Origin of the sequence: Nocardiopsis sediminis, assembly GCF_042650565.1 — a bacterium.
GTDB lineage: Bacteria > Actinomycetota > Actinomycetes > Streptosporangiales > Streptosporangiaceae > Nocardiopsis_B > Nocardiopsis_B sediminis.
Map to the genome: position 1 here is coordinate 133,206 of NZ_JBHSBH010000015.1, position 115,343 is coordinate 248,548.

At 74.0% G+C, this 115,343-nt stretch carries 91 protein-coding genes, 5 tRNA genes and 1 pseudogene (2 of these 97 cut by a window edge); 52 read left to right on the forward strand and 45 right to left on the reverse strand.

Annotated elements, in window-relative coordinates:
* The 4 genes and pseudogenes from ACFOVU_RS23190 to ACFOVU_RS23205 form a co-directional block, all read left to right on the forward strand.
* A pseudogene (locus tag ACFOVU_RS23190) lies at positions 1-592 on the forward strand (ATP-binding protein); its annotated part reaches 1,349 nt to the left of the window's first position; the annotation flags it as partial.
* A 4-nt stretch (positions 593-596) separates the two neighbouring features.
* Positions 597-1,751: an acyl-CoA dehydrogenase family protein gene (locus ACFOVU_RS23195; RefSeq protein WP_378536966.1), complete on the forward strand. Its 1,155-nt coding sequence runs from the start codon at positions 597-599 to the stop codon at positions 1,749-1,751.
* 52 nt (positions 1,752-1,803) lie between these two features.
* Positions 1,804-2,103, forward strand: a complete 300-nt coding sequence (locus ACFOVU_RS23200; protein ID WP_378536967.1) for a YciI family protein — start codon at positions 1,804-1,806, stop codon at positions 2,101-2,103.
* 151 nt (positions 2,104-2,254) lie between these two features.
* Complete coding sequence (locus ACFOVU_RS23205) at positions 2,255-3,058, forward strand: alpha/beta fold hydrolase (protein WP_378536968.1); 804 nt, start codon at positions 2,255-2,257, stop codon at positions 3,056-3,058.
* A 70-nt stretch (positions 3,059-3,128) separates the two neighbouring features.
* On the opposite strand, the gene ACFOVU_RS23210 is transcribed toward ACFOVU_RS23205, so the two are convergent.
* A complete protein-coding gene (locus ACFOVU_RS23210) occupies positions 3,129-4,031 on the reverse strand; it encodes an SDR family oxidoreductase (RefSeq protein WP_378536970.1) in 903 nt (300 codons plus the stop codon).
* The gene (locus ACFOVU_RS23215; protein WP_378536971.1) at positions 4,028-4,888 is read right to left on the reverse strand and encodes an SDR family oxidoreductase; all 861 of its coding nucleotides are present in this window, start codon (positions 4,886-4,888) and stop codon (positions 4,028-4,030) included. The genes ACFOVU_RS23210 and ACFOVU_RS23215 overlap by 4 nt, the downstream gene beginning before the upstream one ends.
* A gap of 85 nt (positions 4,889-4,973) precedes the next feature.
* Between ACFOVU_RS23215 and ACFOVU_RS23220 the strand changes: the two genes are divergently transcribed.
* The 4 genes from ACFOVU_RS23220 to ACFOVU_RS23235 are packed head-to-tail and all read left to right on the forward strand — an operon-like array spanning position 4,974 to position 8,432.
* The gene (locus tag ACFOVU_RS23220) at positions 4,974-5,780 is read left to right on the forward strand and encodes an enoyl-CoA hydratase family protein (protein WP_378536972.1); all 807 of its coding nucleotides are present in this window, start codon (positions 4,974-4,976) and stop codon (positions 5,778-5,780) included.
* Between the two features lie 11 nt (positions 5,781-5,791).
* Positions 5,792-6,628 (forward strand): CoA transferase subunit A, encoded by an 837-nt coding sequence (locus ACFOVU_RS23225; protein ID WP_378538191.1) that lies wholly within the window; start codon positions 5,792-5,794, stop codon positions 6,626-6,628.
* Positions 6,625-7,359, forward strand: a complete 735-nt coding sequence (locus ACFOVU_RS23230; RefSeq protein ID WP_378536974.1) for a CoA-transferase subunit beta — start codon at positions 6,625-6,627, stop codon at positions 7,357-7,359. The genes ACFOVU_RS23225 and ACFOVU_RS23230 overlap by 4 nt, the downstream gene beginning before the upstream one ends.
* Positions 7,356-8,432: an NAD(P)H-dependent flavin oxidoreductase gene (locus tag ACFOVU_RS23235; RefSeq protein WP_378536975.1), complete on the forward strand. Its 1,077-nt coding sequence runs from the start codon at positions 7,356-7,358 to the stop codon at positions 8,430-8,432. The genes ACFOVU_RS23230 and ACFOVU_RS23235 overlap by 4 nt, the downstream gene beginning before the upstream one ends.
* Positions 8,433-8,471: 39 nt before the next feature.
* On the opposite strand, the gene ACFOVU_RS23240 is transcribed toward ACFOVU_RS23235, so the two are convergent.
* Genes ACFOVU_RS23240 through ACFOVU_RS23250 form a run of 3 tightly spaced genes read right to left on the reverse strand, consistent with a single transcriptional unit; the run spans position 8,472 to position 11,079 of the window.
* On the reverse strand, positions 8,472-9,626 hold the full coding sequence (locus ACFOVU_RS23240; RefSeq protein ID WP_378536977.1) for an acetyl-CoA C-acetyltransferase: 1,155 nt from the start codon (positions 9,624-9,626) through the stop codon (positions 8,472-8,474).
* Positions 9,627-9,645: 19 nt separating this feature from the next.
* A complete protein-coding gene (locus ACFOVU_RS23245) occupies positions 9,646-10,269 on the reverse strand; it encodes a TetR/AcrR family transcriptional regulator (protein WP_378536978.1) in 624 nt (207 codons plus the stop codon).
* Between the two features lie 9 nt (positions 10,270-10,278).
* The gene (locus ACFOVU_RS23250) at positions 10,279-11,079 is read right to left on the reverse strand and encodes an SDR family oxidoreductase (RefSeq protein ID WP_378536979.1); all 801 of its coding nucleotides are present in this window, start codon (positions 11,077-11,079) and stop codon (positions 10,279-10,281) included.
* Between the two features lie 186 nt (positions 11,080-11,265).
* On the opposite strand from ACFOVU_RS23250, the gene ACFOVU_RS23255 reads away from it, so the two are divergent.
* Entirely contained in the window at positions 11,266-12,474 is a 1,209-nt protein-coding gene (locus ACFOVU_RS23255) for an acyl-CoA dehydrogenase family protein (protein WP_378536981.1), read from the forward strand.
* Between the two features lie 96 nt (positions 12,475-12,570).
* Positions 12,571-13,539 (forward strand): acyl-CoA dehydrogenase family protein, encoded by a 969-nt coding sequence (locus ACFOVU_RS23260; RefSeq protein ID WP_378536982.1) that lies wholly within the window; start codon positions 12,571-12,573, stop codon positions 13,537-13,539.
* A 91-nt stretch (positions 13,540-13,630) separates the two neighbouring features.
* On the opposite strand, the gene thrS is transcribed toward ACFOVU_RS23260, so the two are convergent.
* The gene (thrS, locus tag ACFOVU_RS23265; RefSeq protein WP_378536984.1) at positions 13,631-15,604 is read right to left on the reverse strand and encodes a threonine--tRNA ligase; all 1,974 of its coding nucleotides are present in this window, start codon (positions 15,602-15,604) and stop codon (positions 13,631-13,633) included.
* Positions 15,605-15,911: 307 nt separating this feature from the next.
* Between thrS and ACFOVU_RS23270 the strand changes: the two genes are divergently transcribed.
* Both ACFOVU_RS23270 and ACFOVU_RS23275 read left to right on the forward strand, forming a co-directional pair.
* A complete protein-coding gene (locus ACFOVU_RS23270; protein ID WP_378536985.1) occupies positions 15,912-17,072 on the forward strand; it encodes an FAD-dependent monooxygenase in 1,161 nt (386 codons plus the stop codon).
* 72 nt (positions 17,073-17,144) lie between these two features.
* Positions 17,145-17,531 carry a PGPGW domain-containing protein gene (locus ACFOVU_RS23275; protein ID WP_378536987.1) on the forward strand — a complete coding sequence of 129 codons (387 nt, stop codon included), beginning with the start codon at positions 17,145-17,147 and terminating at the stop codon, positions 17,529-17,531.
* Positions 17,532-17,620: 89 nt separating this feature from the next.
* On the opposite strand, the gene ACFOVU_RS23280 is transcribed toward ACFOVU_RS23275, so the two are convergent.
* Positions 17,621-17,694, reverse strand: a tRNA-Val gene (locus tag ACFOVU_RS23280).
* Between the two features lie 445 nt (positions 17,695-18,139).
* On the opposite strand from ACFOVU_RS23280, the gene ACFOVU_RS23285 reads away from it, so the two are divergent.
* A complete protein-coding gene (locus ACFOVU_RS23285) occupies positions 18,140-18,559 on the forward strand; it encodes an SsgA family sporulation/cell division regulator (RefSeq protein WP_378536988.1) in 420 nt (139 codons plus the stop codon).
* A gap of 289 nt (positions 18,560-18,848) precedes the next feature.
* Here the strand turns inward: ACFOVU_RS23285 and ACFOVU_RS23290 are convergent, their stop codons facing one another.
* Entirely contained in the window at positions 18,849-19,691 is an 843-nt protein-coding gene (locus ACFOVU_RS23290) for an aminotransferase class IV (RefSeq protein ID WP_378536990.1), read from the reverse strand.
* Between the two features lie 492 nt (positions 19,692-20,183).
* On the opposite strand from ACFOVU_RS23290, the gene ACFOVU_RS23295 reads away from it, so the two are divergent.
* The 5 genes from ACFOVU_RS23295 to ACFOVU_RS23315 all read left to right on the forward strand — a co-directional run bounded on the left by ACFOVU_RS23295 (position 20,184) and on the right by ACFOVU_RS23315 (position 21,246).
* The gene (locus tag ACFOVU_RS23295) at positions 20,184-20,615 is read left to right on the forward strand and encodes a roadblock/LC7 domain-containing protein (protein WP_378536991.1); all 432 of its coding nucleotides are present in this window, start codon (positions 20,184-20,186) and stop codon (positions 20,613-20,615) included.
* A 232-nt stretch (positions 20,616-20,847) separates the two neighbouring features.
* A tRNA-Gly gene (locus ACFOVU_RS23300) sits at positions 20,848-20,920 on the forward strand.
* 37 nt (positions 20,921-20,957) lie between these two features.
* Positions 20,958-21,030, forward strand: a tRNA-Gly gene (locus ACFOVU_RS23305).
* Between the two features lie 52 nt (positions 21,031-21,082).
* Positions 21,083-21,157, forward strand: a tRNA-Cys gene (locus tag ACFOVU_RS23310).
* Between the two features lie 12 nt (positions 21,158-21,169).
* A tRNA-Val gene (locus tag ACFOVU_RS23315) sits at positions 21,170-21,246 on the forward strand.
* Positions 21,247-21,378: 132 nt separating this feature from the next.
* Here the strand turns inward: ACFOVU_RS23315 and ACFOVU_RS23320 are convergent.
* From ACFOVU_RS23320 to ACFOVU_RS23330, 3 genes are all read right to left on the reverse strand, one after another.
* Complete coding sequence (locus ACFOVU_RS23320) at positions 21,379-21,588, reverse strand: helix-turn-helix domain-containing protein (RefSeq protein WP_378536992.1); 210 nt, start codon at positions 21,586-21,588, stop codon at positions 21,379-21,381.
* Positions 21,579-22,463: a replication-relaxation family protein gene (locus ACFOVU_RS23325; RefSeq protein WP_378536994.1), complete on the reverse strand. Its 885-nt coding sequence runs from the start codon at positions 22,461-22,463 to the stop codon at positions 21,579-21,581. The genes ACFOVU_RS23320 and ACFOVU_RS23325 overlap by 10 nt, the downstream gene beginning before the upstream one ends.
* Before the next feature lie 352 nt (positions 22,464-22,815).
* Complete coding sequence (locus ACFOVU_RS23330) at positions 22,816-24,015, reverse strand: helix-turn-helix transcriptional regulator (protein WP_378536995.1); 1,200 nt, start codon at positions 24,013-24,015, stop codon at positions 22,816-22,818.
* Between the two features lie 294 nt (positions 24,016-24,309).
* On the opposite strand from ACFOVU_RS23330, the gene ACFOVU_RS23335 reads away from it, so the two are divergent.
* The 3 genes from ACFOVU_RS23335 to ACFOVU_RS23345 all read left to right on the forward strand — a co-directional run bounded on the left by ACFOVU_RS23335 (position 24,310) and on the right by ACFOVU_RS23345 (position 26,259).
* Entirely contained in the window at positions 24,310-24,699 is a 390-nt protein-coding gene (locus ACFOVU_RS23335; protein ID WP_378536997.1) for a hypothetical protein, read from the forward strand.
* Positions 24,700-24,980: 281 nt separating this feature from the next.
* Entirely contained in the window at positions 24,981-25,202 is a 222-nt protein-coding gene (locus ACFOVU_RS23340) for a hypothetical protein (RefSeq protein ID WP_378536998.1), read from the forward strand.
* Complete coding sequence (locus tag ACFOVU_RS23345; RefSeq protein WP_378537000.1) at positions 25,195-26,259, forward strand: C40 family peptidase; 1,065 nt, start codon at positions 25,195-25,197, stop codon at positions 26,257-26,259. The genes ACFOVU_RS23340 and ACFOVU_RS23345 overlap by 8 nt, the downstream gene beginning before the upstream one ends.
* Before the next feature lie 61 nt (positions 26,260-26,320).
* Here the strand turns inward: ACFOVU_RS23345 and ACFOVU_RS23350 are convergent, their stop codons facing one another.
* Positions 26,321-27,796, reverse strand: coding sequence for an MFS transporter (locus ACFOVU_RS23350; RefSeq protein WP_378537001.1), 1,476 nt, complete (start codon positions 27,794-27,796; stop codon positions 26,321-26,323).
* 71 nt (positions 27,797-27,867) lie between these two features.
* Here ACFOVU_RS23350 and ACFOVU_RS23355 point away from each other — a divergent pair, with 71 nt between their 5' ends.
* On the forward strand, positions 27,868-28,770 hold the full coding sequence (locus ACFOVU_RS23355) for a LysR family transcriptional regulator (RefSeq protein WP_378537003.1): 903 nt from the start codon (positions 27,868-27,870) through the stop codon (positions 28,768-28,770).
* Between the two features lie 517 nt (positions 28,771-29,287).
* Here ACFOVU_RS23355 and ACFOVU_RS23360 read toward each other — a convergent pair.
* Positions 29,288-30,217, reverse strand: a complete 930-nt coding sequence (locus tag ACFOVU_RS23360; protein WP_378537004.1) for an N-6 DNA methylase — start codon at positions 30,215-30,217, stop codon at positions 29,288-29,290.
* A 267-nt stretch (positions 30,218-30,484) separates the two neighbouring features.
* Here ACFOVU_RS23360 and ACFOVU_RS23365 point away from each other — a divergent pair.
* From ACFOVU_RS23365 to ACFOVU_RS23385, 5 genes are all read left to right on the forward strand, one after another.
* A protein-coding gene (locus tag ACFOVU_RS23365; RefSeq protein ID WP_378537005.1) for an IS3 family transposase occupies positions 30,485-31,671 on the forward strand; the annotation gives its coding sequence in 2 pieces (ribosomal slippage) (positions 30,485-30,752 and positions 30,752-31,671; 1,188 coding nt in all).
* Between the two features lie 48 nt (positions 31,672-31,719).
* Complete coding sequence (locus ACFOVU_RS23370) at positions 31,720-31,980, forward strand: hypothetical protein (RefSeq protein WP_378537007.1); 261 nt, start codon at positions 31,720-31,722, stop codon at positions 31,978-31,980.
* A 24-nt stretch (positions 31,981-32,004) separates the two neighbouring features.
* On the forward strand, positions 32,005-32,175 hold the full coding sequence (locus ACFOVU_RS23375) for a hypothetical protein (protein ID WP_378537008.1): 171 nt from the start codon (positions 32,005-32,007) through the stop codon (positions 32,173-32,175).
* 527 nt (positions 32,176-32,702) lie between these two features.
* A complete protein-coding gene (locus ACFOVU_RS23380; RefSeq protein WP_378537009.1) occupies positions 32,703-33,254 on the forward strand; it encodes an RNA polymerase sigma factor in 552 nt (183 codons plus the stop codon).
* Positions 33,251-33,766: a hypothetical protein gene (locus tag ACFOVU_RS23385; RefSeq protein WP_378537011.1), complete on the forward strand. Its 516-nt coding sequence runs from the start codon at positions 33,251-33,253 to the stop codon at positions 33,764-33,766. Before ACFOVU_RS23380 ends, ACFOVU_RS23385 begins: the two co-directional genes overlap by 4 nt.
* A gap of 888 nt (positions 33,767-34,654) precedes the next feature.
* Here ACFOVU_RS23385 and ACFOVU_RS23390 read toward each other — a convergent pair.
* Positions 34,655-35,470 (reverse strand): DUF3159 domain-containing protein, encoded by an 816-nt coding sequence (locus ACFOVU_RS23390; RefSeq protein ID WP_378537012.1) that lies wholly within the window; start codon positions 35,468-35,470, stop codon positions 34,655-34,657.
* 294 nt (positions 35,471-35,764) lie between these two features.
* Here ACFOVU_RS23390 and ACFOVU_RS23395 point away from each other — a divergent pair, with 294 nt between their 5' ends.
* The 3 genes from ACFOVU_RS23395 (at position 35,765) to ACFOVU_RS23405 (ending at position 38,634) form a co-directional block, all read left to right on the forward strand.
* The gene (locus ACFOVU_RS23395) at positions 35,765-36,886 is read left to right on the forward strand and encodes a sensor histidine kinase (RefSeq protein WP_378537013.1); all 1,122 of its coding nucleotides are present in this window, start codon (positions 35,765-35,767) and stop codon (positions 36,884-36,886) included.
* A gap of 19 nt (positions 36,887-36,905) precedes the next feature.
* On the forward strand, positions 36,906-37,511 hold the full coding sequence (locus tag ACFOVU_RS23400) for a response regulator (RefSeq protein WP_378537015.1): 606 nt from the start codon (positions 36,906-36,908) through the stop codon (positions 37,509-37,511).
* 250 nt (positions 37,512-37,761) lie between these two features.
* Positions 37,762-38,634 carry a hypothetical protein gene (locus ACFOVU_RS23405; protein ID WP_378537016.1) on the forward strand — a complete coding sequence of 291 codons (873 nt, stop codon included), beginning with the start codon at positions 37,762-37,764 and terminating at the stop codon, positions 38,632-38,634.
* Positions 38,635-38,704: 70 nt separating this feature from the next.
* Here ACFOVU_RS23405 and ACFOVU_RS23410 read toward each other — a convergent pair whose 3' ends face one another.
* From ACFOVU_RS23410 to ACFOVU_RS23460, 11 genes are all read right to left on the reverse strand, one after another.
* Entirely contained in the window at positions 38,705-39,706 is a 1,002-nt protein-coding gene (locus tag ACFOVU_RS23410; RefSeq protein ID WP_378537018.1) for a transketolase family protein, read from the reverse strand.
* Entirely contained in the window at positions 39,703-40,593 is an 891-nt protein-coding gene (locus tag ACFOVU_RS23415; RefSeq protein ID WP_378537019.1) for a transketolase, read from the reverse strand. The genes ACFOVU_RS23410 and ACFOVU_RS23415 overlap by 4 nt, the downstream gene beginning before the upstream one ends.
* A gap of 19 nt (positions 40,594-40,612) precedes the next feature.
* Positions 40,613-41,944: an MFS transporter gene (locus tag ACFOVU_RS23420; RefSeq protein WP_378537021.1), complete on the reverse strand. Its 1,332-nt coding sequence runs from the start codon at positions 41,942-41,944 to the stop codon at positions 40,613-40,615.
* 51 nt (positions 41,945-41,995) lie between these two features.
* A complete protein-coding gene (locus tag ACFOVU_RS23425; protein ID WP_378537023.1) occupies positions 41,996-42,862 on the reverse strand; it encodes an NAD(P)-dependent oxidoreductase in 867 nt (288 codons plus the stop codon).
* A gap of 139 nt (positions 42,863-43,001) precedes the next feature.
* Positions 43,002-43,700: a FadR/GntR family transcriptional regulator gene (locus ACFOVU_RS23430; protein ID WP_378537025.1), complete on the reverse strand. Its 699-nt coding sequence runs from the start codon at positions 43,698-43,700 to the stop codon at positions 43,002-43,004.
* A gap of 234 nt (positions 43,701-43,934) precedes the next feature.
* Positions 43,935-45,356: an MFS transporter gene (locus ACFOVU_RS23435; protein WP_378537027.1), complete on the reverse strand. Its 1,422-nt coding sequence runs from the start codon at positions 45,354-45,356 to the stop codon at positions 43,935-43,937.
* A gap of 150 nt (positions 45,357-45,506) precedes the next feature.
* Positions 45,507-46,541, reverse strand: a complete 1,035-nt coding sequence (locus ACFOVU_RS23440; RefSeq protein ID WP_378537029.1) for an alcohol dehydrogenase catalytic domain-containing protein — start codon at positions 46,539-46,541, stop codon at positions 45,507-45,509.
* Positions 46,542-47,049: 508 nt separating this feature from the next.
* Positions 47,050-48,606: a mannitol dehydrogenase family protein gene (locus tag ACFOVU_RS23445; protein WP_378537031.1), complete on the reverse strand. Its 1,557-nt coding sequence runs from the start codon at positions 48,604-48,606 to the stop codon at positions 47,050-47,052.
* Positions 48,607-48,611: 5 nt separating this feature from the next.
* Positions 48,612-49,829 (reverse strand): D-mannonate dehydratase ManD, encoded by a 1,218-nt coding sequence (gene manD / locus ACFOVU_RS23450; protein WP_378537033.1) that lies wholly within the window; start codon positions 49,827-49,829, stop codon positions 48,612-48,614.
* The gene (locus ACFOVU_RS23455; RefSeq protein ID WP_378537035.1) at positions 49,826-50,809 is read right to left on the reverse strand and encodes a 2-hydroxyacid dehydrogenase; all 984 of its coding nucleotides are present in this window, start codon (positions 50,807-50,809) and stop codon (positions 49,826-49,828) included. The genes manD and ACFOVU_RS23455 overlap by 4 nt, the downstream gene beginning before the upstream one ends.
* Positions 50,806-51,825 (reverse strand): LacI family DNA-binding transcriptional regulator, encoded by a 1,020-nt coding sequence (locus ACFOVU_RS23460; protein WP_378537037.1) that lies wholly within the window; start codon positions 51,823-51,825, stop codon positions 50,806-50,808. Before ACFOVU_RS23460 ends, ACFOVU_RS23455 begins: the two co-directional genes overlap by 4 nt.
* Positions 51,826-52,484: 659 nt before the next feature.
* Between ACFOVU_RS23460 and ACFOVU_RS23465 the strand changes: the two genes are divergently transcribed.
* The 6 genes from ACFOVU_RS23465 (at position 52,485) to ACFOVU_RS23490 (ending at position 59,337) form a co-directional block, all read left to right on the forward strand.
* Complete coding sequence (locus ACFOVU_RS23465) at positions 52,485-54,788, forward strand: ATP-binding cassette domain-containing protein (RefSeq protein WP_378537039.1); 2,304 nt, start codon at positions 52,485-52,487, stop codon at positions 54,786-54,788.
* 161 nt (positions 54,789-54,949) lie between these two features.
* A complete protein-coding gene (locus ACFOVU_RS23470) occupies positions 54,950-55,459 on the forward strand; it encodes a GbsR/MarR family transcriptional regulator (protein ID WP_378537041.1) in 510 nt (169 codons plus the stop codon).
* Positions 55,456-56,370, forward strand: a complete 915-nt coding sequence (locus ACFOVU_RS23475; protein ID WP_378537043.1) for an ABC transporter ATP-binding protein — start codon at positions 55,456-55,458, stop codon at positions 56,368-56,370. Before ACFOVU_RS23470 ends, ACFOVU_RS23475 begins: the two co-directional genes overlap by 4 nt.
* Complete coding sequence (locus ACFOVU_RS23480; RefSeq protein WP_378537045.1) at positions 56,367-57,074, forward strand: fluoroquinolone export ABC transporter permease subunit; 708 nt, start codon at positions 56,367-56,369, stop codon at positions 57,072-57,074. Before ACFOVU_RS23475 ends, ACFOVU_RS23480 begins: the two co-directional genes overlap by 4 nt.
* Positions 57,071-57,841, forward strand: a complete 771-nt coding sequence (locus ACFOVU_RS23485) for a hypothetical protein (protein ID WP_378537047.1) — start codon at positions 57,071-57,073, stop codon at positions 57,839-57,841. The genes ACFOVU_RS23480 and ACFOVU_RS23485 overlap by 4 nt, the downstream gene beginning before the upstream one ends.
* Before the next feature lie 131 nt (positions 57,842-57,972).
* Complete coding sequence (locus tag ACFOVU_RS23490; RefSeq protein WP_378537049.1) at positions 57,973-59,337, forward strand: salicylate synthase; 1,365 nt, start codon at positions 57,973-57,975, stop codon at positions 59,335-59,337.
* A gap of 113 nt (positions 59,338-59,450) precedes the next feature.
* Here the strand turns inward: ACFOVU_RS23490 and ACFOVU_RS23495 are convergent, their stop codons facing one another.
* The 5 genes from ACFOVU_RS23495 to ACFOVU_RS23515 form a co-directional block, all read right to left on the reverse strand.
* Positions 59,451-61,028, reverse strand: coding sequence for a (2,3-dihydroxybenzoyl)adenylate synthase (locus ACFOVU_RS23495; protein WP_378537050.1), 1,578 nt, complete (start codon positions 61,026-61,028; stop codon positions 59,451-59,453).
* Entirely contained in the window at positions 61,018-62,052 is a 1,035-nt protein-coding gene (locus ACFOVU_RS23500) for an ABC transporter substrate-binding protein (RefSeq protein ID WP_378537051.1), read from the reverse strand. Before ACFOVU_RS23500 ends, ACFOVU_RS23495 begins: the two co-directional genes overlap by 11 nt.
* 94 nt (positions 62,053-62,146) lie before the next feature.
* Entirely contained in the window at positions 62,147-62,956 is an 810-nt protein-coding gene (locus ACFOVU_RS23505; RefSeq protein WP_378537053.1) for an ABC transporter ATP-binding protein, read from the reverse strand.
* 15 nt (positions 62,957-62,971) lie between these two features.
* The gene (locus ACFOVU_RS23510) at positions 62,972-64,024 is read right to left on the reverse strand and encodes a FecCD family ABC transporter permease (RefSeq protein ID WP_378537055.1); all 1,053 of its coding nucleotides are present in this window, start codon (positions 64,022-64,024) and stop codon (positions 62,972-62,974) included.
* The gene (locus ACFOVU_RS23515) at positions 64,024-65,046 is read right to left on the reverse strand and encodes a FecCD family ABC transporter permease (RefSeq protein WP_378538192.1); all 1,023 of its coding nucleotides are present in this window, start codon (positions 65,044-65,046) and stop codon (positions 64,024-64,026) included. Before ACFOVU_RS23515 ends, ACFOVU_RS23510 begins: the two co-directional genes overlap by 1 nt.
* Before the next feature lie 263 nt (positions 65,047-65,309).
* Here ACFOVU_RS23515 and ACFOVU_RS23520 point away from each other — a divergent pair, with 263 nt between their 5' ends.
* From ACFOVU_RS23520 to ACFOVU_RS23545, 6 genes are all read left to right on the forward strand, one after another.
* On the forward strand, positions 65,310-75,047 hold the full coding sequence (locus tag ACFOVU_RS23520; protein ID WP_378537057.1) for an amino acid adenylation domain-containing protein: 9,738 nt from the start codon (positions 65,310-65,312) through the stop codon (positions 75,045-75,047).
* 78 nt (positions 75,048-75,125) lie between these two features.
* On the forward strand, positions 75,126-81,398 hold the full coding sequence (locus ACFOVU_RS23525) for an amino acid adenylation domain-containing protein (protein ID WP_378537059.1): 6,273 nt from the start codon (positions 75,126-75,128) through the stop codon (positions 81,396-81,398).
* Between the two features lie 82 nt (positions 81,399-81,480).
* On the forward strand, positions 81,481-84,708 hold the full coding sequence (locus tag ACFOVU_RS23530; RefSeq protein WP_378537061.1) for a non-ribosomal peptide synthetase: 3,228 nt from the start codon (positions 81,481-81,483) through the stop codon (positions 84,706-84,708).
* A complete protein-coding gene (locus tag ACFOVU_RS23535) occupies positions 84,705-85,829 on the forward strand; it encodes a thioesterase domain-containing protein (RefSeq protein WP_378537063.1) in 1,125 nt (374 codons plus the stop codon). The genes ACFOVU_RS23530 and ACFOVU_RS23535 overlap by 4 nt, the downstream gene beginning before the upstream one ends.
* Before the next feature lie 55 nt (positions 85,830-85,884).
* A complete protein-coding gene (locus ACFOVU_RS23540; RefSeq protein WP_378537065.1) occupies positions 85,885-86,835 on the forward strand; it encodes a methionyl-tRNA formyltransferase in 951 nt (316 codons plus the stop codon).
* 132 nt (positions 86,836-86,967) lie between these two features.
* Positions 86,968-88,383: a TrkH family potassium uptake protein gene (locus tag ACFOVU_RS23545; RefSeq protein WP_378537067.1), complete on the forward strand. Its 1,416-nt coding sequence runs from the start codon at positions 86,968-86,970 to the stop codon at positions 88,381-88,383.
* Here ACFOVU_RS23545 and ilvA read toward each other — a convergent pair.
* Positions 88,380-89,678 (reverse strand): threonine ammonia-lyase IlvA, encoded by a 1,299-nt coding sequence (ilvA, locus tag ACFOVU_RS23550; RefSeq protein ID WP_378537069.1) that lies wholly within the window; start codon positions 89,676-89,678, stop codon positions 88,380-88,382. The genes ACFOVU_RS23545 and ilvA overlap by 4 nt on opposite strands.
* A 77-nt stretch (positions 89,679-89,755) precedes the next feature.
* On the opposite strand from ilvA, the gene ACFOVU_RS23555 reads away from it, so the two are divergent.
* On the forward strand, positions 89,756-90,565 hold the full coding sequence (locus ACFOVU_RS23555) for an IclR family transcriptional regulator (protein WP_378537071.1): 810 nt from the start codon (positions 89,756-89,758) through the stop codon (positions 90,563-90,565).
* An 86-nt stretch (positions 90,566-90,651) separates the two neighbouring features.
* Here ACFOVU_RS23555 and ACFOVU_RS23560 read toward each other — a convergent pair whose 3' ends face one another.
* The 3 genes from ACFOVU_RS23560 to ACFOVU_RS23570 are packed head-to-tail and all read right to left on the reverse strand — an operon-like array spanning position 90,652 to position 94,331.
* A complete protein-coding gene (locus ACFOVU_RS23560; protein WP_378537073.1) occupies positions 90,652-91,614 on the reverse strand; it encodes a hydroxymethylglutaryl-CoA lyase in 963 nt (320 codons plus the stop codon).
* Complete coding sequence (locus ACFOVU_RS23565; protein WP_378537075.1) at positions 91,611-92,840, reverse strand: CaiB/BaiF CoA transferase family protein; 1,230 nt, start codon at positions 92,838-92,840, stop codon at positions 91,611-91,613. The genes ACFOVU_RS23560 and ACFOVU_RS23565 overlap by 4 nt, the downstream gene beginning before the upstream one ends.
* Before the next feature lie 27 nt (positions 92,841-92,867).
* A complete protein-coding gene (locus ACFOVU_RS23570) occupies positions 92,868-94,331 on the reverse strand; it encodes a GntP family permease (protein WP_378537077.1) in 1,464 nt (487 codons plus the stop codon).
* A 258-nt stretch (positions 94,332-94,589) separates the two neighbouring features.
* On the opposite strand from ACFOVU_RS23570, the gene ctaD reads away from it, so the two are divergent.
* Positions 94,590-96,278, forward strand: coding sequence for an aa3-type cytochrome oxidase subunit I (gene ctaD / locus ACFOVU_RS23575; protein WP_378537079.1), 1,689 nt, complete (start codon positions 94,590-94,592; stop codon positions 96,276-96,278).
* On the opposite strand, the gene ACFOVU_RS23580 is transcribed toward ctaD, so the two are convergent.
* Together ACFOVU_RS23580 and ACFOVU_RS23585 are read right to left on the reverse strand one after the other, a co-directional pair.
* Positions 96,279-97,862, reverse strand: coding sequence for an ABC transporter permease (locus ACFOVU_RS23580; RefSeq protein WP_378537081.1), 1,584 nt, complete (start codon positions 97,860-97,862; stop codon positions 96,279-96,281).
* A complete protein-coding gene (locus tag ACFOVU_RS23585; RefSeq protein WP_378537083.1) occupies positions 97,859-98,758 on the reverse strand; it encodes an ABC transporter ATP-binding protein in 900 nt (299 codons plus the stop codon). The genes ACFOVU_RS23580 and ACFOVU_RS23585 overlap by 4 nt, the downstream gene beginning before the upstream one ends.
* A 94-nt stretch (positions 98,759-98,852) precedes the next feature.
* Between ACFOVU_RS23585 and ACFOVU_RS23590 the strand changes: the two genes are divergently transcribed.
* Positions 98,853-99,338, forward strand: coding sequence for a GbsR/MarR family transcriptional regulator (locus ACFOVU_RS23590; RefSeq protein WP_378537084.1), 486 nt, complete (start codon positions 98,853-98,855; stop codon positions 99,336-99,338).
* Between the two features lie 33 nt (positions 99,339-99,371).
* Here the strand turns inward: ACFOVU_RS23590 and ACFOVU_RS23595 are convergent, their stop codons facing one another.
* From ACFOVU_RS23595 to ACFOVU_RS23625, 7 genes are all read right to left on the reverse strand, one after another.
* Positions 99,372-99,731: a hypothetical protein gene (locus tag ACFOVU_RS23595; RefSeq protein WP_378537086.1), complete on the reverse strand. Its 360-nt coding sequence runs from the start codon at positions 99,729-99,731 to the stop codon at positions 99,372-99,374.
* 117 nt (positions 99,732-99,848) lie between these two features.
* Positions 99,849-100,436 carry a hypothetical protein gene (locus ACFOVU_RS23600; RefSeq protein ID WP_378537088.1) on the reverse strand — a complete coding sequence of 196 codons (588 nt, stop codon included), beginning with the start codon at positions 100,434-100,436 and terminating at the stop codon, positions 99,849-99,851.
* 44 nt (positions 100,437-100,480) lie between these two features.
* Entirely contained in the window at positions 100,481-101,251 is a 771-nt protein-coding gene (locus ACFOVU_RS23605; RefSeq protein WP_378537090.1) for an SDR family NAD(P)-dependent oxidoreductase, read from the reverse strand.
* A 14-nt stretch (positions 101,252-101,265) separates the two neighbouring features.
* Positions 101,266-102,066 carry an SDR family NAD(P)-dependent oxidoreductase gene (locus tag ACFOVU_RS23610; RefSeq protein WP_378537092.1) on the reverse strand — a complete coding sequence of 267 codons (801 nt, stop codon included), beginning with the start codon at positions 102,064-102,066 and terminating at the stop codon, positions 101,266-101,268.
* A gap of 79 nt (positions 102,067-102,145) precedes the next feature.
* Entirely contained in the window at positions 102,146-103,477 is a 1,332-nt protein-coding gene (locus ACFOVU_RS23615) for an MFS transporter (protein WP_378537094.1), read from the reverse strand.
* A gap of 263 nt (positions 103,478-103,740) precedes the next feature.
* Positions 103,741-104,628 carry a polysaccharide deacetylase family protein gene (locus ACFOVU_RS23620; RefSeq protein WP_378537096.1) on the reverse strand — a complete coding sequence of 296 codons (888 nt, stop codon included), beginning with the start codon at positions 104,626-104,628 and terminating at the stop codon, positions 103,741-103,743.
* A 62-nt stretch (positions 104,629-104,690) separates the two neighbouring features.
* Complete coding sequence (locus ACFOVU_RS23625) at positions 104,691-105,716, reverse strand: asparaginase (protein ID WP_378537097.1); 1,026 nt, start codon at positions 105,714-105,716, stop codon at positions 104,691-104,693.
* A gap of 163 nt (positions 105,717-105,879) precedes the next feature.
* On the opposite strand from ACFOVU_RS23625, the gene ACFOVU_RS23630 reads away from it, so the two are divergent.
* Both ACFOVU_RS23630 and ACFOVU_RS23635 read left to right on the forward strand, forming a co-directional pair.
* Complete coding sequence (locus ACFOVU_RS23630) at positions 105,880-106,932, forward strand: LacI family DNA-binding transcriptional regulator (RefSeq protein ID WP_378537099.1); 1,053 nt, start codon at positions 105,880-105,882, stop codon at positions 106,930-106,932.
* A gap of 202 nt (positions 106,933-107,134) precedes the next feature.
* Positions 107,135-108,118, forward strand: coding sequence for an adenosine deaminase (locus tag ACFOVU_RS23635; RefSeq protein ID WP_378538193.1), 984 nt, complete (start codon positions 107,135-107,137; stop codon positions 108,116-108,118).
* A 15-nt stretch (positions 108,119-108,133) separates the two neighbouring features.
* Here ACFOVU_RS23635 and ACFOVU_RS23640 read toward each other — a convergent pair whose 3' ends face one another.
* Entirely contained in the window at positions 108,134-108,796 is a 663-nt protein-coding gene (locus ACFOVU_RS23640) for a response regulator (protein WP_378537101.1), read from the reverse strand.
* Between the two features lie 34 nt (positions 108,797-108,830).
* The gene (locus ACFOVU_RS23645; protein WP_378537103.1) at positions 108,831-110,168 is read right to left on the reverse strand and encodes a sensor histidine kinase; all 1,338 of its coding nucleotides are present in this window, start codon (positions 110,166-110,168) and stop codon (positions 108,831-108,833) included.
* A 184-nt stretch (positions 110,169-110,352) separates the two neighbouring features.
* Here ACFOVU_RS23645 and ACFOVU_RS23650 point away from each other — a divergent pair, with 184 nt between their 5' ends.
* From ACFOVU_RS23650 to ACFOVU_RS23670, 5 genes are all read left to right on the forward strand, one after another.
* Positions 110,353-111,267, forward strand: coding sequence for an ABC transporter ATP-binding protein (locus ACFOVU_RS23650; protein WP_378537105.1), 915 nt, complete (start codon positions 110,353-110,355; stop codon positions 111,265-111,267).
* Positions 111,268-111,308: 41 nt separating this feature from the next.
* Positions 111,309-112,142 carry a hypothetical protein gene (locus ACFOVU_RS23655; RefSeq protein WP_378537106.1) on the forward strand — a complete coding sequence of 278 codons (834 nt, stop codon included), beginning with the start codon at positions 111,309-111,311 and terminating at the stop codon, positions 112,140-112,142.
* A 200-nt stretch (positions 112,143-112,342) separates the two neighbouring features.
* Positions 112,343-113,848: an MmgE/PrpD family protein gene (locus ACFOVU_RS23660; protein ID WP_378537108.1), complete on the forward strand. Its 1,506-nt coding sequence runs from the start codon at positions 112,343-112,345 to the stop codon at positions 113,846-113,848.
* 3 nt (positions 113,849-113,851) lie between these two features.
* Positions 113,852-114,745, forward strand: coding sequence for a methylisocitrate lyase (prpB, locus tag ACFOVU_RS23665; RefSeq protein WP_378537109.1), 894 nt, complete (start codon positions 113,852-113,854; stop codon positions 114,743-114,745).
* 25 nt (positions 114,746-114,770) lie between these two features.
* Positions 114,771-115,343: the start of a bifunctional 2-methylcitrate synthase/citrate synthase gene (locus ACFOVU_RS23670; RefSeq protein ID WP_378537111.1), read on the forward strand. Its footprint extends 573 nt past the window's final position; 573 of the gene's 1,146 nt are visible here — the first part of the coding sequence; its start codon is at positions 114,771-114,773; its stop codon lies off the right edge, out of view.

Here is a 115,343-nt window from a genome sequence, read left to right on the forward strand (position 1 = left end):
CACCGCCGACGCCGCGCCCGCCGCAGGCACGGACCCCGCCGGCGCCCTCGCCTACGAGGTGGTCGTCGCCGGCGCCGACCCGGTGCGCGCCCGGGCGGCGCGCGCGGCCGGCGGCCGTACGCTCACCGTCTCCGTCGACGGCCGCACCGCGCACTATGCGCGCGCCCGCGACGGCGCCGACCTGTGGCTCGGCTCGGCCGGGTCGGCCTGGCGGTTCCACGAGGAGCCGGCGGTCGACCCCGCCCGCGACCCGGCGCAGGCGGGCGACGGATCGCTGCGCAGCCCGATGCCGGGGACCGTGCTCGCGGTCGCGGTGGAGGAGGGGCAGCGCGTCGCCGCCGGGAGCCCGGTGGTCATCGTCGAGGCCATGAAGATGGAGCACGCGATCACCGCCCCCGTCGACGGCGTCGTCACCCGGCTGGACGCCCGCCCCGGCCGCGCGGTCGCCATGGACGCCCTCCTGGCCACCATCACCCCCGACTCCCCCGGCGCCCCGGGTGCGCCCGCCCCCGCGGAGCCCCCGCCCGGCACGCCCGCTGCACCGATCGTCGCCCCCGCCGGTCCCGCCGCACCCGCCACGAGCAAGGAGTGAGCGCATGACGCACGGCCTGTCCGCCGACCACGAGGACCTGCGCGCCACCGTCGAGAAGTTCGCGCACGACGAGGTCGCCCCGGTCATCGGCGGCTTCTACGAACGGGGCGAGTTCCCCTACGGCATCGTCGCCAAGATGGGCCGCATGGGCCTGTTCGGCCTGCCCTTCCCCGAGGAGGAGGGCGGCATGGGCGGCGACTACTTCGCGCTGTGCCTGGCGCTGGAGGAGCTGGCGCGCGTGGACTCGTCGGTGGCGATCACCCTGGAGGCGGGCGTGTCCCTCGGGGCGATGCCGCTCCACCGGTTCGGCTCCGCCGAGCAGAAGGCGCGGTGGCTGCCGCGGCTGTGCTCCGGGGAGGCGCTGGGCGCGTTCGGGCTGACCGAGCCCGGTGCCGGATCCGACGCCGGGGCGACGAGCACCACCGCGCGGCTGGACGACGGCGAGTGGGTGATCAACGGGACGAAGTCCTTCATCACCAACTCCGGGACCGACATCACCGCGCTGGTCACGGTCACCGCGGTCACCGGTGAGCGCCCCGACGGGCGCCCCGAGATCTCGACGATCATCGTGCCCAGCGGCACGCCCGGGTTCTCCATCGGGCAGAAGTACTCCAAGGTCGGCTGGAACGCCTCCGACACCAACGAGCTGGTGTTCGAGGACTGCCGGGTGCCCGAGGCCAACCTGCTGGGCGAGCGGGGACGCGGCTACGCGCAGTTCCTGCGCACCCTGGACGAGGGCCGGATCGCGATCGCCGCGCTGGCGGTGGGGCTGGCCCAGGGGTGCGTGGACGAGAGCGTGCGCTACGCCGGGGAGCGGGCTGCGTTCGGCCGCCACATCGGGCACTACCAGTCCATCCAGTTCACGATCGCCGACATGGAGGTGCGGGCGCACACCGCCCGGCTGGCCTACTACGACGCCGCGTCGCGGATGCTCGCGGGCGAGCCGTTCAAGCGGCAGGCCGCCATCGCCAAGCTGGTGGCCTCCAACGCCGCCATGGACAACGCCCGCGCCGCCACCCAGGTCTTCGGCGGCTACGGCTTCATGAACGAGTACCCGGTGGGGCGCTTCTACCGCGACGCCAAAATTCTCGAGATCGGCGAGGGGACATCGGAGATCCAGCGCATGCTGATCGCCCGTGATCTGGGCCTGCCCGCCTGACCGCGCGGGTGTCGGGACGTCCGGAACGCGGGGGCGGAGGGAGGATGTGGGCATGCTGCACATCCTCATCGTCCGCTACACCGTCCCCGCCGACCAGGTCACGCCGCACGTCGCCGAGCACGTCGCCTACCTGGAGCACCACCACGCGGACGGCACGTTCCTGCTGTCCGGCCAGACGGTGCCCGCCGATATCGGCGGGGTGATCCTGGCGCAGGGCGAGCGGGCCAGCGTCGAGGGGGTGAGCGCGGAGGACCCGTTCGTGGCCGCCGGTGTGGCGGAGCACGAGGTCATCACCGTCGACCCGGGGCGCGTGGATCCGTCGCTGGCGACGCTCCTGCCGCGGGCACGCTGAGGCGCCGCAGCGGGACGGCCGGTGGCCGGGCGGACCGCTGGCGGCGGCGCCGCTCCGCGACGGCTACGGGCCCGATCCGCGGATGCGCCCTGGCCACGGGCGGTGGCGGGCTCATTCGACGCCGGGCCGCCGACCGGGTACACCTGGGGCCATGGGAGAGCTGCGGATCACCTACGACCGCTGGGGCGACGGCGCCCCGATCGTGCTGCTCCACGGGCTGGGGCACCGGCGCCAGGCCTGGTATCCCGTGGTCCGCCGGCTGGCGGCGGACCACGATGTGGTGGCGCTCGACCTCCCCGGGTTCGGCGGGTCGGCGCCGCCCGCCGCTGCGGACCCCTATGACATCTCCACGCTGGTCGCCACGGTGCAGCGGTTCTGCGACCGGCTCGGCCTGGAGCGACCGCACCTCGTGGGCAACTCCCTGGGCGGGGCGATCGCGCTGGAGCTGGGCGCACGCGGATTCGCCGCCTCGGTGACGGCGCTGTCGCCCATCGGGTTCGCCACTGGGCGCACCGGTGCGGGCACGCGTGTCCTGGCCCGCGGTGCGCGGCTGGCGTCGCGCGTCCCCGAACGGGTCTGGGTGGCGGCCGCGGGCAGCCCGCCGGGCCGCACGGTCGCCCGGCACGTGCTGCGCGGCGACCCGTCCGCCGATGCAGCCCGCGACCTGGTGTTCGACGCGACGGTGCTGGCCGCCGGGTCCCCGTTCGTCCGGCTGGCCGTGCACGTCGCCGACTACGCGTTCACCGCCGGCGCGGTGCCCTGCCCGGTCACCGTCGCCTGGGGCGACCGCGACCGGGTGCTCCCCGCCACCGGGGCGGTGCGGGCGCTGCGCCGCATCCCCCACGCGCGCATCGTCACCCTGCTGGACTGCGGGCACGTCCCGATGGCCGACCGCCCGAACACCGTCGCCGCCGAGATCCTGCGCACCTGCCGCACCCTCCCGCCGAAGCGCTGACGCCGGGAGGGCGTGGCGGCCGTACGGCCGGCGGGGCGTGCGCCCCCGCGATCGCCGGACGCCCCAGCGGTCACGCGCCGTAAGGTGGCTCGGGGTCGGCGGCGTTCGCGAGGAGGGTGCGTACGGCGGGGCCGATCTCGGCGGGGTCCCACCTGGCGCCCTTGTCGGTGGCGGGCCCGTGGCGGTAGCCCTCCATGACGCAGATCCGGCCCGCCTCGACCTCGAAGACGCGGCCGGTGACGTCGGCGGAGTCGGCCGACCCGAGCCACGCCACCAGCGGCGACACGTTCTCGGGGGCCATGGCGTCGAAGGAGCCGTCGGTGGGGCGGCGCATGGTGCCGGCGAAGACGCCGCCGGTCATGCGGGTGCGCGCGGCGGGGGCGATCGCGTTCACCCGGACCCCGTAGCGGCGCAGCTCGGCCGCCGCGACCAGGGTGAGGCCGACGATGCCCGCCTTGGCGGCGGAGTAGTTGGCCTGGCCGACGCTGCCCAGCAGCCCGGCGCCGGAGGACGTGGCGATGACGCGGGCGTCCACGGGGCGCCCGGCCTTGGCCTCGGCCCGCCAGTGCGCCGCCGCGTGGCGCAGCGGGAGGAAGTGCCCGGTGAGATGGACGCGCAGCACCGCGTCCCAGTCGTCCAAGGGGAGGTTGACGAGCATCCGGTCGCGGACGAAACCCGCGTTGGTGACGAGGGTGTCGAGTCGGCCGAACGCCTCCAGCGCGGTGCGCACGAGCGCGGCGGCGTCGCCGGGATCGGCGGCGTCGCCCGCGACGGCGACGGCTACGCCGCCCGATGCGCGGATCTCGGCCGCGACCTGCTCGGCGGGCCCCGCGGAGCCCCCGCTGCCGTCGGCGGCCACCCCGAGGTCGTTGACGACGACCCGGGCCCCCTGCCGGGCGAATTCGAGCGCGTGGGCGCGTCCGAGGCCGCGCCCGGCCCCGGTGATGACGGCGACCCTGCCGCGGCAGATCATCCCGGCCCCTCCATCCCGTCCTCCTGCTGTCCCTCACGGCGGGGGCGGGGTGCCGTGGCCGCGTCGAGGAACGGGGGACGCTCCCCGCCCCCGTGGACCAGCAGGTCGGCCCCGCTGATGTAGGCGGCGGCATCGGAGGCCAGGAAGACGCACGCCGCCCCCGCGTCGCCCGGCGCGGCCAGCCGCCCCAGGGGCACGGTGCGCGCGACAGCGTCGATCCCGGCGTCGTCGCCGTAGTGCAGGGCGGTGCGTTCGGTCCGGACCATGCCGAGGGTGACGCAGTTGACGCGGACAGCGGGCGCCCATTCCACGGCCAGCGACGCCGTCAGGCCGGCCAGCCCCGCTTTGGCCGCGCCGTAGGCGGCCGTCCCCGGCGAGGGCCGCCGGGCGCTCACGCTGCCGATCATGATGACGGACCCGCCGGGTTCCAGGACGAGCCGCGCGGCGCGGGCGACGATGAGCGGGGCGATGAGGTTGAGTTCGATGATCTTGGCGTGGCGGCGCGGGTCCCCGTCGCTGAGGGGCAGGTACGGGGTCCCTCCGGCGTTGTTGACCACGGTGTGGACCGGGCCGGCGGCGGCGAAGAAGGCGCCCACGGCATCGGGGTCGCGGACGTCGAGGGGCACGTGCTCGACCCCGTCCAGCGGCACATCGGGCGGGCGCCGGGCGCAGGCGAGGACGCAGGCCCCGGCGTCGCGGAACGCCTCGCTGATACCGCGCCCCACGCCGCGCACGCCGCCGGTGACGACGACGGTCCGGCCCTCGAGCCCGCTGCCGGGGCCCTTCGCCGCGCCGCCGGCGGGACCTCCGCCGTCGCCGTCGTCGTGGCCGCGCGCGGGGCCCGTCGGATCGGTCACCGTCCGCCTCCTGGTGTCGCCGCCCTGTCCCGGATCCCGCCCGGCTGCTACCGTTCTAACAAACGTTTGGTGGAAAGGTAAGCCATTGCGGGTCTCCACCACGAAACACAGCGGCGGGATCGCCGAGGTCACCGTCGACGCTCCCCCGGTCAACGCCCTTCCCGTCCGCGGCTGGCACGACCTCGCACAGGCCGTGACCGGCGCGGGCGCCGACCCCGAGACGCGGGCGGTGGTCCTGCGCGCCGAGGGGCGCGGGTTCAACGCCGGTGTCGACATCAAGGAGATGCAGCGCACCGCCGGCTTCGACGCGCTCATCGGCGCCAACCGCGGCTGCCGCGCCGCCTTCGCCGCCGTCCGCGACTGCCCGGTGCCGGTCATCGCCGCCGTCCAGGGCCACTGCCTCGGCGGGGGCGTGGGGCTGGCGGGCAGCGCCGACCTCGTGGTGGCCGCCGACGACGCCTACTTCGGGCTGCCCGAGGTCGACCGCGGCGCACTGGGCGCGGCCACCCACCTGGCCCGCCTGGTCCCCCGGCACCTCATGCGCGCCATGGTCTACACGTGCCGCACGGTGCCCGCGGCCCGGCTGGCGGAGTTCGGGTCGGTGCTGGCCGTGGTGGACCCCGCCGACCTGCGCCGGGAGGCGTTCGACGTGGCGCGCGCCATCGCCGCCAAGGACCCCCGGGTCATCCGGTGCGCGAAGCAGGCGCTCAACGGGATCGACCCCACGGACCCCGACCGCGACTACCGGTTCGAGCAGGGGTTCACCTACGAGCTCAGCCTCATCGGCGCCGGGGACGCCCTCCGCGACCGGTTCGCCGGCGCCGCCACCGGCGGCCGGGCCGGCGCGGAGGGCGGCGGCCGCGGCGAAGCGGCGGAGGAGGGGGCCCGGTGACCGGCAAGGCCATGACCCCCGACGGGGTCGCCGCCGCCCTGTGGGACGGGATGGTGCTGGGCATCGGCGGGTGGGGGTCACGGCGCAAGCCCATGGCGCTGGTGCGCGCCGTGTGCCGCAGCGGCGTCCGCGACCTCACCGTGGTCTCGTGCGGCGGCCCCGATGTGGGGCTGCTGTGCGCCTACGGCAAGGTGCGCCGGGTGGTCGCCCCGTTCGTCACGCTCGACTCCATCGCCCTGGACCCCTGGTTCCGGGCCGCGCGGGAGAACGGCGAGATCGCGTTCACCGAGTACGACGAGGGGATGTTCATGTTCGGCCTGCTCGCCGCCGCGCACCGGCTGCCGTTCCTGCCCACCCCCGTCGGCCTGGCCTCCGATGTGCCGCGGGTCGGCGACCCGGGACTGCGCACCGTCCGCTCCCCCTACCCCGAGCCCGGCCACCCTCAGGGCCGCGACCTGATCGCCATGCCCGCGCTGCGGCTCGACGCCGCGCTCGTGCACGTCAGTCGGGCCGACCCGCGCGGCAACGGGCAGTACCTGGGGCCCGACCCCTACCTGGACGGGCTGTTCGCCAAGGCCGCGCAGCGCGTCTACCTGTCGTGCGAGCGGCTGGTCGGCGCGTTCACCGGCCCCCCGCAGTCGCTGCTGGTCAGCCGGGCGCTGGTGACGGGCGTCGTCGAGGCCCCCAACGGGGCGCACTTCACCTCGTGCGAACCCGACTACGGCCGCGACGAGGACGCCCAGCGCGCCTACGCGGGAGCCGCACGCGACCCCGCCCTCTGGCAGGGGTTCCGCGACCGCTTCGTGGGCCCCGCGGGAACCGGGACCGCCGGCGGGGAGGAGCCGTGACGCCCGCGACCCGCGCCGAGGTGTGCGTGGCCGCCTGCGCCGACGCCTGGCGCGGCGACGGCGAGGTCCTCGCCGCCGCCATGGGCGTCTGCTCGGTCCTGGGCGCACGGCTGGCCCGGCTCACCTTCGCCCCGGACCTGCTCACCACCGACGGCGGCGCGCTGCTGACCCGTGAGGCCCTGCCCTGGGGCGCCTCGCCGGGCCAGGGCGGGGTGGAGGGCTGGCTGCCGTTCGGCGACCACCTGTGGCTGGTCCTGCACGGGCGGCGCCACGTGATGATGGGCGCCTCCCAGATCGACCGGCGAGGGCGCTCCAACATCTCCTGCATCGGGCCCTGGCGGCGGCCCACCACCCAGCTCCTGGGGGTGCGCGGCGCCCCCGGCAACACCATCGCCGGGCCCACCAGCTACTGGATCCCCCGGCACGGCCGGCGGGTGTTCGTGCCGGAGGTGGACATGGTCAGCGGCGTGGCCGCGGCCGACGCCTTCGACCTGCGCAGGGTCGTCACCGACCTGGCGGTGCTGGACTTCGCGGGCCCGGGCTCCACGCTGCGCCTGGTGTCGGTCCACCCGGGCGCCACCGAGGAGCAGGTACGCGACCGGACCGGCTTCGACCTGGCGACGCCCGAGGGCGGGGTGGGCCGCACCCGCACCCCCGGTGATGAGGAGCTGCGCCTGCTGCGCGAGGTGCTCGACCCGGCGGGCGCGCGCGACCGCGAGGTGCCACCGTGAGCGCCGCCCCGCCGCTGCCCACCGCGCTGACCCGCCTCGTCGGCTGCCGCCACCCCATCGTGCAGACGGGGATGGGGTGGGTCGCGGGGCCGCGGCTGGTGGCGGCCACCGCCGAGGCGGGCGGCCTGGGCATCCTGGGGTCGGCGACCATGACGCTCGACGCTCTGGCCTCGGCGATCGCCGAGGTGCGCGCACGCACGACGGCCCCCTTCGGCGTCAACCTGCGGGCCGACGCCGGCGACGCGCGCGAGCGGATCGGCCTGCTGATCCGCGAGCGCGTGGCGGTCGCCTCGTTCGCGCTGGCGCCCGCGCCCGACCTCATCGGGCGGCTCAAGGACGCCGGCGTCGTCGTGATCCCCTCCGTCGGCGCGGTGCGCCACGCGGAGCAGGTGGCGGCGTGGGGCGCCGACGCGGTGCTCGTGCAGGGCGGCGAGGGCGGCGGCCACACCGGGCCGGTCGCCAGCACCGTCCTGCTGCCGCAGGTGGTCGACGCGGTGGACGTGCCGGTCATCGCGGCGGGCGGCTACGTCGACGGGCGCGGCCTGGTGGCGGCGCTGGCCTACGGGGCGGCGGGGGTGGCCATGGGCACCCGGTTCCTGCTCACCTCCGACAGCACGGTGCCCGATGGCGTCAAGCGCCGGTACCTGGCCGCGACGCAGACGGTGGTGACGCGGCAGGTCGACGGGGTGCCTCACCGGGTACTGCGCACGGACCGCGTCGACGCGCTCGAACGCGCGCGCGGCGCGGGTCGGCTGCTGCGGGCGGCGCGCAACGCGGCGGCGTTCCGGCGGCTGTCGGGCGCGACGTGGCCGGGGCTGATCCGCGACGGCGCCGCGCTGCGCCGCAGCGGGGGCCTGTCGTGGGCGCAGGTGCTGATGGCGGCCAACACCCCTGTCCTGCTCCGTGCGGCGATGGTGGAGGGGCGCACCGATCTGGGGGTGATGTCGGCCGGCCAGGCGGTCGCCGCGATCGACGACCTGCCCTCGTGCGCCGAGCTGATCGACCGCGTGATGGCCGAGGCCCACGAGGCCCTGTCCCGGCTGAACACGCCCTTCGCGGACCCCGCTGCGTGAGGCGGGCCGGCGCCGCACCGGCCCGGGGCCGCGGGCACGTCACATGCGCTCGATGACGGTGACGTTGGCCTGGCCGCCGCCCTCGCACATGGTGAGCAGGCCCAACCGGCCGCCGGTCCGCTCCAGGTGGTGCAGGAGGGAGGTCAGCAGCCGGGCCCCGGTGGCGCCCAGCGGGTGGCCGAGGGCGATGGCGCCCCCGTTGGGGTTGACGCGGGCGGGGTCCGCCCCCGTCTCGGCGAGCCAGGCGAGCACGACCGGCGCGAACGCCTCGTTGACCTCGAACGCGTCGATGTCGCCGACGGACAGGCCGGTCCGGCGCAGCGCGTGGGCGGTGGCGGGGATGGGGGCCGTCAGCATGCGGATGGGGTCCTCGCCGCGCGCCGACAGGTGGCGGATCCGCGCGCGGGGGGTGAGGCGGTGCCGCCGGGCCGCCCCGGGTGAGGCGATGAGCAGCGCCGCCGCGCCGTCGGCGAGCTGCGCGGCCAATGCGGCGGTGAGCCGTCCCCCGTCGCCGAGCGGGGGCAGCGCCGCCATGGCGTCCCGGCTGACGCCGCGGCGCGGCCCTTCGTCGGCGGTGACGCCCGCCAGGGGCGCGATCTCGCGGTCGAAGCGGCCGGCGTCGGCCGCGGCGAGCGCCCGCTCGTGGGAGGCGAAGGCGAACGCCTCCATCTCGGGGCGCCCGATCCCCCACTGCTCGGCGATCATCTCGGCCGCGCGGAACTGCGACACCTCGGCGGTCCCGTACCGGTCGCGCCAGCCCTCGGAGCCGGCGAACGGCCCCTCGGTGAAGCCGAGCCCCTCCCCGGCGGTCATGGCGTAGCCCATGGGCACCTGCGACATGCTCTGCACGCCCCCGGCGACCACCAGGCCGGCCGTTGCGGCCATGACCGCCTGCGCGGCGAAGTGGACGGCCTGCTGGGAGGACCCGCACTGCCGGTCGACGGTCACCCCGGGGACGTGCTCGGGCAGCCCGGCCGCCAGCCAGCAGGTCCGGGCGATGTCGCCGGCCTGCGGGCCGACGGTGTCGACGCAGCCCAGCACCGTGTCGTCGACCGCGCCCGGATCGACCCCCGAGCGCTCCACGAGCGCGGTCAGGACGTGCGCGCCGAGGTCGGCCGGGTGGACCCCGGCCAGCCCGCCGCCGCGCTTGCCGACCGGTGTGCGGACCGCGTCGATGATGAGCGCCTCGGGCATGGGGGGTGTCCTGCCTTCCTCAGCGGGGGTGGGGCTCGACGCCCTGGAGGATCATGGCGAGGTACTGGTCGGCGATGGCGTGCGGCGCGAGCCGGCCCTTGGGGTCGTACCAGGTGGCGGCGGCCCACACGCTGTCGCGGATGAACCGGTACATGAGCTGGGCGTCGAGGTCGGAGCGGAACGCCCCTTCGGCCGCCCCCTGCTCCAGCAGCCCGACCCACATCTCGCGGAAGCGGGTCCGCGCGTCTCCGAGGTAGCCGAAGCGGTCGCCGAGCACCAGGTGCCGGGACTCGTTCTGGTAGATCACCACGGCGGGGCGGTGCCGGTGGATGGTGTCGAACGAGGCCTCGACCAGCGCGCGCAGAGTGGCGCGGGGATCGCGGCCCGCGGCGAGGACCCGGTCGTAGGCGTCCCACAGGTCGGTGAGGAACCCGGTGAGGATCTCGTCGACCATGGCCTCTTTGGACTCGAAGTGGTAGTAGAGGCTGCCGGCGAGCATGCCCGCGGCATCGGCGACCTCGCGGATGGTGGTGGCCGCGTACCCCCGTTCCGCGAAGACCCGGGCCGCGGTGTCCAGGAGCTCCCCCCGCCGCTGTGCCCGTGCCGCCGCTGTGCCCTCCGCGTCGCGCCGCCGTGGACTCATGTGTCGTCTTCACGCCCTCTGACTCGATACCGAGACCGCTTCTCCGGTCATGTAGGAGGAGTAGTCGCTGGCGAGGAAGACGATAACGTTGGCGACCTCCCAGGGGTGCGCGGAGCGCCCGAACGCCTCGCGGCGGGCCAGCTCGGCGAGGAGCTCGGGCGAGGTGACCGCGGCCAGGTGGGGGTGGTCGGCGAGGCTGGGGGCGACCGCGTTGACGCGGATGCCGTGCGGCGCGGCCTCGACGGCCGCGCAGCGGGTGAGCGCCATGACCCCGGCCTTGGCTGCCGCGTAGTGGGCCTGGCCGTGCTGGGCCCGCCAGGCGGCCACCGATGCGTTGTTGACGATGGCGCCGCCGTGGCCGGCCATGGCGCGCAGGGCCGCCCGGGTGCAGCGCATGGTGCCGGTGAGGGTGACGTCGAGGACGCGGCTCCACTGGTCGTCCGTCATCTCCGACAGCGGCGCCGTGCCGCCCAGGCCCGCGTTGTTGACGGCGATGTCCACCCGGCCGAAGCGCTCTCGGGCCGCGGCGAACAGGGCGGTGACCTCGTCCTCGGCGGTGACGTCGCAGCGCTGCGCGGCGACCGCCCCATCGCCGAACTCGGCGGCGAGTTCGGCGTGCACCCGGTCCAGGCGGCGCTCGTGGCGGTCGCTGATGAGGACGCGCGCCCCCTCCTCCAGGAGCCTGCGTGCCGCGGCACCCCCGATGCCGGTCCCGGCCGCAGCGGTCACCACGGCGGTGCGCCCGCGCACCAGTCCCAGCGCCCGCGGCGGGGCGGGCATCGACGGGGGGCCTTCTGCGGACGGCTCCATGCGGGATACCCTACCAAACGATTGTTAGAAAAAATCGACCGCTTCCCCGCCCCGCACCACCGCTCCCCGAACGGCGCACCCCTTCACGCCGCCCCTCTTCTCTCGGGCGCCCGTCGCCGAGCCCCCTCGCGCCGGGGACGTCCCCGCCCTCCTGCCGTGAGGCACCCCGACACCGACGGAGGACGCATGGACCTCGACCTCCCACCGGCCGAACAGGCGCTGCGCACGGAGGTGCGGGCCTGGCTGCGGGCTCACGTGCCCGCCGAACCGCTGCCCTCGCTGGAGACCGCCGAGGGCTTCGCGGCGCACCGCGCCTGGGAGCGCGAACTTGCCGCCGCCGGGCTGTCGGCCGTCTCCTGGCCGGTCGTCTACGGCGGCCGCGGGGCCTCCCCGCTCGCCCGCCTGGTGTTCGAGGAGGAGTACCACGCGGCCGGCGCCCCGGGCCGGGTCTCCCAGAACGGGATCGACCTGCTCGCCCCCACCCTCCTCGCCCACGGCACCGCCGGCCAGCTCGCCCGGGTACTGCCCCCGATGGCCGCCGGAGAGGTCGTGTGGGCGCAGGCGTGGTCGGAGCCCGGTGCCGGCAGCGACCTCGCCGCGCTGCGCTCGCGGGCCGTGCGCACCGAGGGCGGCTGGCTGCTGTCCGGCCGCAAGGCGTGGAGCTCCCGGGCCGCCTTCGCCGACCGGGGCTTCGGCCTCTTCCGCACCTCGGCCGAGCGCCACCGGGGCCTCACCTACGTGATGTTCCCCCTCGACGCCCCCGGGCTGACCCGGCGGCCCGTCGGCCGCCTCGACGGCCGCCCCGCCTTCGCCGAACTGCTCCTCGACGACGTGTTCGTCCCCGACGCCGACGTGATCGGCGCGCCCGGCGACGGATGGCGGGTCGCCATGGGCACCGCGGGCGACGAGCGCGGGCTCTCCCTGCGCGCCCCCGGCCGCTACGTGGCCGCCGCGCGCCGGCTGATCGAGCTCTACGACACCCGCGCCGGCTGCGCCGCCGACAGCGCCAACGACCCCGCCCACGCCGCTCTCGGCGACCGCGTGGCCGACGCCTGGATCCAGGCGCGCGCCTACCAGCTGCACGGATACGCCGCCGTATCGCCCCGCGCCGGTGCCGCCGCACCGTCCGCGTCCGCCGCGAGCCTGGCCAAGCTCCACTGGTCCGAGCTCGACCTCGACCTGCACGAAACGGCGCTCGACCTGCTGGGACCCGCCGGGGAACCGGCCGGGCCGTGGCTGGACGGCTACGTCTTCGCACTGGCCGGCCCGATCTACGCCGGGACCAACGAGATCCAGCGCGGCATCGTCGCCGAACGCGTCCTCGGCCTGCCCCGCGCCCGCCCCGCGCCGCAGAAGCCGACACGCGGCCATGCCGCGGACGGGACGCCCCCGTGACCCGCCGGCCGAACGCGGCCGACCGGCCCACGGCGCCGCTGTCGCGGCTGCGTCCCTCCCCGTACCGCAGGCCGAGCCCACGCACGGAGGTGCCCGATGAGGTTCACCCTCGACGCCGAGCAGGAGCTGTTCGCCGCCACCCTGGACCGGATGCTCGGGCGGGCCGATACCCCCGCTGCCGTGCGGTCGTGGGCGGACGGCGACCGCGGGCCGGGTGAGGAGATATGGCGGGCGCTGGCCGGAGCCGGGCTCTTCGCCCTCGCCGCCCCGGAGTCCCACGGCGGAGCGGGCCCGCTGCCGGTCGAGCTGGTCACCGCGACGATCGAGGTGGGACGGCACGCCGTGCCCGGCCCGGTGGCCGAGGCGGTCGCGGCCTGCCTCCTGCTCGGCGACGCCGACCGGGTGGCCGCCATCGCGGCGGGTGACCTGGTGGCGACCCTCGCCCACCCCCCGCTCGTCCCCTACGCGCTCGACGCCGACGCCGCCGGGCTCGTGCTCCACCTCGACGGCGGCCTCCTGCACACGGCCGCCCCGACGCGGCCCGCCGCCCCGCTGCGCTCGCTGGATCCCGCGCGCAGGCTGTGGTCGGTGCGCCCGGCCGATCCGCTCCCCCTGGGGCCTCTCGCGGCCGCGGCCGTCCCCGTGGGCGTGCTCGCCTGCGCGGCCCAGGCCCTGGGCACCGGGATGCGGCTGGTCGCCGACACGGTCGCCTACGCGCGCACCCGCCACCAGTTCGGCCGGCCCATCGGCGAGTTCCAGGCCGTCCAGCACCGCCTCGCCGACGCCCACACGGCCCTGGAGTTCGCCCGGCCGCTGCTCTACGGGGCGGCGCTCGCGGTGGGCACCCCCGATGAGCGCCGCGATGTCAGCGCCGCCAAGGCCGCCGCCTCCGACGCCGCCTACGCGGCCGCGCGCACGGCCCTCCAGGTGCACGGCGCGATCGGCTACACCGACGAACACGACGTGTCCCTGTGGATCCGCAAGGCCCGCGCCCTGCACACGGCGTGGGGCGGCCCGGTCCTGCACCGCGCCCGGGTCCTGGCGGAGCTGCGCGCCCGGCGCTGAAAGGCCGTCCGCCCGAGCCGCCCACCCGGTGGCATGTGCGGCCCCGCCGTCCGGCGGGGCCGCACACGTGTCCCGGGGCTTGGCGAGCGGGCTAGCGGTGCTCGCGCACCGCGGCGACGATCTCGGCGACGGCGTCGTCGACCGGGACGCCGTTGTTCTGCGAACCGTCGCGGTAGCGGAAGGACACCGCGCCCTTGCCGATGTCGTCGTCGCCCGCCAGCAGCATGAACGGGACCTTCTGCTTCTGGGCGTTGCGGATCTTCTTCTGCATCCGGTCGTCGCCGGAGTCGACCTCGACCCGGATGCCCTCGGCGCGCAGCTTGGCGGCCACGGCCTCCAGGTGGGGGACGTGCTCGTCGGCGATCGGGATGCCCACCGCCTGGACCGGCGCCAGCCACGCCGGGAACGCCCCGGCGTAGTGCTCCAGCAGGACCGCGAAGAACCGCTCGATGGACCCGAACAGCGCGCGGTGGAGCATCACCGGCCGGCGGCGGGAGCCGTCGGCGGCGGTGTACTCCAGCCCGAACAGCTTGGGCTGCTGGAAGTCGACCTGGATGGTCGACATCTGCCAGGTGCGCCCGATGGCGTCCCTGGCCTGCACCGAGATCTTCGGGCCGTAGTAGGCGGCGCCGCCGGGGTCCATGACCAGGTCGAGGTTCTGCTTCTCGGCGGCCTGGCGCAGGGTCTCGGTGGCCTGGTGCCACTCCTCGGGCTCGCCGATGAACTTGTCGGAGTCGCCGCGGGTGGACAGCTCCAGGTAGAAGTCGCTCAGGCCGTAGTCGCGCAGCAGGTCCAGCACGAAGGTGAGCAGGCTGTCGAGCTCGGCGGGCATCTGCTCGTCGGTGCAGTAGATGTGGGAGTCGTCTTGGGTGAACCCGCGGGCGCGGGTCATGCCGTGCACGACACCGGACTTCTCGTACCGGTAGACGGTGCCGAACTCGAACAGCCGCAGCGGCAGCTCCCGGTAGGACCGCCCGCGCGCCCTGAAGATCAGGTTGTGCATCGGGCAGTTCATGGCCTTGAGGTAGTAGTCGTGCCCCTCGAACTCCATGGGGGGGAACATCGACTCGGCGTAGTTCGGCAGGTGCCCCGAGGTCTGGAACAGCTTCGCCTTGGAGATGTGCGGGGTGTTGACGAACTCGTAGCCGGACTCCTCGTGGCGCCGCCGCGAGTACTCCTCCATCTCCTTGCGCACCACCCCGCCCTTGGGGTGGAACACCGCCAGGCCCGAGCCCAGCTCGTCGGGGAAGGAGAACAGGTCGAGTTCGGCGCCCAGCTTGCGGTGGTCGCGCTTCTCGGCCTCCTCCAGGAACGCCAGGTGCGCCTTGAGGGCGTCCTTGGTCTCCCATGCGGTGCCGTAGATGCGCTGGAGCTGCGGGTTGCGCTCGCTGCCCCGCCAGTAGGCCGCGGCCGAGCGCATGAGCTTGAACGCCGGGACCGCCCGGGTGGTGGGCAGGTGCGGCCCGCGGCACAGGTCCTTCCAGCACAGCTCGCCGGTGCGCGGGTGGAGGTTGTCGTAGATGGTCAGGCCACCGGCGCCGACCTCGACGCCCGCGCCCTCGGCGGCGTCGCCCGCCGCGCCCTTGAGCCCGATGAGCTCCAGCTTGTAGGGCTCGTCGGCCAGCTCGGCGCGGGCGTCGTCGTCGGAGACGGCGCGGCGCTCGAAGCGCTGGCCCAGCTTGACGATCTCCTGCATCTTCTTCTCGATGCGCTTGAGGTCGTCGGGGGTGAAGGGCTCGGCGACGTCGAAGTCGTAGTAGAAGCCGTTCACGATGGGCGGGCCGATGCCCAGCTTGGCGTCGGGGAACAGCTCCTGGACGGCCTGGGCCAGGATGTGCGCGGTGGAGTGGCGCAGGATGGCGCGGCCGTCGTCGGAGCCGATCTCGACGGGCTCGACGACATCGCCGTCGGCGAGCACGTGGGCGAGGTCGCGCAGCTCTCCGCCGACGCGGGCGGCGACCACGGTGCGGCCGTCGGCGTCGAGGGCGTGGCCGGCCGTCGTCCCGGCCGCCACCGCACGCTCGGTTCCGGCGAGGGTGATACGCAGCTCTGGCACGGCGGACACGGTGGCTCCTCTTGGGGTCGGGTCGGTGACGACCGGACCGGCCGCGCGGCGGCCGGCGGTGGTGTGGAAGGGCGTGGGACCGGGGTTCCGCGCCCTGTTTCGATGCTAGCGGCTCCCGCGGATTCCGGCGGCCCCGCGGCCGCGTGCGGCCGGGGCGGCCATGGGAACAGGGTGGCCACGGAGAAGGGGGGTGCCATCTGCGCCGACCCGGGTATGCAGGTGGCGGGAGCCCGTCGACGCGGCACGGGCACCGGACCGATGCGCGGGCCCGCCGGGCACCGCGCCGCAGGCGGGCGCTGGGGGTTGCGTGCGGATCGTGGTGGTGGGTGCGGGGATCGCCGGGCTGACATTGGCCGCGGCGCTCTCAGGCGGCCCGGCCCGGGTGGCGCTCTTGGAGCAGCACCAGGACCCCACCCCCGTGGGGGCGGGACTCCAGCTCGCGCCCAACGCGGCGCGCCCGCTGCTGCGCATGGGGCTGGGCGCGGCGCTGTCGGAGGTCGCGGTGCGCCCCCGGTCGCGCGACTTCCTGCGCTGGGACGACGGCCGGCTGCTGCACGGCACCGCCATGGGCGTGGAGTACGAGCGCCGCTACGGGGCGCCGCTGTACACGCTGCTCCGCTCCGACCTGCACCGCATCCTGCGGCGCGCCGCCCCCGGGGCGTCGGTGCTGCGGGGCCACTACGTCACCGACGTCCTGGAGGAGAGCGACGGGGTCACCCTGGTGTGCGCGGACGGCCGGGAGGTCCACGGCGACATCGCCATCGGGGCGGACGGTGTCCATTCGGTCATGCGCGGGGTGCTCAACACGGAACAGCACCCCCCGAGCGGCCAGGCGATCTACCGCGGGCTGGTGCCCGCGACGAGCGTTCCCGAGGGGTTCGCCGAGCCGCGGATCCGGATCTGGATGGGCCCCGACCGCCATTTCGCCGCCTATCCGGTGTCCGGGGGCGCCAGCATCAGCTTCAACGCCTCGGTCCCGGGCGGGGAGCGGCGGGCGGAGTCGTGGTCGGACCGGGGCCGCCTGAGCGACCTGAACCGCGCGTTCGCCGGATGGGTCGACGACGTGCCCACGCTCGCGGCGGCGGCGTCGTGGATCGGCGTGTGGGGGATCCAGGTGCGCGAGGCGGTGCGCGCCTGGCACCGCGGCCGGATCGCCCTCATGGGCGACGCCGCCCACCCGACACTGCCGTTCTTCGCTCAGGGCGCCAACCAGGCGGTGGAGGACGCGGTCGTGCTGGCCGACTGCCTGCGCGGCGCCACTGCGCTGACCGCCGAGCGCGCCCTGGCGCGCTACGCCGGGCTGCGCCGTGAGCGCACCGAGCGGATCCACGCGGTCGCCCGCGAGGTGCTCAGCGGGCTCGCCCGCGATGAAGAGGGGCCGGGCCGGCGCGAGGATCTCCTGGGCGGTACCGGTGGGCCCAGCAGTGACTGGCTGTACGGCTACGACGTGGCGGCGCACCTGGGCTGACCGGCCGCGGGAGATCGGGACCGCCCCGTACTGGCCATTAACCTCTCTTGATAGGGCCGATATTGTGACTGCATGTCTCCGAGCCCCATGACCGGTACAGACGATCCGGACCCGGCGGCATCGCGCGGTTCCCTCGACCGCACTCGGCGGTGGCGGCGCCTGCGCGCACGGCTGCGCGTCTGGCGCATGCGGATGCACGCCCACCCCCTCCTCAGCCTGACGTGGCGCACTGCCGTGGCCGTGGTGGGGGGCGCGATACTGGTGGCGGGGATCGTCATGAGCGTGACCCCGGGGCCCGGCTGGGCCGCGATCATCCTGGGGCTCGCCGTTCTCTCGACGGAGTTCCGCTGGGCCAAGGTCCCCTTGCGCCTGGCGCGGCGGTGGGCGCACCGCGCTCGCGTGAAGGCCCACGAGATCCGCGAGGAGCGGGCGCGCAAGCGGCGCCGCAAACGCGGCTGAGGCGGACTTCCCGCGACTCCCCCGCGCGGCCGCAGTGGGCTTCGGACAGCGCAAAAGGCCGACCCCGGGGGGTCGGCCTTCGTTTCGGGTGGGCGATACTGGACTCGAACCAGTGACCTCGTCGGTGTGAACGACGCGCTCTAGCCAACTGAGCTAATCGCCCTGGGCCCTGCCTGTCCGGCGGGGCGAACAAGGAAGACTCTAGCGCATCCGGCGGGCCGGTGACGCCACCGTACACCCCGGGAGACGACCGTAATGTGACAGAAATCACATATGTCGTTTTACGCGAGGTTTACGCGGGTGTTCAAGGAGACGTAAAACGCGAAACCCCTTCATGCAATGGGGTCCCGCCGCCCCGCGGGCACGGACGGCCCCACCCCGGCCCCCTCCGCGTGACACGGCCCACAGATCATTGGGAAATTCTTGGTTTCCGCAGCTCATTACAGTGACGGAGGGATCGGGGAAGCCGCGGCGGGATGCCCCTTCACGATCCGCGCGAAAAAGTCTCCCGGTTGCGCGTCATCGACCGCGCCCGGCCGCGTTGGAGCGGGGGAGACGGCAACGGGCCCGCAAACTGCGGGGCCGGACGGAGAAAAGGTTTGGCGAACATGAACAGTAGCGGCACAACTGCCAGCGCCGAGCTGGGCCTTCGGCTCGTGGTCCCCGACCGCACAGCGGTCCCCCTGGTCGCACGGTTGGACTACACCTCCGACGACCCCTACGCCATCACCGTGGCCTTCCACACCGGCGACGACGAGCCGGTCGAGTGGATCTTCGCGCGCGAACTGCTGACCGTGGGGATCGTGCGGCACGTCGGCGAGGGCGACGTCCAGGTCTGGCCGTCCAAGGGCACCGGCGAGCGCACCATCAACATCGCGCTGTCCTCGCCGTTCGGGCAGGCGCAGTTCGACGCCGCGATCTCACCGCTGGCGGAGTTCCTGCACCGCACCTACGAGATCGTCCCGGCCGGCCAGGAGGGCGAGTTCGTGGACCTCGACGCCGAGATCGAGCAGCACCTGCACTCCTAAGGCGCCCTGCCGAACGGCGGGCACCGGGCGTGGTCCTTCGGACCACCCTCGCCCGCACGACCCGCAACGCGGGCAGCATCCCGAGTCGATGCGTACCCGGCCCGCACCGCAGTGAAACCGGCGCCACCGCACCAGCGGGGCGCACGCCCTCACACCGCCCGCACCGCGGCCCGCCGACCGCCGCCGGCACACCCGGCCCGCACCGCAGCGGGCCGGCGGAGCCCGCCCGCCGTCCCGGCCCGACGCGGGCCCGCCGGCCGCACACCGCGCAGGGCGCGGCGCAACGGGCTCACGGATCCATGTCGGACGCACCGCGCTCCGTGAACACCTCCATGGTCTTGCGCGTCACCGGCCCCGGCGCCGCGGGCAGCGCCCGGCCGTCGACCAGCCGGATCGGCTGCACGTCGCGCCCGGTCCCGGTGAGGAACGCCTCCGAGGCGTCGGCCAGCGCCGCCATGGGGATGTCCTCCTCGTCGCCGCCGGCCCACTCCAGCACCAGCTCCCGGGTGATCCCCGCGAGCGGGCCCGCCGACAGCGGGGGTGTCACCAGCCGGCCGTCCAGCACCAGGAAGATGTTGCTCCCGGTGCCCTCACACAGGTTCCCGGCGGTGTTGGCGAAGATCGCCTCGCCGCACTCGCGCCGCCGGGCGTAGTCCAGCGCCACCACGTTGCCGGCGTAGGACGTCGTCTTCAGGCCTGACAGCACGTCGTTCTCGTTGCGCGTCCAGGGGACCACCGCCACATCGACGTGGGGGGCGATCTCCCCGAACTCGCCGACCGCCACGATGTAGGTGGACTCCCCGTCGCTGCGGGAGGAGCCCAGCGGCCCCGGGCCGTCGGTGACGGTGATCCGCACCCGCGCCGCCTGGATGTCGCTGTTGGCGTCCAGCGCCTGGCCCACGCCGTCGGCGATCAGGTCCAGGTCGGGCGCAGGCAGCCCGATCCCCGCGGCCGAGCGGGCCAGCCGCCGCAGATGGCGGGTGAGGGCGAACGGCTGGCCGCCGACCCCCTTCACCGTTTCGAAGACCCCGTCGCCGACGGTGATCCCGTGGTCGAGAACGGGGACCCGCGCCTCCTCGGCATCGAGGACCCGTCCCCGGCCGTAACCCGCCCCCGCGATCCACACCCGCATGGCTGTCCACCCCTCACTGTCGTGCGCTGCCGCGGCGCGCCCGCGTCCGCGCGCCGACCGCCCCGGCGGTGCGCGGACGCGCTCCGCCGGCGCCTCCCGCGCCGGTTCCGCAGCGGGCACGCGCCGCGGTTTACCTCGTGTCCCGATCCTGCCACTTTCATGATCAGCGCGGGGAGCGCCCGCACGGATCGCCGCGTTCCCGGGATGCGCCGCTGACCTGCGCCTGCCGCCGGAGTGAGCGACCCGACACGCCGTGGCGTCGCGCCGAGGCAGTGCGGTATCCCCCATTCCAGCGGCCCGCCGCCACTCCGGAGCCGCTTCGTAGTCCGGAGGGACGGGTTACGAATGGCTATCATCTGGGCAACGCTTATGGGGATTCCCTGACCCCGGGGGATCCAGCGGGTGTGCCGGGCGGCTCTCACGGCAGGCCGCCGGCGCCCCGCGCCACCACGAAGACGACGACAGATCAGACGACGACAGATCAAGAGAGCCATGACCTCACGGAGCACCGCCCCCGGCGAGCTGAGCTGGTTGCTCGACGACCTCCTCACCCGCGCGCAGGGCACCCAGCACGCCATCGTGCTGTCCACCGACGGCCTGCTGATGGCCTCGTCCAGCGGCATCGAACGCGCGGCCGCCGAACACCTCGCCGCCATCGCCTCGGGGCTGCACAGCCTCGCGGCGGGAGCCAGCAAGCAGTTCGCGGCGGGGGGCATCCGGCAGAGCATCATCGAGATGGACGAAGCGTTCCTCTTCGTCGCGGCGGCCGGGGAGGGCGCCTGCATGGCGCTCGTCTCCGACACCGAGTGCGATGTCGGCCTGGTCGCCTACGAGATGAACAAGGTCATCCAGCGCGTCGGCCAGTACCTGTCCGCCCCGCCCCGCCCGGACATGCCCACCACCCCGGCACACGTCGAACGCTGAGCCGCCCGGGCCCCGCCGGCGGCGTCCGCACCCTCCGCCACGGCCCGGTCCACGGCCCCCCTGCCCATGGGGGGCGCTGCGCAGCGCACCGGCGCCCCTCCCCCGATCCCCATCCCCACGCGCACGGCCCGCCTGGGATTTCGATTTCTCCCACGCCCGAGGATCCGCTAGAGTTCATAACCAGCAGCAGGACGGACACCCGGGCCCCACCCGGGGATACGCCCACCGCCGCGCGGACGTGGCTCAGCTGGTAGAGCATCACCTTGCCAAGGTGAGGGTCGCGGGTTCGAATCCCGTCGTCCGCTCTGAAAGATCTTGTGCGCGGGCCACGGCCCGCGCCACGCGGACGTGGCTCAGCTGGTAGAGCATCACCTTGCCAAGGTGAGGGTCGCGGGTTCGAATCCCGTCGTCCGCTCGGATACGGCCGTATGGGGTCACTCACCGGGCTCGGTCACGGCCGTCGTCGTGGCGGAGTGGCCGAGTGGCTTAGGCAAGGGACTGCAAATCCCTGTACACGGGTTCGATTCCCGTCTCCGCCTCCACGCCGATCCCCCGGGCGGTTAGCTCAGTTGGTTAGAGCGCTACCTTGACACGGTAGAGGTCACAGGTTCGAATCCTGTATCGCCCACCATGTTCCACCAGTTCAGGGCATGTACCGGAGTGATCCGGCACATGCCCTTCGCTGTGTTCGGCCGTCATTCGACCGTGGGACCGGACGCCACCAGACGGCCGTGACCGTTCAGATCCGGCACCACGCGGCCCTCTACCCCTCGGGGTGGTCGGCGTGGATGAACCGCAACAGGTCGGCGGTCGAGACCCGGTACAGGTCCCCGATCCGAACCACGTGCACCGGGAACTCCCCCGCCCTGGCGAGTTCGTACGCCTTTGTGCGACCGATACCCAGCACCCGTGCGGCGGTCATCAGGTCGACGGTCGGCGGCAGCTCCCGCACCTCCTCAAGGGTCAGCCCCACGCGACCGCCCCCGCAGTGGCCAGCTTCGCCAGCCGGACCCGGTCACCGCCGGTCCCGAGCGGACGCCACACCGCCTCATCCGGCGCGGCGGCGTCGGGCAGGCACGCGGTGGCCACCGGCACCTGGCGCACGCCCGGCACCCGTGACAGCGCCGAACCGGCGTTGGCCTCACGGCGACCGGACGGGAAAACGAACAGCACCCACGGCACGGGCACCGTCGCCGACCCGGCGAACGCGACGTAGCGTTCCAGCTTGGCCGTGAGCTGGCGGTGGGTCTCGCTGCCCGTATCCCACTCCAGGAAGAACGCCAGCGAACGGCCGCCCTGGCGCCAGTGCCCGTAGCCGTCCGGCTGCGGCAACCCAGCTCCCCACGCCTGTCGGGAGCGGGCATCGACCCATTCGGCGGCATCGGCGGCGTTCAACCACTCCCCCAGCTCCGCCCGGCCCTCGCTGGCACGCGCGGAACCGGTCAGGGACGTGAAGAACCCGTTCACGCCCACGCGGTGCGCCAGGTGGGCGCTGTTGGCCACGGCGAGCTGGCGGTCACGGCGCACCCGCGCGCGCTCGGCGTCGCGGCCCTGGTCGGCGGCCACGACGCGCGCGCCGTGGGTGTCGAGCACGTAGTGCCAGGGTGCCGACCCGCGGTCGAGCCGGGGACAGAACCGGGCGACGACGCCCAGCGCCGTGAGGGTGCGCATGCGCTGGAGGGTGCGGCTGTGGCTGGTGAACGCCACCTGGGTGATCTGGGAAGTGGTCAGGACACGGTGGGTGTGCAGAAGGGAGAGGATGTCGTGGTCGCGGTCGGTGAGGTGGCGGGCGAGACGGAGAAGGTGATTCTCACGACGCCCCGTCGGTAGGGATCGCTTGTCCATCATCTGAATTCACAGACCTCCGGCAGGGGTTTCGGGGACATCACCCGCCGGAGCTGCACCCCTGCTGACCTGCCGCGGAGCGTGCGAGCACCCCGGCGGGTGAGAGGGGACCGGGCATCCACCCACCGATCCGGCGAGGGATCAGTAGGCCTCTCCCGGTTTTCCCCTCACAAAGAAATGCACTTGCCGGACCCCGATCTCGCCCATCGTCAGCGCACCCACATCAGCGAGTCCGCCGGACCGTGCGTCGGCGGAGCAGCCGTCCCCGACGGCCGGCGACGGGCCGCTCACCCAGGAACCCAGGACGCGAAGACAGCAACCACCCAAGGAGGACTGAGACTGCGCCGCACTGAGGTCAGGTGCGGGCGTACTCCAGTACTTCCCGAACCTCCGGAACCTCGCCGTACTCCGTCAGTCGTGACAAGACCACGCGCACGCGGTCGCTCGTGCGTGCGCTGGCCACCTCTCCCGACAGCCCGATCACGCGTGTTGCGACCCGGGCAGCGTGTTCCGGTTCGTTGGCGTCGGCGTAGGCCACGGCGAGCCACGATTCGTACAGGGCCCGTTCCCGCATAAGCGTGGCGGGATAGCCCTGCAACACGTCCGTGAGCAAGGGGACGGCGCGCAAGGGCCGACGCAGCTCGGTGAACACGCGGGCGTCCATGATCCGCAACTCGTCTTCGTTGACCCAGTAGGCCCACGCCGGGGCGTCGCCGCTCCCGTCGGTCAGGGCCTCATGGGCGGCATCCAGCGACCGCATGGCGGCTTGCTCGTCTCCGGCTTGCGTGTGCGCCCACGCTGCGCGGTCGTGAAACAGGGCGCGCGTCTTGCCGGGCGCCTCGGGCCCCGCCTCGGCGACGGCAGCCACGGCTAGCGCGACGCCGTCGTCAAGACGGCCGTTGTTGGTCAGGTGGTAGGCGAGCGATCCCGCCAGTTGGGCCGCCAGCGCCGTATCCCCCGCTTCCCGGGCGGCGTCCAGCCCCAGCCGGTAGGTCGACTCAGCCCGGGGGTCCGCTGCATCCGACGCCACCCATCCCGCTATCTGCGCGATCTCGGCAAGGGACGTCAGGAGAGCTGCCCGGACCGCGTCGCTGTGCGTCGATTCCCGGACGACCCGAACGGCCGAGTCCAACTCCCGGAACGCGGGACCGATCAAGTCCCCCCCTGCAAGGACGTCGTCGGCGAGCCGAAGACCATGCGCGCGAGTGGCGAGATCATCCGCCGTGGTCCGGCCCACTCTCCGCCCAGTCGTCGCATGGGGAACCGGCACGGCCTGACTTGGCGGCAGCAGGACGGAGAGTGCTTCCGCTGGCACGGGTCCGGACTCGGTCGCGGTCGCCCGCTCCAGCGTCTCCACGGCGACCCCCAGCACGTCAGCGAGGGAAGGAAGCCAGTCGCGCGGGACGCGCTTTCCCCGCTCCCACCGCGACACGTCATGGCGCGTGACGGTCGGTCGACCCGCGGATTCGCACAGCGCTCTTGCTAGGCGTGCCTGTGACCATCCCCGGCTCGCGCGCAAGCGGCGGAGCATCCCGGGAAGCGGTTCGAAGGACATGCCCCAATTGTGGACCACGGGCCCACAGATAGGCCCACACTCCGGCTACTCCGTACATGGCAGAGGCACGAGGAAGCTGGCATGCGCCGGGAAAACTCGGCGCCCCGCGACGACCGCAGATCGCCCGGGGCACGGCCACCAGATCGGAGCTGATGACGTCATGGACTTTATCGCCCCATTGAGGGTGATCTGCCGGGCCGTGTGGCCCCCGCACACCGGGACCAGAGTCCGCAACCGGCCGGGTACCGCCCCGGTAGCCGCCAAACACAGGAAGACCGCATCCCGGGTGGGGGCGTGATGGTGGTCCAGGCCCCCAAGGTCCGCACGAGCGATCGGCGATTCCGGGGCGAATCCGAGATCGCCGACGCACGCGCATGGCTGACAGCATTGCTGCCCATCCGCTCCGGTATCCCCGAGGACACGGCCGCCGCCGCTGTGCTGTGCCTGTCGGAGGTCGCCACCAGCGCCGTAGTCCGCGCCGGTGCGGCTGATCTGTCGGTGTCGCTGGGGGGTTCCTGGCTCTACGTCGAGTGCCGTGCCGCAGTAGAGCCCGCCAGCGTCGGCGCGCCGTCGCCCGACACCGGCCAGCAGGGGTATACGACCGCGCTCGTCGAGGCGTTCACCAACGAGTGGGGCCGACTGCCCGACGGCCGGGGCGTGTACTTCTACCTGCACTGGTCCTGATCCGCGCATGTCCCCGCCCGAGCGAGGAACGGAGGGCAGGGACACACGGCCACGGCCGTCCGGCCCTGCCGTGAACACGAGAGACCCCCAGAGCCAACGGGACCCGCCGCGCATCCGCGGCGGGTCCCGTTGCGTACGCAGAATCTTCACGCGCCCCGAGATGAGCGTCCCCGGATCGACGCCAGCGCCGTCTCTACGACACCGGCACCGAACCCCTGCGCCGTCTGATCGCCAAGCTCGACGCCTACCACGAACTCGCCCGCATCACCGGCCAGCGCGGCGTGGTCCTGTTCTGGCTGCCCTCCGCGGCGCGTGAGGCGAACCTGCGCCACCGCATCACCCACCCGCCGGTCCCCGCCGCCACCCCCGTGCACGGCGCCCACCCCGCCGAGAAGGTGTGGACGCCGCTGGACGGCTCCGTGCCGCGCCGCATGGTCGACCTGCTCGACGACGGCGGACAGCAGCCGTTCCTGCCCGGATGGGACGAGGCCGGCGGTGCCTAGCACCGGCTGCCTGGCCGCCATCGCGGGCGTCCCGCTCGCGGTCGGCCTCGCCTTCTCCGCGTTCACCGCCGTCCTGGACGACGGCGGCACACAGTCGGCGCCCGCGCACGTGGAAGGCGTCCCCGACGTCCTGCTGGACGCCTACGTGCGCGCGGCCGGGGCACTGGGAGAGGCAGAACCCCAGTGCCCCGGCATGCGCTGGCAGATCCTCGCCGGAATCGGCAAGATCGAATCGAACCTCCTCGCCGGGCACGAGATCACGCTCAACGGCGACGTCGACCCGCCGGTCATCGGCCTCCGCCTGGACGGCAGCGGTACCGGCGGCAACACCACCCCGGTTTACGACAGTGACGGCGGCAGGTGGGACGGCGACACCGAGTTCGACCGCGCTGTTGGCCCCGGCCAGCATCTGCCCGCCACCTGGAAGATCTACGGGACCGACGGCAACGGCGACGGGATCGCGGACCCCCACAACGCCTACGACTCCGCCGTGAGCACGGCACGCCACCTCTGCCTCGGAGCCGGCTCGGACGGCGCCGACTTCACCGACCGCGACCAGCTCTCCGACGCCCCGTTCCGCTACAACCGGTCCCAGACCTACGTCGACGACGTCCTCATTGCCATCGACACCTTCGACGACCTCCCACCCGTCACCGACGGCGGCGCAGGCAGTGAACAGGGTCGGGCCGCGGTCGAATGGGCGCTCCAGCAGATCGGCAAACCGTACGTGTGGGGCGGGATCGGCCCTGACGGCTTCGACTGCTCCGGCCTCACCATGCAGGCCTGGGCCGCCGCCGGAGTCCCCCTCCCCCGCGTCACCACCGACCAGTACCAAGCCGGCCAACGCATCCCCCTCGACCAGATCCAACCCGGCGACCTGCTCTTCTACGACACCAGCGACCTCGGCGCCCCCGGCGCCGCCCCCACCCACGTCACCGTGTACATCGGCAACGGCCAAATGATCAACGCCCCATCGACCGGCAACACCGTCCGCACCGAGCCCGTCCAGAGCCAGACGTACAGCCCCCGCTTCATGGGCGCGGTCCGGCCCGCATAGGGAACCGACGCCCCCAGAGGGACATCCGGAGCCCAGTTGTGCACCGAGAAGCGTTTGGCGGTCATCGAGATGTCAGTGGATCGCGCCCAGGAATGTCGGTAACCCCCCGGGGCAGATGAGTGTGCTCGATGGCCGGTCGTGCGGTGCCCTGGGTGCGGCGGGTGGTGGTGAGTTGCCCGACGATGAGCACGCTCAGCCCGCATCCGGCGATGATCCACCACGCCGGGCGGGCGGCAGCGGTATAGGTCGCTGCAAAAGCTCCGGCATCGATGCCGGAGGCGAGGACAGCGCCGATCACGGCGACGCCGAGGGCGCTGCCCATCTGACGGAAGGTGGAGGCGAGCGAGGAAGCGACGCCGGCCTGGGAGACGGGCATGGCGGACACCGTCGCGGTGGTGACGGGGGCGTTGACGAACCCGAAGCCGAGCCCGAACAGGGCGCAGCCCAGGACCAGTGACCAGGTGCCGGTCTGGCCGTCGAAGGCGGCGAACAGCGTGCCGCTGGCGGTGATCGCGCAGCCGGCGACCAGCAGGGGAAGGCGCGGGCCGAACCGGGCGACCAGGCGCCCCGACACCGGGGCGCTCAGGAAGGTCATGACGGCCATCGGCAGCAGCCACAGGCCGGCGTGCACGGCACTGAGGTGGCGCACGTTCTGGAGGTAGAGGGTGGTCAGGAACAGGAAGCCGCCCAGGGTGGCGAAACTGGCCAGGGCGTTGAGACAGGCCCCGGCGAAGGAGATGGAGCCGAACAACCGCAGCTCGATCAGCGGCTCGGCTCGCCGCAGTTCATAGGCCACCAGAACAGCGGCCACGGCCAGCGCCAGTCCCGCCATGAGCACTGTGGTGGGAGAGGTCCAGCCGTGTTCGGGGGCCTGAATGACCGCGGAGGTGAGGACGGCCAGCAGGGCGATGATGAGGACCTGGCCGACGGGGTCGGGGCGCCGGGCCGCCTCGGCGCGGGACTCGGGCACGAACGCCTGCGTCAGCAGCAGGGCGGCCAGGCCGACGGGCAGGTTGAGCCAGAAGATCGAGCGCCACCCTGCACCGTCCACGAGCAGCCCGCCCAGGAGGGGGCCGGCTGCCATGGACAGGCCCACCGCCGATCCCCAGATGCCCAGGGCGCGGGCGCGTTGGCTGTGGTCGGTGAAGGTGTGGGTGATGATCGACATGGCGACCGGGTTGAGCATGGAGCCGCCGACGGCCTGCACCATCCGGAACACGACCAGGGTCTCCAGGCTGGGTGCGACCGAGCACAGTGCGGAGCCGGCGGTGAAGACGACCAGCCCGGCCATGAACACGCGGCGGCGCCCGAACCGGTCGGCCATCGATCCGGCCAGTATCAGCAGCGAGGCCAGCACCAGGGTGTAGGCGTCGATCGTCCATTGCAGACCGGACAGCGACGCCCCCAGGTCCTGCTGGAGCGCGGGCAGGGCGATGTGGAGGATGGTGGTGTCGAGGCTGACCATGAACAGGCTCAGGCAGCAGATCACCAGCACGAGCCGGCGGCGCCGGGGGGTTGAAGAGAAAGAGGTGGTCACGGCCTTGATTGTCGACGCGTCCCCGGGCCGGTGTCGAAGATCGAAAAGATGCTGGGCGATACCTTGAGGGTATGGACATCGATCTGCGGCTGATGCGCTACGTGATCGCCGTCGCCGAGGAGGAGAGCTTCAGCGAGGCCGCGCGGCGCCTGCACATGGCGCAGCCGCCGCTCAGCCGCCAGATCCGCGACCTCGAACACCGCCTCGGTGCCCCGCTCTTCGAACGCCGGCCGGTCCGGCTCACCGACGCCGGCGCGGTCTTCGTCAAGGGCGCCCGGGAGATCCTCACCCGCACCGACCGGCTCATGGAGCGGACGGTGCTCGCCGGGCGCGGGGAGCTGGGTACCGTGCGTGTGGGCTATGTGCTCTCCGCTGCCTACGACACCCTGCCCCGGCTCATCGCCGCGGCCCGCGAGCGCCACCCCCGTCTCCAGGTCGAAGCCCGGGAGGGGTGGTCGCCGGACCTGGAGGCCGCGCTCGCCGACGGTGCGGTGGACCTGGCGCTCTCCCACACCCTGCCTGAGCGCCCCGGCTACGCCCGCCAGCCGCTGCGCCGGGAGGCGTTGTGCGCACTGGTCGGCTCCCGCCACCCCTTCGCCGGCCGCGCCTCCGCGACCCTGCGGGACTTCGCCGGCCAGACCTTCCGCTTCTATTCGCCCCGCCTCGCGCCCGCCCACTATGCCCTCCTCCGCGCCGCGCTGGACCGGACCGGTGAGACCTTCACCTACTGGGAAGATCCCGTCCCCGGCCTGCGCCACCTGCGCCTGGACGATGGCGCGAGCTTCACCCTCGCCCCAGCCTCCATGGCCCAGAGCCTGGCCTCGGCCGACGTCTGCGCTGTCCCTCTGACTGGCCCCGGGCTGTCCACACTCGACCTCGATCTCGTATGGCGCCGCGACCACCTGACGCCCACCGCCACCCTGCTCCTGCGCACCGCCGCGGTCCTGACCCGCACCGCACACTGGACCCGGTAGCGCACCGCACCGACTCGCGCACGTGGACGGGCGGGCTCACCCGCTTACAGCGCGAGGGCGAGGATCGGGCGGTCGTCGGGGCAGGCCCGGTAGAGGAATTCGCGACGCCGAGGCCGACGCGCGCTATCGTGGGTCTTGGCCCTGTTTCATATGTCTTGCTTGGTCGCTTGGCACACGAGAAGGGTCTGAGAGCCGGCCAGGCTTGCCTGGTCGGCTCTCTGTATATCCGGGGAGCTTGGTGGCCGGCGTCCCGCTTCTCGCGAGCGCGTTCGCCGGCCCCGACGGCATTCGGCATCCGCGCGCCCGCCGACGGGCCTACTCCGAAGGGGCGAGCTGACGGGGGCTCATCAGCGCCGTCACCTGGTGGGCGGAGGACCCTATCGGCATCGCGACGCACGTCGTTACGCTGGGCGTTGCCTCTTCCTTTTCGGTCTTGTGAGGGACTGGGGAGCAGGTGTTCTGCGGGGCCGGTCCTGTCCGACCGGTCCCGCTCAGCTGTTCGGGGCTCGAACACGGGTCACGCGGCGTCGTCGCCCGCCCTGCTCGGGCTCTGCTGTTCGTCGTCGGCCGGCTCGGTGAGTGCCTGGACGAGGCCGAGGAGGCGCTGCATCTCGCGGACTTGGCGCACGTCGTGGGCGATGCCGAGGACTTCGTTCCGCTGGGCGAGTGCGCGGTCCATCCAGTCGTCGGTGAGGCTGTTGGCGACGGCGATCACGACCTTGTTTCCCAGCTCCCACAGCACGACATTGACTGCCAAGCAGGCCACCGCCACGTCGTCGATGTCGTTGGCGAACCAGGTCGCCGATGCCGGGTCGCGGCCGTGGGCGCGCATGGCCTGCGCGGCGGCGCGCAGCATCCCGCCCGTTCCCACGCTGGGCTCGTACACCCGCGCGCCGTCGGGGATGTCGAGCAGGGTGGCCATCGCTTCGGACATGGGGGCTGGTGTGTAGAACTGGCCGTGCGCGGATGCGGCGTTGCTGCTGCGCATGCGCTGGAGCAGTACCCCGAACAGGTCGACGTCCCAACGGGCCTCGCGGATGCCGGTCACGTGGAACTGTCCGGCGCGCAGGGCGGCATGGGCGACGGCCGGTGCTGCGTCCAGGGTGGTGTCGCTGATGGGGTCGGCGCCGTGCCAGACGGAGATGAGTGGCCACGCAGGCGTGATCAGGTCCGGGCGGATGTTGATGAACACCTGCCACTGCTGGCGCATGAACGTGGCGAACTGGTCGGTGTCGAGGCCGGTGATCTCGTCGGCGACGGCGGCGCGGTCGCTGTGTGGGGGTGCGAGGAGCGAGAGGCCGGCGACGACGGATGCCGGGACTTCGAGGTCTCCGTAGCCGTGGGCGCGGTGCCATGCGGTATCGACGGCTTCGGCGATGGCCTGAACGCGCGCCTCGACGGTAGGCGATGGTGACCGCGGGTTCTTTCTGTTTCGGGGTTTGGACATGGCGGCGCCTCCTGAGGGGCGAGCGGACTGGGGAAGGGTGGGGGCCGACCGCTGTCCCGGTCGGCCCCCACCAGCGGGTCAGACTTCCCGGATCGGCGCCAGCAGGTGGCGGTAGGCGGTGGGGTCGTCGGGGCGACGTCCCGATTCGGTGACCACGACGGGCTTGGTCGGGCTCTGCTGGGTGTGGACGGTCACTGAGCTGTCCTTGGTTTCGTAGAGTCCCTCTGACCTGGGGTTATCCTCAGGTGATTGGAGATTCACCCGACCATGTCAGCACCACGCAAGTACCCCGAGGAACTCCGTGAGCGCGCCGTGCGCGAGGCCCGCTCTTCGGGCCGCCCTATCGCCCATGTAGCCCGCGACCTCGGTATCCACCCCGAAGCCCTGCGCAACTGGATCCGCCAGGCCGAAGCCGACGCCGGCGAGCGCACCGACCGCCTCACCACCCAGGAGAAGGACGAGCTCAAACGGCTCCGCAAGGAGAACGCCGAACTACGCAGGGCCAACGACATCCTCAAAGCGGCGAGCGCGTTTTTCGCCAAGGAGCTCGACCAGCCCCGGACGAGGCCGACGCGGTGATCACCCACCTCCGCGACGACTTCGGGGTCGGGCCCGTCTGCCGGGAACTCGATCTGTCGGAGTCGGCCTACTACGCCCGCCGCAAGCGCCCGCCCTCGGCCCGCAGCAGGCGCGATACCGAACTGGCAGGGCATATCACCCGGATCCACGGCGCATCGGGTGGCGCCTACGGTGTGCGGCGCGTCCACCACCAGCTTCGCCGCGAGGGCATCGACGCGGCGCGGTGCACGGTGGAGCGGCTGATGCGCACGGCCGGGATCGAAGGGGTGATCCGCGGGCAGCGCCGCCGCACCACCGTCCCCGAGTCCTCGGCGGTGCGCCCGCCCGACCTGGTGGAGCGCCGCTTCGCCGCCGATCGCCCCAACCGGCTGTGGGTGGCGGACATGACCTATGTGCGCACCTGGTCGGGCTGGGTCTACGTCGCCTTCGTGCTGGACGTGTACTCGCGGATGGTCGTGGGCTGGCAGGCGGCCTCCCACATGCGCACCGAGCTGGTGCTGGACGCGCTGGAGCAGGCGCTGTGGGCCCGCGGGATACACGGCGGCTCCGGTTTGGTGCACCACTCCGACCGGGGGTCGCAGTACCTGTCGCTGCGCTACAGCGAACGGCTGGAGCAGGCCGGGATCGCCCGGTCGGTCGGCTCGGTCGCCGATTCCTACGACAACGCGATGGCCGAGGCGCTCAACGGCACGTTCAAGGCCGAACTGATCGAGTGCCACGGGCCGCGGGCCACCCGCGAGCAGGTCGAACGCGCGCTCGTGGCCTGGGTGGGCTGGTACAACACCGAGCGCCTGCACTCGGCGCTGGGATACGCGCCTCCCGCCGAGTATGAGCAGAACCACGCACAGCAGGACACGGCACCCGAAGCCGCCTGAAACAAGGAAAACCGACTCTACGAAACCCGGTTCAGCTCAGACCGCACGGTGGCCGAACTCCTGGAGCGCACCCGGTGGACGGATGTGGCCCGGCACCTGGCGACCGTCCGGGGCGAAGCGGCACTCCTGCGCCACACCGGCCGCGAGGGATTCCTGCGGGTCGACCAGTTCCACGCCACCGAACCCCTGGTCCCCGCCCTCCTGAACTACGAGGTGATCCACAACCCCCACAGCGACCACGACGCGATCCTCATGCGCATCGACACAGACCTCATCGACCCCGCGCTCGTGCGGGTGGCAACCACCTGATTCCGCCAACAAAAGGAGATCTTCATGCCCGTGTTGTGGGGCGGCCCTCTCGATGGCGCCCAGCGAACCGACATGGAGCTGCTCGCCCATACCGGAGCCGACGGCAAGATCCGCCTGCCCGGGAAACACGGGGCCGCCTACGAGTACAACGCCGGCACCGACACCTACGCCTACGTTCCTGAACAGGACGGATGACCAGGGAAGAGCAGCCCGCACGGGCCGAGCCACCCACAGCCCACGAACTCATCGGACCGCAACATGTACATCCCGCCGGGGTACGACCCCGCCCCGCGACCGGCGCACCGGCCCACCAATGCCACTCCGAAGCCCCGGTTGACCGCGTTCCTCTCCGGACTCGCCGTCGCAGCCCCAGACCCGGCAAGGGACAATCCCGCGCTCGATCGCACTGTCGCCCGACGATCCGAGGCATTCCGGGCGGGACATCGGCACTGCATGCCGCGAAAACTTCACACAAAAGGATAACGAGGAAATAATGACCATTCGACGCGCAATTCGTCGCGGTGAATTGATCATGAGATCTAACCCGATGACCTGCGAAAAGTAACGTCGATCTCGTTCTGGTGTCTTAATGGGTAAGGCGGCGCATTCGCCTTACCCTGAACGGTCTGCGGGGTTCACGATCCGTCTCGACTCGCATGACCGTTCTGCCCCACGGCGGAATCCTTCGCCGAACCCCGCAACAGAACGAGGTGTGTTTGTCCGTGTCGGATCACAGCGCTCTACCCCTCACCGACCCCCGCGACACCGCGACGGATCCGGAAGCGGTGGTGTGGGAGTTCCTCGCCACCTCTGACCTCCCGGCCGTCGCCGCCTACCTGCGCAAGATCGGCGCGGACTACCACGAGGCGGAGGAATGCGCCCAGCTCGCGCTGACCGCATGCTGGGAGAAGCGGGCCACCATCCAGCACATGCAGGCCTACCTGCGCGGTGCCGCCCGCAAGATCTACCTGCGGCGGACCCCCAAGACGCAGCAGGTCGAATTGCACGAGGCCGACCAGCTCGCCGCCTCCCACGACGCTTCCCCCGACGTCCGCGCCGAGATGCGCGAGCAGATCGACACGGTCCTCGCCGCGATGGAGCAGCTGCCCTACGGCCAGCGCGACGCCCTCTCGCTGCTCGCCGACGGCCGAACGGTCACCGAGATCGCGCAGCTCACCGGCACCACCGCGGGAGCGGTACGCACCCGCATCTCCCGCGCCCGCACCCAGCTCAAGATCCTGCTCGCCCCCACCCGCAAGGAGACGTCCCTGTGACACCCCGACCGCTCACCGATGAAGAACTGGACGAACTGCTCGGAGACACCGACAAGCTGATGCGCCAGGCATGGGCCGTCGCCTTCTCAACACCCCGCCGACGCCCGCCCCGCCCCGGCGATGCTGCGCTTGGCGCCGCGCACGGGATCGACCCCGGTGACACCGGCGGCTACAGCGGCATGGTGCTGCTCCAGGCCATCGACGACCTGCTGGTCGAGGTCACTGCGCACCTCGGCCGCGAAGGCGAGCTGATCACCGCGAGAGCGCTGGACTACCTGGAAGTCGCCCGCGAAAGCCTGCGGAAACCCGATCTCGACCGCGACAGGGTCCTCGCGCTCGTCGAGGCGTTCAGCGTCGACGAACGCCGGCTGCGCGCGATGATCGAACTCGACTACGCCGCCTCGACGTGCAGCCACACCCGCGCCTCGTTGGACAAGTTGAGGACGGCGATCGGCCACCTCTCCCGCCAGTTGCTCGCCCGCACCGGCCACCCCGACGCCGTCCAGCACTGAGCGGCGGGCCCCGGCGCACACGAGCGCCGGGACGCCCGCCCCACCCCGAAAGGCACGACCCGTGAACCTCACGCCCAAACGCCGCTGCGCCGAGGGGTGCCGCTCCCTGGCTCTGGAGCTCGGCACCCCCACCGGGGCCGACCACCACACCTACACCTGCGCCCGCTGCGCCCACACGGTGTGCGCCATGTGCGGCACCACCCCTGTGGCCTGGGCCGGCTACGTCTGCGCGTCTTGCTTGACCGCCCCGGCTACCAGCGAAGCCCCTGTCACGGTCGGCGAATTGCGCGCCGCGCTGGCACGGTTGTCCGACGACGCGCCCGTGCTCTTTCGCATCCCGGGACGCGTCAGCCGGACGTGGGCCGTGGCCGACCCTGCACTGCGGCCCGGTGGCGGAGGCCACGTTCTCCACCTGCGCTCCCCTGGCACCATCTCCTCGCCGACCGATCGGAGCGTTCATGGCATCGCATAACCCTCCGGCCTCTCGCGATTCCGACGACCAGGACGGCCCCAACCCGCACCAGGTAAGTGTGCGCCTGGCCGTGATGATGTCGTCCTCGTTGTCGGTCGCCATCATCGCCGGCCTGCTGATGTTGAGCACCGGCGCCCACCCCGGCGTGGCGGCGCTCACCGCCCTGGGTGCCTCCCAACGTCCCCCAACCGCCGTGAAGGTCCCTCGACGGAATCCCCTGAACTGCACGGATGACCGTTGGGGCAGGTCACCTCAGAGCCGTGACTACCTTGACACGGTAGAGGTCACAGGTTCGAATCCTGTATCGCCCACCATGTTCCACCAGTTCAGGGCATGTACCGGAGTGATCCGGCACATGCCCTTCGCTGTGTTCGGCCGTCATTCGACCGTGGGACCGACGCCACCGGACGGCCGCATCAGTGCGGCGTTGCCGCGGCGTCGGTCTTCTTGACGAGGCGCTTGGTGGAGCGGCGGAAGGCCCAGATGACCACCACCGCGGCCAGAGCCGTGAGGGGGAAGCCGGTCACGGTGTCGGCGATCGCGAGGCCGGTCGTGGAGTCGGCGAGGTAGAGCCACTCCTGCACGCCGAAGCGGGCGGTGAACATGGCGGCCACCGCGAGTGTGGCCAGGTCGTGGGCGCGCAGGGTGGGGCGGTCGGTGCGCCAGGGGTGTTCGCCGCCGTGGACGGCGTTCCAGATGGATCCGGTCAGCGGCCGGCGCACCGCCAGCGAGACGATCGCGACCACGGCGCCCGCCAGGGACGCCCAGATCCCGATCAGGAAGAAGTCGTTGGCCGACCCGGTCCAGGCGGAGATCCCCCCGGCCGCGGCCACGCCGAACACGCCGCCCATCGCGGACATGAACTGCTCGCCGCGCCACATCCGCCACGCCGCCAGCGCCAGGGCGGCGGCGATCGAGACCCCGATCGCGACCGGCAGGGCGACGAAGGGCACGGCCGCCGCGAACCCCACCACCGGAATCGTCGAGTACACCATCCCCATTGGGCCGCCCACGCCGTCGAGCAGCGCCTTCTTCGTGTCCACGGGCGGCTCGGGCGCGGTGGTCGCGCCGGTGCGGTCGACAAGGTGGGCGGCGGGGCCGGCGGCGATGCGGTCGTCGTCGATCATGGTGCGTCCACCCTCCCGGGGTGCGTGTGCGGGCGTGCCCGGCAGGCCGGTGCGGATGTGCTCGGTCGTGGTGGCGTTCTCGGTGATCGTGTCGCGCAGGGCCATGTCGTCGCCTCTCGTCGGTGGCCGGCGTCGGTGGCCGGCGAGAACCTGATGCCGGTAATTCCATCGGTCGCCGGGCTCATCCGGCAGTGGGGCCGCGTCACCACCCGGCCGTGACGTTCCTGCGGGTGCGGGCATGACGCAGTGTCACTGGTGGCCGTGCGGAGCAGGCGCGATACTGGGGCGGACCGCCGTTGGATCATGGAAAGCGCGCACGGACACACGCCCCGCGCGGACCGGTCTGATCACCCGGCAGCCGGCCTCCGGCCGGTACGGCCGACCCGGGAAGGGGCATGCATGACGTCCGAGCACGCCGAGACCACACCGGGGGCGCTGCGCTCGCTCAACCTCAACATCGTGCACGCGTCGCTCACCGCTGTGGGGTCACTTCTGGTGGTGATCGACACAGAGGTCTGGTGGCAGGTCGCCGTCCTGGCCCTGGGCGTGGTGGCGGGGCTGATGGCCGTCTCGCAAGGGGGAGCGCGCCGCTTCTCCCACGTCGTTCTGCCGTGCCTGGTCGTCACCGCGGCCGTGTGGGTCTTCGGGGTGCTGGCGGCCGACAACCCGTCGGCGTCCTACGGCCTCGCCATCGCGGGCACCGTCACCGTCCACCGGTTTCCGCACCGCCGGCGGGCCGTGCTCGCCGGGCTGGTCGTCTTCGCCGCCGCGGTGCTCGCGGCGGGGCTGGTGGTGTGGGGCTGGGACGTTGCCGAGGTGCTGATCCGCGTCGTCGTCTCCGGCTCCGTCGCTTTGACGGCCGTCGTCCTCGCCTCCCTCCACCATGTGGTCTCCGGCCTCACCGATGAGCTGGAGAAGTCGCGGCAGCGCGAGGCGGAGCTGGCCGTCGCCCGGGAGCGCATCCGGTTCGCCAGCGACCTGCACGACATCCAGGGCCACACCCTGCACGTGGTGAAGCTGAAGATCGCGCTGGCCGAGAAGCTGCTGCGCAGCGACGTCGGCCGGGTGGAGGAGGAGCTGCGTGAGGTGCGCGACCTGGTCGGCGACACCATCACCCAGACCAAGGAGCTGGCCTACGCGCAGCGGCGGCTCAACCTGTCGGCGGAGCTGGAGAACGCCAAGAACCTCTTCAGCGCCGCGGGGATCAGCGTGCACGTCGTCCGCGAGTCCGAGGTCACCGATACCCGGGCGGGCGAGCTGCTCGGCCAGATCCTGCGGGAGACGACCACCAACATCCTGCGGCATGCGGAGGCCGGGCAGGTGCGGATCACCCTCTCGGAGTCCGGCATCGCCATCGTCAACGACGGCGCGGGGACGGACGCGCTCCCCCGGCTCAGGGGGCTGTCCACCCTCAGGGAGCGGGTGGCCGGCGAAGGGGGCGAACTGACGATCGAGCAGCAGAACGGACGGTTCCTGACGGCCGCGACGTTCCCGCGCCTCCGCTCCGGCGCCACCCTCTGACAACGTGGAAGGAACCCCGATGACCACCACCGTGGTGCTGGCCGACGACGAGGCGCTGCTCCGCAAGGCGCTGGCCGCGCTGCTCCCCCTCGAAGGGGAGATCACCGTGCTCGCCGAAGCCGGGGACGGCGCGGAGGCCGCGCAGGCCACGCTGGAGCACCGGCCCGATGTGCTCGTCATCGACCTGGAGATGCCCGGGGTGGACGGGCTGGGCGCGGTCACCGAGATCCGCAAGGAGCTGCCGGGCCAGGCGATCCTGATGCTGACCCGCCACGCCCGGCCCGGGGTGCTCCGCAAGGCCCTGAAACTCGGCGTCCAGGGGTTCGTGAGCAAATCGGCGGAGCCGGCGCACATCGCCACGGTCATCGCGAGCCTGCACGCGGGCAGGCGGTGGATCGACCCGGAGGTCTCCGCGCTCGCCGTGGTCGACGACTGCCCGCTCACCGACCGCGAGATCGACGTGCTGCGCGCGACCCGCGACGGCTACTCGGTCGCCGACATCGCGGGCCGGCTCCACCTGGCGGAGGGGACGGTGCGCAACTACCTGTCCAACGCGATGCAGAAGACCCAGACGCGGACCCGGCACGAGGCGGCCCGGTACGCGCGCGAACACGACTGGCTTTAGGGGCGCGGGGCCGGTGGCGGCCCCACCCGGGAGACTGCACACGGTGTTGATTTGATCACTTTTAGCTGCATAGAATCCCGGGGTAAGCGCTTACCATCCCCATGGTTCCGCTCCCCCACGCGGAGCCCTTTCCCCCACCACCCCGCCCCCGGTCCGGTTCCCCACCCGGGCCGTCACCGCGCAGACACCTCCGCAGGCGCACGCGCGCGCCGCGTGCTCCTCCGGTGTGTGCCGCGGAAGGAGGATCCCCATGAGGTTGTCATCCCGGCCCGCCTCCCGCCTGGCAGCACTGGCCATGACGGCCGCGCTCGCCATCGGCGGCCTCGGCGCGGCCGCCCCCGCGGCCGCCGATGCCCCCGCGCCGGCCGCGCCGCCCGCGGCGCAGGCGTGGAACCCGCCGCAGCACCTGGTGCAGCCCCTCGACGAGGTCTGGCGGCACCAGGAGGAGACCTACCCCGACCTCTACGGTTTCGGCAACTACGGCTGGGACCACGTCATGGACAACGGCGGCTATCTCCAGATCTGCGTGCGCTGGGACTCCGACCGGCAGGTCAGTGCCGAGCTGCGCGACCGCATCCACGCCAAGTACGCCGAGCAGTACGCGAAGTGGTTCGACCACATGGTCGAGAACGGCCAGGGCTGGGAGGGGTGGCCCTACACCGAGGTCCCCGTTCGCGTGGTCGGCTGGGCGGTGCGCGACCGCTCCCAGCTGGAGTGGACCGACGATTCCGTCGACATCTACGTCGGCGACATCCGCGAGGACGCCCCGCAGTGCGCCGAGGACCGCGGGCGCTTCTTCCACCCCGACGGCGACTACCCCGGCGGCGCCGAGCGCCACTACGACCAGTCGCTGTGGCTGACCGACGGCTTCGGCGGCGGCGCGGGCGGCGACTGGGGCCAGCGGATGGGCACCGAGTACTTCCTGAACTCCCTTGACAGCCCGGACGTCACCATCCTGCTGCACGAGATCGGCCACACCTTCGGGCTGGACGACTTCTACGACTGGACCCCCACCGGCCAGTCGTCGTTCCTCATGAAGGCCGGCTCCGCGTCGGCCATCACCGAGTTCGACGCCTGGATGTTCCGTGACTGGTGGCGGCACCTGTCCTACCGCTACGAGTGACCGGTGCGGCGACGCCGGCGGCGCCCTTCCCTGCTCCGCCGGCGTCCCCGCACCCCTCCCCCCGGGCGGGTCAGGCGAGTTCGGCGAGGACCCGGTCCACGATGGAATCCGTTGCGAGCCCGTAGCGCTCGTGCAGGGTCGGCAGGGCGCCGGCGTCGAGGAACGCATCCGGCAGGGCGACGGGCACGACCCTGCGCCCGATCCCCCGGGCCACCATGGCGGAGGCCACGGTCTCGAACAGCCCGCCGACCACGGTGTGGTTCTCCAGTGTCACCACGAGGCGGTCGCGGTCGACCTCGGCCAGCACGGTCTCGCCGTCGAACGGCTTGATGGTGGGCGTGTGCACCACGGCGGCGTCGACCCGGTGCGCGGCGAGCCGTTCGGCGGCCTGCAAGGCGCGCATCGTCATGAGCCCGCTGGAGACGAACACGACGTCGGCCCCGCCCCGCAGCACGGCGGCCCTGCCGAGCCGGAACTCGTAGTCGTACTCGTCGAGCACGGTGGGCACCTTGCCGCGCAGCAGGCGCAGGTAGGTCGGCCCCTCGGCCGCGGCCAGCTGGGGCACCGCCTGCTCGATGTCGACGGAGTCGCACGGGTCGACGATGGTCAGGCCGGGCATCCCGCGGAAGATCGCGATGTCCTCGGTGGCCTGGTGGCTCGGCCCGTATCCGGTGGTCAGGCCGGGCAGGCCGCCGACGATGTTGACGTTGAGGCCGGGCTCGGCGATGTCCAGGCAGAGGAAGTCGTAGGCGCGGCGGGCGGCGAAGACGCTGTAGGTGGAGGCGAACGGGACGAACCCGACCTCGGCCATCCCCGCTGCGGCCCCGAAGAGCAGCTGCTCGGCCATGCCCATCTGGAAGAAGCGCTCCGGGTGGGCGTCGGCGAAGACGTGCATGTCGGTGTACTTGCCGAGGTCGGCGGTGAGTCCGACGATGCGCTCGTCGGTCTCGGCCAGGGCGGCCAGCGCGTGCCCGAACGGGGCGGACGCGGTCTTCTGCCCGGGGTCGGCGAAGGAGGCGATCATCGCCGAGGTGGTCAGGCGCTTGGGCGTGCTCGTGGTGGTGGTCGTCATCGGGCCTGCGCTCCCTGGTGGCCGGCGGTCAGCTGGTCGCGGCACGGCTGCCATTCGTCGGCGTCGATCCGCATGAAGTGGGCCTTCTCCCGGGTTTCGAGGAGCGGCACGCCCCGGCCGATCCGGGTATCGCACAGGATCACCGACGGCGCCCCGTGCGGGTCGGCGCGCTGTGCGACGGTGTCGAAGGCGGCCAGGAGCGCGTCGGCGTCGTTGCCGTCGACGCGCTGGGCGAACCAGCCGGCGGCGGTCCACTTGTCCTCGGCGGGTTCGGTGCCCAGCACCTGGCGGGTGGGGCCGTCGGCCTGGAGGGCGTTCATGTCGACCAGGGCGGTGATGTGGCCGAGGCGGTGGTGGGCGGCGCCCATGGCCGCCTCCCAGGTGGAGCCCTCGTCGAGTTCGCCGTCGGAGAGGAAGTTGATGACCCGCGCCTGCGAGCCGCGCAGCCGCAGGCCGAGCGCCATGCCGACGGCGACCGTGAGGCCGTGGCCGAGCGAGCCCCCGGAGATCTCCATGCCGGGCGTGTAGCTGGCCATGCCCGACATCGGCAGCCGGGAGTCGTCGGACCCGTAGGTGGCGAGTTCGGCGGCGGGCACGGTGCCGGCTTCGGCCAGGGCTGCGTACAGGGCGATGGCGTAGTGGCCGGTGGAGAGCAGGAACCGGTCGCGTCCGGCCCACTGCGGGTCGTCGGGGCGGTGGCGCAGCTGGTCGGTGTAGACAGCGGCGAGCACGTCGGCGGCGCCGAGCGCCTGGCCCACGTAGCCCTGCCCTTGGGCCTCGCCCATGTCGAGGATGTGGTGGCGCATGCGGTAGGCGGCCGCGCGCACGCGGTGGGCCCGGGTGGCCCGGTCGGTGCCGGCGGCGGGCGCCGGATGGGTGGTGGTCATGTGGTGGTGGGCCTTTCCGTCAGGTCAGCGGGGCGGTGGGCCGGGCGGGCTCGGGGCCGGGAGCGGTGTCGGCGGCCTTGGCCGGGGCGGTTTCGCGGGTGGCCAGGCCAGCGAGGGTGGAGACCACGCCCAGGGCGCTGAAGAGCAGCGCCGGGCCGATCCAGCCGGTCCAGCCGTAGAGCGCGGTCGCCAGGAACGGCAGCAGGCCCGCGACCATGGAGGCGCCGTTGTAGGCCAGTGAGATGCCCGACGAGCGCACGTCCCGCGGGAACAGTTCGGAGAACCACGAGGCCTCCACCGCGAAGATGGGGTCGTGGGTCAGCACCAGCCCGATCGCCACCGCGACGACGATCATGACCAGCGCCCCGGTGTTGACGAGGAGGAACATCGGCACGCCGAAGGCGACGGCGGTCACCGAGCCGATCAGGAACACCGGCCTGCGGCCGATCCGGTCGGACAGCGCCCCGAACGCGAGGTGGCTGACCAGGCCGAGCGCGGATCCGACGATGGTGCCGATGAGCACGTCCTCGGTCTCCCCCAGGGATGCGAGGACGACGTAGGAGAGCAGGAAGCTGGTGGTGATGTAGTAGCCGCCGGTCTCGGCCAGGCGCAGCCCGATGATCTTGCCGATCACCCGCCAGTCCCTGCGGATGACGTCGAGCGCGGGGGTCCGGCGGATCTCGTTGCGCTCCTTCATCTCGGTGAACTCGGGCGACTCGGCGACGCGCAGCCGGATGAACATCCCGGCGCCGATCATGACGACGGAGAACAGGAACGGCGCCCGCCACACCCAGTCGCCCTCGAAGAGCGCCTCCGACAGCAGGAACGCGCCGTTGGCCAGCAGCAGGCCGGCGGGGATCCCGATCTGGGGCACGGCGCCGAAGAAGCCGCGGCGCAGCCGGGGTGCGTGCTCCACCGCCATCAGCACGGCCCCGCCCCATTCGGCGCCGAAGCCGATGCCCTGGAGGATGCGCAGGGCGACCAGCAGGACGGGGGCGGCCACGCCCACCTGCTCGTAGGTGGGCAGCAGGCCGATGAGGACGGTGCCGACGCCCATGACCGCCAGCGACCACAGCAGGACGGCCTTGCGGCCGATCCGGTCGCCGTAGTGGCCGGCGAGGTAGCCGCCGAGGGGGCGGAAGAAGAAGCCGACGGCGAGGGTGGCGAAGGAGGCCAGCACGCCCACGAGGGCGTTGCCGGAGTGGAAGAAGACGGTGCCGAAGTAGGCGGCGGAGGCGGTGCCGAAGATGAAGAAGTCGTAGCTCTCCACGGCGGTGCCGATCATGGAGGCCGCTGACACCTTCGCGGCGTCGTCCCGGCGGCTCCCGGCGGTGTCGGTCTCAGCGGGCATGGGCTGCTCCTCCTCGGTGGTCTGCGCGCGCGGTGGTGCGCTGCCGCGGGGTCACTCGGGGCCGCCGTAGGTCTCGATGACGCGGGAGTCATCGCGCCGGGCCAGGCCCAGCTCGGCCGCCCGCGCGTAGCGGTCCCGGGCGACGTCCAGGAGGGGCGTCTGCGCGCCGGCGCCGCGGGCGGCCTGTGCGACGAGGTCGCTGTCCTTGACGAAGATCCCGATGGCGCTGGTGACCTCCGTGTCGGTCCCTTCGAGCATCCGCGGCCCGCGGTCGGAGAGCATCCACGAGCCCGCGGCGCCCTGCTCGACCAGGGCGAGCACGTCCCGGCGGTCCAGCCCCAGGTCGCCGGCGAGGGAGAGGGCTTCGGCGGCGGCGACGATGTGCACGGCGCACAGGTGCTGGTTGACGACCTTGATCGCCTGGCCGGCGCCGATCTCGCCGCCGACCTCGCGGACGGTGCCGAGGCGGTCCAGGACCGGGCGCGCGGCCGCGATGTCCTCGGCGGGGCCGGCGGCGAACAGGGTGAGCTCGCCCGTGCGGGCCCGGGCGACGCCGCCGGTCACGGGGGCGTCGAGGACCGCGGCGCCCGCTGCGGCCAGGCGGCCGCCCTGTTCGCGGACGCTGTCGGGGCCGACCGTGCTCATCACGATCCACCGCTGCCCGGTGACGCCCACGGCGAGGGCGTCGTCCACGAGCGCGGCCAGTTGCTCAGGGGTCGCGACCATCACCACGACGGTCTCGGCGCGGGGCGCTTCGGCGAGGGACGCGGCTGCGGTGATCCCGGCCTCCTCGGCCCAGGCGTGCGCGGCGGGATGGGGGTCGACCGCGACGATCGGGTGGCCGGCGGCCGCGACGCGGCTCGCCATCGGCCGGCCGATCGCGCCCGTTCCGGCGAAGACCACGGTGGGTCGGGGCATGGCTGTCCTCCCTGGGGATTGGGGGTGGCTGCGGTCCGCGGGCATGGCGGGGCATGGCGCAGCGCGGCCGCGGCCGTGGGTTGCGGAGTGGTGCGGGGCGGGTGGTCCGGGTGGCGGGGTGGCGGCCGGCAGGCGCGGGTCAGGGGCCGCCGGTGAGCGAGGACCACACCTCGAAATGGCGGCGCATGGCGATCCGGGCGCCGTCGCCGTCGCGTTCGCCGACGGCTTCGACGATGCCGTAGTGGACGGTGTCGGTGACCCGGGTGGCGCCGGGCTTCAGCGGCTGGCGCTCGACCGCCACCCGCCGCCGCTGCACGACTTCGCTGCGCAGGACGTGGCTGAGCCCGTCGTGGAGCAGGCTGAAGATCGGGTTGTCGACGATGGCGACGAGGCCGCGGTGGAACGCCAGGTCGGCTTCGAGGGCGCGGTCGTCGTCGCCGTCGGCGCTGGCGTGCACCATGTCGTCGACCAGCGCGCGCAGGTGGTCGACGTCGTCGGCGGTGGCGCGGCGGGCCGCGGTCTCGGCGACGGAGATCTCGAGCATCTCGCGGGCCGAGCCGAACTGGTCGCTGCTGAGGTGGCCGAGCTGGCTCGACAGGTCGAAGTGGAGCTGGATGAAGCTCGCGTCGGGCACGCTCAGGTAGGAGCCGCGGCCCTGGGTGCGGTCGACGAAGCCCAGCATCGCGAGCATCGACAGCTGCTCGCGCAGGGTGCCGCGGCTGACCTCCAGGGAGGCCACGAGGTCGCGTTCGGTGGGCAGGCGCAGGCGCCCGGTGTCGGCCTCAGGGGTCGCCTGTTCGGCCAGACTGCGCACCAGGTTCGAGACGTCGATGCCCACCGGACCCACCTCCTGTGTGAGATTGGTCAAACCAATACGGGGAGGCTACGACCGTGTTAACATCGACGTCAAGACTTGGTCGGACCTTTCTTCGCCGCGCGGTGCGCTGGAGAAGGCCCGGAGGCGGCGAGCGGGCGGCGGACGCGGGAAGGCCCATGGCCTCCCCCGAGGGTGGCCATGGGCCTTCCCGTGCGACCGGTCACGGCCGCTCCGCCGCACCGGTGGCGGTTCAGGTCACCGCCGTGCCGCGTCCCCCGCTGCGGGGGCGGGGGCCGCGCCGCTGCCGGACGGGGCGGCCGTTGCGTCGTGGGCGGTGGTGAGGTCGCGATCGAGGGTCTCCGGGGCGAAGAGGGACGCGACGAGGCTGACGGCCATCATCACCATCATGTAGGCCGCGACGGGCACCCACGAGCCGGCGAAGGCGCTCACCAGCGCCGCGCAGATCAGCGGGGCCACCCCGCCGCCCAGAACAGAGGAGAACTCCCGGCCGAGCGTCACGCCGGCGTAGCGGTAGCGGTTGCCGAACAGCTCCGGGAAGTAGCTCATCTGCACGCCCACCGCGCCCTGGCAGGCCAGGATGAACCCGACGATCATCGCGACCGTGATGGCCACCGGCGACCCGGTGTTGAGGGCGATGAACGTCGGCGCCGGGAGCAGCACCATCGCGCCGACCATCACGGTGTAGACCGGCTTGCGCCCGAACCGGTCGGAGAGCGCCCCGAAGCCCACCGCGGCCACGCCGCCGCACAGCGCCCCGATCAGCAGTACCTGCGGGACGAAATCGGCGTCCACGCCGACCGTCGAGACCAGGTAGGAGGCCATGAACACCTGGTAGGTGTAGGACTGGGCGCTCACCCCGACGTTCATGAACAGCACCATGAGCGTGGGACGCCGGCCGTACCGGAAGACCTCGCCCACCGGTTTGGGCGGCTGCACGTGCTGCTCCTTGAGCTCGGTGAAGACCGGGCTCTCGACCAGTGTGCGGCGGATGACCATGGCGACGACGGTCACGACGAGGCTGGAGAGAAAGACCAGCCGCCACCCCCAGCTCATGAGGGCGTCCTCGGGCAGCCGCTGCACCAGCATCCACGCCACCGCTCCCAAGGCGGTGCCGAGCGCCGCGCCGGTCATGACCAGCGAGGCGAACCTGCCCCGGCGCCCCGCCCCGGCGGTCTCGGTGAGCAGCGTGGCGGCGCCGGCCTGCTCCGCGCCGGCGCCGACGCCCTGGAAGAACCGGCAGATGACGAGCAGCGCCGGTGCGATGATGCCCGCCTGGGTGTAGGTCGGCAGCAGGCCGATGGCCAGCGTGGAGCCGCCCATGAGCAGCAGGGTGCTGACGAGCACCCACTTGCGGCCGAGCCGGTCGCCGTAACGGGAGAAGAACAGGCCCCCGAGGGGGCGGGCGGCGAAGCCGACCGCGTAGGCGCTGAAGCTCGCCAGGATGCCGACGGCCGGGGACACGTTCGGGAAGAACAGCACCGAGAAGACCAGCGCGGACGCGGTGCCGTAGATGACGAAGTCGTACTGCTCGAGCGTGGTGCCGACCAGGCCCGCCCACGCGGCGCGGCGCACCGCGCGGGGGTCGGGGTCCGGCTGGGCCGGGGCCTTCGGGCCCGGCGTCATCGGTGCCGGTGCTGCCGGCTGTGTGGCGTCCATTTTTCCTCGCTGGGGACCGGGGCCCTGGGGCCGGGGCGGGTGGGGTGGTGAGCGGTGGGTGGTGGGTGCGGTGGTGGGTGGTGGGTGGTGGGTGCGGTGGGTGGTGGTGGATGTGATGGCGGGTGACGGGTGTGGCGGCGGGTGCGGCGGTCAGGGCGCCGTTGTCGCGGGCCGGACGACGACCTTGAGGTGGGCGGGGTCGTGCCCGGGGGCGCGCAGCGCGTCGGCGGTGTGGTCGAGGTCGAAGCGGCCGGTGAGCACCCCGGCCAGGTCGACGCGGCCGGACGCGGCCAGGTCGATGGCCGTGGGGAAGGCGTGGGCGTAGCGGAACGCGGTGACCAGGTCGATCTCCCAGCGCTGGAGGAACGCGAGCGGCAGGCCGTCGACTGCGGGCGCGGCCTGGCCGACGACCGTCGCGCGGGCCGCCGGCGCCAGGGTGCGGATGCCCTGCCACAGGGCCTCGGGGTGGGCGGAGCACTCCAGCAGCCGGTCCATGCCCGTGAGGGCGGGGGCGGCGTCGGCGGTGTTGAGGACGGCGGTGGCGCCCAGGGCGGCGGCCCGGGCGAGCCGGGCGTCGTTGACGTCGGTGACGACGACCTCGCTCGCCCCGGCCGCGCGCGCCACCTGGGCGGCCAGGATCCCGATGGGGCCGGCCCCGGTGATCAGGACCCGGTGCCCGAAGCGGACGTCGGCGCGCCGGACCGCCCAGACCGCCACGGCGAGCGGCTCGATCAGGGAGCCGGTCTCGGTGGGGACGGCATCGGGCAGGGGGTGGACCGCGCGGGCGGGGACGACGATGTGGTCCGCGATCGCGCCGTGGGTGGGCGGGGAGCCGAGGCAGGTCCCGGCGGGGCACAGGTTGTAGCGGCCGGAGCGGCAGGTCGGGCACCGCCCGCACCCCACGGCGGGCTCGACCGCGCAGCGGGTGCCCACGGGGATGGCCGCGCCGGGTCCGGCGGCGGCCACGACACCGGACGCCTCGTGCCCGAGCGCGGTGGGGCTGCGCAGGACGTTCTGCCCGTTGCGCCCGCTGGCGAAGTAGTGCATGTCGGAGCCGCAGATCCCGACCGCGTCCACGGCGACGAGGACGTCATCGTGCCCCAGCGGGGGCAGGGCGAGTTCCTCGATGCGCAGGTCCTGCGGTCCGTGCAGGACGGCGGCCCGGGTGGTCGTGGGCACGGTCATGGCGGTTCCTTAGGTCGTGGTATCGGGATCCGGGACGGGTCCGCGGGTCCGCGGGTCCGCGGGTTCGGGAGTCCGCGGGTCCGGGAGCCCGGGGCCCGGAGATCCGGGGCGGGTCCGGGGAATCGAGTGCGGGTCCGGCGGGGACCGGTGGCCGGTCGCGCCGTGAGCGGGACGGCGGGTACGCCGGAGCCGGGCACCGGCGGGGTGCGGAATGCGAGATGCGGATGTGGCGCGGCGTCCGGCGGGATCGGCCGGAATCCGGTGGTATGCCCGGTGCCGTCGTGCGGCGTCAGCGGGCCGAGCCGTCCGTCTCGGACGGGAAGCGGTGAACGGGCGTCGGCGCGGCGGAGCCGCGACGGCGGGCAGGATCGGGGTCCGGGTCGTGTGTCCGGGATGCGCGACCAAGGCGCCCGGTCGGCGACCGGGCGATCGTCGCCTCTACGCCGGTCGTAGGCGGTGGAGAAGTCCTGTCATCAGGCCTCCTTTGCAGTCGCCGGAATGGTGGTGGTCAGTGGGCGGGCGTGGTCGACGGTGTGCCGGGGACGGGGTCCTCGGACGGGGAGCGTGTGTCGGGTTCGGCCGCTTCGGCGGTCTCGCGGGCCGCGGTGAGAGGGCCGTGGGTGGTGATGACCGTGATCAGTTCGGCGACGCGGTCGGCGAACGCGGTGTGTTCCGCGAGCCCGGCGCCGAGCAGGCCGGTGCGCAGGACCGCGGCGGCGAAGTCGCGGGCACTGCCCCCTGCCAGTGGGGTGAGGGTGGCGCGCGCGGGGTCGGACATGGCCGCGGCGGCCGGTCCCGGGTCGAACCCGGGGGGCGGGGCGATGCAGCACAGGTAGGCGGCGAGGGTCAGCGCGAGGTGGTGGGGCATCCGGCCCGCAGCCAGGTGGGCGAGCGCCGGCTCCGGGACCCGCTGGCGCAGCTTGACCGACCCGTCCGACCCGACCTGGCTGGTCTTGTGGCCCAAGGCGAAGTTGGACCAGCGGGCGGACAGCTCCGCGATGTAGCGCTCGATGTCCATGCCGCCGGGCACGCGGACCGTTGGCAGGTACTCCGTGCGCAGGACGCGGTCGGCGGCCGCGGCGATCTCCGGCCGGGCGATGGCCTCGGGGATCGTGGCGCAGCCGTGCAGCGCCCCGAGGTAGGCCAGCAGCGAGTGCGTGCCGTTGAGCAGCCGCAGCTTGATCAGCTCATAGGCGTCGACCTCGTCGGTGAACACGGCCCCGGCGCTCTCCCACGCCGGCCGCCCCGCGGCGAAGCGGTCCTCCAGGGCCCACATCGTGAACGGCTCGGCCGGAACCGGGACCTCGTCGCGGGCGCCCAGCAGCCGGGCCGCCGTGGCGCGGTAGGCGTCGGTGGTCGCGGGCACGATCCGGTCGACCATGCTGTTGGGGAAGGCCGCGGTGTCGAGGTAGGCGAGGAGTTCGGCGCCCTCCGCCGCGGGCAGCTCGGCGGCGAATTCGCGCAGCAGCCGCCGCGTGGTGGCACCGTTCTGGACGAGGTTGTCGCAGCTGAGCACGGTCACCGGCCGGCCGTGGGTGCGGGCGCGGCGCAGCAGCCCGCGGGCGAGGAGCCCGATGGTAGTGCGGGGCGGCGCGGTGCCGGCCAGGTCCGCGCGCACCAGCGGGTTCGCGAGGTCGAGGCCGCCGCTGCCGGGCGCGAAGGTGTAGCCGTGCTCGGTGACGGTGAGCGTGACGATCGCGGTCGCGGGGGCGGCCAGGGCGTCGAGGACGGCGCCCGGCTCTTGTGCGGCGACGAGGACGCCGGTGTGCACGGCCGGGACGCTCGCGCGGGTGCCCTCCGGGGAGACCTCCAGGACGCTGTAGCGCAGGTCCTGGGCGCGCAGGGCGTCGGCGACCGCCGGGGAGCGGCTGGCCACGCCGAGGATCCCCCACGGTCCGTCGGTGTGGGCGAGCGCCTGCGCGGTGTAGACGGCCTGGTGGGCGCGGTGGAAGTTGCCCAGGCCCAGGTGGACGATGCCGGTCTCGGGGCCGCCGCGGTGGTGCACGAGCGTGCCGGCGGGGGTCGAGGCGGCCCCCAGGCGGGGCGGGTGGGGTCCCGGGGTCATGGGCGTCACCAATCCGTCATCGAGCCGTCGCGCCTGCGGGCGACGGGCAGGTAGGCGCGTTCGTAGGGGTATCTGGCGGCGAGCGCCTCGTCGACCTCGACGCCGAGCCCGGGGGCGTCGCCGGGGTGCAGGTGGCCGTCGGCGTAGGTCCACGCGTGCCCGAAGACCTCGTGCACCGGGTCGGGGTAGCCCATGTACTCCTGGATGGCGAAGTTGGGGGTGGCCAGGCCGAAGTGGAGCGAGCCGGCCAGGGCCACCGGTGAGACGTCGGAGGGGCCGTGCGGGGCCATCCGCACCTGCCAGACGTCGGCCAGCGCGGCGATGCGGCGCAGGTGGCTGATGCCCCCGGCGTGGGACACGGCGGCGCGCACGAAGTCGATCAGCTGCTCGGTGATGAGGCTGCGGAACTCGAAGACGCTCGTGAAGACCTCGCCGATGGCCAGCGGGACGGTGGAGTGCGCGCGGACCAGCCGCAGCACGTCTTGGTTCTCCGCGGGGGTGACGTCCTCCAGCCAGAACAGGTCGACGGGCTCCAGATCGCGCGCGAGGCGGGCGGCCTGGGAGGGGGTCAGCCGGTGGTGGGCGTCGTGGAGGAGGGCGAGGTCGTCCCCGGTGTGCGCCCGGACCTCGGCGAGTGCACCGGGGACGTGGCGCAGGTAGGCGCCGGTGTCCCAGACCTCCTCGGCGGGGGCGGCGCCGCGGCCGGCCGGCTCGTAGGCGGCGCGGTCCCGCGGGACCCCGTAGACCGTGTCGAGCCCGGGAACCCCGGTCTGCACGCGCACGGCCTGGAAGCCGCGGTCGCGCACGGCGTCGACGGCGTCGAGGAGCGCCGGGACGTCCCAGCCGGTGGCGTGGGTGTAGGACAGGATCCGGTCGCGGACGGCCCCGCCGAGCAGCCGGTACACGGGCAGGCCCGCGGTCTTGCCGAGGATGTCCCACAGGGCGAGGTCGACGGCGCCGATGGCGGCCATGGTGACCGAGCCGCCGCGCCAGTAGACGCCGCGGTAGAGGTACTGCCAGGTGTCCTCGATGCGGGCGGGGTCGCGGCCGATGAGGATCGGGCAGACGTGGTCGCGCAGGTAGGAGGCGACGGCGAGTTCGCGCCCGTTGAGGGTGGCGTCGCCCCAGCCGACGACGCCGGCCTCGGTGGTGACCTTCAGTGCCACGTAGTTGCGGCCGGGGCTGGTGACCAGGACTTCGGCGGTTGCGATGCGGTCGGTCACGGTGCCACCGCCACGACGTTGGCCAGCGGTTCTCCGGCGGCGAGCCGGCCGATGTTGGCCGCGATGTCGGCCGCGCGGCCCGCGAAGGTCTGGCGGGTGAGCCCCGAGGAGTGGGGTGTCAGCAGCGCGTTCGGCAGCTCGTGGAAGGGCAGGGCCGACGGGGCGGCCCGGTTGCCGCCGTCGGGGTAGGCGTACCAGACGTCGATGGCCGCGCCGAGGATGCCTCGGTCGGCCAGCGCCTCGTAGAGCGCCCTCTCCTGGACCAGGGGCCCGCGGCCCACGTTGATCAGGATGGAGCGGGGGCCCATGCGGGCGAGTTCGGCGGCGCCGATGATGCCGGTGGTCTGCGGGGTGAGCGGGGCGGAGAGCACGACGACGTCGGAGCGGTCGAGCAGCGCGCCGAGGTCGTCGATGGCCCCGGCCCATTCCAGGCCGTGCGCGGCGGCGTCGGTGGTGCCGCGGCGGGTCACGGCCAGCCCGGTCGCGCCGAACGCGCGCAGGCGCTCCCACGCCCGGGCGCCGATGTGTCCGAACCCGATGAAGCCGACCGTGGCCGAGGACAGCGCCTCGGGCCAGGGCACCGCGGGGTCGTGCGCGGGCGAGGCCCATTCCCCGGTGCGCAGCGCGCGGTCCTGGGCGAGGAAGCCGCGGCGGAGCAGGATCGCCGAGGCCACCACGTATTCGGCGATGGAGTCCTCGTGGTGGAAGGTGTTGGCGACCACGGTGCCCGACGGCAGCGCGCCGATGTCGATCTTCTCGACGCCCGCGCCCGCTGCGTGGACGAGCTTCAGCGCCTTGCCGGCCGCGGCGATGCCCGCGGGGCACCGGCCGCTGACGAGCACGTCGGCGTCGGCCACCGCGGCCTCCAGCCCGGGGTCGGCCATCCGGTCGGCCCAGACGACCTCGGACCCGGCGGGCAGGGCCAGGCCGAGTTCCGAGCGGCACTGGCGCAGGTTGGCGTCGGCGATCACGATCTTCACGGGTTCCCCCTGGTGTCGGCGGGGACGCGGGCCGCGGCGGGGCGGGTGGAGCCCCGGACGACCAGCTGGGTGGGCAGGCGCAGGCAGCGGGGGCCCGCGCCGTCGCCGGCCATGGCCTGGTCGAGCATCCGCAGGGCGAGCGAGCCGGCCCGGCCCATGGGGACGGCGATGCTGGTCAGGGTGGGCTGGGACACGGCGGCGAAGGGGATGTCGTCCATTCCGACCACGGAGAGGTCGTCGGGGACCCGGACGCCGAGTGTGCGGGCGCCGGTGATCACGCCCAGGGCGACGAGGTCGTTGTGGGCGATCACCGCGGTCGCCCCGCTGGCCACCACGCGGGCGGCGGCGGCCGTGCCGCCGGCGACGGTCTCGGCCTGTGAGCCCAGCAGCTCCAGTTCGAGGTCGTGGGTGTCGGCGAGGTGGCGGACGACCTCGACGCGGTGGGCGTTGGACCAGGACCGGGGGGAGCCCTGCACGTAGGCGATGCGCCGGTGGCCGAGCGCGGTCAGGTAGTCGAGCGCCTGGCGCAGGCCGTCGGTGGCGTCGGCGAGGACGGTGTCGGTCCCGGTCGCCTCGCGGTTGACCAGGACGACGGGGACGCCGCCGCTCAGGGCCTCGATCTCGGCGGCGTCCAGCCGCGGCGAGCAGACGACGAGGCCGTCGACCCGGTCGCGCAGGTGCGCGATGACCTCGCGCTCGCGGTCGGGGTCGAAGTCGGTGTCGGCGAGGACGACCGTGTGGCGCCGGTGCCACCCCTGGCTCTGCGCGGCCTTGACGAACGCGGAGAACACCGGGTTGGCGACGTCGGGGACGACCACAGCGACGGTGACGGTCCCGGTGTCGGGGCGCGGCTCGGCGGCCCGGGGGGCGGGGGGCTCGTAGCCGAGTTCCCGCGCGGTGGACAGCACCTTGCGCAAGGTGTCGGGACCGAGGCGGTCGGGGTCGCTGAACGCCCGTGACGCGGTCGACAGGGCGACGTTGGCCTTCTTGGCCACGTCGGTGAGCGTCGGACTCACGGAACCCTCCCAGCAGGAACGATGACGTTACGTCGATCACACGCGATGACGTGGGTCACATCGTGACAACCTTGCGCAAGATTGTCAATGTTTCGGCAAGATTGACGCGGATCACCAAGGGGGCGCTGGGGTCCGACCGCGGTCGCGGACGCGAAAAGCCCCGGCCGCAGGCCGGGGCTTCGGGGCGGAGCAGGGCGGCGGCCGGGGCGGATCGGGGCGCATAGAAGGTCGTCGCGGATGGGCGACGGTGGATGCCACGGCGGGCCGGAACCGCCGATTCCGGCCCGCGCGCGCGGCGGTCTTGCCAGCGGAGGACCGGGAACGGCTCCCCGTCGGCGACGGTGCGTGATCATGATCATCGGCGCGCGCCCCTGGCGCAACAGCCGTCCCGCCCGCAACCCCCCGACCGGCGTGGCCGGAACCGCCGGTCCGGTGCGAGCGGCGCACCCGCCTCGGGACGTTGAGGGTTTTCTGCTCGCTTCGATCCACCACGTGCCGTTTTTCCGCCTCACATCGGGAAAACCCTGCACATCCACTTCAATGAAATAATTGAAGCCCCGACCGCGCTCCGATGAGAGCCCCGGGACACCCCTCTCTGCATCCGTCCTCCTCGGCGTCGCACGCCCGTGCGACGTCCCACGACCATGTGAAGGGTCCCCATGGAGCATCCGCCGATCCGCACCGAGAGCACCTCCCCGTCCGGCGGCCGGCACGTCGCCGACAGCCACGACGTGATCCAGGTCCGCGGCGCACGGGAGAACAACCTCGCCGACATCTCCCTCGACATCCCCAAGCGCCGGCTGACCGTCTTCACGGGGGTGTCCGGGTCCGGCAAGTCGTCGCTGGTGTTCGGCACCATCGCGGCGGAGTCGCAGCGCCTGATCAACGAGACCTACTCCGCGTTCCTCCAGTCGTTCATGCCCAGCCCCGGCCGCCCCGACGTCGACACGCTGCGCAACCTCAGCGCCGCGATCGTCGTCGGCCAGGAGCGGATGGGCGCCAACTCCCGCTCCACGGTCGGCACCGCGACCGACGCCTACGCGATGCTGCGGATCATCTTCAGCCGCCTGGGCACCCCGCACGCCGGAGGTGCGGGAGCGTTCAGCTTCAACCTGGCCGAGGGCATGTGCATGGAGTGCGAGGGGCTCGGCCGGGTGTCGACGATCGACGTCGGCCACGTCGTCGACGTCGAGCTGTCCCTGAACGAGGGCGCCATCACCGCCCCCGGCTTCCCGGTGAACTCCTGGCACTGGCAGACCTACGCCAATTCGGGGTTCGTCGACCCCGCGGTGAAGCTGAAGGACTACACCGAACAGCAGTGGGCCGACCTCATGCACCGGCCCGCCGGCACCGTCAAGATCGGCAACAGCAACATCACCTACGAGGGGCTGATGCCGCGGGTCCAGAAGTCGTTCCTGGCCAAGGACCGCGACGCATTGCAGCCCCGCATCCGGGAGTTCGTGGACCGCGCGGTGACGTTCACCGCCTGCGCGGCGTGCGGCGGTGCGCGGCTCAACCCGGCGGCGCTGGCCGCCCGGATCGACGGCCGCAACATCGCCGACTGTTCGGCCATGCAGGTCAGCGACCTCGCCGAGTTCATCCGCGGCATCGGGGACCCGTCGGTGGGGCCCATGGCGGCCGGCCTGCTGGAGCTGCTGGACGCGCTGGCCGAGATCGGGCTGGGCTACCTGAGCCTCGACCGCGAGGCGGGCACCCTGTCGGGCGGCGAGTCGCAGCGCGTGAAGATGGTGCGCCACCTCAACTCCCCGCTCACCGACCTCACCTACGTCTTCGACGAGCCCACCATCGGCCTGCACCCGCACGACATCCAGCGCATGAACGACCTGCTGCTGCGGCTGCGCGACAAGGGCAACACGGTCCTGGTGGTCGAGCACAAGCCCGAGACCGTCGCGATCGCCGACCACGTGGTCGACATCGGCCCGGGGGCCGGGACCGCGGGCGGCCGGGTCTGCTACGCCGGAAGCGTCGGCGGGCTGCGCGACTCCGGCACCCTCACCGGCAAGCACCTCGACCACCGCGCCGCGCTGCGCCCGCGGGTGCGCACCGCCCGCGGGCGGCTGCCGATCACCGGCGCCAGCCTGCACAACCTCCGCGACGTCAGCGTCGACGTCCCGCTCGGCGTGCTCACGGTGGTCACCGGTGTGGCGGGCTCGGGCAAGAGCTCGCTGATCCACGGCGCGCTGCCCGGGCGCGAGGGGGTGGTGGTCGTCGACCAGTCGGCCATCCGCGGCTCGCGCCGCAGCAACCCCGCCACCTACACCGGGCTGCTCGACCCGATCCGCACCGCCTTCGCCAAGGCCAACGGGGTCAAGGCGTCGCTGTTCAGCGCGAACTCCGCGGGGGCCTGCCCCACGTGCAAGGGCATCGGGCTGGTCTACACCGACCTCGCCATGATGGCGGGGGTGGCGTCGGTGTGCGAGCAGTGCGGCGGCAAGCGGTTCACCGGCGACGTCCTCGCCCACACCCTGCGCGGCAAGAACATCAGCGAGGTCCTGGCGATGTCGGTCGCCCAGGCGCGCGACTTCTTCCCCTCGGGGAAGGCGCGGGGCATCCTGGACCGGCTCGCCGATGTGGGGCTGGGCTACATCGGGCTGGGCCAGCCGCTGACGACCCTGTCCGGCGGTGAGCGGCAGCGGCTCAAGCTGGCGATCCGGATGAACGAGCGCGGCACGGTCTACGTGCTGGACGAGCCGACGACGGGCCTGCACCTCGCCGATGTCGACCGGCTCCTGGCCCTGCTGGACCGGCTGGTCGACGACGGCAACACGGTGATCGTCATCGAGCACCACCAGGCCGTCATGGCCCACGCCGACTGGATCATCGACCTCGGCCCCGGTGCGGGGCACGACGGCGGCCGGGTGGTCTTCACCGGCACCCCCGCCGACCTCGTCGCCGGAGGCGACACCCTCACCGCCCGCCACCTGCGCAGCTACCTCGCCTGACCTCCGGGTCCGCCGACCCGTGCGCGGGCCGGCGGACCGGGGCCGCGGGCACGGGTCGCGGATCTTAACGGATCCCTATCGGCTGAACTTTCAGAAAATACTGAAAGTTCGGATTTTCGCTCCTACTGTGTGTGACGAGAACACGCACAAGGAGGGGCACGATGCCCGAAACCCCCGACGACCCCCTGCGCCCGGAGCGCGAGGCGTTCACCGAGGAGCTGGCCCAGTACTGGGAGAACGAAGGGCTGCCGCGCATGGACGGCCGGGTCCTCGGCCACCTGATGGTGTGCAGCCCTGCGCTCCAGACCGCGGAGGACATCGCCACCGCGCTCGGGATCAGCCGAGGATCCGTCAGCACGTCCATGCGGATGGCCGTCCGCGCCGGCGCCGTGGAGCGCGTCACCGTCCCCGGGTCGCGCCGCCACCACTACCGCGTCCGCCCCGGCATGTGGCGCCAGGAGATCGACAACCGCGTCCGGCAGGCCACCGCGGTCCGGCAGCTTGCCGAGGACGGCCTCAAGCGGCTCGCCGGCGCCCCGCCCGAGGACCTGGACCGGCTGCGCGACCTCTACGAGATGTACGACTTCCTCGTCGGCGAGTACTCGGCGATCCGCGACCGCTGGCACGAGCGCGAGAGCGACCGCGACTCCGGGAAGGGGACGGGACGGTGACCGTCACCCATCCGGCCGGCGGCACGGGCGCCGCCACCGCCCAGGACACCGTGATCCGCGTCGGGGGCCTGGAGTACACCTACCCCAAGGCGGCCGGGCCGGCCGTCCGCGGCATGGACTTCGAGGTCCGCCGGGGCGAGGTCTTCGGCTTCCTGGGCCCCAGCGGCGCCGGGAAGTCCACCACGCAGAAGATCCTCATCGGCCTGCTCACCGGAGCGCAGGGCACCGTCGAGGTCTGGGGGCGCCCTCCGCGGGAATGGGGCGGCGCCTACTACGAGCGCATCGGCGTCTCCTTCGAGCTGCCCAACCACTACCAGAAGCTCACCGCACTGGAGAACCTGGAGTTCTTCGCCTCGCTCTACAGCGGCGCGACGGAGGACCCGATGGCGCTCCTCACGCGGGTGGGCCTGGCCGGCGACGCCCGCACGCGGGTGTCGAAGTTCTCCAAGGGGATGCAGTCGCGCCTCACCTTCGCGCGCGCCCTGCTCAACCGGCCCGAGCTCCTCTTCCTGGACGAGCCCACCACCGGGCTGGACCCGCGCAACGCCCGCAATGTCCGGGACATGATCGCCGAGCTGCGCGCCGAAGGCCGCACGGTCTTTCTGACCACACACGACATGGCGACCGCCGAGGAGCTGTGCGACCGGGTGGCGTTCGTGGTCGACGGCCGGATCGCGATCCTCGACTCACCCGCCGAGCTGCGGATCGCCCGCAGCCGCCGCACGATCCGCGTCGACTACCGCGCCGATGGCGGGGACGCGCTGGAGCACGCGGAGTTCCCCCTCGACGGGGCGGCCGACGACGCCGGGCTGCACGCGCTGCTGCGCGGCCACCGCATCGAGGCGATCCACAGCCAGGAGGCGTCCCTCAACGACGTGTTCGTCGAGGTCACCGGCCGGAGCCTGACATGAGCGGGCTGGCCGCCACCATGCGCCTGGAGCTGCGCCTCCAGCAGCGCTACGGCTTCCTGTACGCGGCGGTGTTCTCGGCGGCGGTGTGGCTCGCGATCCTGCTGCCCATCCCCGCCGGCTACCGCGATGTCGCGGCGCCGCTGGTGCTCTTCGGCGACCTGCTGATCGTGGCGTTCTTCTTCATCGCCGGGTCGCTGTTCTTCGAGAAGGGCGAGCGCACCTTGTTCGCCTTGGTGGTGACGCCCCTGCGGTTCGGCGCCTACATCGTGGCCAAGCTCGTGACGCTGACCGCGCTGACCGTGGTGCTGAGCTTCGCCATCATCCTGCCCGTCCACGGAGTCGGCTTCGACGTCCCGCTCGTGCTGCTGGGGGCCGTGACCGGGGCCCTGGTGATGCTCCTGGTGAGCTTTTCGAGCGCCGTCCCCTACGTCTCGATCACGGACTGGGTGCTCCCGTCGACGTTCTGGCTCGGCCTGCTCAACGTGCCGCTGATCCACTACTCCGGGCTGTGGGAGCACCCCGTCCTCTATCTGATCCCGACTCAGGGGCCCCTGCTGATGTTCGGCGCCGCGTTCGGGCAGATCGAACTCACAGGGGCGCAGCTCGCCGCCTGTGTCCTGGTCCCGTTGGTGTGGACGGGCGTCCTGCTGGTCATCGCGCGGCGGGTCTTCCAGCGCTACATCGTCGCCGGGGAGGGCACATGACCGCGCCGGCAGCACCGCCCCGGCGGTCCGCGCTCCGGGCCGTCCGCGCCTTCGGCCGCAACGACCTCGCCGGGGTGCGGCGGGATTCCATGCTGCTGTTCCTCATGGTGGCGCCCTTCACCTACGTCGCCATCCCGCGGTACGCGTTGCCGCCTCTGACCGGCCTTCTCCGGGACCGCTACGCCTTCGACCTCGCCCCCTACCACGACCTCGTCGTGTCGATGTTCATCATCGCCGGCGAGCCGATGCTGCTCGGTGCCCTGGCCGGGCTGCTCCTGCTGGATGAGAAGGACACCGGGACCCTGCACGCCCTGCGCGTCACCCCGGTCCCGATGGTGACCTTCGCGGCCTACCGGGTGGCCACCGTCGTGGGGGTGAGCTTCGCCTACGTCGTCATCGGGATGGCGTTGAGCGGCCTGATGCCGGCCCACGCGGTACCCGGGATGCTCGGAGCCTCGCTCTGCGCCGGCCTGGTGGCGGCGCTGGTGGCCGTGGTCATGGCCCTGGTCGCGGGCAACAAGGTGGAGGGGCTCGCCGTGGTGCGGGCGATAGGGCTGGTGATCGCCGGCGTCCCGATCCTGCCCTACTTCCTCCCGGCACCGTGGGACCTGCTGTTCGGCGTGCTGCCGTCGTACTGGCCGGTCAAGGTCTACTGGCTGTCCGCCGAAGGCGCGGCCTTCTGGCCCTACCTGCTGGCCGGGCTCGCCTGCAACGCGGCCCTGCTGCTGTTCCTGCTCCGCCTCTACGGCCGCCGCCGGTTCGGTTGAGCACCATCGGGGCCGAAGGACCGGCTCCTGGCCGGCCCTTCGGCCCCCGGACTTCCCTTCCCTCGACTGGGACAGTAGGTTAGGCGAGGCTTGCCTAATCCTTGTCTCCGTCGTCGCGTATGGGAGAGCCTGTGTCTGCGGTGCGCCGTTACCACGAGTTGAGAATCCCCGGCCGGTTCGAGCCGCTGGCGCTGGCCGGGCGGCTGGCGGGGTCGGGGCTGTTCGAGGGGTACGTCGTCTACGAGCGCGGCGGGGACTGGTGGTTCGCCGGCGACCCGCTGGCCGATGTCGTCCTGGACGGCGCGTCCGTGCGCAGCACCGTCGACGGCAGCACCCGGGTCGAACCTTGGGCGGGGCCGTCGCTGGCGCAGGTCGGCGACGCTCTGGCCGGCGCGGGCGTGCAGGGCTGGCGCGCCTTCGGGTGGGCCGCCTTCGAGCTCGCCTACGCCATCGCGGGGCAGCCCCTCCCCGCCCCCGGGACGCCGCTGCTCCACCTCTTCGTCCCGCGGACCGAGGTGCGGATGGGCGCCGACGAGCTCGTGGTGCGCACCCTCGACGAGCACCGGCTCGCCGACGTCCGCGAGCTGCTGCGGGACCCCGCCGGCTCCCCCGGGGCCGCTGCCCCCACCCCGGTCGCCGTCGACGCGGCCGCGGGGCACGACGCCTACCGCGCCGCCGTCGCCTCGGCGGTGGCCGATATCCGGTCCGGGCGGCTCGGCAAGGTGATCCTGTCCCGTGAGGTGGAGGTGGGCTTCGACGCGGACCTGGCCGCGACCTACGCGCTGGGCCGCGCCAACAACACCCCGTCGCGGTCGTTCCTGCTCGACCTGGGTGGCTGGCAGGCCGCCGGGTTCAGCCCCGAGACGGTGGCCGAGGTCTCCCCCGACGGCGGGGTGGCGACGCTGCCGCTCGCGGGCACCCGCGCCCTCGGCGGCGACGGCGCCCCCGATGCCGCCCGCCGGGCCGACCTGCTCTCCGACCCCAAGGAGGTCTACGAGCACGCCGCGTCGGTCAAGCTGGCCTGCGAGGAGCTGGAGGGCCTGTGCGCGCCCGGCAGCGTCGCGGTCACCGAGTTCATGCGGGTGAAGGAGCGCGGCAGCGTCCAGCACCTGGGCTCCCGAATCGACGGCCGGCTCGCGGCCGGCCGGCCGGCGCTGGACGCGTTCGCCGCGCTCTTCCCCGCGATCACCGCGTCGGGCATCCCCAAGCGCGCCGCCTACGAGCGGATCCGCGCGCTGGAGGAGCGGCCGCGCGGCCTGTACGCGGGGGCGGTGCTGATGGTGTCGGCCGACGGTGCGCTCGACTCCGCCCTGGTGCTGCGCGCGATCTACCGCCGGGGCGGGCGCACCTGGCTGCGCGCCGGAGCGGGGATCGTCGCCGACTCCACGCCCGACCGGGAGTACGAGGAGACCTGCGAGAAGCTGGGCAGCATCGCGCCGTTCGTGGTCCGCCGCGCCCGCGAGGCTGCACGGGCGGAGCCGGTCGCGGCGCGCTGAGCCCGGCGGGCCGGGCGCGCGGGAGCGCCCGGCCCGGGGCCCGCCCGAGCGGGTCGCCCCGCAGCGGGCCGCGGACGGACCACGGCGGGCGGCGACGCCGCCCGGGGCGCGGGTCACCCCGCAGCGCGGCGGGCGAGGGCCTTCCTGCTGACCTTGCCCACCGCCGTGTAGGGGAACGCGGCCAGCACCTCCAGGCGGTCGGGCAGCTTGTAGTCGGCCAGCCCGCGGTCCTTCAGGAAGGCGGTCAGGTCGGCGTGGGAGGGCGCCGCGCCGCGCGGCAGCACGAACGCGCAGGTGCGCTCGCCGAGCAGGTCGTCGGGCACCCCCACGAGCGCCGCGTCGTGCACAGCGGGGTGGGCGAGCAGGTGGCCCTCGACCTCCTCCGTCGACACCTTCTCGCCGGCCCGGTTGATGACCTCCTTGACCCGGCCCTCCACCACGAGGTGGCCGGTGGGCAGGGCGCGGACGAGGTCGCCGGTCAGGTAGAAGCCGTCGTCGGTGAACGCCCGCGCGTTGTGCTCCGGCGCCCGGTGGTAGCAGCGCAGCGTGTAGGGGCCGCGGGTGAGGAGCTGGCCGGTGGCGCCGGGCTCGACGTCGATCCCGTCGGCGTCGACGATCCGGACCTCGTCGTCGGGGCACAGCGGGCGGCCCTGGGCCGTGGCGACGATCTCGCCGGGGTCGTCGAGGCGGGTATAGCAGAGCAGCCCCTCGGCCATGCCGAAGACCTGTTGCAGGGCGCAGCCGAGCTCGGGGGCCACCCGGCGGGCCGGCCCCTCCTTGAGCTTCGCGCCGCCGACCTGGAGCAGCCGCAGGGACGACAGGTCGCGCCGGGTCGCCTTGGCGGCCTCCAGCCATAGCAGCGCCAGCGACGGCACCAGGGCGGTGACCGTGACGCGCTCCCGCTCGATCAGCGGGAACGCGTCGGCGGGGCTGGGGCTGGCGGTCAGCACGACGGTGCCGCCCGCGTGCAGGGTGCCCAGCACGCCGGGGCAGGCGAGGGGGAAGTTGTGGGCGACCGGCAGCGCCGCGAGGTAGACGGTGTCCGCGCCGAGGCCCGCGACCTCGGCGCTGGCGCGCAGGTTGTAGGCGTAGTCGTCGTGGGTCCGCGGGATCAGTTTGGGCAGCCCGGTGGTGCCCCCCGAGAGCAGGAACAGCGCGACCGCCGAGGGGTCGGGGTCGGGCAGCGGCACCGGGTCGGCGTCGACGCCCGACAGCGCGGTGAAGGGGCCGGGGTCGCCCGCGACGAGCACGTGGCGCAGGGCCGGCGCCCCGGCCTGGATCTCGGTCGCGAGGTCGCGGAAGTCGTAGCCCGCGTGGCGGTCGGGGATGACGTAGGCCACGGCCTCGCTGAGGGCGCACAGATGGGCGATCTCGCTGCGCCGGTGGGCGGGTAGCGCGTACACCGGCCGCGCCCCGATGCGGAACAGGGCGAAGGACAGGCCGACGAACTCGGCGGTGTTGGGGAGGTGCATCACCACGTTGTCGCCGGCGCCGATGCCGAGGCGCAGCAGCCCGGCGGCGGTGCGGTCGGCCCACGCGTCCAGGGCGGCGTAGTCGTAGCGCCGGTCGCCGCAGACCAGGGCGGTGCGGTCGGGGTGGCGTGCTGCGCCGCGGCGCAGCACGTCGCCGAGTACGGTGCCGGTCCAGTAGCCCCGCTCGCGGTAGCGGGCGGCGAACTCCTCAGGCCACATCGGGGTCGGCCCCCTCGATGGTCTCCGCCAGTTCGGTGACCACGGGCGTGAGCTTCTGGTAGGACATCGGGGTCTCGGCGTGCCAGAGGCCCAGCTGCTCCTCCTGGACCGCGGGCAGCTCGGTCCAGGTGGGGATGTCGGCGAGGTCGTCCTGCGGCAGGGCGATCTCGCGGTCGTCGGTGAGGATGAGGTCGGCGTCGTAGGTGGAGGCCCGCTCCCAGCTCAGCTCCTCCCAGTTGGGCCCCTCTCCGCCGTCGGGGACGACGATGTCCACCCCCTTGGCCTGGAAGTACGCCAGGTCGCTGTAGAACTCCGGCTTGGCGATGTAGAGGGTGTCCGGGGTGCCCTGAACGACCAGGGTCGACAGGTCGGGCTGGGCCTCGGCGGCCTCGGCCAGCGCGTCGCCGGCGGCCTCGAACTGCTCGCGCGCCTCGGCCAGTTCGGCGGAGTCGAGGTCGGCGCCCAAGGATCCGGCGAGGTCGGCGAACTTCTCGACCGCTTCGTCGGCGGGCACCCCGGCGAGCTGGACGGCGACGATCGGCGCGGTCTCCTCGATCTCCTCGATGCCCTCCTCGGGCAGGTACCACAGCGTTTCGCCGTACATGATGGTCACGACGAGGTCGGGTTCGGCGGCGAGGTAGGCCTCCATGTCGAACTCGCCGAACTCGGTGCCCACGGACGGGGTGTCGGCGGGGACGTCGCCGGCCTGCGGGGACGGGCTTCCGTCGCCGAGGGTGCGCGGGCCGAAGACCGCGGCGGGGTCGACCCCGAAGTCGACCAGTGCGGCGGCGGCGTTGACCTGCATGACGACGTTCTCGGGGCGCTCGGGCAGGGAGATCGTCTCGCCGCGGTCGTCGGTGAACTCCCAGCCGCCGCCATCGGCGCCAGCTTCGTCGTCGGCGGACCCGCCGGGGGCGGTGCCGCCGCAGGCGGTGAGCAGGGCGAGGAGGGCCGTTGCGCCGGCGAGGGCGAGCGGGCCGCGGCCGGCGGCCGCGGCGGGCCGGGCGAGGAGCGTTCGTGGCATGGCGCGTTCCATTTCCTTGGGGGACGGGTTCGGGTGCGGTGCGGGGGGTGGTGTGGCGGGTTCGGGGGCCGGGAGGGGGCGCGGGAACAGGCGGTCAGGCGGGGTCGGCGCAGCGGTGCCGGCCGAAGGGCACCACGAGCGGGGTCCCGCTGAGGGGGTCCTTGATCACTTCGCAGCGCAGGCCGAACACGTCGGCGATGAGGGCGGCGCTGAGGACGTCGGCGGGGTCGCCCTCGGCCACGACGCCGCCGTCCTTCATGGCGACGACGTGGTCGGCGTAGCGCCCGGCGTGGTTGAGGTCGTGCAGCACCATGACCACGGTGCGGTCGCCCTCGCGGTTGAGGTCGGCGATGAGGTCGAGGACGTCCATCTGGTGGGCGAGGTCGAGGTAGGTGGTGGGTTCGTCGAGCAGCAGGACGGGGGTCTCCTGGGCGAGCGCCATGGCGATCCAGGCGCGCTGGCGCTGCCCGCCGGAGAGCTCGTCGACGGCGCGGCCGGCGAGGCCGTCCGTCCCGGTGGCCTCCAGCGCGGCCCGCACGGCGGCGCTGTCGGCCGCCGACCACTGCCGCCACAGGGTCTGGTGCGGGCTGCGGCCCCGGGTGACCAGTTCGAGGACGGTCATCCCCTCGGGCGCCTTCGGCGACTGCGGCAGGATGCCCAGCCGGCGGGCCAGCTCGCGCGTGCGCATGCGGTGGATGGAGGCGCCGTCGAGGTAGACCGCCCCGCCCGCCGGGGAGAGCAGCCGGGACAGCCCACGCAGCAGGGTCGACTTGCCGCAGGCGTTCGCGCCGACGATGACGGTGGTCCGGCCGGGCGGGATCTCGATGTCGACGCCGTCGATCACGGTCCGGCCGTCGTAGGCGACGCGCAGCCCTTCGGCGCGCAGGCGGTTCTCATCGGTCATCTCCGAGCCTTCCGGTCAGGTGCGGTTCGCGCGGGCCAGCAGCCACAGCAGGCCGAGCGCGCCGACGATGCCGGTGACGACACCGACGGGCAGGTCCCACGGCTGGGCGGCGAGGTCCCCGGCGAGCACCACCACGGCCCCGGTCAGCGCGGAGGCGAACAGGGGCGGCGCCGACGGCGGCCCGCCGGTCAGCCGCACGGCGATCTGCGGGGCGATGAGGGACACGAACGCGACCGGCCCGGCGGCGGCGGTGGCGAACCCGACCAGGCCCGCCGCGACCGCCAGCAGCCCCGATCGCGCCCACTGGACGGGCACGCCCAGGCCGCGGGCGGTCTCGTCGCCCAGGGAGAGGGTGGACAGGGAGCGCGACAGCGCCAGCGCGGCGGGGACCAGCACGGCCACGGCGGCGGCGAGCGGGGCGACGTGCCCCCAGTCGCGCAGGTTCACGCTGCCGGTCAGCCACACCACTGCCCGCTGCGCCTGGAACAGGTCGGCGCGTTGCAGCAGGTAGGCGGTCGCGCTCGTGGACAGGGCCGATATGCCGATGCCGACCAGCACGATCCGGTAGCCGGTGGTGCCCTGCCGCCAGGCGAGCACGTGGATCGCCGCCGCGCCGGCCGCGGCGCCGAGGAGCGCCAGGGTCGACACGCCCAGCCCGGCGCCCAGGCCCAGGACCATCCCGGCGACGGCGGCGGTGTTGGCGCCGCCGGTCACGCCGATGACGTCGGGGCTGGCCAGCGGGTTGCGGGCGAGGGTCTGGAACACCGCGCCCGCCAGGCCGAACGCCAGCCCCGCGAGCAGGGCGACGAGGGCGCGCGGCAGCCTCAGCCGGTAGACGACGTCGACCGTCGCCTGGTCGCCGTACCAGAAGACCGCCCGCAGGGCCTCGGCCGCTGTGACGGGGTAGGAGCCGGTGCTCAGCTGCGCGCAGAACGCCGCGGCGGCCAGCACGACGAGGACGGCGCCGACGGCCAGCGCCCGCGGCCGCAGCACGCCGGAGGGGCCGAGGCGCCCGGCGACGCGGTACATGGTGAGCGGACCGTTGCGCTCGATGTGCAGGAGGGCCATCACAACTCCGGCGTTCCACGGCGGCGGACCAGGGCGATGAAGAAGGGGGCGCCGACGAAGGCGACCACGATGCCGACGTGGATCTCGGCGCGCCCGCCCAAGACGCGGCCGACGGCGTCGGCGGCCAGCAGCAGGGTGGGGGCGAGCACGGCGGAGTAGGCGAGCACCCACCGGTGGTCGGCTCCGGTGAGGGCGCGGGCGATGTGCGGGACGACCAGACCGACGAAGGCGATGGGACCGCACACCGCGGTGGCGCCGCCGGCGAGCAGGGTGATGGCGGCGATGCCGCGGATGCGCACCCATCGGACGTTCTGGCCCAGGGAGCGGGCGACGTCGTCGCCGAGGGAGAGGTTGTTGAGGGCGGGCGCGGTGGCCAGAGCGAGGGCGGCGCCCGCGGCGAGGAAGGGCAGCACCTGGGCGAGGGTGGTGCGGTCGGGAACGTTGAGCGAGCCGACGGCCCAGAACCGGTACTCGTCCAGGGTCGCGGCGTCCAGCAGCAGCATGGTCGCGATGACCGACTGGAGCAGCGCGGAGACGGCGGCGCCGGCCAGCGCGAGTTTGGCGGGGTCGGCGCCGCCCTGGCCGAGGCCGCCGAGCAGGTAGACGACGACGGTGGCCGCGAGCGCGCCGGCGAAGGCGAACCAGATGTGGCCGTAGAGGGCGGTGACGCCGAACACGCCGCTGGTGAGGACGACCCCGAGGGCGGCGCCCGCGTTGACCCCGAGCAGGCCGGGATCGGCCAGGGGGTTGCGGGTCAGCCCCTGCATGAGCGCGCCCGCCATGCCCAGGGCGACCCCGACGGCCAGCCCGAACAGGGTGCGCGACAGCCGCATCCCGTTGACGATGGCGGAGGTCTCGCCGGCCTCGGGACGCCCAGTGAGCCGGACGACCTCGTCGAGCGGGATGTAGCGGTTGCCCACCGCCATCGACAGCACCAGCACCGCCGCAAGCACCACGAGAGCCCCCGCCAGCCCCCCGATCCGGGCCGGATCCCGGCGCTCGGCACGCATGGTCCGTTGCATCACGGGGGAGATCATAGCGAACGAATTAGGAGAGGCTAACTTAAGATCCCCCTTGCCACCGGAACCCACCCGAGGGGACCCGATGCCCGCTGATCACCCCGAGCGCCGAGCCCGGGAACCGGGGACCCGCGGGGGGTGCATGGCCTCCCGGGCACCGCGGTCGAGTGGCCCACCCCACCGTTGATCGGTAAGGCTTGCCTAAGCTAACATCCCAGCGCGATGGCAACCGAAGTGATGGAACCGACCGAGGGGCAGGGCCGCCGGTGACCGACGAGGGCCGCGTGCGGGATGCCCGTGCGCGTAAGCGGGAACTGCTGCGCAGGAAGCTCGCGGAGTCCGGGCTCAGCGGGGAGTCCCCCGCCGGGGCGCCGATCCGGCCGCGGGCGGCCGGGGCGTCGGCTCCGTTGTCGGCCGCCCAGCGGCGGATGTGGACGCTCCAGCAGCTCGACCCCGACGGCACCGCGTACAACATCTGCGCCGCGGTCGGCCTGTCCGGCCCCTTGGACGCGGCCGCGTTCACCGCCGCCGCGGCGGCCGCCTGCGCGCGCCACGAGATCCTGCACACCGTCTACCCCGATGGCGAGACCCAGGTCGTGCGGCCCGATCTCGCTCCGTCCCCGCTGCTCCTCGACCGGACGGCGGTGCCCGCTGCGGCGCGCGAGCGCGACCTCGCCGAGACCGCCGCCGATGTCGGTGGGACCCCCTTCGACCTGGGGGCGGAGGCGCCACTCCGGCTGCGGCTGCTGCGCTACGCCGACGACGAGCACGTACTGCTGATCGTCGCCCACCACATCGCCTGGGACGACGCGAGCTGGCAGATCCTGCTCGGCGACATCGCCGCGGGCTACCCCGCCACGACGGTCCCGTATGCGCCCGCCGCCCGCACGGTCCCCGATGCGTCCGCCGCCGGACAGGCGCCGACGGCCGGTCCCGCTGCGCCCGGCGCGGCCGGCTCGTCTTCGGCGGCCGCATCCCCCATCCCGTCGACGACGACGCCCCTCGGTTCGCCGGAGACCGCGCCCCCCACGCCGCCTGCGACCGCGCCTTCCGCCCTGCCGGCGGCCGGTCCCTCCACGTCGTCGGACACCGCACCGGGCTCCCCAGGGGCTCCGGGCGCCGCTTCGCGGGTGCAGTACGCCGACTACGCCGTCTGGGAGAACGACCGGCCCGACCCCGTCGGCGAGCTCGGCTTCTGGCGGGAGCGGCTGACCCCGCTGCCCGAGCCACTCGCCCTGCCCCGGGACCGGCCGCGTCCGGCGGCGCCCGCTGAGGCCGGGGACCGGCGGACCCGCTCCCTGCCCGCCTCCGTCGCCGCGCGGCTGCGCGAGGTCGCCCGCGACGAGGGGGTGACCCCGTTCATGCTGACCGCCGCCGCCGTGACCGCCGTGCTGCACCGCCACACCGGCTCCGCCGACATCGCCCTGGGCACGCCCGTGGTCGACCGGTCGCGGCCGGAGGCCGCCGGCCTCATCGGCAACTTCGGCAACACCGTCGTGCTGCGATCGGCGGTCGACGGCCGCCAGACCTTCCGGGATCTCCTCGGCCACCTGCGCGACGTGTGCACCGGGGCCTACGCGAACACGCGGCTGCCCTTCGACCGGCTCGTCACCGAGCTGTCCCCGGAACGGGCCGCCGGACGGCCGGTCCTGTTCGACGTGCTGTTCTCGCTGCGCACCGACGTGCTCCAGGGCTTCGCGCTGCCCGGGATCGCCGCGCGCGACATCCCGGTGTCCAATGGCACCGCCCAGTTCGAGCTGTCCCTTGCGGCCGTGCTCACCGACGACGGCCTGCTGCTGGAGGCCGCCCACCGGACCGAGACCTTCGACGCCGAGACCGTCGACGCCCTGCTGCACCGCACCGACCGCCTGATCCGCGCCGTGCTCGACGACCCCGGCCGCACCGTCTCGGACGTGGACATCCTCGGCGACGTCGAACGGCACCGCATCCTCCGCGACTTCAACGCCACCGCCGCCGACGTCCCCCGGACCACCCTTCCGGAACTGCTGGCGGAGCAGGTGGCGGCCGCCCCCGCCGCGACCGCGCTGGTCGTCGGGCACCGCCGGCTCGACTACGCGGAGTTCGGCCGGGCCACCGACCGGCTCGCGGGGGTGCTGCGCTCGGCCGGCGTCGGCCCGGAGCGGACCGCGGCGCTGCTGCTGCCCCGCTCGGTGGAGCTGGTCGTGGGCCTGTGGTCGGTGCTCAAGGCGGGTGGCGCCTACCTGCCGGTGGACCCCGACTACCCCGCCGACCGGATCGGCTACATGCTCGCCGACGCCGCGCCCGCAACGGTGCTCACCGTGTCCGCGCTGGCCGACCGCCTGCCCCCCGATGTGCCCCGGATCCTGCTCGACGAGCTTCCCGCCACCGACGGGACCGGATCCGGCGACGTGCCCGCCCCGCCCGGCCCCGACCCGTTGCACCCCGCCTACGTCATCTACACCTCCGGCTCCACCGGCCGCCCCAAGGGGGTGGTGGTCCCGCACGCGGGGATCGTCAACCGGCTGCTGTGGATGCAGGACACCTACCGGCTCGCGCCCGGCGAGCCGGTGCTCCAGAAGACGCCGTCGAGCTTCGACGTCTCGGTATGGGAGTTCTGCTGGCCGCTGATCACCGGGGCCACCCTCGTCGTCGCCCGGCCCGACGGCCACCGCGACCCCGCCTACCTGGCGGAGCTCATCCGGGTGGAGGGCGTCACCACGGTCCACTTCGTCCCCTCGATGCTGCGGGCCTTCCTCGCCGACCCGGCGGTGCCCGCGCAGTGCACGGGCCTGCGCCGGGTCCTGTGCAGCGGCGAGGCGCTGCCCGCCGACCTCGCGGCGGAGTTCCACGCGCTGCTGCCCGGCGTCGAGCTGCACAACCTCTACGGCCCCACGGAGGCGTCGGTCGACGTCACGGCGCTGGAGAGCGTCCCCGGCCGGGCCGGGCCGACCGTGCCCATCGGGCGCCCGGTGTGGAACACCGCCATGTACGTGCTCGGCCCGGACCTGGCGCCGGTGCCCCCCGGGGTCGCCGGCGAGCTCTACATCGCGGGCGCCCAGCTCGCCCGCGCCTACCTCGGCCGCCCCGGGCTCACGGCGGAGCGCTTCACCGCCGACCCCTACGGCCCGCCGGGGGCGCGCATGTACCGCACGGGCGACATCGCCCGCTTCGACCGCGACGGCGTGCTGGAGTACCTGGGTCGCGCCGACGACCAGGTCAAGCTGCGCGGCCTGCGGATCGAGCTCGGCGAGATCGAGGCGGTGCTCGGCGGCCACCCGCAGGTGCGCGCCGCAGCCGTGGCCGTGCGCGACGACCGGCTCGTCGGCTACCTCGTCGGCGACGGGGCCGACCACGCCGCGGTGCGCGAGCACGCCGCCGCCGCGCTGCCCGAGTACATGGTCCCCGGCGCCTTCGTCGGCGTCGGCGCGCTGCCGCTGAGCCCCAGCGGGAAGCTGGACCGCAAGCGCCTGGCGACGGCGCCGGAGTTCGCCCCGGCGGCCCCCGCGGGCCGGGCCGCCCGCCGCGCGCCCGCGACCGACCGCGAGCGGCTGCTCTGCTCCCTGTTCGGCGAGGTGCTGCGACTGCCGGAGGTCGGCGCCGACGACCGCTTCTTCTCCATCGGCGGCGACAGCATCCAGGCGATCTCCCTGGTGGGCCGCTCGCGCGCGGCGGGCCTGGAGTTCACCGCGCGTGAGGTGTTCGAGCAGCAGACCCCGGCCGGGCTCGCCGCCGTGGCCCGGGAGGCCGCCGCCACCGCCGCACACGCCACCGACGGGACCGGCCTGGTCCCGGCGACGCCCATCATGGAGTGGCTGCGCGGCCGCGGCCCGGAGATCGGCCGGTTCAGCCAGACCGTGGTCGTGCGCACCCCGGCGGGGGCGTCCGCCGACACGATGACGGCCGCGGTGCAGCGGCTGCTGGACCACCACGACGCGCTGCGGGCGCGGCTGGACCGCACCGGCGCGGGGCCGTGGCGGCTGGACATCGCCGCCGCCGGCCGGGTCGCCGCCGCGTCGGTGCTGCACCGGGTGGACGCCGCCGGGCTGGACGCGGAGGCGCTCGCCGCCGCCGTCGACGCGCAGGCCGACGCCGCCCAGGCCGGGCTCGACCCCGACACGGGGTCGGTCCTGCGCCTGCGGTGGCTCGACACCGGCCCGCACACTCCGGGCCGCCTGGTGTGCACGGGGCACCACCTCGTGGTCGACGGCGTGTCCTGGCGCATCCTGCTCGCCGACCTCGCCGCCGCCCACACCGCCCTGGCATCGGGAGAGGAGCCCGTCCTCCCACCGGTCCCGACGTCCCTGCGCGGCCATGCACTGCGCCTGACCGACCGAGCGGCCCTCGCCGCCGCCCGCACAACGGACCCGGCCGCCCCCTCCGGTTCCGTGTGGGATGACGACGGGATCGGGGCCGTGCGGGGGCTCGATTCCGCTCGGGATACGGCCGGGTCGACGCGGCGGGTGACGTGGACGCTCGATGCGGACCGGACCGTCCCGCTGTTGGACGAGGTGCCGGCGGCGTTCCGTACCGGTGTCGAGGAGGTGCTGCTCACCGCGCTGGTGATCGCCGCGGCCGATCGGCGGCGGCATCGCGGGGCGCGCGGCACCGCGCTCACCGTCGATCTGGAGGGGCACGGCCGGGACGGCGCCGACGACCTGTCGCGCACCGTCGGCTGGTTCACCGTGCTGCACCCCGTCCGCCTCGATCCGGGTCCCATCGACGCCGACGAGGCGATCTCCGGCGGGCCCGCCGCGGGCCGGGCGCTGCGCCGGGTCAAGGAGGCGCTGTCGGCGTCCCGGGCCGGGGCGCAGGAGTACGGCCTGCTGCGCTACCTCGCCCCGCGTTCGGGGGACGCCCCGGCGGCCCCCGCGGCCCCGGCCCCCGAGGTCGGCTTCAACTACCTGGGGAGGTTCGGCACAGCGGGCGGCGACTGGGACCTGGCCGGTGAGGACGGCGCCCTGCGGTCGGGCGCCGACCCGGGGCTGGCCGCCGTCCACGCCCTGGAGGTGGACGCCGACGTGCGCGACCACCCCGACGGCCCCCGGCTGTCGGTCACCTGGTCGTGGCCGGCCGGGGTGGTGGCCGACGCCGAGGTGGAGGCGCTGGCCGGGGCTTGGACGCGCGCGCTGGCGGCGCTGGCCGCCCACGCCGCCGACGGCACCGCCGGCCTGACCCCCAGCGACGTGCCGCTGACCGGCCTGGACCAGATCGCCATCGACGAACTCACCGCCGGCGACCCCGGTGTCGCCGACATCCTGCCGCTGACCCCGCTGGCCGAGGGCCTGCTCTACCACGCCGAGACGGACCCGGGCGCCTACATCGTGCAGTTCGCGGTCGACCTGGCCGGCCCGGTCGACACCGCGGAGCTGCGCCGGTGCGTGCAGGAGGTGCTGCACCGGCATCCGGTCCTGCGCGGGGCCTTCCGCACGGCCGCCGACGGCCGGTCCTTCATGGTGGTCATGGACGACGCCGCCGACCCGCTGCGCACCGCCGCCCACACCGGCACCGCGGCCGGGCTCGCCGCCGTGGAGCAGGCGGAGCGCGAGCGCCCGTTCGTGCTGGGGACCGCGCCGCTGCTCCGGTTCGTCCTGGCCCCCACCGGCCCCGGCGCCCACCGGCTCATCCTCACCTGCCACCACCTGCTGCTCGACGGCTGGTCGCTGGCGCTGCTGGCCCGGGAGCTGCTGTGGCTGTACGGCCGCGCCGACGGCCTCCCTCACGCGCCGGCCCCGCACGCCCACCTGGCCTGGCTGGCCGGGCGCGACACCGGCGCCGCGTTCGCGGCGTGGTCGGCCGCCCTGTCCGATGTCGCCGCGCCCACCCTCGTGGCCGGCCGGCCCGCGGAGGGCGCCCCCGAGCGCATCGGCGCGGAGGTGGCCGATGCCGGCGCGCTCGCCGCCGCGTGCGCGGACCGCGGCTGGACCGTGAACACCCTGGTCCAGGCCGCGTGGGGCCTCCTGCTGGCCACCCTGACCGAGCGCGACGACGTCCTGTTCGGGACCGCGGTCGCGGGCCGCCCCGCCGAGCTGCCCGGCTCCGGGTCCATGGTGGGGCTGTTCACCAACACCGTTCCGGTGCGCGTGCGGACGCTGCCGCGCGAGACCGCCGCGGAGCTGGTGGGCCGCCTCCAGGGTGAGCAGGCAGCGCTGCTGGACCACCACCACCTCGGGCTGGCCGACATCCAGCGGGCGGCCGGGCGGGACACTCTGTTCGACACCCTCCTCGTCTTCGAGAACTACCCCGACGCCGGGCTGGACCCCGGCGGCGGGCTGACGGTGACCGGCGTGCACGGCCGCGATGCGACGCACTACCCGCTCGCGCTCACCGTCGTCCCGCGGGGCGACCGGCTGACGGTGCTGCTCGACCACCGCGCCCCCGCGTTCGGCGCCGACGCCGCCCGCCTGGTGCTGGACCGCTTCCTGGAGCTGCTGGGCCGGCTCGCCGAGGACGCCGACCGCCCGGTGGCGGACCTCGACCCGTGGTCGGCGGACGACCGTGACTTGGTCGCGCCCGCCCGCCCGCTCCCGGCGGCGGACGAAGGCCGCGCCGCGGTGCCCGGCGCCGGCCGCGGGTCCCACGCCGCCCGCGATCCCCGCGAGGAGATCGTCCGCACGCACTTCGCTGACGTCCTCGGGGTGGCGGCGGTGGGCGCCGACGACGACTTCTTCGCCCTGGGCGGGCACTCCCTGCTCGCCATCCGCCTGGTCACGCGTCTGCGCGCCGCCCTGGACACCGACGTGCCGATGGCGGCCGTGTTCGACGGCCGCACCCCGGCCCGGGTGGCGGCCGCTCTCGGCCACGGCCGCCCCGGCGCCTCCGGGCCCTCGGCCCCCGCGGCGCCGCAGGGCGGGAGCGCGCCGGACGGGGCGGTACCGCTGTCGTTCGCCCAGCAGCGGCTGTGGTTCCTGCACCGGCTCGAAGGCCCCTCCCCCGCCTACAACATCGCCGCGGCCCGGCGCCTGTCCGGGCCGCTGGACGAGGCGGCGCTGCGGGCCGCCCTCGCTGATGCGGTGGCGCGCCATCCGGTGCTGCGCACGGTGTTCCCGATGGTCGACGGCGTCGCACGCCAGGTCGTGCGCGCGGCCGCCGACACCGGCCTGGAGGTGCGCCCGACGTCGGCGGAGATGCTGGACGCCGACCTGACCGAGGCGGCCCGGCACCCCTTCGTCCTGGCCGCGGAAACCCCGCTGCGCGCGACGCTCTTCGCGCTCGGCCCCGATGAGCACGTGCTGCTGCTGGTGGTGCACCACATCGCGGGCGACGGGTGGTCGTTCACCCCGCTGCTGCGCGACCTCGGAGAGGCGTACGCGGCGCGGCCGGCCGGGCGGGCGCCCGACCGGCCGGACCTGCCCGCGCGCTACGCCGACTACGCCGTCTGGCAGCGCGGGCTGCTGGGCGAGGACGGCGGCGCCATCGCCGACACCCCGCTCTCCGCTCAGGCGGAGTACTGGCGGACGGCGCTCGCGGGCCTCCCGGCGGAGACCCCGCTGCCCGCCGACCGCCCCCGCCCGGCCGAGACCGGCCACGCCGGCGACCTGGCCGAATTCGCCGTCGACCCCGGGCTCGCCGCCGACGTGCGCTCCACCGCCGTCGCGCTGGGCGTGAGCCCGTTCATGGTGTGGCAGGCCGGCCTCGCGGCGCTGCTGACCCGGGCGGGCGCGGGGACGGACGTGCCTGTCGGCACGCCGGTCGCCGGCCGGGCCGACCCCGCCTTCGACGACGTCGTCGGCCTGTTCGTCAACACCCTGGTGCTGCGCACCGACACCTCCGGCGACCCGACGGCGCGCGAACTCCTGGGCCGGGTGCGGCGCACCGCGCTGGCCGCCTACGACCACCAGGAGCTGCCGTTCGAGACGGTGGTGGATCTGCTCAACCCGCCGCGCTCGGTGGCCCGGCACCCGCTGTTCCAGGTGATGCTGGCCTACCAGAACACCGCCCCGGCCCGCCTGGACCTGCCCGGCCTGCGGGTGCGCCCGCTGGTGGTGCGGACGGGGGTGGCCGCCGTCGACCTGACGTTCACGGTGGTGGACGACCCCGAGCAGGGCATGGCGGGCTTCATCGAGTACAGCACCGACCTGTTCGACGCGGAGACCGCCCGAGCCCTCGGCGAGGGGCTGACCCGGCTGCTGCGCGCGATGACGGCCGACGTGGACGCCCCGCTGTCGGCCTGGGACGCGGGCCCCCTCCCCCGCCACCGCGCGCACCCGCAGGCGGCCGCACCGGCGCCCCGGCCGGCGCCGGAGCCGGTCGCGCCCGGCGACGCCGGACGGCCGCCCGCCGACGCCGAGCACCTGCTGCGCGCGGTGTTCGCCGAGGTCCTGAAGGTGCCCGAGGTCGGCCCCGATGACGGATTCTTCGAGCTCGGCGGCGACAGCATCGCCTCCATCCGCATGGTGGGCCGCGCACGCGCCGCCGGGCTGCTCATCGACCCGAAGGACGTCTTCCGCCACCGCACGCCCGCCGCGCTCGCCGCCGTCGCCGTCCCGCTCGCGGCGGGCCCGGCAGCGGCGGGCGAACCGCAGGGCGCCGCCCTGGGCACCGTCCCCGAGACGCCGATCATGGCGTGGCTGCGGGAGCGCGGGGGCCCCATCGGGAGGTTCAGCCAGGCCATGGCGGTCCACGTGCCGCCCGCCGCCGGGGGGCGGCGGCTCGCGCTGGCGCTCCAGGCGGTCCTCGACCACCACGACGCCCTGCGCGCCCGCCTGGTGCGCGGCGACCGGTGGTCCCTGGATGTCCCGCCGCCGGGTGCGGTGTCGGCCCACGCCTGCCTGCGCCGGGTCCCCGCCGAGGGCGACCCGGCGGAGCAGGCCGCGGCCGAGGCCGGGCGCGCGCAGGCCGGGCTCGATCCCGACGCCGGCCGCATGGTGCAGGCGGTGTGGATCGACGCGGGCTCCGACGCGCCCGGGCTGCTCGTCCTGGTGGTCCACCACCTGGTCGTCGACGGCGTGTCCTGGCGGATCCTGCTGCCGGACCTGCGCGCCGCTTGGGAGAGCGGGGCCGTGGAGTCGTCGCGGCCGGCCACCTCGCTGCGCGGCTGGTCGCGCGCGCTCGACGCGCGGGCGGACCGCCCGGCCGCCCTGGCGCAGCTTCCGGCGTGGACGGCGGTGCACACCGGCGCCGCCCCGCTGCCGGTCGAGCGGGTCCCCGACCCGGCCCGCGACACCGCCGCCACCACGCGGCACCTGACCCTCACCCTGGCGGGCCCCGACTCCACAGTCCTGCACACGGCGGCGCCCGAGGCGTTCCGCGGCGGGATGGACGACGTCCTGCTGGCGGGCCTCGCCCTGGCACTGCGGGAATGGACCGGGGGCGCTCCCGGCGGCGTCCTCATCGACCGAGAGGGCCACGGCCGCGACCATGAGTCCGGCGACGCCGCAGGTGGAGGCACCGGCGACGTCGGAGGTGGGGACACCGGCGGGGGCGCCGACGTCTCCGGCACCGTCGGCTGGTTCACCGCCGTGTCCCCCGTGCGCCTGGACCCCGGACCCGTCGACCTCGCCGACGCGCGGGCCGGCGGCCGGGCCGCGGGCGACGCGGTCAAGGCGGTCAAGGAACAGCTGCGGGCGCTGCCACCGGGCGGCCACGGGTACGGGGTGCTGCGCCACCTCAACCCGGAGACGGCCCCCGGGCTGGCCGCCCTGGACGCGCCGCTCATCTGCTTCAACTACCTCGGCCGACTGGCGGTCGGCACCGGAGCCGAGCCCTGGTCGGTCGCCGATCACGCCCTCCCACGGGGCGCCGACCCCGCCCTGCCCGCGCGCTACGCGATCGAGGTGGACGCGGTCACCCGTGACCTGCCGGGCGGCCCCGAACTGGTCGCCACCTGGTCCTGGCCCGAGGGCGTCGTCCGCGCCGACACGGTCCGAACCCTGGCGGAGGCATGGTTCGCCCACCTCCGCGGAGTCGCCGAACACACCCGCCACCCCGAATCCGGCGGCCGCACCCCCTCCGACCTCGGCCTGGTCTCCCTCAGCCAGGACGAGATCGACGAATTCGAAGCGGAATGGACCCTCGATGGCTAAGGCCCCCACTTCCGGCATCCGTTCCGGACGAGAACGCGGTTCCCTCTCCCCTACGCCGACGACCCTGTGGAGTTGCCCGTGAGCCGGTCCGGACTGGACGACATTCTGCCGCTGTCCCCGCTGGCCGAAGGCCTGTTGTTCCAGGCCGAGGCCGCGGGGGACGGGCCGGATGTGTATACCGTGCAGCAGGTGCTGGAGGTGGACGGGCCGCTCGATGCCGGGCGGTTGCGGACGGCCTGCCGGGCGCTGCTGGAGCGCCATCCGGCGCTGCGGGCCTGTTTCCGCAGGCGGCGCAACGGGGAGGCGGTGTCGCTGATCCCCTCCTCGGTCGAGCCGCCGTGGCGACACGAGGACCTTTCCGCGGATCCCGACCCGCTGCGGCGGGCCGAGGAGATCGCCGACGCCGAGCGCGGCCACCGGTTCGACCTGGCGCAGCCCGGGCTGGTGCGGTTCGCCGTGCTGCGCACCGCGCCCGAGCGGCACCGGCTGGTGGTCACCCACCACCACATCCTGCTCGACGGCTGGTCGCTGCCGCTGCTGGTCACGGAGTTGTTCGCCCTCTACGCCGCCGACGGCGGCCCCGCGCCCCTGCCCGCCCCCGCCCCCGCCCCCTACCGGGACTACCTGGCGTGGCTGGCCCGCCAGGACCGGGGCGCCGCCGAGGCCGCGTGGGGCAAGGCCCTGTCCGGCCTGGCGGAGCCGACGGTGGTGGTGCCCGGCGACGCCGCGCGCGCCGCGGCCGTCCCGGAACGGGTCGCCGTGGACCTCGCGCCCGAGGCGGCCGGGGCGCTGGAGCGGTTCGCCCGCGCCCAGGGCGTCACCGTGAACACGGTGGTGCAGTTCGCCTGGGGCCTGCTGCTGGCCCGGGTGCTGGGCCGGGACGACGTCGTGTTCGGCACGACGGTGTCGGAGCGCCCCGCCGACCTGCCCGGTGCGGACTCCATGGTGGGCCTGCTCATCACCACCGTCCCGGTCCGGGTCCGGGTGGACCCGCGCGAGCCGGTCGCCGGCGCGCTCGCCCGCCTGCGCGATGAGCAGGCCGACCTGCTGGGCCACCGCCACCTGGGCCTGGCCGCCATCCAGCGGGCGGCCGGCGGCGGCGAGCTGTTCGATACCCTCGCCGTCTTCGAGAACTACCCCTTCGACCCGGACACGGCGCTGGCCCCCGCCCCCGGCCTGCGGCTGACCCCGCTGGCCGGCCGCGACGCCACCCACTATCCGCTCACGCTGAGCGCGGTCCCCGGCGAATGCCTCACCCTGCGCCTGGACTTCCGCCCCGACCTGCTCGGCCGCGACCATGTGCGCCGGCTCGCCGACGCCACCGCGCACCTGCTCACCGAGATCGCCGCCGACCCCGCCCGCCCGGTGGGCCGGCTCGGGCTCCTGGGCGGCGAGGACGCCCGCACGGTGCTGCACGCCTGGAACGCCACCGGCACCTACCCCCGCACGACCCTGCCCGCCGAGTTCGCCCGCCGCGTCGCCGCGGCCCCCGGCGCCGAGGCGGTGGTCTGCGAGGACGACGCGCTCACCTACGCCGAGCTGGACGCGCGCACCGACCGCGTCGCCGCCGCCCTCCAAGCGCGCGGTGTGGGTCCCGAGAGCGTGGTCGCCGTGGCCGTCCCCCGTGGCGTGGACCTGATCGTCGCCCTGCTGGGCGTGCTCAAGGCGGGCGGCGCCTACCTGGCGCTGGACCCCGACCACCCCGACGACCGGCTCGCGTTCATGCTCGCCGACGCCCGGCCCGCCTGCACCCTGGCGACCACGGAGCTGGCCGCCCGGATCGGCCCGCTGGCCCCGGAGGTGCCGGTGGTGGTCCTGGACGGCCCGCTGGGCGACCATGCGCCCCGCCCCGCCGGCCTGCGGCCCGAGCACCCGGCCTACGTCATCTACACGTCCGGCTCCACCGGCCGCCCCAAGGGGGTGGTGGTCCCGCACGCGGGCATCGGCAAGCTGATCGGCACCCACACCGAGCGCCTGAAGGTCGACTCCCGCAGCCGGGTCGCCCAGTTCGCCTCGCCCGGCTTCGACGTCGCCTGGTGGGAGCTGGTGCAGGTGATGTGCACGGGCGGGACGCTGGTGGTGGTGCCGGCCCACCTGCGCGTCGCGGGCCGGGCGCTCACCGATCACTTGCGCGACCAGCGCGTCACCCACGCCATCCTGCCGCCCGCCCTCCTGGCGGCGCTGCCCGAGGACGCCCGGCTGCCCGAGGGCATCGGTCTGCTGGCCGGCACCGAGGAGGTCACCCCGGCCCTGGTCGACCGCTACGCACCGGGCCGGCGCATGTTCAACGCCTACGGCCCCACCGAGGTCAGCGTGAACTCCACCCTCGGCGCCTGCCGGGCGGGGATGGCCGCGCCGGTGCCGATCGGCCCGCCGGACCCGGGCACGCGCGCCTACGTGCTCGACGCGGGCCTGTCCCCCGTTCCCGTGGGCGTGGTGGGCGAGCTGTACCTCGCCGGCGACGGCCTGGCCCGCGGCTACCTCGACCGCCACGCCCTCACCGCCGAACGCTTCATCGCCGACCCCTACGGCCCGCCCGGCACCCGCATGTACCGCACCGGCGACCTCGTGCGGTGGAACGCCGAGGGGGCGCTGGAGTTCATCGGCCGCTCCGACGACCAGGTGAAGATCCGCGGGTTCCGGGTGGAGCCGGGCGAGATCTCCGCGGCGCTGCTGCGCCGGCCCGAGGTGGCGGCGGCCGTGGTCGCGGTGCGCGAGGACCGGCCCGGCCGGCGCTCGCTCGCGGCCTACGTCGTCGCCGCCGAAGGGCATGCCGTGGACCCGGCCGAGCTGCGCCGGGCGCTCGCCGACGAGCTGCCCGCCGCGTTCGTGCCGTCGGCATTCGTGGTCCTGGACGAGATCCCGGTGCTGCCCAGCGGGAAGCTGGACCGCGCCGCCCTGCCCGCCCCCGACATCGGGGCCCGCGCGGAGGGGCGCCGGCCGCGCGACCCGCGCGAGGAGCTGCTGTGCGGCCTGTTCGCCGAGGTCCTCGCGGTGCCCTCCGTCGGCATCGACGACGACTTCTTCGGCCTGGGCGGGCACTCGCTGCTCGTCCCGCGGCTGACCGGGCGCATCCGCGCCGTCCTCGGCGCCGACCTGCCGCTGCGCGCGGTGTTCGAGGCGCCGACGGTGGCGGAGCTGGCGGCCCGCGTGGACGGCGCGCGCACGCCGGTGCCGCTGCGCCGGGCCGAGCGTCCCGACGTGCTGCCGCTGTCCTTCGCCCAGCAGCGGATGTGGTTCCTGTACCGGATGGACGGCCCCAACCCGGCCTACAACATCCCCTTCGCGGTCCGGCTCACCGGCGCGCTCGACCCCGGGGCGCTGCGGGCGGCGCTGGCCGACGTGGCCGCGCGCCACGAGAGCCTGCGCACCGTCTACCCCGACGACAACGGCACCCCCCGCCAGGAGGTCCTGCCGCCCGCCCCGCCCCCGCTGCCCGTCGTGGAGGCGGCCGGGGAGGAGGGGCTGCGCACTGCTCTGGAGGCCGCCGCGCGCCACTGCTTCCGGCTGGCGGAGGAGCCTCCGCTGCGCGCCACCCTGTTCCGGGTGGGCGCCGACGAGCACGTCCTGCTGCTGCTCGTGCACCACATCAGCGCCGACGGCGCCTCGGTGCTGCCGCTCCTGCGCGACCTGGACGCCGCCTACCGGGCCCGGCTGGCCGGGGCTGCGGCCCCCCGGTGGCCGGACCTGCCCCTCCACTACGCCGACTACACGCTGTGGCAGCGCGAGCTGCTCGCCGAGGGCCACGGCGGGGTGCTCGCCGAGCAGGCCGGGTTCTGGTCCGATGCCCTTGCCGGGCTGCCCGAGGAGCTGCCGCTGCCCACCGACCGGCCGCGCCCCGCTGTGGCGGGCCGGGTGGCCGGGGAGGTGGGCCTGCGCATCCCCGGCGACCTGCACCGCGCGCTGCGCGAGCTGGCGGCCGCGCATGACGCGAGCCTGTTCATGGTGGTCCAGGCGGCGTTCGCCGCGCTGCTGACCCGGCTGGGCGCGGGCACCGATGTCCCGATCGGCTCGCCGGTCTCGGGCCGCACCGACGACGCGCTCGACGGCCTGGTCGGCTTCTTCGTCAACACGCTGGTGCTGCGCACCGACACCTCCGGCGACCCCGCGTTCCGCGACCTGCTGCGCCGGGTGCGCGACTTCGACCTGGCAGCCTACGCCCACCAGGACATCCCCTTCGAGCGGCTGGTGGAGGAGCTCAACCCGGCGCGCTCTCTGGCGCGGCACCCGCTGTTCCAGGTGATGCTGGCCTACCAGACGCTGCCGGCCGACGCGCTGCGCCTGGGCGACCTGGGCGTCGCCCCCGAGGACGCCTCCACCGGCGAAGCCAAGTTCGACCTGTCGCTGGACCTCATGGGGGTGGAGGGCGCTGACGGCCTCGACGGCGTGCTGCGCTACCGCGCCGACCTGTTCGACGCCGCCACGGCAGAGGGCATGGCCCGGCGCTTCACCGCCGTGCTGCGCGCCGTCGTCGCCGACCCCGCCCGGCCGATCGGGGCGCTGGACCTGCTCACCCCCGACGAGGAGCGGTCGCTGGAGGCGGTGTGGAACGGCCCGGCCGCCGCGGCCCCCGGCGCGGCCACCCTGCCGGAGCTGTTCGCCGCCCAGGCCGCGCGCACGCCCGACGCCGTGGCCCTGGTGTGCGGCGACGAGCGCCACACCTTCGCCGGACTCGACGCGCGCGCCAACCGGCTCGCCCACGAGCTGCGCGCCCGCGGCGCCGGCCCGGAGCGGCGCGTCGCGCTGCTGCTGCCGCGCGGCGCCGAGACCGTGGTGGCGATCCTGGCCGTGCTGAAGTCGGGCGCCGCCTATGTGCCCATCGACCCGGAGTACCCCGCGGAGCGCCGCGCCCTGCTCGTCGCCGACGCCGCCCCGGTGCTGGTGGTGACGGTGTCGGGCCTGGAGCCGGGCGGGGACGCGCCGGTGCTGCTGCTGGACCGGACCGGCACCGGCGGCCACCCGCCGACCGCGCCGGCCACCGGCCTGACCGGCCGCCACCCGGCCTACGTCATCTACACGTCGGGCTCCACGGGCACGCCTAAGGGGGTGGTGGTCGAGCACCGCAGCGTGGTCAACCTGTTCGCCTCCCACCGCGAGACGCTGTACCGGCCGGCGGTGGCGCGTGCGGGCGGGCGGCGGCTGCGGGTGGCGCACGGCTGGTCGTTCGCGTTCGACGCGTCGTGGCAGCCGCAGCTGTGGATGTTCGACGGCCACGAGCTGCACGTGCTCCCGCAGGAGGTGCAGCGCGACCCCGAGGCGCTGGTGGGGCTGATCGAGCGGGAGCGGATCGGCTTCATCGAGGTGACCCCATCGCACGCGGCGCAGCTGGCCGCCGCCGGGCTGTTCCGGGACGGCGCGTGCCCGCTGCTCGTGCTCGGTGTCGGCGGCGAGGCGGTGCCGCCGACACTGTGGCGGCAGGTGCGGGCGCTGCCCGCAACGGAGGGCTACAACCTGTACGGCCCCACCGAGGCGACCGTGGACGCGCTGGCCGCGCGCGTGGGGGCGAGCGAGCGCCCGCTCGTGGGGCGGCCGACGGCCCGCACCCGCGCCTACGTGCTGGACCAGGGGCTGCGCCCGGTGCCGCCGGGCGTGGTGGGCGAGCTCTACCTCGCCGGCGACGGCCTGGCCCGCGGCTACCTCGACCGCCACGCCCTCACCGCCGAACGCTTCATCGCCGACCCCTACGGCCCGCCCGGCACCCGCATGTACCGCACCGGCGACCTCGTCCGGCACATGCCGGGCGGCGAGGTGGACTATGTGGGGCGCGCCGACGACCAGGTCAAGGTGCGGGGCTTCCGCATCGAGCTGGGCGAGGTCACCGCAGCGCTGTCGCGGCTGCCGGGGGTCGCGGGCGCGGCGGCCGACGTCCGCGAGGACACCCCCGGCGACCGGCGGATCGTCGGCTACCTGGTTCCCGACGGCCCGCTCGACCTGGACGCGGTGCGCGCCGCCCTCCTGGCGGAGCTGCCCGCCTACATGGTGCCGGGCGCGTTCGTGGAGCTGGAGGCCCTCCCGCTGACGGCGCACGGCAAGCTCGACCGGCGCGCGCTGCCCGCCCCCGAGGGATCCGGCGCTTCGGAGGGGTCCCGCGAGCCCGCGACCCCGCTGGAGGCGCTCGCCTGCCGGCTGCACGCCGCCGCGCTGGACCGGCCCGCTGTGGGCGCCGACGACGACTTCTTCGCGGGCGGCGGCCACTCCCTGATGCTGGTGCGGTTGCGCGACCGCATCGAGCAGGAGACCGGGGTCCGCCTGCCCATCGCCGACCTGTTCACCCACCCCACCCCCGCGGAGCTGGCCCGGCGCCTGGCCGCCGCCGGCCCCGCGGTCGCGACGACCGGGACCGCCCCGTGACGGAGCAGACCTGATGGCGCCCCGCCGCCCCGCAACGCCCCACCCCACGGCGAACGCCGCCCTGGAGAAATAGGAGGACCTGATGGCGCCCCGCCGACCCGCGTCGCCCTACCCCCGGGCGGTCGCCGACCCCGCCGGCCGGTTCGAGCCGTTCCCGCTGACCGACCAGCAGCAGGCCTACCTGCTCGGCCGCACCGGCGTCTTCGAGCTGGGCAACGTGTCGACGCACGCCTACTACGAGTACGAGGGCGAGCTCGACGTCGAGCGCTTCACCCTGGCCTGGCGCCGTGTCATCGAGCGCCACGACGTGCTGCGCGCGGTGGTGCTGCCCGACGAGGGCCGCCAGCAGGTGCTCTCCGACCCGGGCGAGTTCACGCCTGAGATCCTCGACCTGCGCGGCGCCGACCCCGCCCCCGCCCTGCGCGAGGTGCGCGACCGGCTGTCCCACGAGGTGCGGCCGGCCGGCGTGTGGCCGCTGTTCGCCGTGGTGGTGAGCCGGCTCGGCGACCGGCGCTGCCGGGTCCACGTCAGCTTCGACGCGCTGATCCTGGACTACTTGAGCTGGCAGCTGCTCATCGCCGACCTCACCCGGTTCTACGCCGACCCCGGGCTCGTCCTGCCCCCGCTGGAGATCGGCTACCGCGACTACGTGCTGGCCGAGGCCGCCATGGAGGGCACCGGCCGCTACCGCCGCGCCGAGGAGTACTGGCGGGGGCGGCTGCCGGGGCTGCCCCCGGCCCCGCGCCTGCCGCTCGCCGCCGACCCGGCCACGGTGCGCCACCCCCGGTGGTCGAGCCGCATCGCCACCCTGCCCGCCCCCGAATGGGCGCAGGTCAAGGCACGCGCGGCGGCGGCCGGCCTCACCCCGACCTCGGTGTGCCTGGCGGCGTTCGCCGAGGTGCTGGCGGTGTGGAGCGAGTCGGCGCACTTCACCCTCAACGTCCCGCGGATGAACCGGTTCCCCCTGCACCCGCAGGCAAATCAGCTGCTCGGCGAGTTCGCCTCGTTCTCCCTGCTGGAGGTGGACCTCCGCGACCCCGCGGCCACGTTCACCGACCGGGCCCGGCGCCTCCAGCGCACGTTCTGGGACGACCTCGCCCACCAGGAGTACTCGGGCGTGCGGGTCCTGCGCGAACTCGTGCGTGCCTCGGGCGGCACCAGCGGGGCGCTCATGCCGGTGGTGCTCACCAGCACGATCGGGTTCACCGCCGGGGAGCGGCCCCTGCTGGGCGACGTGCTGCCGCGGGTGTTCGCGATCTCCCAGACCCCGCAGGTGTACCTGGACGTGCAGATCGAGGAGGCCCCGGCGGGCCTGGTGTACAACTTCGACGCCGTGGCCGGGCTCCTGCCGCCCGCCCTGGCCGACCGGCTCTTCACCGCGTTCGGCACGGTCCTGGGCCGCCTCGCCGGCGCCGAGGGGTGGTCGGCCACGGGCTTCGACCTCGTCCCGCCCGGCGACCACGCGCGCGGCGGCGTCCACGGCCCCGCGCGGGAGATCCCCGGCGAGCTCGTCCAGGACGGCTTCCTGCGCCACGCCGCGGCGAACCCGGATGCGACCGCCGTCGTCACCCCCACCGAGGAGCTGACCTACGACGAGCTGCACCGCCGCGCCGCCGGGCTGGCGCGGGGGCTGCGCGCCGGCGGGGCGCGGGCCGATACCCCCGTCGCGGTCGTGCTGGACAAGGGGTGGGAGCAGGTCGTGGCCGCCTACGGGGTGCTCCTGGCCGGCGCGCCCTACCTGCCCGTCGACGCCGACGCCCCCGAGGCGCGGATCCGGGCACTCGTCGAACAGGCGGGCGCGGAGCAGGTGATCGACGCCGCCGCCTTCGCCCGGCTCACCGCGCAGGCCGAGACCGCGGACGCCCCCGACGGCGACGCGGCACCCGGCCACCGGGGCTCGCCCGGCGACCTCGCCTACGTGCTGTTCACCTCCGGCTCCACCGGCCGCCCCAAGGGGGTGATGGTGGAGCACCGGGGCATGGTCAACGCGCTGCACGCCACCCGCGAGGAGTTCGGGATCGGCCCCGCCGACACCTGCCTGGCGGTGACCGCCCTGCACCACGACATGTCGGCGTTCGACCTGTTCGGCGTGCTCGGGGCGGGCGGGACCGTGGTGGTCCCCGACGCCTCGCGCAGGCGCGACGCCGCCCACTGGGCCGAGCTGATCGACGCCCACGGGGTCACCCTGTGGAACTCGGTGCCCGCCATGATGGAGATGCTGATGGAGTCGGGCGCCGCGCCGCGGAGCCTGCGCACGGCCTTCCTCGGCGGCGACTGGGTCCCGCCGCGCCTGGTCGCCACGCTCCGCGAACGCGCCCCGGGCGCCGAGGCGGTGAGCGTCGGCGGCCCCACCGAGACCACGCTGTGGAACATCTGGCACCGCGTGCGCCCCGAGGACCTGGAGCGCGCGTCGATCCCCTACGGCAGGCCGATCGCCAACACCGCCTACCACGTGCTCGACGAGCGCGGCGGGGACCGGCCCGACGGCGTCGTCGGGGAGCTGTACTGCTCCGGCCCCGGTGTGGCGCGCGGCTACTGGGGCGACCCCGAGCGCACCGCGGCGTCGTTCGTGGTGCGCGGCGGCACGCGCCTCTACCGCACCGGCGACCTCGGCCGGGTCCTGCCCGACGGGTCCATCGAGTTCGCCGGCCGGGCCGACGCCCAGGTGAAGGTGCGGGGGATGCGCATCGAGCCCGGCGAGGTCGAGGCCGTCCTCGGCGCGCAGCCGGGGGTGGAGGCCGCCGTCGTCGTGGGGGTGCCCCATGAAGGGCGTCCCGGCCACCGGGCGCTCGCCGCCTACGTGACCGGGACCGCCGACCCCGAAGCGGTGCGCGCCGCGGCCCGCGCCGCCCTGCCCGAGCACCTGGTGCCCGCCACCGTCACCGCGCTCGGCGCCCTCCCCCTGACCGCCAACGGGAAGGTCGACCGGGCCGCGCTCGAATCGGGGGCGCCGGCGCCGCAGGGCACCGCCGACGGCTCCTTCGCCGCGCCCCGTTCGGCGCTGGAGGCGACCATCGCCCAGGAGTGGGCGGAGGCACTGGGTACCGGCCCCGTCGGCGCGTTCGACGACTTCTTCGTGCTCGGCGGCGACTCGGTGAGCGCGACCCGGGTCCTTGCCGGGCTCCGCGACGCGCTGGAGAGCCCGGACCTGCCGCTCATGGCGCTGTTCGCGGGCCGGACCGTCGCGGGCATGGCCGCGGCGCTGCTGTCCGCCGAGGCCGGGCCGGGGCGCCTGGCCCGGGTCGCGGAGCTGTACCAGCAGGTGCTGGCCCTGTCCGACGACGAGGTCGCATCGGAGCTGGCCACATGAGCGGGGCACGGGTCCCGGCGCCGTGGGTGCGGCGGTTCGCGGCGCCGCACAGCGGCACGCAGGACGGCCACGCCGCCGCCCCCGCCCGCACCCTGCTGTGCTTCCCGCACGCGGGCGGAGCCGCGAGCGCGTACCGGGGGTGGGCGGCCCTGGTGCCCGAGGGCGTCGAGGTGTGGGCCGTGCAGTACCCCGGCCGCGAGGACCGGGTGGGCGCGCCCCTCATCGACGACATGGCCGCGCTCGCCGGCGCCGCCGTTGCGGCCATCGGCCCGGCGCTGCACCCGCCCGTCACGGTGTTCGGGCACAGCATGGGCGCCTCGGTCGCCCACGAGTTCACCCTCGCGCTGGAGCGGCGGCGGCCGGGGCTGGCCGACCGCCTCGTCGTCTCCGGCCGCCCGGGCCCGGCGGCGCAGGCGCCACCCGCCGACCCCGTTCACCTGCGCGACGACGCGGGCGTCCGCGCGGCGCTCAAGGTGCTGGGCGGCGGCGGCCTGGACGCGCTGGCCGACCCGCAGCTGGCGGCCCTGCTCATGCCGGTGATCCGCAACGACTTCCGGCTCATCGAGCGCTACCGGCCCGGGACCGCGCCGCTCGGAGTCGACGTCGTCGGGGTGACCGGCGACGCCGACCCGTCCATGCCCGCCCGCCTCATCGACGCGTGGGGCTGGGCCACGACCGGGGCGTTCACCCCGATCGTGCTGCCCGGCGGGCACTTCTACCTCAACGACCACCTTCCCGCCGTGATCGACACGGCACTCACCCCCACCCGGCACAAGGAGCAGCAGATGAGCGGTCAGGACCCGGCAGTGGACGCGGCGCAGGCGGCCGAGGCGGCGGAGGCGGTCAGTGTGGCCGGGCTGCGCGCCACGATCGCGGAGGTGCTGGGAGTGGAGCCCGGCGAGGTCGATCCCGACGCGAGCCTGTTCGAGCTGGGCCTGAACTCGATGTCGATGATGTCGCTGTCGGTGCGCTGGCAGGCCCTCGGCGTGGAGGCGCCCTTCGGCGAGCTCGCGGAGCGGCCGACGGTCGCCGCCTGGTCCGAGCTGCTGACCGGGATCCTCGCCGCCCAGGGCGAGGCGCCCGCGGGCGGGGACACCGCACCCACACCGCCCCTTGTGTGATTAGGCAAGCCTTGCTTTACTTAACGCCGCTGTCGTGAGCCGAGGAGGGCATTTCATGCGGATCGTCATGTTCGGGTACCAGACGTGGGGCCACCGGACCCTGCGCGCGCTCCTGGACTCCGAACACGAGGTGGTCCTCGTCGTCACCCACCCCGAGTCCGACCACGCCTACGAGCGGATCTGGTCGGACTCGGTGGCCGGCCTCGCCGCCGACAACGGCGTCGACGTGCTGCTGGCCAACCGGCTCGACGACGACCCCGGCCTGCTCACCCGCCTCAAGGAGGCCGACCCCGACCTGATCGTCGCCAACAACTGGCGCACCTGGATCCCGCCGTCGATCTTCGGCCTGCCCGCCAAGGGCACGCTCAACGTGCACGACTCCCTGCTGCCCGCCTACGCCGGCTTCTCCCCGATCATCTGGGCGCTGATCAACGGCGAGGAGCAGGTGGGCGTGACCGCCCACATGATGGACGAGGAGCTCGACGCGGGGCCGATCGTGACGCAGCGCGCGGTCGCCGTCGGACCCCGCGACACCGCCACCGACCTCTTCCACGCCACCGTCGACCTCATCGAGCCGGTGGTGTCGGAGTCCCTGGCCCTGATCGCATCGGGGCGCACCGACTGGACCCCGCAGGACCGCTCGAAGGCGTCCTTCTTCCACAAGCGGTCGGTCGAGGACGGCCGGATCGACTGGACGTGGCCGGCCGAGGACATCGACCGGCTCATCCGCGCCCAGTCCGACCCCTACCCCAGCGCCTACACCTTCCACCGCGGGCGGCGGCTGCGGGTGACCCGGGCGTCGGTGTCGCAGGCCCGCTACGGCGGCACCCCCGGGCGGATCTTCATCCGCGAGGGCGAGGGGATCGTCATCGTCGCGGGCGCGGGCGCCCGCGACGGCCGCCACCGCGGGCTGGTCGTCGAACGCGTCCGCACCGAGGACGGCGCCGACCTCGCCGCCACCGAGTACTTCCGCACGATGGGCGGCTACCTGACCGCCCACCCCTGAGCGGCCGCCCGCGCTCCCCGCCGGATCCGCCCGGACCCATACGGAACCCTTACGGCGTCCTGCTATCCCAGCGGGGTCGGAGAGTCCTAGTGTGACCTGGGACGATGATCGCTACCTCTGGGACGGGGGCCGATGGGCACGGCAGGATGGGGCGGACCCGATGAGGAGCGCGGGGCCACCGGCCGGCGGAGGCGCTTCCCGGCCCCCCGGTCGGTGTTCTACCGGTGGGCGCGGCCGCCGCAGCTCACGGTCGCGGCGTTCGCCCTGGTCGTGGCGGCCGGAACGGTCGCGCTGATCCTGCCGGGCGCGTCGGTGGCGCGGGTGGAGACCGCGCCCATCGAGGCGCTGTTCACCGCGGTCTCGGCGGTCTGCGTGACCGGGCTCATCGTCGTCGACACGCCCACCCACTGGTCCCTGTGGGGGCAATGGGTCATCCTCATCCTGATCCAGGTCGGCGGGGTCGGCATCATGACGCTGGCCTCGGTGCTCATCCTGACCGTGCGACGCAGCCTCAACCTGCGGCTCCAGGTCACCACCGGCGGCGAGACCAAGGCGCTCGCCCTTGGCGACGTGCGCCGGCTCGCCCTGGGGATCATCGGGTTCAGCCTGCTGTTCGAATCGGCGACGGCGATCGTGCTGACACTGCGCTTCTGGGCCGGCTACGGCTACCCGGTGGGGCGCGCGGTCTACCACGGCGTCTTCCACGCGGTCTCGGCGTTCAACAACGCCGGCTTCGCCCTCTACTCCGACTCGCTCATGGGCTTCGCCACCGACCCGTGGATCGCCCTCCCCATCGCGTTCGCCGTGACCGCCGGCGGGCTCGGGTTCCCCGTCTGGGTCGAGATCTGGCGGCATCGCCGGCCCCAGCACCGGCGCTGGTCCCTGCACACCCGCATCACAGTATGGACGACGGCCGTGCTCCTCGTGGCCGGCACGGTCCTGGTCTCCGCACTGGAGTGGAACAACCCCGACACCCTGGGGCCCATGAGCGACGGCGACAAGCTCCTCGTCGGGTTCTTCCACTCGGTCATGCCGCGCACCGCGGGCTTCAACAGCCTCGACGTCGCGGCGTTCAACACCCAGACCCTGTTCGTCAACGACATGCTGATGTTCATCGGCGGCGGCAGCGCCGGCACCGCGGGCGGCATCAAGGTCACGACGTTCGCCCTGCTGGCGTTCGTGATCCTCGCCAACATCCGCGGCGAGATGTCGGTGCACGTCGGCGGCCGCAAGATCGGGGTGCGGGTGCAGCAGCAGGCGGTGACCGTTGCGCTGCTCGCGCTCGGCCTGGTCGTGCTCTCGACGCTCTACCTGATCACCATCACCCCGTTCACCCTCGACCAGGTGCTGTTCGAGGTGATCTCCGCCTTCGCCACGGTCGGGATGTCCACGGGGATCACCGCGGACATCCCGGCCGCCGGCCAGATCGTGCTGATCCTGCTCATGTTCATCGGCCGGGTCGGCCCCATCACCCTGGCCACCGCGCTGGCGCTGCGCAGCCGGGTCCGCCAGTACGACTACCCGGAGGAGCACGCCATCGTCGGCTAGAGTGCCTGGCCGGCCCCCAGGAAGGTGAACAGCGGGCTGTCCGGGGAGATGCGCTCCACCCGGTGCGGGGCGGCGTCCATGCGCTTGAGCATGGGCTGGAGGTTCTCGGGTGCGCCGAGCTCCACCCCCACCAGGGCGGGGCCCCTCTCACGGTTGTTGCGCTTGACGTACTCGAACAGGGTGATGTCGTCGTCGGGGCCCAGGATGTCGTCGAGGAACCGGCGCAGCGCGCCCGGCTCCTGGGGGAAGTCGACGAGGAAGTAGTGCTTGCGGCCCTCGTGGATGAGCGCGCGCTCCACGATCTCGGCGTACCGGCTGACGTCGTTGTTGCCGCCCGAGAGGATGCACACGACCGTCGCGCCCGCGGGCAGCCCCAGGTCGGGGCCGAGCGCCGCGGCCGCCAGTGCGCCGGCGGGCTCGCTGATGATGCCGTCGGACTGGTACAGGTCGAGCATCTCGACGCAGATGCGGCCCTCGGCCACCGCGACCATGGCCGGGTGCTCCCCCGCCGCGGCGATGGCGTGGGTGTGGCCGCCGACCTTGCGCACGGCGGCGCCGTCGACGAAGGGGTCGATGTGCTCCAGCTCCACGGGGTGCCCGGCGGCAAGGGCGGCGGCCATGCTGGCCGCGCCCAGCGGCTCCGCCCCGATGACCCGCACCCCCGGGTGGGTCTCGCGCAGCCAGGTGAGGGTGCCGGCGAGCAGCCCGCCGCCGCCCACCGGGACCACCACGGCGTCGGGGGCGCGCCCCAGCTGCTCGATGACCTCCTTGACGACGGTGCCCTGCCCGGCGATGGTGCGCGGGTCGTCGAAGGCCGGGAGCAGCGTCATGCCGAGGGCTTCGGCGTCGTCGCGCGCGGCGGCCGCGGCGTCGTCGTAGGTCTCGCCGGTCACGACGGTCTGCACGCTGGCCCCGCCGAGCCGGGCCACGCGGTCGCGCTTCTGCCGCGGCGTGGTCCGGGGCAGGTACACGCGCGCCTGGATGCCCAGCGAGGCGCAGGCGAAGGCCACGCCCTGGCCGTGGTTGCCCGCGCTCGCGCAGACCACGCCCCGCTCCCGCTCATCGCGGCCGAGCGACTGCACGAAGTTCAGCGCGCCGCGCCCCTTGTAAGAGCGGACGGTGTTGAGGTCCTCGCGCTTGACCCGCACGTCGAGGTCGTGGCGCACCGACAGCCGCTCGTTGCGCTGCAACGGGGTGGGCGGGATCACGCCGGTGAACCGGGCCGCGGCCATGGCCACGTCGGCCGCCGTCACCGTCGGGGGTGTCGCACCTGTGTCCGGGGCGTTCTCAGTCAACGCCGTCCTCTTTCCGTAGGGTCGGGAGCGCCTTCGCCGCGGGCGATCGGCCGCGCTCCTGTCGTATCTTCAACCGTATGAGCAACCGCGACGCGAGCGGGCGCGGTCCCGCCAAGGAGAAGGGCGCTTCCGGGCAGGCACCCCTGCTCGTGCTCGGGAAGATCACCGAGATCCTCAACGCCTTCACCCTGCACCGCCCGTCGCTGACGCTGCGCGAGATCCAGCAGGAGACCGGGCTGCCCACCTCGACGGTGCAGCGGCTGGTGACCAACCTGGTGGCCCACGGGTTCCTGGACCGCGCCGACGACCGGATCCGGATCGGTGCGCGCATGGCGTACTGGGCGGCGGCCGGGACCAAGGACCTCGATGTGCTGGCCGTGGTCAACCCCGTTCTGAAGGACCTGCGCGATCTGACCGGCGAGACCGCGTGCTTCTTCCGCGCCGAGGAGGAGTACCGGGTGTGCATCGCGGTCGCGGAGACCCGCCACGCGCTGCGGCGGGAGATGGCGGTGGGCAGGATCGCGCCGGTGACCGTCGGATCGTCGGGCCGGGTGATCCTGGCGTGGAACCCCGGCCTGGCCGATCAGGCACTCGGCCACGAGCTGCCGCAGCTGACCGAGAGCACCGTGACCGACCGGGATGAATTGCGCGAGCTGATCAAGCAGACGCTGGTCGAAGGATACGCCATCACCGTCGGCGAGCGCGTCGACGGCGCCTCCGGGCTGTCGGCGCCCGTGTTCGACTCCGCGGCCGACCTCGTCGGCGCGCTGACCGTCCAGGGGCCCACTCTGCGGATGCCCCGTGAGAAGTGCTTCGAGTGGGTCGACGTGCTGGTGGAGCACGCCGAGCGGATCACCCGGGCGCTGGGCGGCCGCTACCCCGCCTGACCCCCGGCGGGCACCCGTCGGCCGCCCGGCGCACGGGTCCACCGGGCGCCGGGCGGGCGGCACCCGGCCCGAGGCCGGGCGGGGCCTCACCCCTCGGCCCCCGGGGCGCCGGACGCCAGCGCCCACGGGAACGCGGTGGCGCTGGAGTGGGCGCCCTGCACCGCGCGCGAGCGGTTGGGCTCGCCGAGGTCGGCGAGGAGGCCGTCGGTCAGCCGGACGATCGCGGCGAAGGCGTCGGGCGTGAGCCAGCCGGGCCGCAGCGCGAACAGCAGGTCCTCGGTGGCGGCGTTGCCGCTGGCGCCGGGCGCGAACGGGCAGCCGCCGAGCCCGCCCAGCGAGCCGTCGACCTCGGCGGCCCCGGCGGCCACCGCCGCCAGGGAGTTCGCCACGCCCAGGCCCCACGTGTCGTGCCCGTGGTAGACGATGCGCCGGGGCGGCGTGCGCTCGGCGACCTGCGCGATCAGGCTGCTCACCTGCGCGGGGACGGCCTGGCCGAGGGTGTCGCAGACGACGATGTCGGCGGCGCCGCGGGTCCGCTCGTCGGCGGCGATGGCCAGGACGCGCTCCTCGGGGACCGCGCCCTCGAAGGGGCAGGTGAAGGAGGTCGCGATGCACAGCTGGATGCGGCCCTGGACCGAGCGGGCGTGCTCGACGGCGGCGGGCATGGCGTCGAGGCTGGCCTCGGTGGGGCGCCCGATGTTGGCCCGGTTGTGGGCGTCGGACGCCGACAGGCAGTACTGGAAGTTGACCGCACCGGCCTGGGCGGCCTTCTCGACGTGGCGGGGGGTGGCCACCCAGACCCAGCAGCGGGCCAGCTCATCGGGGTCCAGCCGCTCGATCACCTCCAGCGTGTTCGCCATGGAGGGGACGAGGTCGGGCCGCGCCAGCGAGCCGATCTCGATCGCGGGGACGCCCAGCTCCAGCAGCTCGCGCACCACCGCGACCTTGCGGTCGGTCGCCAGCGGCTTGCCGGTGAGCTGGAGCCCGTCGCGCAGGGTGACGTCGCGCAGGGTCGCCTGCGGGGTGAACGCCGTGGGGGTGGTGGTCATGCGCGCGCCTCCGTGTGCCCGGTGATCTCGTCGATCTCCGCGTCGCTCCGGCCCAGGACGGTGGCCAGGACGTCGCGTGTGTGCTCCCCGAGGTCGGGGCCCAGCGAGCGGATCGGCAGCGAGGCCGGGCCCATCAGCGGCACGATGCCGGGGAAGCCCACCTCGGCCGGTTCGCCCGTGCCGGTGTCGACCGGCAGGTGCTGGATCATGTTCCGCGCGCGGTACTGGTCGTCGGCGGCGATGTCGGCGGCGGTGTAGATCGGCCCCGCCGGGACGCCCGCCTCCTCCAGCCGTGCCAGGACCTCGTCGCGGGTGAGGGTGGCGGTCCAGTCGCCGATGGCCCGGTCGAGTTCGTCGCGCCGCTCCCAGCGCTGGGCGTTGGAGCCCAGGCCGGGGTCGGCGGCGAGGTCGGGCCGGCCGATGGCGGCCATGTAGCGCTGGAAGATCGAGTCGCCGTTGCCCGCGATGACGACGCTGGCGCCGTCGCCGCACTCGTAGGCGTTGGAGGGGGCGATGCCCTCCATCCGGCCGCCGACACGCCGCCGGTCGACGCCGTAGGCCAGGTGGTCGGGCACCAGCGACTCCATCATGGAGAAGACCGCCTCGTGCAGCGCGACGTCGACCACGCGCTCGGCCGAGGGCTTCTTCAACGCCCGCTCGAACAGGGCGACCATGACCCCGAACGCCGCGTACAGGCCGGCGATGGAGTCGCCGATGGACACGCCCACGCGCGACGGCGGCCGGTCTTCCTCGCCGACCAGATGGCGCAGGCCGCCCATGGCCTCGGCGACGGCCGCGAACCCGGGCCGGCCGGCGAGCGGGCCCGTCTGCCCGAACGCGGAGATGCGGGCGAGCACGATGCCGGGGCTGGCCTCTTCCAGCACGTCGGGGCCCAGCCCCCACTTCTCCAGCGTGCCGGGGCGGAAGTTCTCGATGACGACGTCGCAGTGGCGGGCCAGGTCGAGCACGGTGGAGCGGCCCAGGGGGGTCTTCAGGTCCAGCACGATCGACTTCTTGTTGCGGTTCACGGTGCGGAAGAGCATCGACACGTCGCCGGCGTAGAGGCGCCAGTTCCGCAGTTCGTCGCCCCGCCCGGGCCGCTCCACCTTGATCACCTCCGCGCCGAAGTCGGCGAGCAGCCGCCCGGCCGTCGGCCCGGCGATGTAGTTGCCGAGTTCGAGCACCCGGACGCCCTCCAGCGGCAGGCGTGTCGGCTCGTTGCGCATGCGTTCTCGTTCTCCTTGCTTCTGCGGTCAGAGGAAGAGGCTCAGGGCGAGGATGGGCCCCATGGCGACGACCGAGGCGAGGGACACCCCCACCGAGCAGGTCTTGAGGGTGCCGCGCGTGGTCTGGCCCATCAGGGACTGGAGCAGCCAGAAGGTGTTGCTCGTCAGGTGCACCATGAACAGCGATCCGGCACCGGCGGCCAGGGCGATGAGCACGGGTTCCAGGCCGAGCGAGGACGCCACCGGCGCGAGCAGGCCGGCCGCGGTGATCGCGGAGATCGTCACGGAGCCGACGGCGATGTGCAGCACCGCGGCGATCGCCCACACCACCAGGAGGGGCGCCCAGGAGCCGGCGGACAGGTACTGGCCGAGGATGTCGCCGAGCCCGATGGCGTCGATGGTCGCGGCGAGGGAGCCGCCGACACCGCTGAGCAGCAGGATCTGGCCGCTCTGCCGGAGCCCGCTCTCCAGGGCCTCCTCGACCTTGGGCTGGCCCATGAACCGGCGGCCGATGAGGCAGGTGCCGACCAGGCCGATGAGCAGCGCGACCATGGGGGTCGACAGGAACGCCACGACCGGGTTGCTCCACTCCAGCGTCTCGGTGACGGCGCCCGAGGCGACCAGCACCAGGGCGGCGATGAGCGGGGTGAACAGCAGAAGCAGCGGGGGCTGAGGACGGTCCGCGGCCTCGGCGGGCCGCCCGGCCGCGCCGTCCGTGTCGGCCGAGTCAGCCGTGTCGGCCGCGGAGCCGGCCGTGCCGGTGCCGGCGTGCCCGGAGCCGCCCGCCGCGGAGGTGGTGGAGGTGGTGACCGGCTCGGCCTCGGCGGTGGCGGTGACCCCGGCGGGCTCCTGCTCGTCCAGCTCCGGCTTCCACCAGCCGCGGGTCAGCACGGCGCTCATGATCGAGATCGAGATGGCCACGGTCGGGATCACGACGATGAGCCCGTAGACCAGGTAGGTGCCCAGCGAGACGCCCAGCAGCCCGGCCAGCGCGAGCGCGGCGACGCCGGGGACGGTGAAGACGATGCCGCATTCGAGGCCGATCGCCAGGGCGGTGGCCATGCGCGCGGTGCCGTAGCGGCCGAGCCGGGGGGCGACCGCCCGGGCGAGGGGGGCCGAGATCACCAGCAGCACGTCGAGGAAGATCGACTGGAGGAAGGTCGCGATCGTCAGGGCCATGGCGTGCGGGAGCCGCTGCGCACCCAGGGTGCGCAGCAGGCCGTCGACCAGGCGCCGGATCGCGCCCATGTCGCTGAGCAGGGAGCCCATCAGCACGCCGAAGGCGATGAGCAGGCCGATCTCGGCGAGGACGTCGCCGAACCCGGTGGCCGCGGTCTCGATGGTGCCCTCGACGCCGAGGCCGGCCGCGAGGCCGAGGTAACACGAGCCCAGAACCAGCGCGATGAGCGGGTTGAGCTTGAACCGGACGATGAGCAACACGATGGCGAGGATCGCCACGGCCGTGTTGACCAGGATCGCAGTGTCTGACATGGGGGTGGTCCTGTTCGCTGATGATCACATGGGGTCGTGCCGTGAATCACACCTCTTCCGGCAGATGGCCTAGATTATGAACACATGTCCACGATGTGAGTCAATGGTTGATTGTGAGCCACGACACGAACGCGCTCCGCAACGGGGCCGACGAGGCCGTCGCGTGGGCGTGTCGCCGCAGGTCAAAGGGGTGAAGGGGTCATGCTCGGGAGGTGCACGCCTCCCCCCGGCCGCCGGACGAGCGACAGGAGCCCCGACATGGCCGTCACCCGCCCCACACCCGGCCGCGAGGACCCGGCGGCGGAGCCGGGCCCCCGGCGCGGGCCGCGGCACAAGGGGACGGTCCTGGTCTCGTGGCTCAGCTCCACCGACCACAAGGTGATCGGCTACCTGTACCTGATCACGTCGTTCGGGTTCTTCCTGCTGGCCGGCGTGATGGCCATGCTGGTCCGCGCCGAGCTGCTGCTGCCCGGGATGCAGGTGGTGACCCCCGAGCAGTACAACCAGCTGTTCACGATGCACGGCACGATCATGATGCTGCTGTTCGCCACGCCCCTGTTCATCGGGTTCGCCAACGTCATCGTCCCGTTGCAGATCGGCGCGCCCGACGTGGCCTTCCCCCGGCTCAACATGCTCGGCTACTGGCTGTTCCTGTTCGGCGGCCTGATCACGGTGGGCGGCTTCCTCTCCCCCGGCGGCGCCGCCAGTTTCGGGTGGTTCGCCTACAGCCCGCTGTCGGACGCGGTGCGCACCCCGGGTCTCGGCGGCGACCTGTGGCTGCTCGGCCTCATGGTGTCGGGCCTGGGGACCATCCTGGCCTCGGTCAACTTCATGACCACGATCTTCTGCCTGCGCGCACCCGGCATGACCCCGTTCCGCATGCCGATCTTCACCTGGAACATCCTGTTCACCGGGCTCATGGTGCTGCTGGCCTTCCCGGTCCTCACCGCGGCCCTGGCCGCCCTGGGGGCCGACCGCATCCTGGGCGCGCACGTCTACGACGCCCCCACCGGCGGGGCGATCCTCTGGCAGCACCTTTTCTGGTTCTTCGGCCATCCCGAGGTCTACATCGTGGCGCTGCCGTTCTTCGGGATCATCACCGAGGTCATCCCGGTGTTCTCCCGCAAAGGGCTCTTCGGCTACAAGGGAATGGTCGGCGCGACGATCGCGATCACCGCGCTGTCGATGACGGTGTGGGCGCACCACATGTTCGCCACCGGCGCGGTCCTGCTGCCGTTCTTCTCCTTCCTGTCCTTTCTGATCGCCGTGCCCACGGGCATCAAGTTCTTCAACTGGATCGGCACGATGTGGCGGGGCCAGCTCACCTTCCCGCCGCCCATGCTCTTCGCGGTCGGGTTCCTGGTGACGTTCCTGTTCGGCGGCCTGACCGGCGTGGTCCTGGCGTCACCGCCGATCGACTTCCACGTCACCGACTCCTATTTCGTGGTGGGCCACTTCCACTACGTCCTTTTCGGCACGGTGGTGTTCGCCATGTTCGCCGGGTTCTACTTCTGGTGGCCCAAGTTCACCGGCCGGATGCTCCACGAGGGCCTCGGGAAGTTCCATTTCTGGACGCTGTTCGTGAGCTTCCACATGACGTTCGGCGTCCAGCACTGGCTGGGCGCCGAGGGGATGCCGCGGCGCTACGCCGACTACCTGCCCTCCGACGGCTTCACCGCGCTCAACGCCGTGTCGAGCATCGGCTCGTTCGTGCTGGGCGCGTCGACCCTGTTCTTCCTCGCCAACATCTGGCGCACATCGATCAAGGGCGACCCGGCCGCCGCCGACGACCCCTGGGGCTACGGCAACTCCCTGGAATGGGCGACGTCGTGCCCGCCGCCCCGCCACAACTTCCTCCAGCTCCCCCGCATCCGCTCCGACCGGCCCGCCTTCGACCTCCACCACCCCACCGCCACCCGGACCCGTGTACATGGACGGTCCGACTGATCAGGCGAGGTCACGGCGGCGCAGTCCCGCCAGGCCCGACGCGGTGAGCACCGCGGCGACCGCGCTCAGGGCGACCGGCGGTGCCGCCGCCGGGGCCGCCACCGGCACCGCCGGTGTCCAGGCGAACGGGGACACGATGAGGACCGCGTGCGGAGCGCCCACCAGCTCCACCGCGAACTCCAGGGCGAACAGCAGGCCCAGCGCCGTGTAGGAGCCCAGGGCGGCCGCCCGCGGCGCCAGCCCGTAGAGCGCGGCGGCCAGGGCCGCCAGGACCCACACCGACGGCACCCGGACCAGCGACCCCAGCAGCAGCGTCGGCAGCTCGCCCCCGATGTCGCCGCTCGCCGCCCCGTAGGCCAGGCCGGCCCCGAGACCGGCACCGGCGAGGACGGCGGCGGAGCCCAGCGCGGCGATGAGCAGGTGGCCGCCGGCCCAGCGGAGCCGGCCGACCGGCCCGGTGAGAATCGGGTCGGCACGGCCCTCGGTCTCCTCCGAGCGCAGCCGCAGCACCGCCTGGATCGCATAGACGCACACGACCTGGCTGATGATGTAGATGATGATCGCGAAGTAGCCGTCGACCGGCCGCCCCCCGCCGTCGACCAGCGCGCCGAGCGCCGGGCTCGCGGCCACCAGATCGGCGGCGCTCCGGGCGACCGCGCCCAGGCCGGCGCCGAAGAGGGTGAACGCGACCAGCCAGCCCAGCAGTGCCCCCCGGTGCAGCCGCCAGGCCAGGGCGATCGGGGTGCGCAGCCGCGGCGCGGCCCCAGCGGGCCCCGGCCGTGACGGGAGCAGGCCCGAGCCGAGGTCGCGCCGGGCCGAGAGCAGGTAGGCGGCCCCTGCTATCGGGACGCACATCGCGGCGGTGAAGGCGACCGGCCACAGGTGATCGCCGGCGAAGGGCCGGACCTGCTGGGTCCACCCGAACGGGGTGAGCCAGGCGAGCCAGGTGACGCCGCTGATGTCGGCGGCGGCCCGCAGCGCATAGAAGGCGCCCATGGCGCCGGCGGCCAGGCCGGTCGCGCCCCGCGAGGACTCCGAGAGCTGCGCCGCCACCGCGGCGACGGCGGCGAAGGCCCAGCCCACGGCCGCAACGGACAGGCCCATGGCGATCGACCCTCCGGGCGCACGCCCGAGCGCCATGAGCCCGGCGGCGATGGCGGCGCCGCACGCCAGGCCGGCCCCGGCGACGACGGCCAGCGCCGCGGTCAGCGGTGCGTGCCGGCCCAGCACGGTCGCGCCGAGCAGCTCCCGGCGGCCCGCCTCCTCGTCGGCGCGGGTATGGCGGATCACGGCGAGGATCCCGGCGAGCGCGACGAGGAGCGCGGCCTGCCCGCGGACGCGCCACGCGGCGACGGCGCCCTCGCTGTCGCCGTAGACGGGGCCGATCGCCAGGATCTGGGTGGGGTCGGTGTTGGTGTGGCGGACGAACGCCTCGCGGGCGGCCTCGCCGGGCAGGGTCGCCGGCATCGCCGCGGCGACACCGATGACGAGCAGCGCCGCGATACCGAACCACCCCGCGAGCCGGATGCGGTCGCGGCGCAGGATCAACCGGATGAGGGCCGGGGTGCCCGTCAGGGCGTTCACCGCCCCGCCTCGTTCCGGCCGGCGTAGTGCCGCATGAACAGCTCCTCCAGGGTCGGTGGGCTGCTGGTCAGGGCGCGCACCCCGGTCGCGGCCAGGCTGCTCAGGACGCGGTCGAGGGCGTCGGGGGACACGTCGCAGCTCAGGCGGGAGCCGTCGACGCGGACGTCGTGCACGCCGGCCATGCCGGAGAGGTCGGGGGCGGGGCCCGCGAGGTCGGCGGAGATGGACGTGCGGGTGAGGTGGCGCAGGTCGGCGAGGGTGCCGGCTTCGACGATCCGGCCGTCGCGGATGATGCTCACGCGGTCGCAGAGGGCCTCGACCTCGGAGAGGATGTGGCTGGAGAGCAGGACCGTGCGCCCTTTGGCGCGCTCCGCCGCGACGCTCTCGCTGAACACGGCCTCCATGAGCGGGTCCAGGCCCGAGGTGGGCTCATCGAGGATCAGCAGCTCGGTGTCGGAGGCCAGCGCGGCGACCAGGGCGACCTTCTGCCGGTTGCCCTTGGAGTAGGCCCGCCCCTTCTTGCGCGGGTCGAGCCGGAACCGGTCGAGGAGTTCGACCCTGCGGCGGGGGTCCAGCCCGCCGCGCAGCCGGCCGAGCAGGTCGATCACCTCGCCGCCGGTCAGGTTGGGCCACAGGGTCACGTCGCCGGGGACGTAGGCCAGGCGCCGGTGGAGGTCGGTGGCGTCGGCCCACGGGTCGCCGCCGAGCAGGCGCACCGAACCGGAATCGGCGCGCAGCAGGCCGAGCAGGACCCTGATGGTCGTGGACTTGCCCGCCCCATTGGGTCCGAGGAACCCGTGGATTTCGCCGGTGCGCACGGTCAGGTCGAGGCCGTCCAGCGCCCGGTGCCGGCCGAAGGTCTTGACCAGGCCGGACACGGAAATCGCATTCGTCATGCCCGTCACGATACAATAAGTTCATGAAATTCGTGAAATATGAGAATCCTCCGAAGCTGGGACCATGGTGCGCGGATGGAGAGGAGCGGTCCACATGACCCACGCGCCCGGGCCCTCGGGACAGCACGATGAGGAGGTGCTGCGCTACCTGGAGCGCTTCGCCATGGTGATGGCCGACTCCGGCTACCCGCGGATGGCGGCCCGCGTCTTCGCGGCGATCCTCGTCTCCGATGAGGGCCGCAGGACCGCGGCGGAACTGGCCGACCTGCTCGGCGTCGGCGCGCCCGCCATCTCCGGGGGTGTGAAGTACCTGATGAACGTGGGCATGGTGGTCCGGGAGCGGCTGCCGGGCGAGCGGCGCGACTCCTACCGGGTCCGCGACGGCGCCTGGTATTCGACCATCAGCGAGACCGACGTCTTCCGGCAGTGGGAGGAGGTCAGCCACGACGGCGTCGAGATCCTCGGCCCCGGAAGCCCCGCCGGATCCCGGCTCCACGAGACCGAGCGCTTCTTCGCGTTCCTGCGCAAGGAGATCCCGGCGCTGATGGCCAAGTGGGACGAGCAGCGCCGCACCGTGTGACCTCTCCCGGCCCCGGCGAGGCCGTGAGAGGGCTCAGCCCTGCCAGACGAACTCGAAGGTGGCGGCCTCGCCGGTGTGTTCGACGTAGGTGACGGTGTAGCCGCCCACCTGGGTGGTATCGCCCGGGAGGAGGGTCGCGTCCTCGCTGTCGTGGCCGGCCCGCTCGCGAACGGTCACCCGGACGTCGGCCTCCTCATCGTCCTCGGCCAGCCGGACGCGGTACTCGATCGTCGTCCTGCCCTGCTCCCACAGCTCGCCCTCTCCCCCGGTCCCGCTGACGGTTACCGCACAGTCCCGGTTCTCGCAGGAGGTACTCGCGGTCCCCGCCCCGCTGCTCGAATTCACCTCACACGAGGCCGACGACGCCAGCACCAGCAGTGCGTTCGTGCCCATCACAGCCAGGCTCCGGGGGATCATCATGGGGGTCCGCGCTCCTTCCGCGCCGCCGGGTCGGATACCGGCGCTGGCGGCCGACACGTCGCCGGCCACCAGGTAAGACGCCGGAGAAGCCTATTCGGCTCCGTGTGATCCGGGCCGCCCCGGGGTTGCGGCGGCGAGCGCGGCGAGACCGGCGGCCAGCGCCGGGGCTCCGGAACGGGTGTGCAGGGCCGGGGCGGTGACCGCGGGCCCGTCGGTGCGCACCTCGACCCGATGCCCGTCCAGGCGCACGGCCGTCGCGGGCGGCAGGTACACCGTGAGGCCGGGCGGGACGAGCCCCGATGCGCGCATAGCGGCGCCCCAGACGGCGACGGTCTCCGCCGGGATGTCCGCAGGCAGGCGCGCCCGCGTCTCCGGGCCGGCGTCCGGCGTCGCCGCGGGATCGGGCGCGCCGTCGCGGCCTGGCACGAGCGGCCCGTACTTGCGGGTGAGGTGCGTGATCGCCGCCTCCAGGGACGGTGAGAACGACCAGCCGCCCTCGTCCCAGAGCCGCCATCCGCCGCCGTGCCAGGGCATCGCCCGCGCCCGCCGGGCCCGCTCCGCGGGCGCGAGGGCCAGCAGCGCGGCCAGCGCCGCGCCGCGCCGGGCGGCCCCGCCGCCGGTCAGCGGCGCGACGCGCTCGGTCCAGCCGGCGATGGGCCCGCCACAGGCTCCGCACATCGTGTTCCCTCCCGTCCTGTGTGATTGCGGGCGCGGCCGCAGCCTCACGAATGCATGACGTCGCCGCTGTTGGGCCCCAGGGTCTGGCCGATGTAGAGGTTGCCGCCCGGGTCGCTGGCCAGTAGGACCGCTGTAGGGGCGACCTCCTCCGCGCGGCCGAAACGGCCCAGCGGCAGCTCGGCGCCCTTGGCCGCCTTCCACTCCGGGGAGAGCCCGTCGATCAGCGGGGTCTCGATCGGCCCGGGGGCGATCGCGTTGACCAGCACCCCGTGCCGCGATACCTCACGCGCCAGGGCCTTGGTGAAGCCGATGGCACCGGCCTTGGCCGCCGAGTAGTGGGTCAGCCCCTCGCCGCCCTTCTGGCCGAGCTGGGAGGCGACGTTGATGACGCGTCCCCCGCCCGCCGCGATCATGTGCGGCACGGTGTAGCGGCAGGTGAGGAAGACGCTGCGCAGGTCGACGTCGAGCATCCGGTCCCAGGTGGCGGGGTCCATCTCCACCAGCGGGACCTCGGTGAGGATGCCCGCGCAGTTCACGAGGGCGTCGATCCGCCCGTGCCGGGCGACGGCGTCGTCCACGGTCGCGCGTACCCGCTCGGCGTCGGTGACGTCGAGGGCGTACTCGCCGGCGGCGCGGCCCGCCGGGAGCGACGCCGCGGTCCGGGCCAGCCGGTCGCCGTCGAGGTCGGTGAGCACCACGTCGGCGCCGGCCTCGGCGTAGGCGCGTGCGATAGCGGCGCCGATCCCGCTGGCCGCGCCCGTGACGAGCGCGACCTTCCCGGCGAGCGCCCCCGCGGGGGTGGTGGTCGTGGTCATGGCGGGCCCCTTTCTCAGTCCGGGAAGCGGACGGTGAGACCGCCGTCGACGGTGATGTGCTGGCCGGTGATGTAGGCGGCGTCGTCGGAGGTGAGGAAGCGGATGACCCGGGCCACCTCGTCGGCGCGGCCGACACGGCCCGCGGGGATCCCGGCGCCCGCCGCGAGCAGCCCTTCGGGGCCGAGCGAGTTCTCGGCGTCGAGCGACTGCGGGGTCTCGATCAGGCCCGGGATGACCGCGTTCACGCGGACGCCGCGCGGGGCCAGCTCCACGCCGAGGGAGCGCACGAGCCCGAGCACGCCGGACTTCGCCGCCGCGTAGTGGGCGTGGTCGGCCCAGCCGTAGACGCCGCCCGCGATCGAGGACACCGCCACCATCGCGCCGCCGGCCCCGATCTCGGCCGCCGCGGAGCGGAAGACCCGCAGGACGCCGGTGAGGTCGACGCTGAGCATGTCGTCCCAGCGCTCGTCGGTCAGCTCGGCCAGGGGCGCCCGGCGCAGGATGCCCGCGTTGGCCACCGCGATGTCCAGGCGGCCGAACTCGCGCACCGCCGCCGCGGCCAGCGCATCGGTGGCCGCCGGGTCGCGGACGTCGACCGGCACGGCGACGGAGCGCCCGCCCGCCGCCTCGACCTGCGCGACGGCCGCGGCCGGGTCGTGCGGGTCGCCCGGGTGGTAGCCGATCACGCTGGCCACGCCCGCGCGGGCGTAGGCGATGGCCAGGGCCAGTCCGATCCCGCTGGCGCCGCCGGTGATGACGGCGGCCCTGCCGGGCAGCCCGTCGTCGCGTGGCAGTGCGGGAGCCGTGTCGCTCATCGGTCCCTCGTCCCTTCTCTCTGTCTCTGTGCATTGCGGTGGTCGGGTGGTGCCAGGGGCGTGCGGATCTTCTTCGCGCTCAGGCCGCGGCGCCCTGGTCCACCTTGCGGGTTCCCAGCATCGCCAGGCCCGAGCCGAGGATGCCCAGCGCACCGGCGAAGAACGCCGCGCTCCCCATGGGGATGCCCGCTGTGAGCAGGGCCGACAGCACGGCCGAGCCGGCGATCGCGCCCACCGGGCCCATGATGTGCGCGGTGTTGGGCCCGATCCCGCGGACGTGCGCGGGGAACGACTCCCCCATGTAGAACAGCAGCGCCGCGTAGGGCCCGGTGAGGAAGAACAGGCCGAGCGCGTACATGGCGATGACGAAGCCGGAGTCGGCCGGGCCGAACAGCATGGCCGTGAAGACCGCGCCGCCGATGAGCCAGCCGCCGGTGATGGTGGCGCGGCGGCCGATGCGGTCGCCGATGTAGCCGTGGAACAGGTAGCCGAGGAACCCGGCGGCGTTGGCGAGGATGAGGACCAGCAGCGCGCTGTCGAACGACACGCCCTTCGCCTCGATCAGCACGGTCGTGCCGAGCACGGAGAACACCTGGATGCCCATCCAGTTGAGCAGCCACGCGGCGGACAGGCAGAGCGTGTGCCTGCGCAGCTCCGGCGCGAACACGTCGCGCAGCCGCCCCTGCCGCTCGTCCTGCACGCCGGCCCGCTGGGCGAGCGCGTCGGCTTCGGCGCCGCGGCCCTCGGCGCGCAGCCTGCGGATGTGGCGGAGGTTGACGAAGACGGGCGATTCCGGGATGCGGTAGGCCAGGGCGACGATGATGATCGCGGGCACGGTCGCGAAGAGGAAAACGCCGCGCCAGCCGATCTCGGTGAGCAGCAGCGCCGTGACCAGGGCACCCAGCAGCGCACCGACGGGCCAGCCGCTCTGCACGAAGCTGTACATGAAGCCGCGGCGGCGGCTGTTGCCGTACACCTCGTTGAGGTAGACGCCGTTGACGACCTCCTCGGAGTAGCCCAGGCCGGAGAAGGACCGGACGAGGACCATCGACGCCTTGCCGCCCACCAGGGCGCTGACGCCTGAGGTGAGGGCGGCGCCGGCGGTGGTGATCATCAGGGACGGCTTGCGGCCGAGCCGGTCGAGCATCGGGCCCACGGCGAGGGAGACGACGAAGGTGCCCGCCGTGACCCAGGTGGCCACAACGGTGCTCTCGCTCGCGCTCCAGCCGAGGTCGGCGGAGATCTCCGGCAGCAGGGTGCCGAAGAGGGTGTGGTCGAAGACGCTGAAGACCCAGGCGAAGAAGCAGACGATGGAGATGCGGCGCACCATCGCGGGCGACAGTGGCGCCCCGCCCGGCGGGAACGGGGTGTCGGTCGTTGGACGGGACGGCGTGGGCTGTGTGGAGGACACGGTCGGACCCCTTTACGGATCGATCAGGGAAGGCGCGGGATGCGGGTGCGGGATGGCGGTGGGTGGCCCGGCGCGGGGTGCGCCGGGCGGGGGTCGGACGCCGGTGTCCGGACAGCGGTGCGGTGCGGTGCGAGTCGGAGCGCGGAGCGGCGGTGGCCGCGGGTGCGGGTGCTGGCTCAGGGCGGGGCGCCGGGCCGGGAGCGGGATCGCCGGACGGCCGCCACGGGTGCGCCGCGCGGGTCCGGGCGGCGCACCCGGCCGGTTCAGGCGCGCGGGTTGCGGCGGGTGAAGTCGTCGGCGATCTCGTCGAAGGTCACCCAGCGCACGTCGTCGTGGCCGCTGATGTGCTCGATGATCCGCTCGTGCATGAGGAGCGTCTGCGGCCGGCCCGACACGTCGGGGTGCACGGTCATGGTGAACACCGGGTCGTCGATGTTCTCCCGCTCCCGGTAGAGCCAGTCGAACTGGTCCAGCCACATCCGCTCGACGTCGCGCGGGCTGACGAACCCGTGGCTGTTGGGGCTGGCCTTGACGAACATCATGGGCGGCAGGTCGTCGAGGTACCAGGACGCGGGGATCTCGACGAGGTCGGTCTCGGCGCCGCGCTCCAGGGGCTTCATCCAGTCCTGGGCGGGGCGCTCGTAGTCGATCTTGGTCCAGGTGTCGCCGACGCGCACGTAGTAGGGCTCGAAGTCGCGGTGCATCAGGGAGTGGTCGTACTTGATGCCGCGCTCGATCAGCAGCTCGTTGGTGACCGGGGAGAACTCCCACCACGGGGCGACGTAGCCGGTGGGCCGCCGCCCGGTGCGGGTCTCGATCAGGCCGATGCAGTGGTCCAGGATGGCCGACTCCTGCTCGCGGCTCATCGCGATCGGGTTCTCGTGGCTGTAGCCGTGCACGCCGATCTCGTGGCCCGCCGCCGAACACGCGTCGAACTGCTCCGGGAACGTCTCGATGGAGTGCCCCGGCCAGAACCAGGTGGTGCGCATCTCGCGGCGGCGGAACAGCTCCAGCAGCCGGGGGACGCCCACCTCGCCCGCGAACAGGCCGCGGGAGATGTCGCACGGGGAGTCCTCCCCGCCGTAGGACCCGAGCCAGCCGCCGACCGCGTCGACGTCCACGCCGTAGGCGACCAGGATTTCCTTCGTCATCGTCCATGCCCTTCGTGTGTCTGGTGTCGTTTCCGTACTGGTGAGGGGGTCGGTCGGGGTGGTCAGCCCTCTGCCGCCGCGCCGACGGCGCGCAGGAAGGCGGTGCAGCGCTCCCGGATGCGGTCGAGCCGCTCCGGTCCGGGCGGCTCGGGCGATCCGGCGAGGACCGCGGCGAGCAGCAGCCGGGCCTGCCACGGGGAGAGGTCGCCGGCGAATATGGCCCCGGCCGCGGCGAGGTCGGTGCCGCCGCCCGCGTAGAGGCCGACGACGGGCCCTTCGAAGGTGCGGCTGGCGATCGCCACCGGCACGCCCTCGCCGAGCACGTCGGCGACGGCGCGGGTGACGCCGGGGGCGGTGTTCCCGGCGCCGAACGCGGCCACCGCGATGCCCCGGGCACCTGCGTCCACGGCCGCGCGCAGGGCGCGGGCGTCGACGCCGAGGTACTGGGGGACGACGTCGACGCGCGGCAGGTCGTCCAGGCCGGCGAGCCCGGGCAGGGCCGGCGCGAGCGGCGGGCGGTGGTGGCGGCGCAGGCCGGCGTCGTCGATGCGGGCGATGGGTCCGCGCCCGGTCGCTGCGAAGGCGGAGAGGGCGAGGCTGTGCGTCTTGCGGACGCCCACGGCCGGCCAGATCTCGTCGTTGAACGCGATGCTCACGCCGGTGCCGCGGGCCTGCGGCGCTGCGGCCCAGCGCAGGGCGGTGGCGAGGTTGCGGGCGCCGTCGCCGCCGGGGGCGTCGAAGGGGCGCTGCGCGCCGGTGAACACGACGGGGACGGGGTCGTCGCCGTGGGCGAGGGCGACGAGGAAGGCGACCTCCTCCATGGTGTCGGTGCCGTGGGTGACCACGACCCCGTCGGCGCGGGCGGCGGCCTCGCGGACGGCGCGGACGAGGTCGAGGGCGTCGGCCGTGGTCGCCGCGAAGCTGACGACCTGCCGGACCCCGCGGACCTCGACGTCCACGCCGGGGTCCGGCCACACCGCACGGGCGGCGGCGAGGAGTTCGCCCGGGGCGACCTCGACCCGCCGGCCCTGGTCGGAACCGCGGGTGGCGATGGTGCCGCCCGTTCCGATGTAGACGAGATGGCGCACGTAACCGACCTCCGCTAACGTTAGCGCTAACGATTGCGAACATGGTGCACGCCACACGCCCGCTGGTCAAGCCCCTGGTCGGCCGACTCCCCGGTCAGCGACGGACGGGCGGCGGCGGTACGCAACAATGGCTTAACCGCCACGATGTCCGGAAGCGAACGTGATGCCACCCAGCGAGCCACCCGAACCCGCCCGCGGGGACCCCGCCGATCCCGCCGAGGCGCACCGCCCGGCCCGGCTGGCCGACGTCGCCCGCGCCGCGGGCGTGCACCCCACGACCGTTTCGCGCGCATTGCGGGGAAGTGACGGTGTGGGCTCGGCCACAGTGCGCCGGGTCCGCGAGGTCGCCGACCGGCTCGGCTACCTGCCGCACCCCATGGCGACCAGCCTGCGCACCGGCCGGTCCTCGCTCATCGGGGTGGTCGTCCCGCGCCTCACCGACATCGTGCTGGCCACCATCTACGAGGGCATCGAGGAGGGGTCGGCGCAGGCCGGCTACCAGGCGGTCGTGGCCAACAGCGGCGACGATGCCCACGCGCAGCGCACGCGCGTCGACACCCTGCTCGGGCTGCGCGTCGCCGGCCTCATCCTGGGCGATGCCCGCACCGACTCCGGGCTGGTCGCCGACCTGGTCGCCAAGGGCGCCGAGGTCGTGCTGGTGTCACGGCGCCTCCCGGACGTCACGTCGGTGACCTGCGACGACGTCGCCGGAGGGCGGCTGGCCGCCGAGCACCTGTTCGCGCTGGGCCACCGCACGGTGGGCGTCATCGCGGGCGAGCCCTACGCCTCCACGGGCATCGAGCGGACACGCGGGTTCCGGGACCTCTACGCGCAGGCGGGCAACCCCGTCCCCGACGCCTACGCGCCCAACTCCCGGTTCGACACACGGGGCGGGCGCGAGGCGGCCGAGTACCTGCTGCGGCTGGACCCGCGGCCCACCGCGCTGTTCGCCGCCAACGACTTCGCCGCGATCGGGGCCATGGGCGCCATCCGCGACGCGGGGCTGCGCGTGGGGGCCGACGTCGCCGTCGTCGGCTACAACGACGTCCCGCTCGCCGCCGAGCTGCCGATCCCGCTGACCTCGGTGCGCTCGCCCATGCGCGAGATGGGCCGCATCGCCGCCGCCACCCTCGCCGACGCCCTCAACGGCCGCCCCACGCGCTCCACCCTGCTGCCCCCCGAGCTCCTGGCGCGCGCATCCTCCGTGACGGGTTAGGGCGCCCGCTCCGCCGCCCGACATCCCGACACGCCCCGGGAACGCCGCTTCCGGCGCCGGTCCGGAGATACTGAGCGGGAGCGCCCGCCCCGGGGCGGCGCGCTCACCGACCCTGGGCCGATCGAGACCGAGGAGGCCGTGTGCGACGCTCCGACCGGCGACCGGCGCGCCCCTGCACGGCGGTGGCCGGGAGCGCGCGATGATCGGCGTCCCCAAGGCGGAGCTGCACGTGCACATCGAGGGCACCCTCGAACCCGAGCTCGTGTTCGACCTGGCGCGCCGCAACGGTGTCCCCGCCCCGGCCGCCTCGGTCGAGGAGCTGCGGGCCCGCTACCGGTTCACCGGCCTGCGGTCGTTCCTGGACGTGTACTACGCCAACATGGCGGTGCTGCTCACCGAGCAGGACTTCCACGACCTGGCCGCGGCCTACTTCGCGCGCGCCGCCGAGCAGGGCGTGCGCCACGCCGAGGTCTTCTTCGACCCCCAGGCGCACCTCTCGCGCGGGGTCTCCATGGCCACCGTCGTCCAGGGCCTGGCCGCGGCGGCCGACGAGGCGCGGCACCTGGGGATCTCCGCCGGCCTCATCCTGTGCTTCCTGCGCGATGAGCCCGCCGCGTCGGCCGCGGAGGCGCTGCGGCTCGCCGAGCCGTTCCTCGACAGGATCGTGGCCGTGGGCCTGGACTCCGCCGAGGCCGGCCACCCGCCCTCCGGGTTCGTCGACGTCTTCGCCACCGCCCGCGACATGGGGCTGCACGCGGTCGCCCACGCCGGCGAGGAGGGCCCGCCCGAGTACGTGCGCGAGGCCCTGGACCTGCTGCGGGTGGAGCGCGTGGACCACGGTGTCCGGTCGCTGGAGGACCCCGCTCTGATCGCGCGGCTGCGCGACGAGCAGGTGCCGCTCACGGTGTGCCCGCTGTCCAACGTCCGGCTGCGCTCGGTGGACACGATCTCCGAGCACCCGCTGCCGCGGCTGATGGACGAGGGGCTGCTGGTCACGGTCAACTCCGACGACCCCGCCTACTTCGGCGGCTACGTCGCCGACAACTTCGCGGCCGTGCGCTCGGGGCTCGGGCTCTCCGACGCCGACCTGCGGCTGCTGGCCGCCAACTCCTTCGAGGCGTCGTTCCTGCCCGAGGACCGCAAGACCGAGCTCATCGCCGAGGCCACCGGCTGGTCCCCGGCCTAGGGGCGGGCGGGACGATCAGCGGGGAGCGGGCGGGGCGGCGATCCCGGCCTCGTGCGCCATCAGGCCGGCCTGGGTGCGGTTGGCGCAGCCCAGCTTGGTGAGCATCCGCGACACGTAGCTCTTCACCGTGGTCTCGGCGAGGAAGAGCCGCCGGGCGATGTCGGCGTTGGACATCCCCTCGCCCAGGCAGCCCAGGATCTCGCGCTCGCGCTCGCTCAGGCCCGCGGCCCGGCGCCGGGCCTCCTCGGCGCGGTCCCGTTCGCCGCCCGAGACCGCCAGCAGCCGCCGGGTGGCCTCGGGCGACATCACCGTGTGGCCGTCGGCCGCCACCCGCACCAGGTTGATCAGGTCCTCGGCGGGGGTCGACTTCACCAGGAACCCGATCGCGCCGGCGCTGAGCGCGCGCACCACGTGGGTGTCGTCGTCGAAGGTCGTCAGCGCCACCACGACCGGCGGGTCGGGCAGGACGGCGATCCGCTCGATCGCCGCGATCCCGTCGACCCCGGGCATCCGCAGGTCCATCAGCACCACGCGGGGCCGGTAGCGCAGCACGGCCTCGACCGCCTCGGCGCCGTCGCGCGCCTCGCCGGCCACCTCGATGTCCTCGGCCGACCCCAGGATGGTGCGCAGGTGGGCACAGACCATCGGCTCATCGTCGGCCACTACGACACGGATCACCCAAGCGCCCCCGCTCCACCCTCCAGGACACGGATCATCGGTGCGGGCCCGCCTTGCGCTCCGGGGTGGTGTCGTTGGGCAGTATCGCATTGACCTGGAACCCGCCGCCGGATGTGGGCTCGGCGTTGAGGGTGCCGCCGAGGAGCTCGACCCGCTGGCGCAGCCCGGCCAGCCCCGCCCCGGAGCCGCCCGCGGCCAGCAGCGGGTCGGGGTCGGCCGCCGCCGGCCCGCTGGCCACCCCCACCAGGACGCCGTCGGTCCGGTAGCGCAGGTCGACCCGGGTCGCGGCGCCGGGCGCGTGCTTGCGGACGTTGGTCAGCGCCTCCTGCACGATGCGGTGGACCGCGCGCGCAACGTGCGGGGCCATCCCGCCGGGGTCGCCCGATACCGCCAGCTCCACCGGGAGCCCCACCGACCGCGACTGCGCCACCAGGTCGGCGACGTCGGGGACGGGGTCGGGCGCGCCGGCGGCCGGCGGGGCATCGGGGTGCTCGGCGGGGAGCGCCGCCCGGTCATCGCGCAGCACCCCGATGATGTCGCGCAGCTCGGCGATCGCCCGGCTGCCCGCCGAGCGGATGTCGTCGGCCGCGGCCCGCACCCGGGGGTCGGCGGTCGCCACCCCGAGCGCGCCCGCCTGGAGCACCATCAGGCTGACCTGGTGGGTGACGGCGTCGTGCATCTCGGCGGCGAGGCGGCGCCGCTCCTCGATCCGGGTCCGCTCCGCGAGCAGTTCGCGCTCGCGGGCCTCCTGGGCGATCCGGTCGCGCCGGGCCCGCCGCAGCCGCCCGGACAGGCTGACGACCGTCCCGCCCAGCACCGGCGCCATCGCGCCGAGCGCGCTGTAGAGCACGGAGCCACCGGCCGGCGTCGTCAGGACCCCGGCCACCACGACGTACACGGCCAGCGCGAGCCCGCCGACCGCCCACTGGAGCGGCGAGCGCGCCTCGCGCACCAGGTTCGAGCCGGCCCACGCCAGGGCGAGCGGGATCCAGACGACGCCGCCCGCGCGGGCGAGCTCGCTCCACGCCGGGTCGGTGGTGAACAGCAGCAGGCTCACGGCGACGATCGCGAGCGTGGCCGTGACCGGCCGCTTCCGGTCGGCCAGGACCACCATCGAGACAAGGACCTGCGCCGCCGTGCCGACCGCCAGCGCAACGGGGTCGGCGCCCGGCAGGACCAGCGCGCCGAACACGCCGCCGAGCACGGCCAGGACCGCGAGCCCGGCGGCGAAGCCCACGCGCACGCGCGAGATCCGGCGCGCGTCCTGAGGGACATCGGGGTCCGGGGGTGCGCCCGGCACACCGGATCCGTCCGGGGCGCCCCACTCCCCCTCGGCGCTGCCGGTGCCCAGGGCACCGCGTGGTTCGGCCATGCCCCAACGCTAGGACCTGCGCGCGGCTCCCGGGCACGATCGGGGCTTCCGGGGCGGAGGTCGCAACTTTTGTTGTCGCCGCCGACCACCTTCCGCCCTCGCGGCGCCGCACCGCCCGCCGGTTGGCTGGAGTCGAGCCGGTCCGCAGGGGGCCGGGAGCCGATTGCCCACCGAGGTGACCCGCATGATCGAGGTAGCAGAGCTGTCGAAGTCCTATGGCAGGGCGAAGGCGGTGGACAAGCTGTCGTTCACCGCCCCCTCCGGGCGGGTGACCGGGTTCGTGGGACCGAATGGGGCGGGCAAGTCCACGACCATGCGGATGGTCCTCGGCCTGGACCGGCCCTCCGGCGGGACGGCGCTGATCAATGGGCGCCGCTACCGGGATTTCCCCGTCCCCCTGCGTGAGGTCGGGGCGCTGCTGGACGCGGGCGCCGTCCACCCGGGCATGACGGCCACCGCGCACCTGTCGTGGCTCGCGCATGCGGGCGGCATCCCCCACCGGCGCGTCGCCGAGGTCCTGGACACGGTCGGGCTCGCCGACGCGGCGCACCGGAAGGTCAAGGGCTTCTCCCTGGGCATGCGCCAGCGCCTGGGGCTCGCCGGCGCCCTTCTGGGCGACCCCGCGACGCTCATCCTCGATGAGCCGGTGAACGGGCTCGACCCCGAAGGGGTGCGGTGGATGCGCACCCTCATGCGCGGGCTGGCCGCCGAGGGCCGCACCGTGTTCGTCTCCAGCCACCTCATGAGCGAGCTGGCCGACACCGCCGACCGGGTTGTCGTGATCGGCCGCGGCCGGCTGATCGCCGACATGGCGACCGAAGAGCTGATCCGCCGCGGCTCCGGCGGGCACGTGCGGGTGGCGAGCCCGCACGCGGCGCTGCTGGCCACCCTGCTCACCGACGCCGGGCTGGCGGTGGAGCAGGCCGGGGGCGACGACGCGCTGACGGTCCGCGGCGCCGACGCCGCACAGGTGGGCGACCTCGCCGCCCGCTACAACGTCACCCTCCACGAGCTGACCTCCCACCGGGCCAGCCTGGAGGACGTGTTCATGGAGCTCACCCGCGACAGCGCCGACCACGCGTTCACCCGGCCGGCCTGACACCGCGCCGTACCGACCGACCCCGGAAGGGAACATCCGCCATGACCGCCACCGTCTCCACCACCCCCGCCCCGCCCGCCGCGGCCCCGGAGGCCCGGCCGCCCGGCTTCGGATCCGCCCTGCGGTCGGAGTGGCGCAAGTTCCGGGCCGTGCCCTCCAACCGGGCGATCCTGGCTGTGACGGCCGCCATGACCGTGGGCGTCACCGTCCTGATGTGCGTCCTCGGCGACACCGCCGCCCTGGCCCGCGAGCAGGCCCAGGGCGAGTACAGCGTGGTGTTCTTCGGCAGCTACTTCGGCATCTGGGGGGCCGCGGCGCTGGCCGCCAACGTGGTGGCCGCGGAGTACCGGTGCGGGATGATCGGCCACACGCTCACGGCGACACCGCGCCGGTGGCGGGTCCTCGGGGCCAAGCTCCTCGTCATCGCGGTGGTCGCCTTCGGTTCCGGCCTCGCGATCTCCCTCATCGGCTTCGGCATCACCCAGGGGGCGCTGGCGTCGGCCGGCGAGCAGGCGCTCGACCTGGCGGCGCCCGGGATGCTGCGCGCGGTGCTGCTGTTCATCCCGGTGTCGATGCTGGCCCAGTCGATGCTGACCGCCTGCACGGCGGTGCTGGTGCGCAGCGCCCCGGCGGCCGTCGTGCTGGTCGCCCTGCTCGGCGCGCTGCCGGTGCTGATCTCCCGGTTCCTCGGCCCGTGGTGGGGCGAGAACGTGCCCCGCTACATGACCGGGGCCGCGGCCGAGAGCGTGTCCGGCGTCGCCACCCCCGGCACCCCGGGCTACCTGCCGGCCCTGCCCGCCGTCGTGGTCATCGCGGTGTGGATCGCGGTCTTCGCGGCCATCGCCTTCGCCAGGTTCGAGCGCCGCGACGCCTGAGGGGGGCGGCCGGCACTGCTCCACAGGGCCGCAGATTCTTGTACGGGTCTTTACCCCCTTGGTCCGAGGCACGCGGAGAGTTTGCGCAAACCTGCTCCGCAACCCCCTCGACCTGCACGGACTCCATGCGTCAGGCTCGGGTGGACGACCTCTGTCACACCGTCCGCGGCCCGTCCGCGGCCCGCCGGGAACGGAGAGCCATGCAGCACCGCGTCCGCGTCCACCGCAGCGCCGACGGCCCCGCACCGGCCGACGAGCTGGCGTACCGGATCGCCGAGTGCGCCGCGGACCTCGTCGAGCCGGACGAGGAGGTCGTGCAGATGGTCGTCAACCGCATCATCGACGACGCCGCGGTGGCCGCGGCCGCGCTGTACCGGCGGCCGGTGCGCAACGCCCGGGCCCAGGCCGAGGCGCACCCCCACGCCCCGGGCGCCACCGTGTGGGGCACCCCGCTGACCGTGCGGGTGTCGCCGGAATGGGCGGCGTGGGCCAACGGGGTGGCCGTGCGCGAGCTCGACTTCCACGACACGTTCCTGGCCGCCGACTTCGCCCACCCCGGGGACAACATCCCGCCGATCCTGGCCGTGGCCCAGCACACCGGGCGCACGGGCGTGGAGCTGGCGCGCGCCATCGCCACCGCCTACGAGGTCCAGGTGGCCCTGACGGAGGGCATCGGCCTGCACGGCCACCGGATCGACCACATCGCCCACCTGGGCCCTTCGGCCGCCGCGGGGATCGGCGCCCTGCTGGGCCTGCCGGTGGAGACGATCTACCAGGCGGTGCAGCAGGCGCTGCACGTCACCACGACCACGCGGCAGGCGCGCAAGGGCGCGATCTCCAGCTGGAAGGCCTACGCGCCCGCGTTCGCCGGGAAGATGGCGGTCGAGGCGGTGGACCGGGCGATGCGCGGTGAGGGCGCGCCCTCGCCCGCCTACGAGGGCGAGGACGGGTTCGTCGCCTGGCTGCTCGACGGCCCCGACGCCGACTACACCGTCGACCTGCCCGCCCCCGGCGAGCCCAAGCGCGCCATCCTGCGCACCTACACCAAGGAGCACTCCGCCGAGTACCAGAGCCAGGCGCTGATCGACCTCGCCCGGCGGATGGGGTCGCGGATCGGCGACACGTCGCGGATCCGCTCGGTCACCATCCACACCAGCCACCACACCCACGACGTGATCGGCACCGGCGCCGGCGACCCGCAGAAGTCCGACCCCGCGGCGAGCAGGGAGACCCTGGACCACTCCATCCTGTACATCTTCGCTGTCGCCCTCCAGGACCGGGCGTGGCACCACGAGCGCTCCTACACCCGCGAGCGGGCGTCGCGGCCCGACACCGTCGACCTGTGGCACCGGATCACCACGGTGGAGGACCCGGAGTGGACCCGGCGCTACCACTCCACCGACCCCGAGAAGCAGGCGTTCGGCGGGCGCGTCGTCATCGAGCTCGACGACGGCACCGAGATCTGGGACGAGATCGCCATGGCCGACGCCCACCCCTTGGGGGCGCGCCCCTTCACCCGCCCCGACTACATCGCCAAGTTCCGGGAGCTGGCCGGGGACGTGGTGTCGCGCGCGGAGCAGGACCTCTTCCTGGGCCTGGTGGAGCGCCTGCCGGAACTGACCCCCGAGCACGTGGGCGACCTGTCCTTCGCCGCCGACCCCGCCGCCGATCCCGGCGGCCCGCCCCTCGCGAAGGGACTGTTCTGACCGATGCTGCACACCACCGCCACACCGCACGAGCGCCGCGCCGCGCTGCGCGCCGCCCTGGCCTCGGGCCGGCTGCTGCGCTTCCCGGGCGCGTTCAACCCGCTCAGCGCCCGGCTCATCCAGGACCTGGGCTACGACGGGGTCTACATCTCCGGCGCGGTGGTCTCGGCCGACCTCGCCCTGCCCGACATCGGGCTGACCACGCTCACCGAGGTCGCCGCGCGCGGCGGGCAGATCGCCCGCGTCACCGAGCTGCCGGCGATCATCGACGCCGACACCGGGTTCGGCGAGCCGATGAACGCCGCCCGCACCGTCCAGGTCCTGGAGGACGCCGGCCTGGCCGGCTGCCACCTGGAGGACCAGGTCAACCCGAAGCGGTGCGGGCACCTCGACGGGAAGTCGGTCGTGGACACCGCGGAGATGGTGCGGCGCATCCGCGCGGCAGTGCGGGCCCGGCGCGACCCCGACTTCCTGATCTGCGCGCGCACCGACGCCCGCGAGGTGGAGGGCGTCCCCGGGGTCATCGAGCGCGCCGAGGCCTACGTCGCGGCCGGCGCCGACATGGTCTTCCCCGAGGCGATGCGCGACGCCCAGGAGTTCGCGGCGGTCCGCGCCACCGTGGACGTGCCCCTCCTGGCCAACATGACCGAGTTCGGCAAGAGCGAGCTGCTCGACGCCGAGACCCTGGAGTCGCTGGGGATCAACGTGGTGATCTACCCGGTCACCGCGCTGCGCCTGGCGATGGGGGCCGCGGAGGAGGGCCTGCGCGAGATCCGCGCCACGGGCACCCAGTCCGGCGTCCTGGAGCGGATGCAGACCCGGTCGCGCCTCTACGACCTGCTGGACTACCCCGCCTACAGCGAATTCGACGGCGATGTCCACGACTTCACGACCTGACACGACCTGATCGGAGGGTGCGGTTATGGCGAAGGCATCGGAGACATCGGTCCACAAGGGGCTGGCGGGGGTGGTGGCCGGCACCACCGAGATCTCGATGATCGACGAGGCCACCAGCTCGCTCACCTACCGGGGCTACCCCGTGCAGGAGCTGGCGACGTCGTGCTCGTTCGAGGAGGTGGCCTACCTGCTGTGGTACGGCGACCTGCCCACCGAGTCGCAGCTCGAGGCCTTCGGCTCCCGAGAGCGGGCCACCCGCACCCTCAACCGGGGCACGCTGGAGGTGCTGCGCCGCATCCCGGAGTCCACCCACCCCATGGACGTGCTGCGCACGGCGATCAGCCACCTGGGCTCCGACGACCCCGCGGAGGACGACCCTTCGCTGCCCGCCCAGCACGCGATGGCCGAGGCGATGATGGCGCGGCTGCCCACCGTCGTGGCCGCCGACCACCGGCGCCGGCACGGCCTGGAGACGATCAACCCCGACCCTGAGCTGGGGCTGGCGGCGAACTTCTTCCACATGTGCTTCGGGGAGGTGCCCGAGCCCGAGGTGGTGCGCGCCTTCGAGGTGTCGCTCATCCTCTACGCCGAGCACAGC

What these genes read in the sequence shown, in the direction of transcription:
- ACFOVU_RS23355 (WP_378537003.1), top strand. Translation starts at nt 27,868, where the DNA reads ATGGACATCGATCTGCGGCTGATGCGCTACGTGATCGCCGTCGCCGAG.
- ACFOVU_RS23275 (WP_378536987.1), top strand. Translation starts at nt 17,145, where the DNA reads ATGTCTCCGAGCCCCATGACCGGTACAGACGATCCGGACCCGGCGGCA.
- ACFOVU_RS23445 (WP_378537031.1), bottom strand. Translation starts at nt 48,606, where the DNA reads ATGACCCCGGGACCCCACCCGCCCCGCCTGGGGGCCGCCTCGACCCCC.
- ACFOVU_RS23485 (WP_378537047.1), top strand. Translation starts at nt 57,071, where the DNA reads ATGACCGCGCCGGCAGCACCGCCCCGGCGGTCCGCGCTCCGGGCCGTC.
- ACFOVU_RS23360 (WP_378537004.1), bottom strand. Translation starts at nt 30,217, where the DNA reads ATGTCCAAACCCCGAAACAGAAAGAACCCGCGGTCACCATCGCCTACC.
- ACFOVU_RS23510 (WP_378537055.1), bottom strand. Translation starts at nt 64,024, where the DNA reads ATGGCCCTCCTGCACATCGAGCGCAACGGTCCGCTCACCATGTACCGC.
- ACFOVU_RS23610 (WP_378537092.1), bottom strand. Translation starts at nt 102,066, where the DNA reads ATGAGCGACACGGCTCCCGCACTGCCACGCGACGACGGGCTGCCCGGC.
- ACFOVU_RS23400 (WP_378537015.1), top strand. Translation starts at nt 36,906, where the DNA reads ATGACCACCACCGTGGTGCTGGCCGACGACGAGGCGCTGCTCCGCAAG.
- ACFOVU_RS23570 (WP_378537077.1), bottom strand. Translation starts at nt 94,331, where the DNA reads ATGTCAGACACTGCGATCCTGGTCAACACGGCCGTGGCGATCCTCGCC.
- ACFOVU_RS23395 (WP_378537013.1), top strand. Translation starts at nt 35,765, where the DNA reads ATGACGTCCGAGCACGCCGAGACCACACCGGGGGCGCTGCGCTCGCTC.
- ctaD (WP_378537079.1), top strand. Translation starts at nt 94,590, where the DNA reads ATGGCCGTCACCCGCCCCACACCCGGCCGCGAGGACCCGGCGGCGGAG.
- ACFOVU_RS23515 (WP_378538192.1), bottom strand. Translation starts at nt 65,046, where the DNA reads ATGCAACGGACCATGCGTGCCGAGCGCCGGGATCCGGCCCGGATCGGG.
- ACFOVU_RS23325 (WP_378536994.1), bottom strand. Translation starts at nt 22,463, where the DNA reads ATGATGGACAAGCGATCCCTACCGACGGGGCGTCGTGAGAATCACCTT.
- ACFOVU_RS23645 (WP_378537103.1), bottom strand. Translation starts at nt 110,168, where the DNA reads ATGGCCGAACCACGCGGTGCCCTGGGCACCGGCAGCGCCGAGGGGGAG.
- ACFOVU_RS23535 (WP_378537063.1), top strand. Translation starts at nt 84,705, where the DNA reads ATGAGCGGGGCACGGGTCCCGGCGCCGTGGGTGCGGCGGTTCGCGGCG.
- ACFOVU_RS23225 (WP_378538191.1), top strand. Translation starts at nt 5,792, where the DNA reads ATGACCCCCGACGGGGTCGCCGCCGCCCTGTGGGACGGGATGGTGCTG.
- ACFOVU_RS23545 (WP_378537067.1), top strand. Translation starts at nt 86,968, where the DNA reads ATGGGCACGGCAGGATGGGGCGGACCCGATGAGGAGCGCGGGGCCACC.
- ACFOVU_RS23565 (WP_378537075.1), bottom strand. Translation starts at nt 92,840, where the DNA reads ATGCGCAACGAGCCGACACGCCTGCCGCTGGAGGGCGTCCGGGTGCTC.
- ACFOVU_RS23205 (WP_378536968.1), top strand. Translation starts at nt 2,255, where the DNA reads ATGGGAGAGCTGCGGATCACCTACGACCGCTGGGGCGACGGCGCCCCG.
- ACFOVU_RS23420 (WP_378537021.1), bottom strand. Translation starts at nt 41,944, where the DNA reads ATGCCCGCTGAGACCGACACCGCCGGGAGCCGCCGGGACGACGCCGCG.
- ACFOVU_RS23240 (WP_378536977.1), bottom strand. Translation starts at nt 9,626, where the DNA reads ATGCCCGAGGCGCTCATCATCGACGCGGTCCGCACACCGGTCGGCAAG.
- ACFOVU_RS23585 (WP_378537083.1), bottom strand. Translation starts at nt 98,758, where the DNA reads ATGACGAATGCGATTTCCGTGTCCGGCCTGGTCAAGACCTTCGGCCGG.
- ACFOVU_RS23660 (WP_378537108.1), top strand. Translation starts at nt 112,343, where the DNA reads ATGCAGCACCGCGTCCGCGTCCACCGCAGCGCCGACGGCCCCGCACCG.
- ACFOVU_RS23560 (WP_378537073.1), bottom strand. Translation starts at nt 91,614, where the DNA reads ATGACCACCACCCCCACGGCGTTCACCCCGCAGGCGACCCTGCGCGAC.
- ACFOVU_RS23245 (WP_378536978.1), bottom strand. Translation starts at nt 10,269, where the DNA reads ATGAGTCCACGGCGGCGCGACGCGGAGGGCACAGCGGCGGCACGGGCA.
- ACFOVU_RS23330 (WP_378536995.1), bottom strand. Translation starts at nt 24,015, where the DNA reads ATGTCCTTCGAACCGCTTCCCGGGATGCTCCGCCGCTTGCGCGCGAGC.
- ACFOVU_RS23500 (WP_378537051.1), bottom strand. Translation starts at nt 62,052, where the DNA reads ATGCCACGAACGCTCCTCGCCCGGCCCGCCGCGGCCGCCGGCCGCGGC.
- ACFOVU_RS23480 (WP_378537045.1), top strand. Translation starts at nt 56,367, where the DNA reads ATGAGCGGGCTGGCCGCCACCATGCGCCTGGAGCTGCGCCTCCAGCAG.
- ACFOVU_RS23290 (WP_378536990.1), bottom strand. Translation starts at nt 19,691, where the DNA reads ATGCGGGTGTGGATCGCGGGGGCGGGTTACGGCCGGGGACGGGTCCTC.
- ACFOVU_RS23650 (WP_378537105.1), top strand. Translation starts at nt 110,353, where the DNA reads ATGATCGAGGTAGCAGAGCTGTCGAAGTCCTATGGCAGGGCGAAGGCG.
- ACFOVU_RS23390 (WP_378537012.1), bottom strand. Translation starts at nt 35,470, where the DNA reads ATGGCCCTGCGCGACACGATCACCGAGAACGCCACCACGACCGAGCAC.
- ACFOVU_RS23555 (WP_378537071.1), top strand. Translation starts at nt 89,756, where the DNA reads ATGAGCAACCGCGACGCGAGCGGGCGCGGTCCCGCCAAGGAGAAGGGC.
- ACFOVU_RS23590 (WP_378537084.1), top strand. Translation starts at nt 98,853, where the DNA reads ATGACCCACGCGCCCGGGCCCTCGGGACAGCACGATGAGGAGGTGCTG.
- ACFOVU_RS23620 (WP_378537096.1), bottom strand. Translation starts at nt 104,628, where the DNA reads ATGACGAAGGAAATCCTGGTCGCCTACGGCGTGGACGTCGACGCGGTC.
- ACFOVU_RS23435 (WP_378537027.1), bottom strand. Translation starts at nt 45,356, where the DNA reads ATGGACGCCACACAGCCGGCAGCACCGGCACCGATGACGCCGGGCCCG.
- ACFOVU_RS23195 (WP_378536966.1), top strand. Translation starts at nt 597, where the DNA reads ATGACGCACGGCCTGTCCGCCGACCACGAGGACCTGCGCGCCACCGTC.
- ACFOVU_RS23630 (WP_378537099.1), top strand. Translation starts at nt 105,880, where the DNA reads ATGCCACCCAGCGAGCCACCCGAACCCGCCCGCGGGGACCCCGCCGAT.
- ACFOVU_RS23495 (WP_378537050.1), bottom strand. Translation starts at nt 61,028, where the DNA reads ATGTGGCCTGAGGAGTTCGCCGCCCGCTACCGCGAGCGGGGCTACTGG.
- ACFOVU_RS23600 (WP_378537088.1), bottom strand. Translation starts at nt 100,436, where the DNA reads ATGTGCGGAGCCTGTGGCGGGCCCATCGCCGGCTGGACCGAGCGCGTC.
- ACFOVU_RS23260 (WP_378536982.1), top strand. Translation starts at nt 12,571, where the DNA reads ATGAGGTTCACCCTCGACGCCGAGCAGGAGCTGTTCGCCGCCACCCTG.
- ACFOVU_RS23415 (WP_378537019.1), bottom strand. Translation starts at nt 40,593, where the DNA reads ATGACCACCACCCATCCGGCGCCCGCCGCCGGCACCGACCGGGCCACC.
- ACFOVU_RS23295 (WP_378536991.1), top strand. Translation starts at nt 20,184, where the DNA reads ATGACCTCACGGAGCACCGCCCCCGGCGAGCTGAGCTGGTTGCTCGAC.
- ACFOVU_RS23375 (WP_378537008.1), top strand. Translation starts at nt 32,005, where the DNA reads ATGCCCGTGTTGTGGGGCGGCCCTCTCGATGGCGCCCAGCGAACCGAC.
- ACFOVU_RS23595 (WP_378537086.1), bottom strand. Translation starts at nt 99,731, where the DNA reads ATGGGCACGAACGCACTGCTGGTGCTGGCGTCGTCGGCCTCGTGTGAG.
- ACFOVU_RS23255 (WP_378536981.1), top strand. Translation starts at nt 11,266, where the DNA reads ATGGACCTCGACCTCCCACCGGCCGAACAGGCGCTGCGCACGGAGGTG.
- ACFOVU_RS23470 (WP_378537041.1), top strand. Translation starts at nt 54,950, where the DNA reads ATGCCCGAAACCCCCGACGACCCCCTGCGCCCGGAGCGCGAGGCGTTC.
- ACFOVU_RS23405 (WP_378537016.1), top strand. Translation starts at nt 37,762, where the DNA reads ATGAGGTTGTCATCCCGGCCCGCCTCCCGCCTGGCAGCACTGGCCATG.
- ACFOVU_RS23200 (WP_378536967.1), top strand. Translation starts at nt 1,804, where the DNA reads ATGCTGCACATCCTCATCGTCCGCTACACCGTCCCCGCCGACCAGGTC.
- ACFOVU_RS23410 (WP_378537018.1), bottom strand. Translation starts at nt 39,706, where the DNA reads ATGACGACCACCACCACGAGCACGCCCAAGCGCCTGACCACCTCGGCG.
- ACFOVU_RS23250 (WP_378536979.1), bottom strand. Translation starts at nt 11,079, where the DNA reads ATGGAGCCGTCCGCAGAAGGCCCCCCGTCGATGCCCGCCCCGCCGCGG.
- ACFOVU_RS23605 (WP_378537090.1), bottom strand. Translation starts at nt 101,251, where the DNA reads ATGACCACGACCACCACCCCCGCGGGGGCGCTCGCCGGGAAGGTCGCG.
- prpB (WP_378537109.1), top strand. Translation starts at nt 113,852, where the DNA reads ATGCTGCACACCACCGCCACACCGCACGAGCGCCGCGCCGCGCTGCGC.
- ACFOVU_RS23440 (WP_378537029.1), bottom strand. Translation starts at nt 46,541, where the DNA reads ATGACCGTGCCCACGACCACCCGGGCCGCCGTCCTGCACGGACCGCAG.
- ACFOVU_RS23540 (WP_378537065.1), top strand. Translation starts at nt 85,885, where the DNA reads ATGCGGATCGTCATGTTCGGGTACCAGACGTGGGGCCACCGGACCCTG.
- ACFOVU_RS23505 (WP_378537053.1), bottom strand. Translation starts at nt 62,956, where the DNA reads ATGACCGATGAGAACCGCCTGCGCGCCGAAGGGCTGCGCGTCGCCTAC.
- ACFOVU_RS23210 (WP_378536970.1), bottom strand. Translation starts at nt 4,031, where the DNA reads ATGATCTGCCGCGGCAGGGTCGCCGTCATCACCGGGGCCGGGCGCGGC.
- ACFOVU_RS23425 (WP_378537023.1), bottom strand. Translation starts at nt 42,862, where the DNA reads ATGCCCCGACCCACCGTGGTCTTCGCCGGAACGGGCGCGATCGGCCGG.
- ACFOVU_RS23465 (WP_378537039.1), top strand. Translation starts at nt 52,485, where the DNA reads ATGGAGCATCCGCCGATCCGCACCGAGAGCACCTCCCCGTCCGGCGGC.
- ACFOVU_RS23655 (WP_378537106.1), top strand. Translation starts at nt 111,309, where the DNA reads ATGACCGCCACCGTCTCCACCACCCCCGCCCCGCCCGCCGCGGCCCCG.
- ACFOVU_RS23285 (WP_378536988.1), top strand. Translation starts at nt 18,140, where the DNA reads ATGAACAGTAGCGGCACAACTGCCAGCGCCGAGCTGGGCCTTCGGCTC.
- ACFOVU_RS23530 (WP_378537061.1), top strand. Translation starts at nt 81,481, where the DNA reads ATGGCGCCCCGCCGACCCGCGTCGCCCTACCCCCGGGCGGTCGCCGAC.